This window comes from Rhizobium leguminosarum, assembly GCF_004123835.1.
In the GTDB taxonomy this organism is placed as follows: Bacteria; Pseudomonadota; Alphaproteobacteria; order Rhizobiales; family Rhizobiaceae; genus Rhizobium; species Rhizobium leguminosarum_M.
Map to the genome: position 1 here is coordinate 1 of NZ_MZMU01000002.1, position 114898 is coordinate 114898.

At 59.2% G+C, this 114898-nt stretch carries 100 protein-coding genes, 10 pseudogenes and 2 riboswitches (1 of these 112 cut by a window edge); of the genes and pseudogenes, 50 read left to right on the plus strand and 60 right to left on the minus strand.

Going from position 1 to position 114898, the window contains the following annotated elements; genetic code table 11:
- Window positions 1–438: 438 nt before the first annotated feature.
- Both rpsU and B5P46_RS01405 read left to right on the plus strand, forming a co-directional pair.
- Window positions 439–678 carry a 30S ribosomal protein S21 gene (rpsU, locus tag B5P46_RS01395; protein WP_003554884.1) on the plus strand — a complete coding sequence of 80 codons (240 nt, stop codon included), beginning with the start codon at window positions 439–441 and terminating at the stop codon, window positions 676–678.
- A gap of 592 nt (window positions 679–1270) precedes the next feature.
- Window positions 1271–2077: an MBL fold metallo-hydrolase gene (locus B5P46_RS01405; RefSeq protein WP_129417134.1), complete on the plus strand. Its 807-nt coding sequence runs from the start codon at window positions 1271–1273 to the stop codon at window positions 2075–2077.
- Window positions 2078–2243: 166 nt separating this feature from the next.
- Here B5P46_RS01405 and B5P46_RS01410 read toward each other — a convergent pair whose 3' ends face one another.
- Together B5P46_RS01410 and B5P46_RS01415 are read right to left on the minus strand one after the other, a co-directional pair.
- The gene (locus tag B5P46_RS01410; protein WP_129417135.1) at window positions 2244–2819 is read right to left on the minus strand and encodes a hypothetical protein; all 576 of its coding nucleotides are present in this window, start codon (window positions 2817–2819) and stop codon (window positions 2244–2246) included.
- Between the two features lie 128 nt (window positions 2820–2947).
- Entirely contained in the window at window positions 2948–3631 is a 684-nt protein-coding gene (locus tag B5P46_RS01415; protein WP_129417136.1) for a transcriptional regulator, read from the minus strand.
- Window positions 3632–4185: 554 nt separating this feature from the next.
- Here B5P46_RS01415 and B5P46_RS01425 point away from each other — a divergent pair.
- From B5P46_RS01425 to B5P46_RS01435, 3 pseudogenes are all read left to right on the plus strand, one after another.
- Window positions 4186–4547 (plus strand): annotated as a pseudogene (locus B5P46_RS01425) (Ku protein).
- Window positions 4544–4765 (plus strand): annotated as a pseudogene (locus B5P46_RS34760) (non-homologous end-joining DNA ligase); the annotation flags it as partial. The pseudogenes B5P46_RS01425 and B5P46_RS34760, both read left to right, overlap by 4 nt.
- A pseudogene (locus B5P46_RS01435) lies at window positions 4731–4844 on the plus strand (cold-shock protein); the annotation flags it as partial. The pseudogenes B5P46_RS34760 and B5P46_RS01435, both read left to right, overlap by 35 nt.
- A gap of 61 nt (window positions 4845–4905) precedes the next feature.
- Here the strand turns inward: B5P46_RS01435 and B5P46_RS01440 are convergent.
- On the minus strand, window positions 4906–5514 hold the full coding sequence (locus B5P46_RS01440; protein WP_129417137.1) for a hypothetical protein: 609 nt from the start codon (window positions 5512–5514) through the stop codon (window positions 4906–4908).
- A 380-nt stretch (window positions 5515–5894) separates the two neighbouring features.
- On the opposite strand from B5P46_RS01440, the gene B5P46_RS01445 reads away from it, so the two are divergent.
- Together B5P46_RS01445 and B5P46_RS01450 are read left to right on the plus strand one after the other, a co-directional pair.
- The gene (locus B5P46_RS01445; protein ID WP_129417511.1) at window positions 5895–6314 is read left to right on the plus strand and encodes a CopG family transcriptional regulator; all 420 of its coding nucleotides are present in this window, start codon (window positions 5895–5897) and stop codon (window positions 6312–6314) included.
- Window positions 6315–6345: 31 nt separating this feature from the next.
- Complete coding sequence (locus B5P46_RS01450; protein ID WP_129417138.1) at window positions 6346–7605, plus strand: extracellular catalytic domain type 1 short-chain-length polyhydroxyalkanoate depolymerase; 1260 nt, start codon at window positions 6346–6348, stop codon at window positions 7603–7605.
- A gap of 735 nt (window positions 7606–8340) precedes the next feature.
- Here B5P46_RS01450 and B5P46_RS35455 read toward each other — a convergent pair.
- Window positions 8341–8547 (minus strand): DUF1127 domain-containing protein, encoded by a 207-nt coding sequence (locus B5P46_RS35455; protein ID WP_129417139.1) that lies wholly within the window; start codon window positions 8545–8547, stop codon window positions 8341–8343.
- A complete protein-coding gene (locus tag B5P46_RS01465; protein ID WP_129417140.1) occupies window positions 8544–9563 on the minus strand; it encodes a permease in 1020 nt (339 codons plus the stop codon). The genes B5P46_RS35455 and B5P46_RS01465 overlap by 4 nt, the downstream gene beginning before the upstream one ends.
- A gap of 75 nt (window positions 9564–9638) precedes the next feature.
- Here B5P46_RS01465 and B5P46_RS01470 point away from each other — a divergent pair, with 75 nt between their 5' ends.
- Window positions 9639–10523: a LysR substrate-binding domain-containing protein gene (locus B5P46_RS01470; protein WP_129417141.1), complete on the plus strand. Its 885-nt coding sequence runs from the start codon at window positions 9639–9641 to the stop codon at window positions 10521–10523.
- Window positions 10524–10549: 26 nt separating this feature from the next.
- On the opposite strand, the pseudogene B5P46_RS01475 reads toward B5P46_RS01470, so the two are convergent.
- Together B5P46_RS01475 and B5P46_RS01480 are read right to left on the minus strand one after the other, a co-directional pair.
- Window positions 10550–11260 (minus strand): annotated as a pseudogene (locus tag B5P46_RS01475) (chloride channel protein); the annotation flags it as partial.
- Window positions 11261–11307: 47 nt separating this feature from the next.
- Window positions 11308–11384: riboswitch (Fluoride riboswitch) on the minus strand.
- Between the two features lie 25 nt (window positions 11385–11409).
- Window positions 11410–11985, minus strand: a complete 576-nt coding sequence (locus tag B5P46_RS01480; protein ID WP_348639837.1) for an ATP-binding cassette domain-containing protein — start codon at window positions 11983–11985, stop codon at window positions 11410–11412.
- 156 nt (window positions 11986–12141) lie between these two features.
- Between B5P46_RS01480 and B5P46_RS01485 the strand changes: the two genes are divergently transcribed.
- Window positions 12142–12864 carry a GntR family transcriptional regulator gene (locus tag B5P46_RS01485; protein WP_129417142.1) on the plus strand — a complete coding sequence of 241 codons (723 nt, stop codon included), beginning with the start codon at window positions 12142–12144 and terminating at the stop codon, window positions 12862–12864.
- Window positions 12850–13094: riboswitch (cobalamin riboswitch) on the minus strand. Its footprint overlaps the gene before it by 15 nt.
- Before the next feature lie 50 nt (window positions 13095–13144).
- Here B5P46_RS01485 and B5P46_RS01490 read toward each other — a convergent pair.
- The 9 genes from B5P46_RS01490 to aztA form a co-directional block, all read right to left on the minus strand.
- The gene (locus B5P46_RS01490; protein ID WP_129417143.1) at window positions 13145–14569 is read right to left on the minus strand and encodes an ABC transporter ATP-binding protein; all 1425 of its coding nucleotides are present in this window, start codon (window positions 14567–14569) and stop codon (window positions 13145–13147) included.
- Entirely contained in the window at window positions 14566–15387 is an 822-nt protein-coding gene (locus B5P46_RS01495) for an ABC transporter permease (RefSeq protein ID WP_129417144.1), read from the minus strand. The genes B5P46_RS01490 and B5P46_RS01495 overlap by 4 nt, the downstream gene beginning before the upstream one ends.
- Window positions 15384–16322, minus strand: coding sequence for an ABC transporter permease (locus tag B5P46_RS01500; RefSeq protein WP_129417512.1), 939 nt, complete (start codon window positions 16320–16322; stop codon window positions 15384–15386). Before B5P46_RS01500 ends, B5P46_RS01495 begins: the two co-directional genes overlap by 4 nt.
- A gap of 11 nt (window positions 16323–16333) precedes the next feature.
- Window positions 16334–17854: an ABC transporter substrate-binding protein gene (locus B5P46_RS01505; RefSeq protein ID WP_129417145.1), complete on the minus strand. Its 1521-nt coding sequence runs from the start codon at window positions 17852–17854 to the stop codon at window positions 16334–16336.
- A 15-nt stretch (window positions 17855–17869) separates the two neighbouring features.
- Window positions 17870–18175, minus strand: coding sequence for a hypothetical protein (locus B5P46_RS01510; RefSeq protein ID WP_129417146.1), 306 nt, complete (start codon window positions 18173–18175; stop codon window positions 17870–17872).
- Entirely contained in the window at window positions 18172–19242 is a 1071-nt protein-coding gene (locus B5P46_RS01515; protein ID WP_245456085.1) for a CobW family GTP-binding protein, read from the minus strand. Before B5P46_RS01515 ends, B5P46_RS01510 begins: the two co-directional genes overlap by 4 nt.
- Before the next feature lie 128 nt (window positions 19243–19370).
- Window positions 19371–20354 carry a zinc ABC transporter substrate-binding protein AztC gene (gene aztC, locus B5P46_RS01520; RefSeq protein ID WP_129417148.1) on the minus strand — a complete coding sequence of 328 codons (984 nt, stop codon included), beginning with the start codon at window positions 20352–20354 and terminating at the stop codon, window positions 19371–19373.
- Window positions 20355–20373: 19 nt separating this feature from the next.
- Entirely contained in the window at window positions 20374–21240 is an 867-nt protein-coding gene (gene aztB / locus B5P46_RS01525; RefSeq protein WP_129417149.1) for a zinc ABC transporter permease AztB, read from the minus strand.
- Window positions 21233–22042 carry a zinc ABC transporter ATP-binding protein AztA gene (gene aztA / locus B5P46_RS01530; protein ID WP_129417150.1) on the minus strand — a complete coding sequence of 270 codons (810 nt, stop codon included), beginning with the start codon at window positions 22040–22042 and terminating at the stop codon, window positions 21233–21235. The genes aztB and aztA overlap by 8 nt, the downstream gene beginning before the upstream one ends.
- Window positions 22043–22176: 134 nt before the next feature.
- On the opposite strand from aztA, the gene B5P46_RS01535 reads away from it, so the two are divergent.
- The 4 genes from B5P46_RS01535 to zigA all read left to right on the plus strand — a co-directional run bounded on the left by B5P46_RS01535 (window position 22177) and on the right by zigA (window position 26209).
- A complete protein-coding gene (locus tag B5P46_RS01535) occupies window positions 22177–23163 on the plus strand; it encodes a CobW family GTP-binding protein (protein WP_129417151.1) in 987 nt (328 codons plus the stop codon).
- Between the two features lie 42 nt (window positions 23164–23205).
- On the plus strand, window positions 23206–24441 hold the full coding sequence (aztD, locus tag B5P46_RS01540; RefSeq protein WP_129417152.1) for a zinc metallochaperone AztD: 1236 nt from the start codon (window positions 23206–23208) through the stop codon (window positions 24439–24441).
- Window positions 24442–24516: 75 nt separating this feature from the next.
- Complete coding sequence (locus tag B5P46_RS01545) at window positions 24517–24930, plus strand: Fur family transcriptional regulator (protein WP_129417153.1); 414 nt, start codon at window positions 24517–24519, stop codon at window positions 24928–24930.
- Between the two features lie 76 nt (window positions 24931–25006).
- Window positions 25007–26209, plus strand: coding sequence for a zinc metallochaperone GTPase ZigA (gene zigA / locus B5P46_RS01550; RefSeq protein ID WP_129417154.1), 1203 nt, complete (start codon window positions 25007–25009; stop codon window positions 26207–26209).
- A 156-nt stretch (window positions 26210–26365) separates the two neighbouring features.
- Here zigA and B5P46_RS01555 read toward each other — a convergent pair whose 3' ends face one another.
- Together B5P46_RS01555 and B5P46_RS01560 are read right to left on the minus strand one after the other, a co-directional pair.
- Window positions 26366–26686 carry a LysR substrate-binding domain-containing protein gene (locus B5P46_RS01555; protein WP_245456086.1) on the minus strand — a complete coding sequence of 107 codons (321 nt, stop codon included), beginning with the start codon at window positions 26684–26686 and terminating at the stop codon, window positions 26366–26368.
- A gap of 42 nt (window positions 26687–26728) precedes the next feature.
- Window positions 26729–28021 carry a CHAD domain-containing protein gene (locus tag B5P46_RS01560; RefSeq protein WP_245456098.1) on the minus strand — a complete coding sequence of 431 codons (1293 nt, stop codon included), beginning with the start codon at window positions 28019–28021 and terminating at the stop codon, window positions 26729–26731.
- A 22-nt stretch (window positions 28022–28043) separates the two neighbouring features.
- On the opposite strand from B5P46_RS01560, the pseudogene B5P46_RS35460 reads away from it, so the two are divergent.
- Together B5P46_RS35460 and B5P46_RS01570 are read left to right on the plus strand one after the other, a co-directional pair.
- Window positions 28044–28136: pseudogene (locus tag B5P46_RS35460) on the plus strand (non-homologous end-joining DNA ligase); the annotation flags it as partial.
- Window positions 28137–28199: 63 nt separating this feature from the next.
- A pseudogene (locus tag B5P46_RS01570) lies at window positions 28200–28916 on the plus strand (SOS response-associated peptidase family protein).
- Window positions 28917–29195: 279 nt separating this feature from the next.
- Here B5P46_RS01570 and B5P46_RS34770 read toward each other — a convergent pair.
- The 8 genes and pseudogenes from B5P46_RS34770 to B5P46_RS01605 form a co-directional block, all read right to left on the minus strand.
- Window positions 29196–29533: pseudogene (locus B5P46_RS34770) on the minus strand (hypothetical protein).
- A 120-nt stretch (window positions 29534–29653) separates the two neighbouring features.
- Entirely contained in the window at window positions 29654–30304 is a 651-nt protein-coding gene (locus B5P46_RS01580; RefSeq protein ID WP_245456099.1) for a DUF4037 domain-containing protein, read from the minus strand.
- Window positions 30301–30750: a hypothetical protein gene (locus tag B5P46_RS34205; RefSeq protein ID WP_164986422.1), complete on the minus strand. Its 450-nt coding sequence runs from the start codon at window positions 30748–30750 to the stop codon at window positions 30301–30303. Before B5P46_RS34205 ends, B5P46_RS01580 begins: the two co-directional genes overlap by 4 nt.
- 11 nt (window positions 30751–30761) lie before the next feature.
- On the minus strand, window positions 30762–31199 hold the full coding sequence (locus tag B5P46_RS01585; protein ID WP_129417158.1) for a VOC family protein: 438 nt from the start codon (window positions 31197–31199) through the stop codon (window positions 30762–30764).
- Between the two features lie 52 nt (window positions 31200–31251).
- The gene (locus B5P46_RS01590; protein WP_164986423.1) at window positions 31252–31701 is read right to left on the minus strand and encodes a GNAT family N-acetyltransferase; all 450 of its coding nucleotides are present in this window, start codon (window positions 31699–31701) and stop codon (window positions 31252–31254) included.
- 177 nt (window positions 31702–31878) lie between these two features.
- On the minus strand, window positions 31879–32781 hold the full coding sequence (locus tag B5P46_RS01595) for a TonB family protein (RefSeq protein WP_129417160.1): 903 nt from the start codon (window positions 32779–32781) through the stop codon (window positions 31879–31881).
- Window positions 32782–32925: 144 nt separating this feature from the next.
- A complete protein-coding gene (locus B5P46_RS01600; protein WP_129417161.1) occupies window positions 32926–33330 on the minus strand; it encodes an SMI1/KNR4 family protein in 405 nt (134 codons plus the stop codon).
- Complete coding sequence (locus B5P46_RS01605) at window positions 33318–34634, minus strand: DUF7256 domain-containing protein (protein ID WP_129417162.1); 1317 nt, start codon at window positions 34632–34634, stop codon at window positions 33318–33320. Before B5P46_RS01605 ends, B5P46_RS01600 begins: the two co-directional genes overlap by 13 nt.
- A gap of 566 nt (window positions 34635–35200) precedes the next feature.
- Here B5P46_RS01605 and B5P46_RS01610 point away from each other — a divergent pair.
- The 16 genes from B5P46_RS01610 to B5P46_RS01685 all read left to right on the plus strand — a co-directional run bounded on the left by B5P46_RS01610 (window position 35201) and on the right by B5P46_RS01685 (window position 60367).
- Complete coding sequence (locus B5P46_RS01610; protein WP_206735297.1) at window positions 35201–35389, plus strand: ammosamide/lymphostin RiPP family protein; 189 nt, start codon at window positions 35201–35203, stop codon at window positions 35387–35389.
- A 72-nt stretch (window positions 35390–35461) separates the two neighbouring features.
- Window positions 35462–36073, plus strand: a complete 612-nt coding sequence (locus tag B5P46_RS01615) for an NADPH-dependent FMN reductase (protein WP_164986424.1) — start codon at window positions 35462–35464, stop codon at window positions 36071–36073.
- Window positions 36074–36104: 31 nt separating this feature from the next.
- A complete protein-coding gene (locus B5P46_RS01620) occupies window positions 36105–37931 on the plus strand; it encodes a hypothetical protein (RefSeq protein ID WP_129417164.1) in 1827 nt (608 codons plus the stop codon).
- Between the two features lie 14 nt (window positions 37932–37945).
- Window positions 37946–40201 (plus strand): lantibiotic dehydratase, encoded by a 2256-nt coding sequence (locus B5P46_RS01625; protein ID WP_164986425.1) that lies wholly within the window; start codon window positions 37946–37948, stop codon window positions 40199–40201.
- Complete coding sequence (locus B5P46_RS01630) at window positions 40198–41907, plus strand: hypothetical protein (protein WP_129417166.1); 1710 nt, start codon at window positions 40198–40200, stop codon at window positions 41905–41907. The genes B5P46_RS01625 and B5P46_RS01630 overlap by 4 nt, the downstream gene beginning before the upstream one ends.
- Window positions 41904–44360, plus strand: a complete 2457-nt coding sequence (locus B5P46_RS01635) for a lantibiotic dehydratase (protein WP_129417167.1) — start codon at window positions 41904–41906, stop codon at window positions 44358–44360. Before B5P46_RS01630 ends, B5P46_RS01635 begins: the two co-directional genes overlap by 4 nt.
- Window positions 44353–46794, plus strand: a complete 2442-nt coding sequence (locus B5P46_RS01640) for a hypothetical protein (RefSeq protein ID WP_129417168.1) — start codon at window positions 44353–44355, stop codon at window positions 46792–46794. Before B5P46_RS01635 ends, B5P46_RS01640 begins: the two co-directional genes overlap by 8 nt.
- On the plus strand, window positions 46703–49264 hold the full coding sequence (locus B5P46_RS01645) for a lantibiotic dehydratase (RefSeq protein ID WP_129417169.1): 2562 nt from the start codon (window positions 46703–46705) through the stop codon (window positions 49262–49264). The genes B5P46_RS01640 and B5P46_RS01645 overlap by 92 nt, the downstream gene beginning before the upstream one ends.
- Entirely contained in the window at window positions 49261–51066 is a 1806-nt protein-coding gene (locus B5P46_RS01650) for a hypothetical protein (RefSeq protein WP_129417170.1), read from the plus strand. The genes B5P46_RS01645 and B5P46_RS01650 overlap by 4 nt, the downstream gene beginning before the upstream one ends.
- A 15-nt stretch (window positions 51067–51081) precedes the next feature.
- Window positions 51082–52260, plus strand: a complete 1179-nt coding sequence (locus B5P46_RS01655) for an NAD(P)/FAD-dependent oxidoreductase (RefSeq protein WP_129417171.1) — start codon at window positions 51082–51084, stop codon at window positions 52258–52260.
- Window positions 52260–54212 carry a hypothetical protein gene (locus B5P46_RS01660; protein WP_129417172.1) on the plus strand — a complete coding sequence of 651 codons (1953 nt, stop codon included), beginning with the start codon at window positions 52260–52262 and terminating at the stop codon, window positions 54210–54212. The genes B5P46_RS01655 and B5P46_RS01660 overlap by 1 nt, the downstream gene beginning before the upstream one ends.
- Window positions 54209–55480, plus strand: coding sequence for an MFS transporter (locus tag B5P46_RS01665; protein WP_164986426.1), 1272 nt, complete (start codon window positions 54209–54211; stop codon window positions 55478–55480). Before B5P46_RS01660 ends, B5P46_RS01665 begins: the two co-directional genes overlap by 4 nt.
- The gene (locus B5P46_RS01670) at window positions 55480–56250 is read left to right on the plus strand and encodes a 2OG-Fe(II) oxygenase (RefSeq protein WP_129417174.1); all 771 of its coding nucleotides are present in this window, start codon (window positions 55480–55482) and stop codon (window positions 56248–56250) included. Before B5P46_RS01665 ends, B5P46_RS01670 begins: the two co-directional genes overlap by 1 nt.
- Window positions 56251–56261: 11 nt before the next feature.
- On the plus strand, window positions 56262–58694 hold the full coding sequence (locus tag B5P46_RS01675) for a lantibiotic dehydratase (RefSeq protein WP_129417175.1): 2433 nt from the start codon (window positions 56262–56264) through the stop codon (window positions 58692–58694).
- A 234-nt stretch (window positions 58695–58928) separates the two neighbouring features.
- On the plus strand, window positions 58929–59447 hold the full coding sequence (locus tag B5P46_RS01680) for a DUF417 family protein (RefSeq protein WP_129417176.1): 519 nt from the start codon (window positions 58929–58931) through the stop codon (window positions 59445–59447).
- Window positions 59448–59668: 221 nt separating this feature from the next.
- Complete coding sequence (locus B5P46_RS01685) at window positions 59669–60367, plus strand: FMN-binding negative transcriptional regulator (protein ID WP_164986427.1); 699 nt, start codon at window positions 59669–59671, stop codon at window positions 60365–60367.
- A 32-nt stretch (window positions 60368–60399) separates the two neighbouring features.
- Here the strand turns inward: B5P46_RS01685 and B5P46_RS01690 are convergent, their stop codons facing one another.
- Window positions 60400–61389 carry a LysR family transcriptional regulator gene (locus B5P46_RS01690; protein WP_129417178.1) on the minus strand — a complete coding sequence of 330 codons (990 nt, stop codon included), beginning with the start codon at window positions 61387–61389 and terminating at the stop codon, window positions 60400–60402.
- A gap of 167 nt (window positions 61390–61556) precedes the next feature.
- On the minus strand, window positions 61557–62210 hold the full coding sequence (locus B5P46_RS35465; RefSeq protein ID WP_129417179.1) for a MarR family winged helix-turn-helix transcriptional regulator: 654 nt from the start codon (window positions 62208–62210) through the stop codon (window positions 61557–61559).
- Here B5P46_RS35465 and B5P46_RS01700 point away from each other — a divergent pair.
- The 3 genes from B5P46_RS01700 (at window position 62155) to B5P46_RS01710 (ending at window position 65172) form a co-directional block, all read left to right on the plus strand.
- Complete coding sequence (locus B5P46_RS01700) at window positions 62155–62676, plus strand: DUF417 family protein (protein ID WP_129417180.1); 522 nt, start codon at window positions 62155–62157, stop codon at window positions 62674–62676. The genes B5P46_RS35465 and B5P46_RS01700 overlap by 56 nt on opposite strands.
- A 352-nt stretch (window positions 62677–63028) precedes the next feature.
- Window positions 63029–64258 (plus strand): bifunctional alpha/beta hydrolase/OsmC family protein, encoded by a 1230-nt coding sequence (locus B5P46_RS01705; protein ID WP_129417181.1) that lies wholly within the window; start codon window positions 63029–63031, stop codon window positions 64256–64258.
- Window positions 64255–65172: a YeeE/YedE thiosulfate transporter family protein gene (locus B5P46_RS01710; protein ID WP_129417182.1), complete on the plus strand. Its 918-nt coding sequence runs from the start codon at window positions 64255–64257 to the stop codon at window positions 65170–65172. Before B5P46_RS01705 ends, B5P46_RS01710 begins: the two co-directional genes overlap by 4 nt.
- A gap of 170 nt (window positions 65173–65342) precedes the next feature.
- On the opposite strand, the gene B5P46_RS01715 is transcribed toward B5P46_RS01710, so the two are convergent.
- Entirely contained in the window at window positions 65343–66029 is a 687-nt protein-coding gene (locus B5P46_RS01715) for a cytochrome P460 family protein (protein ID WP_129417183.1), read from the minus strand.
- A 647-nt stretch (window positions 66030–66676) separates the two neighbouring features.
- Window positions 66677–67651 (minus strand): MBL fold metallo-hydrolase, encoded by a 975-nt coding sequence (locus tag B5P46_RS01720; protein WP_129417184.1) that lies wholly within the window; start codon window positions 67649–67651, stop codon window positions 66677–66679.
- A 571-nt stretch (window positions 67652–68222) separates the two neighbouring features.
- Between B5P46_RS01720 and B5P46_RS35470 the strand changes: the two are divergent.
- A pseudogene (locus B5P46_RS35470) lies at window positions 68223–68273 on the plus strand (hypothetical protein); the annotation flags it as partial.
- A gap of 113 nt (window positions 68274–68386) precedes the next feature.
- On the opposite strand, the gene B5P46_RS01730 reads toward B5P46_RS35470, so the two are convergent.
- Together B5P46_RS01730 and B5P46_RS01735 are read right to left on the minus strand one after the other, a co-directional pair.
- Window positions 68387–69535, minus strand: a complete 1149-nt coding sequence (locus tag B5P46_RS01730; RefSeq protein ID WP_129417185.1) for an epoxide hydrolase family protein — start codon at window positions 69533–69535, stop codon at window positions 68387–68389.
- 601 nt (window positions 69536–70136) lie between these two features.
- Window positions 70137–71216 (minus strand): LysR family transcriptional regulator, encoded by a 1080-nt coding sequence (locus B5P46_RS01735; RefSeq protein ID WP_206735298.1) that lies wholly within the window; start codon window positions 71214–71216, stop codon window positions 70137–70139.
- Window positions 71217–71364: 148 nt separating this feature from the next.
- On the opposite strand from B5P46_RS01735, the gene B5P46_RS01740 reads away from it, so the two are divergent.
- Window positions 71365–72006 (plus strand): hydrolase, encoded by a 642-nt coding sequence (locus B5P46_RS01740; RefSeq protein ID WP_129417186.1) that lies wholly within the window; start codon window positions 71365–71367, stop codon window positions 72004–72006.
- A gap of 393 nt (window positions 72007–72399) precedes the next feature.
- On the opposite strand, the gene B5P46_RS01745 is transcribed toward B5P46_RS01740, so the two are convergent.
- The gene (locus tag B5P46_RS01745) at window positions 72400–72609 is read right to left on the minus strand and encodes a hypothetical protein (protein WP_245456102.1); all 210 of its coding nucleotides are present in this window, start codon (window positions 72607–72609) and stop codon (window positions 72400–72402) included.
- 53 nt (window positions 72610–72662) lie between these two features.
- Here B5P46_RS01745 and B5P46_RS01750 point away from each other — a divergent pair, with 53 nt between their 5' ends.
- Window positions 72663–72947, plus strand: a complete 285-nt coding sequence (locus B5P46_RS01750; RefSeq protein WP_129417515.1) for a DoxX family protein — start codon at window positions 72663–72665, stop codon at window positions 72945–72947.
- Between the two features lie 79 nt (window positions 72948–73026).
- Here B5P46_RS01750 and B5P46_RS01755 read toward each other — a convergent pair whose 3' ends face one another.
- The 3 genes from B5P46_RS01755 to B5P46_RS01765 form a co-directional block, all read right to left on the minus strand.
- Complete coding sequence (locus tag B5P46_RS01755; protein ID WP_129417188.1) at window positions 73027–73644, minus strand: nitroreductase family protein; 618 nt, start codon at window positions 73642–73644, stop codon at window positions 73027–73029.
- A gap of 86 nt (window positions 73645–73730) precedes the next feature.
- Complete coding sequence (locus tag B5P46_RS01760) at window positions 73731–74516, minus strand: SDR family NAD(P)-dependent oxidoreductase (RefSeq protein WP_129417189.1); 786 nt, start codon at window positions 74514–74516, stop codon at window positions 73731–73733.
- A 97-nt stretch (window positions 74517–74613) separates the two neighbouring features.
- A complete protein-coding gene (locus B5P46_RS01765; RefSeq protein ID WP_129417190.1) occupies window positions 74614–75507 on the minus strand; it encodes a LysR family transcriptional regulator in 894 nt (297 codons plus the stop codon).
- Between the two features lie 154 nt (window positions 75508–75661).
- Here B5P46_RS01765 and B5P46_RS01770 point away from each other — a divergent pair, with 154 nt between their 5' ends.
- Together B5P46_RS01770 and B5P46_RS01775 are read left to right on the plus strand one after the other, a co-directional pair.
- Window positions 75662–76414 (plus strand): DUF3883 domain-containing protein, encoded by a 753-nt coding sequence (locus B5P46_RS01770; protein WP_129417191.1) that lies wholly within the window; start codon window positions 75662–75664, stop codon window positions 76412–76414.
- Between the two features lie 240 nt (window positions 76415–76654).
- Window positions 76655–77170 carry a substrate-binding domain-containing protein gene (locus B5P46_RS01775; RefSeq protein ID WP_129417192.1) on the plus strand — a complete coding sequence of 172 codons (516 nt, stop codon included), beginning with the start codon at window positions 76655–76657 and terminating at the stop codon, window positions 77168–77170.
- Between the two features lie 103 nt (window positions 77171–77273).
- On the opposite strand, the gene B5P46_RS01780 is transcribed toward B5P46_RS01775, so the two are convergent.
- A complete protein-coding gene (locus B5P46_RS01780) occupies window positions 77274–77648 on the minus strand; it encodes a winged helix-turn-helix transcriptional regulator (RefSeq protein WP_129417193.1) in 375 nt (124 codons plus the stop codon).
- A 135-nt stretch (window positions 77649–77783) separates the two neighbouring features.
- Between B5P46_RS01780 and B5P46_RS01785 the strand changes: the two genes are divergently transcribed.
- From B5P46_RS01785 to B5P46_RS35250, 5 genes are all read left to right on the plus strand, one after another.
- Window positions 77784–78518, plus strand: coding sequence for an NADPH-dependent F420 reductase (locus tag B5P46_RS01785; protein ID WP_129417194.1), 735 nt, complete (start codon window positions 77784–77786; stop codon window positions 78516–78518).
- Between the two features lie 14 nt (window positions 78519–78532).
- Complete coding sequence (locus B5P46_RS35325; protein ID WP_348639838.1) at window positions 78533–78715, plus strand: NAD(P)-binding domain-containing protein; 183 nt, start codon at window positions 78533–78535, stop codon at window positions 78713–78715.
- A gap of 71 nt (window positions 78716–78786) precedes the next feature.
- Window positions 78787–79278 carry an NADPH-dependent F420 reductase gene (locus tag B5P46_RS01790; protein ID WP_348639839.1) on the plus strand — a complete coding sequence of 164 codons (492 nt, stop codon included), beginning with the start codon at window positions 78787–78789 and terminating at the stop codon, window positions 79276–79278.
- A 173-nt stretch (window positions 79279–79451) separates the two neighbouring features.
- Window positions 79452–80768 carry an NtaA/DmoA family FMN-dependent monooxygenase gene (locus B5P46_RS01795; protein WP_129417195.1) on the plus strand — a complete coding sequence of 439 codons (1317 nt, stop codon included), beginning with the start codon at window positions 79452–79454 and terminating at the stop codon, window positions 80766–80768.
- Window positions 80769–80811: 43 nt separating this feature from the next.
- Window positions 80812–80934 (plus strand): hypothetical protein, encoded by a 123-nt coding sequence (locus B5P46_RS35250; RefSeq protein WP_281021989.1) that lies wholly within the window; start codon window positions 80812–80814, stop codon window positions 80932–80934.
- 167 nt (window positions 80935–81101) lie between these two features.
- On the opposite strand, the gene B5P46_RS01800 is transcribed toward B5P46_RS35250, so the two are convergent.
- From B5P46_RS01800 to B5P46_RS01820, 5 genes are all read right to left on the minus strand, one after another.
- Window positions 81102–82265 carry a mandelate racemase/muconate lactonizing enzyme family protein gene (locus B5P46_RS01800; RefSeq protein WP_129417196.1) on the minus strand — a complete coding sequence of 388 codons (1164 nt, stop codon included), beginning with the start codon at window positions 82263–82265 and terminating at the stop codon, window positions 81102–81104.
- A gap of 319 nt (window positions 82266–82584) precedes the next feature.
- Window positions 82585–83667 carry a tartrate dehydrogenase gene (locus tag B5P46_RS01805; RefSeq protein WP_129417197.1) on the minus strand — a complete coding sequence of 361 codons (1083 nt, stop codon included), beginning with the start codon at window positions 83665–83667 and terminating at the stop codon, window positions 82585–82587.
- A 17-nt stretch (window positions 83668–83684) separates the two neighbouring features.
- Window positions 83685–85190, minus strand: coding sequence for a tripartite tricarboxylate transporter permease (locus tag B5P46_RS01810; RefSeq protein WP_129417516.1), 1506 nt, complete (start codon window positions 85188–85190; stop codon window positions 83685–83687).
- A gap of 6 nt (window positions 85191–85196) precedes the next feature.
- Window positions 85197–85649 carry a tripartite tricarboxylate transporter TctB family protein gene (locus B5P46_RS01815; RefSeq protein ID WP_129417198.1) on the minus strand — a complete coding sequence of 151 codons (453 nt, stop codon included), beginning with the start codon at window positions 85647–85649 and terminating at the stop codon, window positions 85197–85199.
- Between the two features lie 51 nt (window positions 85650–85700).
- Window positions 85701–86666 (minus strand): tripartite tricarboxylate transporter substrate-binding protein, encoded by a 966-nt coding sequence (locus B5P46_RS01820; RefSeq protein WP_129417199.1) that lies wholly within the window; start codon window positions 86664–86666, stop codon window positions 85701–85703.
- Window positions 86667–86786: 120 nt separating this feature from the next.
- Here B5P46_RS01820 and B5P46_RS01825 point away from each other — a divergent pair, with 120 nt between their 5' ends.
- Window positions 86787–87704, plus strand: a complete 918-nt coding sequence (locus tag B5P46_RS01825) for a LysR substrate-binding domain-containing protein (protein WP_129417200.1) — start codon at window positions 86787–86789, stop codon at window positions 87702–87704.
- A gap of 48 nt (window positions 87705–87752) precedes the next feature.
- Here B5P46_RS01825 and B5P46_RS34215 read toward each other — a convergent pair whose 3' ends face one another.
- From B5P46_RS34215 to B5P46_RS01855, 5 genes are all read right to left on the minus strand, one after another.
- A complete protein-coding gene (locus B5P46_RS34215; protein ID WP_164986430.1) occupies window positions 87753–87923 on the minus strand; it encodes a hypothetical protein in 171 nt (56 codons plus the stop codon).
- 664 nt (window positions 87924–88587) lie between these two features.
- Window positions 88588–89472 (minus strand): formyltetrahydrofolate deformylase, encoded by an 885-nt coding sequence (purU, locus tag B5P46_RS01840; protein ID WP_129417201.1) that lies wholly within the window; start codon window positions 89470–89472, stop codon window positions 88588–88590.
- A gap of 50 nt (window positions 89473–89522) precedes the next feature.
- Window positions 89523–90452, minus strand: a complete 930-nt coding sequence (locus B5P46_RS01845) for an electron transfer flavoprotein subunit alpha/FixB family protein (protein ID WP_129417202.1) — start codon at window positions 90450–90452, stop codon at window positions 89523–89525.
- A gap of 24 nt (window positions 90453–90476) precedes the next feature.
- Window positions 90477–91226: an electron transfer flavoprotein subunit beta/FixA family protein gene (locus tag B5P46_RS01850; RefSeq protein WP_129417203.1), complete on the minus strand. Its 750-nt coding sequence runs from the start codon at window positions 91224–91226 to the stop codon at window positions 90477–90479.
- Window positions 91227–91256: 30 nt separating this feature from the next.
- Complete coding sequence (locus B5P46_RS01855) at window positions 91257–93698, minus strand: GcvT family protein (RefSeq protein WP_129417204.1); 2442 nt, start codon at window positions 93696–93698, stop codon at window positions 91257–91259.
- A 95-nt stretch (window positions 93699–93793) separates the two neighbouring features.
- Here B5P46_RS01855 and B5P46_RS01860 point away from each other — a divergent pair, with 95 nt between their 5' ends.
- A complete protein-coding gene (locus tag B5P46_RS01860; protein WP_129417205.1) occupies window positions 93794–94738 on the plus strand; it encodes a LysR substrate-binding domain-containing protein in 945 nt (314 codons plus the stop codon).
- On the opposite strand, the pseudogene B5P46_RS01865 reads toward B5P46_RS01860, so the two are convergent.
- The 10 genes and pseudogenes from B5P46_RS01865 to B5P46_RS01910 all read right to left on the minus strand — a co-directional run.
- Window positions 94735–95075 (minus strand): annotated as a pseudogene (locus tag B5P46_RS01865) (FAD-dependent oxidoreductase); the annotation flags it as partial. The gene B5P46_RS01860 and the pseudogene B5P46_RS01865 overlap by 4 nt on opposite strands.
- A gap of 86 nt (window positions 95076–95161) precedes the next feature.
- Window positions 95162–96298, minus strand: a complete 1137-nt coding sequence (locus tag B5P46_RS01870; RefSeq protein WP_129417206.1) for an aldo/keto reductase — start codon at window positions 96296–96298, stop codon at window positions 95162–95164.
- A 34-nt stretch (window positions 96299–96332) separates the two neighbouring features.
- Window positions 96333–97067 carry an aspartate/glutamate racemase family protein gene (locus B5P46_RS01875; RefSeq protein ID WP_129417207.1) on the minus strand — a complete coding sequence of 245 codons (735 nt, stop codon included), beginning with the start codon at window positions 97065–97067 and terminating at the stop codon, window positions 96333–96335.
- Window positions 97068–97127: 60 nt separating this feature from the next.
- Window positions 97128–97967, minus strand: coding sequence for a substrate-binding periplasmic protein (locus B5P46_RS01880; protein WP_129417208.1), 840 nt, complete (start codon window positions 97965–97967; stop codon window positions 97128–97130).
- Window positions 97968–97990: 23 nt separating this feature from the next.
- Window positions 97991–98653, minus strand: coding sequence for an amino acid ABC transporter permease (locus B5P46_RS01885; RefSeq protein WP_129417209.1), 663 nt, complete (start codon window positions 98651–98653; stop codon window positions 97991–97993).
- Window positions 98653–99297, minus strand: a complete 645-nt coding sequence (locus B5P46_RS01890; RefSeq protein WP_129417210.1) for an amino acid ABC transporter permease — start codon at window positions 99295–99297, stop codon at window positions 98653–98655. Before B5P46_RS01890 ends, B5P46_RS01885 begins: the two co-directional genes overlap by 1 nt.
- Window positions 99294–100058, minus strand: coding sequence for an amino acid ABC transporter ATP-binding protein (locus B5P46_RS01895; protein ID WP_129417517.1), 765 nt, complete (start codon window positions 100056–100058; stop codon window positions 99294–99296). The genes B5P46_RS01890 and B5P46_RS01895 overlap by 4 nt, the downstream gene beginning before the upstream one ends.
- Window positions 100059–100667: 609 nt before the next feature.
- Entirely contained in the window at window positions 100668–103934 is a 3267-nt protein-coding gene (locus tag B5P46_RS01900; protein ID WP_129417211.1) for an error-prone DNA polymerase, read from the minus strand.
- Window positions 103931–105448 (minus strand): Y-family DNA polymerase, encoded by a 1518-nt coding sequence (locus tag B5P46_RS01905; RefSeq protein WP_129417212.1) that lies wholly within the window; start codon window positions 105446–105448, stop codon window positions 103931–103933. Before B5P46_RS01905 ends, B5P46_RS01900 begins: the two co-directional genes overlap by 4 nt.
- Window positions 105363–106121 carry an ImuA family protein gene (locus B5P46_RS01910; RefSeq protein ID WP_129417518.1) on the minus strand — a complete coding sequence of 253 codons (759 nt, stop codon included), beginning with the start codon at window positions 106119–106121 and terminating at the stop codon, window positions 105363–105365. Before B5P46_RS01910 ends, B5P46_RS01905 begins: the two co-directional genes overlap by 86 nt.
- Before the next feature lie 295 nt (window positions 106122–106416).
- Between B5P46_RS01910 and B5P46_RS01915 the strand changes: the two genes are divergently transcribed.
- Entirely contained in the window at window positions 106417–107172 is a 756-nt protein-coding gene (locus B5P46_RS01915; RefSeq protein WP_129417519.1) for an SOS response-associated peptidase, read from the plus strand.
- A gap of 11 nt (window positions 107173–107183) precedes the next feature.
- Here the strand turns inward: B5P46_RS01915 and B5P46_RS34775 are convergent.
- Window positions 107184–107342 (minus strand): annotated as a pseudogene (locus B5P46_RS34775) (exodeoxyribonuclease III); the annotation flags it as partial.
- Window positions 107343–107431: 89 nt separating this feature from the next.
- Here B5P46_RS34775 and dinB point away from each other — a divergent pair.
- Window positions 107432–108532 carry a DNA polymerase IV gene (gene dinB, locus B5P46_RS01925; RefSeq protein WP_129417213.1) on the plus strand — a complete coding sequence of 367 codons (1101 nt, stop codon included), beginning with the start codon at window positions 107432–107434 and terminating at the stop codon, window positions 108530–108532.
- A gap of 339 nt (window positions 108533–108871) precedes the next feature.
- Here the strand turns inward: dinB and B5P46_RS01930 are convergent, their stop codons facing one another.
- Window positions 108872–110593 (minus strand): hypothetical protein, encoded by a 1722-nt coding sequence (locus tag B5P46_RS01930; protein ID WP_129417214.1) that lies wholly within the window; start codon window positions 110591–110593, stop codon window positions 108872–108874.
- A gap of 675 nt (window positions 110594–111268) precedes the next feature.
- Between B5P46_RS01930 and B5P46_RS01940 the strand changes: the two genes are divergently transcribed.
- Window positions 111269–112153, plus strand: coding sequence for a hypothetical protein (locus tag B5P46_RS01940; protein ID WP_245456087.1), 885 nt, complete (start codon window positions 111269–111271; stop codon window positions 112151–112153).
- Window positions 112154–112521: 368 nt separating this feature from the next.
- Here the strand turns inward: B5P46_RS01940 and B5P46_RS01945 are convergent, their stop codons facing one another.
- Window positions 112522–113712: a hypothetical protein gene (locus B5P46_RS01945; RefSeq protein WP_129417216.1), complete on the minus strand. Its 1191-nt coding sequence runs from the start codon at window positions 113710–113712 to the stop codon at window positions 112522–112524.
- 188 nt (window positions 113713–113900) lie between these two features.
- Here B5P46_RS01945 and B5P46_RS01950 point away from each other — a divergent pair, with 188 nt between their 5' ends.
- Window positions 113901–114898, plus strand: partial view of a GTP pyrophosphokinase gene (locus tag B5P46_RS01950; protein ID WP_129417217.1) — the 5' portion only. Its footprint extends 289 nt past the window's final position; only the first 998 of its 1287 coding nucleotides appear in the window; its start codon is at window positions 113901–113903; its stop codon lies off the right edge, out of view.

Genomic DNA, 114898 nt, shown 5'->3' on the forward strand with positions numbered 1-114898 from the left:
AGATTGACAAATGGACCAAAATCAAGGTCGTCACCGACAGGGAAATGAGAGCAGACCTTTTGATTCAAATTGGCGGTGCGGGGTATGCGTTAGTTCGACTTGGCGCGATTAGACAACATTAGGCAATAGCACTGCCTTGTTACACACTACCGTCGCATCGCGAGGCTTTGTCTGCTGGAAACACGCACCCAGGCGCTCGTGCGCGGACCGGCGGCCACATTGCTCACCTCTGACTGAAAATTGCCTTGCTGAATTGGTGCTCTTGAAAGGATATGAACTTCTGACCTATCAATCGCTGGCAGAGCTTACCCTAGCCCCACTCGCGATCGTGCCCATGAAAACAGGGGCGACAGAGAATCTAGGCAAACTGTCTTCCAAGCCTTGATCATCAATGCACATGGATCTAATGAGGCGCGTCAGTGGTCCTAGGAGTTTAAAATGCAAGTTCTGGTACGTGACAACAACGTTGAGCAAGCGCTCCGTTTTTTGAAAAAGAAGTTGCAGCGCGAGGGCGTTTTCCGGGAGGCCCGACTTCGGGAGCGTTTTGAAAAGCCCTCCGAAAAACGAGCGCGTGAAAAGGCCGAGGGTATCAGGCGCGTCCGTAAACTCGCTCGAAAAAAGCTTGAGCGGGAAAGTGGTATTTCGGCTCCCAAGAAGGCGAGAGCTTCTGGTCGCTAGTAGTGATCATGACAGATGTTTCGTCTGTCGAGGATAGGACTTCTCGTGTCTGAGATATCCCTTTCCTGCAGGCCGTGCCGTTAAGTACAGTGTCCAATGGGAAGTTGCTCCCCGCGCCTTGATAAAGGTGTCAGGGGCGTCTTCGATCAGTTTCAGCTGGAGCGCGATGCGTGGGCCGGCTGGCTGGACTCCTCCGTTCCGGCTCAGTCGCTGATCCGCCCGCTGTCATCCGGCTCTCCGATGGTCGAACAGGTTAGCTGATCGGCGGGGTGGCGGCCCGACGTGGGGCCGTGGCTCTTTGGCAATGCCGCACCTGGTCGGGCTTCTGCGCTGCTGTACCGGTGGCAAATGCCACCGAGATCGCTGAGATCGTGGATTTGTTGTTGTCGCCGTTCTTCGCTGTCGCAAACGGCGTTCGACTACTGGGTATGACGCTTAGTCCCTCGACACCGCTGGCGAAGGAGACGAGCCGCAGCTTGCCTTTTCGCTTTGATCGAACCTCGATCACGGTAGATATAACAAATAGCTGAGCGGGGCGGCATGACATAATCGAAGCCCACAGACCGCGAGACAGGCTGACGAGGATTTGAGAATGACATGTTCTATCTGCATGACATGCGGTACGCAGTTCAGCGAGAGCCCCCAACCGCCGCCAGCCTGCCCAATCTGTGAAGACGATCGTCAATTCGTGCCCCAAGCGGGCCAAGAGTGGACGGACATTGCGGCGCTTCGCCAGACGCACAGCGTCATCTGGAATGAGGAAGCGGAAGGCGTTCACAGCCTGCAGATCTCACCTTCCTTCGGAATTGGTCAGCGCGCCTTTCTCATCGAAGGACCAGACGGCTACATTCTCTGGGACTGCCTCAGCATCATCGACGAGGCCAGCAAAGCCCGAATTGCTGCCTTGGGCGGCCTGAGCGCGATCGCAATCTCCCACCCTCATTTCTATTCGTCGATGATCGAGTGGAGCGCAGCCTGCGACAGCGTGCCGATTCATGTCCACGCTGATGACGGCGAATGGGTGCAAAGATCCACTATGGCCCTACGCCCTTGGACGGGCGAGGCGCTGCAGGTGGGCCAGGCGACCATGATTCGGTGTGGCGGCCATTTCGCCGGCAGCTCTGTGCTTCATTGTCCCTGGCTGGAAGACGGACGAGGGGCTCTCTTCGTCGGCGACACGATGCAAGTAACGGTGGATCGCAAATGGGTCAGCTTCATGCGCAGCTATCCGAACCTCATTCCGCTCAACGCGCGTACGGTGAAAGGAATCTCGCAGGCGGTGCGACCATATCGTTTTGAGGCGATTTATGGTGCATTCCCTGGGAGAACAATCGAAAGTGACGGCAACCGTACCGTGGAGCGGTCCATGGAAAGATATCTAACGGCCATTGATGGCTAGGGATACCCCGATCACTCGCGAACAGGCCGCCGTTGCCGCGGCACTAGCGAACCAAGTTACCGATGCGATGAAATAGCATTCGGTTTCGGGGACAACAACCGCCGCCTTGAAACGGATTGAACTGGCGCGCCATCAAATTGCGCCGTGAACGGGAATCATGACGTGCTCAGCGCTCAAACCGCTCCAGCATTATCCTCAATTGCGCATTCTGAAGTTGAAGTTTGCGAGCCAACTGGTCGCGCAGCAGCCTGATCTCCTCATCGAGGGTTTGTACCTCATCGGAAAAAGTGGGTACGCTTGTTGGAAGCTGCGGAGAGACTTCAACTGACTTGACTACGCTGGCTTCTTGGCTGCGTTTTTTCTTGGCGCTCGGTCTCTTCTTGAACGAAGAGAATGTCAGCGCTTCGTGAGTTGGAGTGGTTGTGAAATCGGCGCCATCGGATAAGGCAGGACCAGCGGCATCCACGAGCCTGGCGCTTTCGAGGTCGATCTTCCCCTGCACACGGCCCCCGTTTGCGGAATCCTCCGGTACTGGCATTCTCGCATCGGATTGATCGGCAGATTGTGGCTCCGCTTCCACCAGCCGGTCACTAGAAATTTGCGTATTGTCGGTTGCTGCCTGAACAGGCTCGGGGCTCACCCCCTCTTCCAATTTCACATCGTCGATGACGCCGTCTTGCTGTTCTTTCGAACCCCGCCGCCTGGACGTCAGTCGCGCAAGAAATTTCCAAGGTGACGCCATTGTTTATACCTCGCGTTCTACCTCGCATGCAGGTTGCGAGCTTGAGCTTTGGCGGCGGGATGACCGCCACCAAATCGCACATCTCAAACGAGCACAGAAATGCGGCCAGCGATTGGCCGCGCCTGGGATCAACTGAGGTTGAGCCGCTTACGCAGATCTGCATTTTCGGCACGGAGTTTCGCCGAGAGCAATTTGCGCAGTCGCTGATTTTCTTCTTCCAACTGCAGAAGATCCGCCATCTCGTCGATTGCAGCAGCCGGTGCTGCAGTCGCTGGCTGCACAGCCTTCGGACCGCGTCTCACAGGGGTTTTTTTGGCGCTGACCGCGACCTCAATCGACTTCGGCTTACGTCCTCTCGTCTGCTTGCCGCGCTTGCCAGCTGTGGTGTTCAAAGCAGCGGCTGGTTCCGCAGCAAGTTCGACTGACGCCGTTTCGGGTGCCGCCTTCTTGGCGCGAGGTTTCCGCTGTTTCTTTGGAGCATCTATCCCTGCGACGACAGAAGCCGGCGCGTCATTACTTGTTGTCGTGTCGTTTTCGTCAGCCATGATTGTCTCCTGTGTAGCCGTTGCAGTTGTCGGATGCCCGATTGACGGTGTCAACAACGGCCCCGTTCGTTTCACTATGGGTAAGGAGACCTCGCTGTCGGATGCTCCGATTTGCTCGTCCCGCGTTAGGAATGGCATTGCGTCTTCCTGAACATCTCGAGCAACGGACTTGAGATCCATGTTGCCCCAGATCGAGTTCGAGTTGGGATCGGTTTTTCTCCGCCCGGATTTATACTCAACAACGAAACTGCGTTGAATCTTTTTCACGAAATTTAGCCTCGAAATTTCCGCGGTGATGTAGCAGCGAAGTGTTTCGCATCGCAACAAGCCCTGCTGATAGCGATTGCTGCATTGGCGGTCTAGACCCACAGTGCTCTCGGTCGTCACGTGCGTGGGCAGTCTTAGCGGGATCCGCGTTGGTTTCGGACCTAAATTCATAGAGTTCGAGAAATCCGCATGGATTCGCAGGATCCTCGTGCCCTTGTTTGAGATGACGATTTGAAGATTTTCAGCGCAGATGCTAACGAGCAATTTGATCCCTGCAGGCAGCGCACAGCGAGGCCGTGTATTGAAAACAGCGGTCTCGAAGGTTTAGCCACACTCTGCACGGGGTCGGCTTGTTGGCGTATAGCCTCGAAGCCCAGCGACCTTCTGCAGGCGCTACGCGAAAGCGCCGGCCTGGGGCAAAAGAGGCCCAACCCAAACGTACCGCGGCCAACGCCAACAAGGGTGCGGGTCGTGAGAAAGCCGCAAAGCCGGTAACGAAGTCCAAGCCCGCCGCGGCGCCGACGCGCCGGGCCGGCTGATCGGAGGAAGTTGCCATGGCAGTTCAGCTCTCCTTGGTCACCTGCCCGGTGCAGATGATGCCGGCAACCTCCGAGAACGAGAAGGTCCGTTTCCACACGCTCAATCGCGAGACCCAAAACCGGGTCGTCAGCCATTATGTGGAGTCCGTCACCGGCAACTGATCAAAAAGCAGACCCAGGACTGGACGCCGAAACTGGTCGTCGACCCGGTGCAGGATCGGCTCATCGAGATCATCAACACGAAGAAGAAGGCACTCAAGAAGCCGTCGAAGAGCACGACCAAGGCTCCCGCATCGTCACCGCGACCCAACAACGTCGTCAACATCATGGATGCTTTGAAGAAGTCGGTTGCGGCGGAAAACCGGACCAGTAAATGAGCAGACGTGCCAAACCGCTGCTCCAGGACGATCAGGTTGCCAAATCTCAGCCACGTCGGCGCCGCGATCCGGCGCAACCGCACCTGCCGTTCGATCCCATGCCCGACCGTGTGGAGCCATGCCTGGCGCTGCTGAAGGCAATAGCGCCCATGGGGCCGGACTGGGCCTTCGAGGTGAAGTGGGATGGTTACCGCCTCGCGATCCATATCGATACAAAACCGACATAAGGGATTTGGCTTCATCACTCCAAAGAATGGAGGAGCGGATGTATTCGTTCACGTGTCTGCTTTGCAGCGAAGAACCGTTCTTGTTACGCCCCCAGAATGAGGTCTTCCTCAAGCCCCCGCCATTATCCCTTTCAGTCGCACCGCAATTGTCGCAATCTCCGGCGGCGAGGCATCGAGCCGCTTGAGCTCCGCGTCGAGCAGTACCGGCACGCTCGCTCCTTCCGGCAGCGCCGCCAGCGCCACTGCCCGTCGAGCCAATAGGGCTCTTTCCTCCCGCCAAAGAACGACATCGCCAGCAACGGCTTGCCCTTGCGGTCGGCGCCATATTGGAACTGCACATACTTGCCGCCCAAGACCGGGCTGATTTGGGCCACTTTGACTTCCCGAAGATCCAGCGTGGTTTCCCGCAGCGCCAACCGGCGACTGCGATCGCTCCTGACACCCCCCGCGAAGAGGGCAATCCCTGCTGCCGCAATCCCCAGCACAAGGGCGCTGTCCACGAGAGTGCGGTTCCACAGCATGTTTAGCCCCAGCGACAGCGCCGCTCGGTTGGGCTGCGATGCCGAACGCACCACGTCGACCTCATAGTCGCCGGTGTGGAAATTCACGAACATCAATTCGATATCGTGCTCCACGCTTTTGCCTTCGATTTCATAGGCGACATGGGCTGAGCAATCGACGAACACCACCCGCCGCGCATGGCATTCCCCATCAGTGATCGTCGCGTCGGGTACCGCCACCGGATCGCTCCCACCAGCCAGTCATTGACCACGCCCGGCGCCTGCCACACCCCGATGAACCCCGCCACCGCCAGCATCATCAGCCCCCCGAGATAGGAAAATACCCCCGGCGCGGCCGCTCAAGGCTATCCGAGCTCCCGGGCGACCCATGCGCGAACTCGTCGCTGCCCCCGCTCGGCAGGTTGGTATCCCGTTCGCCAAGGCTTGCAGATCGCCGGTGAGATCGAAAACGCGACTGCTGTCAGCCACTCGACAGGATACCGCGGTTCGCAGGCGGATCGGCAGCATACCATGCGTAAAATTGTACAAGGCGCCTATTCGAACCCTTGAATATTGGATTTTAGCCATCCATATACCATCCATATGGATGGAGAATGATCATGGCGGATAGTATACGCAGGCTTGCCGATAAGGGAACTGAATCGGAAAAGATCACAATTAATCTTGGCTATGTCGATCTCGGTCGCATCGACCTCCTCGTTCAGGAGGGATTCTACTCAAATCGCACGGACTTCATCCGCACGGCGATCCGGAACCAGCTTGGCATTGAAGGCGAGGTAGTAAAGCAATCCATTGTCCGTCACACGCTCGAACTCGGACTGCGCGACTACAGCAGTACCGACTTGGAGTCCGTCAAAGCGGCTGGAGAAAGACTGCACATCAAGGTGGTGGGCCTCGTCCGTATCGCTTCGGACGTAACGCCAGACCTCGCTCTTGCGACAATCGAAACCATCACCGTGCTCGGCGCGCTTCAGGCCAGCGCGGAACTGAAATCCGCGCTCGCAGAGCGCATCCGATAAGCTGATCGCACCGTCAACAAGGATACTACCCATGAACGATGAATTTGCTGCGGCCATGCGCCGGGCAACGCTCTTCACGCGTGCCTCGAACCCTTCGGAAGCCACCCGAGTGATCCTGGATACTCTTGCCGGGCGAACAGTCTCAGGCGAACCTGGAACGGCGGTTTCCGACATCATGCCCCCGCCCGCGAAATCGCGCCCGAAGCCATTTCCGGTAGATCCCCACGCCCAGCTCATAGAGCCTGCGGCAAAACCGGAATCCACTCTTGCCGAGACGGATACTTTTCAACGATCGCCGCGGGTGCGACGGCCGCTGGGAGACACGCTCAGGATCCTCAGTGAAGGACGCTCGGCGGCCGGGAAGCTCCCATCATTTTCAGGCGGCGGCCTTCCCGGAATGACACGACGCTCCCTCAAGCCTGTAATCCCGGACGGCGCACAATATCTGGCACGCTCTTTTACGTGTGCCGCTGGCAAGCGAAGCTACAAGCTCTACGTTCCGGCCTCTGCTCCAGTCGTGCCGCGAGGCCTCGTCATCATGCTGCATGGTTGCAAGCAGGATCCCGACGACTTCGCGATTGGAACCGGCATGAACGCCACGGCCGAGGCACACGGCCTGTTAGTGGCCTATCCCGGCCAGACGGGTGCAGACAACACATCATCTTGCTGGAACTGGTTTCGGCCGCTGGATCAGAGACGCGGCGCTGGCGAGCCTGCGATCATCGCCGGCATTACGGAAGAGATCATTCGCGACTTCGGGCTCGATCGCAGCCGGATCTTCGTTGCGGGCCTGTCTGCCGGCGGAGCGATGGCGGCGGTGATGGCCGAGGCCTATCCTGATCTCTATGCAGCGGTGGGAATCCATTCCGGGTTGGCTTGCGGATCGGCCAACGACGTCGTTTCAGCATTCACCGCTATGCGTGGGGAAGGCAGTCTCATCCCTCGGAGAACTCCGAAAGATTTAGACCCGGCATGCCGGGTCCGTACGATCGTTTTCCAGGGCGACGCTGACCGGACGGTCCATCGCTCCAACGCCGATCGGATCGTCGCGGCGTCAACCCCATCTGTGCCTGGTGGCGCAGCGAGCAAGACCGGCCGTTCGGCTGGCGGCCTGACCTATGAAACAACCGTTCTCACGGACGAGAAAGGAAGGCCGGCATTGGAATACTGGCTGGTGAACGGCGCGGGGCATGCGTGGTCAGGCGGACATGCCGACGGGTCATATACAGATCCTCGAGGGCCGAGCGCCACAACAGAAATGGTCCGCTTCTTCCTCGATCAATGTGAATGATGATCGACTGGCTGTCACGTGGCCAAGCCCTTTCTCTGATGTCTCAAATTGCCCTCCGTTAGGTTTAGCCGGTAAATACAATGCGATTTTCCGCTAACGATTTCAGCGAGTGCTGCCGTTTGCCAAAGCGATTGCGCGATCGAACACCCAAGGCGGCCCAGACCGTCACGGACGAGCAATGGTCGGCAGTGCGACGCGCCGCCCCGTGAATTGGACAAGGTTCTCGATGGTGGTGGCCCAAAGCAAGAAGCCGTCGTCCGGGCCGCGGCCGAATTACGCCTGACCACCCGCCAAGTCTACAATCTGCTCGCACGCTATCGCACTGCGTGAACGCTAACGGCGTTGCTGCCGCGCACCCCCGAAACCCGGCGCTCGCGGCTTTCGGCCGAAGTGGAGGCGATCATCACGCCTCCGCTTCCGAGAGATCCTCTGGTATTCGATTTAACTGGCGCCGGAATCAGCCTGCAGTCACTGGCTGATTCGCATGCGTATTTTGATTACGCGAATGACGGATTTGCAGAGCATCTTCATCCTTGAACCCACCCCGCAAACACAAATTTGCGGCGTAACGCCTATTTATGGAACTGTCGGGCCATTCGGGACAGAGCGCTGAACGATAGTAGCGTTGACCGCTGGTTCATGAAGCGGTTGAGGCTTCTCATCAAGGCGGATACCTCGTTAAATTCAAAGACGTATATTGAGGATAGGACTGAAGGACCTGCAGATTGGATCTCTCTATGTATTTGTTTCGTCTTTGGGCTCGCCTCGCGATTTTTGTATTTTTTTTTCGTCCCGTTCTTCAGCCCGTCTTCGAGATATACCGATATCATCGAGGAGCCGTTCATCGAGCTTAGATAACTGGCGATATTCACCTGCGCCATTTCCGCTGAAATTCTCCGACAGGGTTCGCCAAGCGGTCCTCAATCCAGCGAGAAAGGTCATGGAAGGACGGCCCAAACAGCGGCAAAAGCATATCCAATCGCCAGCGAGCCGATCACAGCAAGTATCACGAACAGAGCGATGGTCGGAGGGCGGAGAACTGCCACGACAGCCATCACCCCCCACACACTGACTGCGCCGCCGGAAACGAGGAACGCCATTGCAGCTCCGGGTGACATGCCCAGATCAAGCAGCCCCCGAACCAGAGGCAGAGCCGCATAGCCATCGAGATACATTGGGGCGCCGACCATTACCGCAAGCGGGATGGCATAGACGGAATCCTCTCCGACATAAGTTGCCAAGAGATGCGACGGTAGAAGGTCGCGCAGAAGGTATTCCGCCGCAAACGCGAAGGTCAGGCACAAGGCAATGAGCTTCGTCATGGAAAGGAGGTCGGCGCGGAAGATGCGCATACGAGCAGGATCCCGCCAGATACGGAATGAAAATTCGGTTGATGTGCCGATACCGCATTCCCCCGCATCCGCCTTGCGCAAGGAACGCAGCGGATTTTGCACCATCTTTGTCCCGGTCAGAAGCGCGGTTCCAGTTCCCGCGAAAACGCCGAGGGCGAATGCCGCAACGGCCTTCCCGATCGCGAACGCCGGACCAAGAACTGCCCACGTCACCGCGAACATTGCCGGATCTGTGAGCGGAGAAGAAAGCCAGAACGCCATGATAGGTGCGAGTGGAACTCCTGAGGCGAGGAACCCGGTCATCAACGGTAGCACCGTTACACCGCACACCGGCGTAACGGCACCAACCCCCGACGCGATCACGATCGTTGTTGCCGGGCGTCCCCGGAACCATTGTGCAGTGACCATACCAGCGCCGCTTGCCGCAACCCAAGCAGATAGAATGAGGCCGATTGCTATGGTTGGGGCCACATCGACAAAGCTCTCAAGAACGTAACGCGAGGTTTCTTGCGCTTTCTGTGGCCACACGACCGCAACGGCGGCTGTGAAAACCGCGGCGGTTGACCAAACAAATGGCCTTTGAAGTCTTGGAAGCGCAATAGTCATGGGCATCATCCTCGTTGATGCCTTTTTGTAAACTGCCAGCTTCCATGAGTGAAACGAATAGTATAAATACTAGGTATGAGTGAAACCAATAGATCCGGCCCGCAGCTCGACAGCGACTTGCTGCGAAGTTTCCTCGCGGTCGCCAAGGCCGGGAGTGTCAGCGCTGGCGCAAATCGTCTTCTGCGAACGCAATCCGCCATTAGCCTGCAGGTCCAAAAACTTGAAGATATTGTCGGACAACAATTGTTCGAGCGCCATGGTCGCGGAGTTTTGTTAACTACGCGCGGTGAACAATTGCTGCCAATTGCGCGCCAGGTCGTTGAGACGTTGGATCAGACGGTCCTCTTTATGAGGGAAGCACAGGTCAGAGGTGAAATCCGGCTTGGGATCCCTGAAGAGTATGGCGACACTCTACTGCCATCAATTCTTTCTGGGTTTTCGGAAGAGCAGCCGGGCGCGCGCATCCTGTTGCGGTGCGGTTCCAGCGTGGAGTTTCCAGCCGCACTTTTACAGGGCGAACTGGATCTCGCCCTCCATACACCAGAGAGCGTCGCAGTGAACGATGTGATCGTCCATCGCGAGGCGGCCATCTGGACCGGCTCGGCCTTTCATGATGTTCAGAGCCGTAGACCGCTGCCCGTTGCCCTGTTCGACAAGGCCTGCTGGTGGCGCGAACGTTGCCTCGATCTGCTACAGAAAGCCGGATTGGACTATGAGATCGTCTGCACCAGCGAAAGTGTCGCTGGTGTTCGTGCCGCGATATCGGCGGGAGTCGCAGTCGGCGTCCTCCCGCAAAGCTCGCTAACCGATCGCATTCGGTATTTAGCGGATGCCGGTTTGCCTCTGCTCGGCGAGACGCCCCTCGTGCTGTCGCGGGCTTCTGGTGCCGAGGCCGTACTGGCCGATAGCTTGACCGCGATCATTGCAAGAACTGTCCGGACGCTTAAGCCTGCAGCCTAACCGCAGCTGCAGACTCCTGCGGGTCGTTTGAAGCCGGCGCTCAGCGTTACGATGGTGAACAAGGCCTTCCACGCCCAACTCCAGTAATCGACGTGATCGGGACGAAAGAAACCAAGGATCGTTGCGTCGCCCGGATTGGGTGACCAAACACCGAGCCCTAGATACTCGCGGGTACCAAGCAGATAGACCAGGCTGAGCAAGATGGCGCTGGCGAGAACCGGACGGAGCGGCGCATAGGGCAGGATCACCTTGTACGCTGATGACGCAAGATGAGAGAGTTCGGCGAAGAAATGCGCGGCAAGACCGAAAGCCACGCCGGCTACGACGACTTTCAGGAGCAGAACCGCATCAAGGTGAAATCCGATCGCCTCGCCGGCGCCGCCGAGATAGGCAATGGTATAGTGAACATGGCCAATTCCCCAGGCGTGACATGTCCAGTCGGCGACGACAGCCGCCAGCAGCGTTGGCAGAAGAGCCTCATATTGCATCCGGCCGATGGTGAGCACCTCGAGCGCGAAAATCGCGCCGGCAATCGGCGTGCCAAAAACAGCACCGAACCCGGCCGCAATTCCAGCCATCAGCAGAATGCGCACATCACCCGGCGTCAGCCTGAGCATGCGGCCGAACGCGCTCGCGAGACTGCCACCGAGCTGGACAGCCGTTCCCTCGCGACCAGCTGAGCCGCCAACCAAATGGGTCAGGACGGTTGTGACGAGAATGAAAGGTGCCATGCGGGTGTTAAGGACCGGTTCCTGGACACGACTCTACTCCTTCGCGTGGCTCGCGTTGAGTAGGAGTCATCAGCTTCGTCGGGGAAGCGGTTTGGCGTAATGCCCGGCAGAATCCATTACCGTTGCGCGTTCACTACGTTGCCTGCATATCGTCGTCAATAGCTATGAGTTGAGAACCCCAGCCAAGGTTCAAGGATCTCGAACGTCTCGTCCATCGGATAAGCGTAGCTCAGGTAGGGGATCGAGAAATGTCCGAAACGCAGGGAAATCTGCCGTTCGGCCGCCATCTCCCCGGACTTCGCCACGGCAGCATGCGCCTGCTCTTCCAGGCCGACAAGCCGCAGAAAATGCAGCGCGACGGCTCGTTGCTCTTGGGGCGATCCACGGCGATTCATGCGAAGGCCGAACCGGACGTTTTCCAGGACGCTCAGCCAAGGGAAGAGGTTTGGCGACTGGAATACATATCCGAGAACCGGATGCTCCGGCACAACAGGCGCACCGTCTATGGTGATATGCCCCGATTGCGGGCGCAGGAAACCGGAAAGAAGATTGAGGAGCGTTGACTTGCCACAACCGGACGGACCGAGGATCGCCACGAATTCTCCCGGCCGAGCTTTCAGCGAAAACCGTTCGAATACGCCGCGGCGGCTTTCGGGATAGGTGAAAGCCATGCCGTCCACCGAGAAGGCGGCGCTGGATGAAATCTGCCGTGGTGTAGGTAGAGATGCCATGTTGCCTGAGGACGACCCTGAATTGGAGTTGCCCCAGCTTATAATACATTATAATACAGGCGATCAACGCGAAGAGTTCCCCTTGTCCGGCGGCTAAAGGGAACGCTATTCCACAGCTTTGATGCTTCGTGGTCTTTTCGACCCAATGGAAGATAGATGAGTCTGATACGGAACAACCCGGTGGCGATGTACCTGCAGATCGCCGATCGCCTTCGTGGCGAGATCACCGAAGGCGTCTATGAGCCGTCCGGACGGCTCCCGTCGGAATCGCAGATTGTGGCACGCTTCACGGTCAGTCGCGTCACCGTCCGGCTGGCGCTCGAACAGCTCGACAAGGACGGGTTGATCGACCGTCGGAAAGGCAAAGGCACTTTCGTAGCGGGCAAGCAGGTGCGCCATCGGATCGATACGCTGCGTAGCTTTCATGAGTCGCTGAAAGTCCAGGGCTTCGATGCCACGATGCGGATCGTTGAACTGACCGCCATCGAAACACCATCTGCCTTCATCCCGCTATTCGGAACGAAATGCGCACTTTTAGAGCGGCTTCATGTCGTGAACGATGAACCAATTGCATTGGGCCGAAGCCTGTTGCCGACCTTCATATTGGAGCTTGAGCGAGAGGTAGCAGAACAACAACCGACTTATGCACTCCTCAAAGACAAAGCCGGCACCGACATTGTCTCCGCCGAGATTGCGATCGGAGCGCGTGCTGTCTCGCCTCGGATAACATCGCTGACGGGCGCAGCCGAAAATACCGTCCTGCTTGTGCTCGAACGAACCTCCTATTTCGATAACGGCGTCTGCGCCGAAAAGTCTGAATTCTTTATTCGGCCGGAGCGCTATAAGTTTGTCCTCGGTAATCGAATTCCCGAGCGCTGATTGTTCAAGTACCTGCTCTTGAACGGAATCAAACTGCCGCATTCTCCATCATCTGCCTTCCCGTGCGTATCGCACAGTGGCATGGCGCTATGCGCCATTAGAATGGACGGCAATCCGCTTACAGTTGCGGGGGCAGCCACGGTTTTGGTCCCATGCGGGTCGTCCGCACCGTGTTCCCTATTATTCCCCTCCATCTCTTGGGGTAGGGGAACCGTCGCGGCCAGTTAATTGAGAAGCTGACAACGGGTCAAGGCCGGGCTTGGAACCGGTGCGGACGACCTCAGATGGCCTTTTCATAAGCGCCTCCCAATTCGATGAGCCGCGTCGAGACCTTTTCGGCAAGATCGTGGTCATGGGTGACCAGCAGAACCGCAAGGCCGGTCTCCTCGACGATCTCCTGGAGGAACGTGATGACGTCTTGCTGGCTCACTGGGTCAAGTCGAGAGGTCGCCTCGTCGGCAAAGAGGAAGGCGGGATCAAGCAGAAGCGCCCGCAAAAGTGCAAACCGTTGCAATTCACCGCCGGAAACCTGTCCCGACAGACGATCGAGCAAGGCGTTTTGCAAACGCAGGCGCCTGCACAGGATTTCGATCTCGGTCCAATCTTTGCCATGCAGGTGAGCAAGATCTTTCAAACCCTTACGGATCGTCTGATGTGGAGCGAAGGCAGCCGGTGGGTCCTGGTAAAGCTTCTGGAAACGGAGTGGCGACAGCTCCCCATCTCTCACGACCGCACCTGCATCGGGTCTGGTCAGGCCAAGCAGAATATTGCCGATTGTCGTCTTGCCGCAGCCGCTCGGGCCGACGATGGACACGATCTCGCCTGCGGCGACTTTAATATCGAAGCCGGAAAACAGCACCCTGTCGCCATAACGCTTTTCCAGTCCCTGGGCTGCGACCACGGTCTTGCCAGGCGTCGCTCCTGCCCTCCGCTTCCATTGTGAAGGCTCGGCGGCAAGAAGTGACTTCGTATAGGCATGTTCCGGTGCTTCGAGCAGCGCTTCGGCGGGGCCGTACTCGACCAGCCGCCCCTCCAGCATGACGCCGACCATGCCGCCGAGCGCCCTTGCAACGGCGACATCGTGGGTGATGGCCAGGAGCAATCGTCCCGCCTCCACCTCGTGCCTCAGCCGTGCCGTCACCGAGTCCCGCAGCGCCGCGTCAAGACCTTTTGTTGGCTCGTCGGCGATCAACAATTCGGTGTCGGCGGCATGGGCCATCGCGATTGCTACGCGCTGACCCATGCCGCCCGAGATCTGAAACGGATAGAGAGCCTCGGCCGAGGAAAGGGAGACGTCAGCTAAATTTTGCCTGGCGGCCGCCACGCTATCGATGGCTTTCTTGCCCTTGACGTAGCGATGAACCTCGGCGACCTGCGGGCCGACGCGCATCGTCGGGTCCAGCGCCAGCCATGGCTCCTGCGGCAGGAGGCCGACGCTTCGGCCCCAGCGTCGGCGCCGCTCTGCGGCCGTTTCCTCAAGGAGATCCAGCCCCTTGAAGAACACGCTCCCCGCGGCGTGCACCCCCGGCGGCAGATTGCCCATGATCGCCTGGGCGACCAGGGATTTTCCAGAGCCGCTTTCTCCAAGCAGGGTCAGTGGCCGGCCCTTGCCGAGTGCAAGCGAGACGTTCGAGACGATCGGTCCATCAGCCGCGTGGATCGACAGGTCGTTAACCGCAAGATCACTCATCAACTGGATGTTCATGCTCGCTCCCCCTGGGCGAGAAGTTGCAGGCCAAGAACGAGCAGGAAAATCAGCGCAGCGGGAAGCAGCACGTGCACTGGCGCCTCGGCAAAATAGGGCAGAAGTTCAACGATCATACTGCCGAGTTCAGGCGTCGGCGGTTGCAGGCCGACACTGATCGCACTCAACGTCGAGACCGCGATAATGGCCGTTGCCATGGCAAACGCGGCAAGGGTCGCGATCATCGGCGCAATGACCGGAAGCACATAATGCTCCAGGATGTAGCGCGAGCCGAAACCAAGCATACGCGCCGCCTCGATATGCGGCTGGGACAATATCGTTTTCGTGGTCGCCTTCGTCACCCGATAGAACTCAACCCAGAGCGTGAGGGCCAGGCCGAGGAAAAGGGGGCCGTAGTTGCCCGGCGAAAAGGCGAGCAACAGCAACACCAGCATGAGGCCGGGCAATGCCAATACGATGGTTACCACAAATTCGAGCCCGCGTTCTGTCCACCCGCCTCTCCAGGCGGCGATGAGACCAAGCAGCACGCCGGGTATGGCAGCAGCCAGCATGGTGAGGAAAGCCAGTCCGAACGATAGCCGTGCGCCATGGGCAAGGCGCGCCAGCAGGCTGCGGCCGTAGTGATCGGCGCCAAGCAGGTAGCCGCCACCGATCGGAGCAAGGCTGGCGCCAAAGTCCTGGGCCGCCGGATCGACCGGGATAACCGCCGGCCCGATGATGGCAAAACCGCTAAGCAGGATCAGCAGGCTCGCGCCAGCCAAACGCGAGGCTCCGAGGCCTTTCTTCGGCGGCAGGTAGATCTGGTCAATGGTCGTCATGCATTTTTCCTTATACGCGGATCGAGCCAAAGCGTCACAAGGTCGACAATGGCGGCGATGGCGACGAACATCAGGCCCATGGTCAGCGCCGTGCCCTGCACCATCGGCACGTCCCGCTCGACAATGGCATGCACCAGCGCGTGACCGATGCCGGGATAAGCAAAGAGGGATTCGACGACCACAACCCCTTCGATGAGATAGATCGCCTGCAACCCAAGATAGGACACGACCGGAATCGCCGCATTCCTCAGGCCATGGCGCCGCACGACCACGGCCTCCGGAAGCCCCTTGTAGCGGGCGAAGGCAAAGTACGGCGCGCGCGCCACCACTGCCACCGCGTTGCGGGTGACACGGCTCGACATGGCCGCAAGCCCGAGAGCCAGCGTCAGTGCCGGCAGGAGTATTTCGCGCGGCGAACCAAAGCCTGCCGGTGGTAGCCAGCCGAGCTGCCGGGAAAATACCAGCATCAGGACAAGCCCCAGGACAAAGGGTGGGATGGCGCGGAAGGTGACCGCGCCCATGAGACCGACGCGATCAGCAGTTCCACCGGGCTTGAGGCCGCCAAAGAGACCGATGATTGGGCCGATCAGCAGCGACAGCAGGAGGGCCGCCGCCGCCAACCAGACCGAAGCACCGAGCTGGACCTGCAGTTCATGGGCGACCGCGCGGCCCGTGACCAGCGAATGACCGAGATCGAAGCGTGCGAGACTGCCGAGCCATTCGATGAACTGCACGGCAATCGGACGGTCGAGCCCAAGTTCAAGGCGCACCTTTTCCGCCGCATCGGCAATTCGCGCGTCCGGCCCATAACGGCCGGCGGCGATGCGCATGGCTGCATCGCCGGGCAGCACGCGCATCAGGACGAAACATAAGGCTCCGACCACGATGGCAACGATACCGGCCTGCAGGAGGCGCGTCAGAAGAAAATTCTTCATCGTCATGCCCGTCATTCCGCCCACCGAATGGAGGAGAGGCCGTAGTTCACCTCAAGCGGATCGACCTCGACACCAGCGATGCGTTTGCTGGACACGATGGCCAGCTCCGACCATGTCACGGGGATGCTTGGCAGTTCCTCTTGCAGGATTTCGATGGCACGTTTCTGGAGGGGCGCGCGGACGGCGGGATCGCTTGTCGCGGCCAGCTGATCGACGATCGCCTGCATCTCCTTGTTGTCCCAGCCCATCGAGCCCCAGTCGCTTCCGCCCGGGCCGTAATCCTGGAGCAGCGTGCCGACCGGATCCGGAACGATCGAATAAAGCCGCGATACCAGACCCATTTCCAGCGTGCCGTCCTGGTGGCGCGCGGGGATTTCAGAGCTGTTGCCGACGGACACCTTGACGTCGATGCCAACCTGCCGAAGCTGAGCCTGAAGTGCGGTGGCGATCGGCGGCAATTCGGGCCAACTTGCATAGGTCAGCATCGTCACGCGGAAGCGCTTGCCGTCCTTCTCCAGAATGCCGTCGCTACCCGGCGTCCAGCCTGCTGCCTTGAGCAGTTCCTTCGCTTTTTCGAGGTCTTTCTCCAAAGGCTGAACATCAGGCGAGTTCCAGCCTTTCATCGCAGGCGGGAAGAGCTGTGTCGCGGCGAGACTGGCATTGCGCAAGATCACCTTGGTGGTGCCGACACGGTCAATGGCGGCACTGATCGCCTGTCGCTCCTCGACCTGATCGAAAAAGGGCGATGCCGCATTGACCTTCAGAAGCCGAGTGCGCGGGATCGTAGCGATCTGCACATCCAGCTTTGGATTGGCCTTCAGCCGGTCGACGGAAACAGGAAGCATGGAAAAAACGAGGTCGGCCTCGCCGCTCTCGGCCATCAAGGCACGGGTTTCCCCTTGACCTACGGCAAGATAATTCACCTCGGAAATGCCGGGTTCGCCGCCCCACCAGGCGCCTGACCCCTCCAGTTCAAGACGCGCGGGTGGCGTGAGGGTCTTCACCTTGTAGGGGCCGGTGCCAACGATCCGCGTGACCTTGCCGGCTGCGTCGAAGGATGACGGCGCGAGCACGATGGTGCTGAAATGCACGAGATAGGCGGGCAATGCCGAGAACGGCTTAGTCAGCCGTATCTGGATATCTTTGCCTTCAACCCCGATTTCGGCGACAGGCGCCTGCGACAGGACACCGACACCTCCCAGTGCCCGTTGAAGGCTGGCAACCGTGGCTTGCGCCGTTACCGGTGTTCCGTCATGGAAGGCAGCGTTGCCACGCAATTTGAACCACCAGACGAGCCCGTCCTGCGAGACCGTCCAGCTTTCGGCGAGACCCGGAACAAGCGCGCCCTCTTTGTCAGTGGTGACGAGCGTCTCAGCGACCTCGAGACGGCTGAAGATATAGCCGGTCTGTGCCGGCTCGATGCCGGTGATTTCCCACGGGCCCGCCACCTTCAGGGCTTCGGCCTGTGCAAAGGTTGCCGGCAACGATGCGCCGAGCATGAGTGTGAGGAAAAGCGCTTTCGCAATGCGCATGGAATTTTCTCCGTTTCAATTTGATAATCTTGAAAAATCAGTGGGATTGGAGGCAGCGGAAAACGCATGGGCTACGTCGTCCTCCGTCACGTCCGTCATTGGTTTGTGAACCGAGGCTTGGACCGTCTCTGTGCCCTGCATCACCAGGATCACGGTCTCTTTCGGAGGACAGCCGGGGACGTGGCAGGCAAGCTCGCTGACCGAAACAACAGCGTCGTCCGGTAACAAGAGCAGCTTGCGCGCCCAAAATTTGATCGCGCGAGCACTGGTGACGACCGACGGCCCATTGCGTTCCAGTGGATTGACGAAGGCCTCGCTCATGCCGCATCTCGCTTTCTTCTCGCCGAGCGCGGAGCCAGTACCTCGAAGAGATCCCGGATGGGTTTGACCGGCATGTCCTGGCCGATGAGGACCACGCGGCTGCGATGATCTTCGTCCGGCCAATGTTCGAGGCGCTGAAGCGGATAGAGCCGGTGTTGCACTGCGTGGGCGACCAGCGGGCGGGCCGGGTCGTCGGTGAGCGCGAACAGGCCCTTCAGGCGCAGAAGACCGGAGCCGATGTTTGTCGTCACGATATGCAGGAAGGTCTCGACGGCCTGGGGCGAGAGTGGAACATCGTGGCTCAGGCTGATCGCCTCGATCTCATCCCCATGCCGGTTGGGGTCGTGGGCATGATCGCCGTGAGCGCCGAGCCTTTCCATCGCAAGCCAGCCAGGGACGTCCTCCACCTTGCCAGTGACGGAGTAGGCGCCGTCACCGAATAGCCCGGACAGATTGAAATCCTGTCGATGGCGATCATGGTAGACTGCCGCAGGATTGAGAGCCCTCAGCTCATTTGGCCAGTCGTGAGCCGTATCTGTGATATCTGTCTTGGTCAGGACCACATGATCGGCAAAGGCGAGCTGTTTCCAGCCTTCCATGAAGCTATTGAGGGTTGCGCGTCCATCAAGCACATCGAAGGCTGTCACGACGCGGGCGAGATGAAAATGCCGCGCGACCACATGATCTCTCAGGCCCATGGCGGGTGACCCGCCGGGAATGATGCTGTTGATGATCGGCGCAGGATCGGCCAGTCCCGTTGTCTCGATCACCACCCGTGAGATGGGCGGTATGTCGCCGCGAAGCCGCGCCTCGTGAAGCTCCGAAAGGGAACTTCTGATGTCGCTTGTCGCCGTGCAGCAGATGCAGCCGGTGGTCGTCCGGAAATAGGTTTCGGAGCCCTTGCGGACGAGATCGTGATCGATCGCAACGGTTCCGAACTCGTTGACGATGACGGCCGTCCCGTGCATGACCGGATCGGCCAGGATGTCGTTCAGCAGCGTTGTCTTGCCCGAGCCAAGGAAGCCGGTCAGAAGCGTGACCGGCACGGAGTCGTATAGCCGTCTCACGTCATCCTCCGTGTTATTGGGTGGGTTGCGCCACCGCTTGAACATGCCGCCAATCATGCTGCAAGGGATCCACTTCGTTTAAATCCGGATAAGAGGCTTGCTCGGCATGAGCCGGGCAAGCCATGCGATCAGCTTCCGAGGATCGCGGCCTTCAGCGTGTTCACGTTGTAACGGAACATATCGATATAGGTAGATGCGGGGCCGTCGTTCTTGGACAAGGCGTCCGAGTACAGCGTGCCACCGATCTTGATGCCGGTTTCTTTCGAGATCTGCTCGATGACCCGCGGATTGGTGATGTTCTCGAGGAAGATTGCCGAAGCCTTGTCGTGCTTCACCTGATCGATCAACTTCGCCACGTCCGCTGCAGAGGCTTCCGCTTCGGTCGAGATGCCCTCAGGCGCGATGAACTTGAGGCCGTATTCATGCTCGAAATAGCCAAAGGCGTCATGGGACGTGATCACCGTGCGCTTTTCAGTCGGAATGGATTCGATTGCGGCCTTCACCTCGGTCTCGAGCTTGCCGAGCTTCGCAACATAGGCCTCGGAATTGGCCGTGTATGTCGCGCACCCCGCCTTGTCGGCTTGGCAGAAGGCATCGGCGATATTCTTCGCGTAGATTTCGGCATTGTGGATCGACTGCCAGGCATGCGGATCGAACTCGCCATGGTGATGATGACCCTCGTGCCCATGATCGTGAGCCTCTTTCTCGTGATCATGTCCAGCTTCGGCCTTCTCCTCGGCCTCGTGACCATGCTCCTCTTCAGCGTTCTTGAGCGGCTCGATCCCCTTGGTCACTTCGACCACCGAGGCTTTCGTGCCGCTGGCTTCGATCAAGCGCGACATGAAGCCCTCGAACTGAAGGCCATTGACGAGAACGACATCGGCTCCTTCCAGAGAAGCAGCATCCGCCGGCCGCGGTTCATAGACATGCGCGTCGCCGTCGGGTCCGACCAAGGTGGAGATTTCCACCCGATCGCCGCCAACGTTTTTGGCGAAGTCGGCGATGATCGAAAAGCTGGCGACCACCTTCAGTTCGGCTGCTGATGCGCTGGAGGCAAAGCCGCCAAGCGTGATGAGGCTGGCAAAGGTGGCAAAGCGTAGGGTGTTGAACATAGAAATCTCCTTGGGTTGATCAGGCTGTTCTGTGGCGGCGGGACGTCAGGACGCTCGGAAGCATTCCTCGCGTCCCGACCAGGGCCGACACGGCGTAGATGATGCCCGCAGTCAGAATGATGGCGGGACCGGACGGCAAAGACGCGTGATAGGACAGCAGCAATCCACTGACCGAAGAGATGGCCGCGATGATGATCGCAATGGCGCACATTGCGCGAACCTCGTTGGTCCAGAAGCGGGATGCGGCGGCCGGCAGCATCATCAGGCCCACAGATAGCAGCGTGCCGAGCGCCTGGAACCCGCCAACGAGGTTGAGGACGACCAGCGTCAGGAAGATGAGGTGAACTGGCGTTCCGATACGGCTGACGGAGCGAAGAAATAGCGGGTCAAGACATTCAGCGACGAGCGCGCGCCAGAAGACCGCCAGCGCCACAAATGTGATGACGGCGACGCCGACAATCAGCGTGAGTGCGGCATCATTGAGAGCCAGCACCGAACCGAAGAGGACGTGCATGAGATCGACGCTCGATCCCTTCCACGACACCAGCAGAACCCCGACCGCAAGCGAGATCAGGTAAAAGGCGGCGAGCGAAGCGTCCTCCTTCTGGACGGTGAAGCGCGAGACAATGCCTGAGCCGAGCGCTACCAGCAGTCCGACGACCAGACCGCCGATCGTCATCGGGACGATCTGAAGCCCGAACAGCACAAAACCTACGGCCGCACCCGGAAGAATGGCATGCGCCATCGCATCCCCGGTCAGGCTCATGCGCCGCAACATCAGAAAGACGCCGACCGGCGCACAGCTGATGGACAACACGAGCGATCCGAAGAGCGCGCGCTGCATGAAGCCATAGCGCAGGAACGGGCCGATCAGATCCTCATACATGGCCGGCAACCTTGTGATGGTGTGGGAGGTGAGTGTGATGTTCGTGGCCTTGAGTGTGGCGCCCCTGCCCTGCATCATCCTCGCACCAGCCGGCCTGTTCGTCCCAGGCCTCCTGAAAGCTGCGCGCCTTGCGCAAGTTCTCAAAGGTCATGACATCAGAGGTGGCACCCCAAGCCACCGGTTTGCGAGCCATCAGCAGCGTCTCGGGAAAATGTTCGCGCACCAGCGCGTGGTCATGCAGCACGCACAGAACCGTGCGACCCTCCGCCACCCAGCCTTTTATAACGAGAATGAGGTCAGCAATGGTGCGTGCATCGACCGCGTTGAACGGTTCGTCCAGCAGGATCAGATCGGCATCCTGAAGCATGGTGCGCGCAAAAAGCGCCCGCTGCATCTGCCCGCCAGACAGGCTGTCGAGGGGGCGTTTCTCAAAACCAGTCAATCCAACCGCGTTCAGGCACGTGGAAAGCCTGATCTTGTCGGCGACCGTGAGGCGCCCAAGCAAGCCGCGCTTCTGCCAGTGACCGAGCGACACGAGATCGATCACGCGGGCCGGAAACGTCCGGTCGAGTTCAGATTGCTGTGCCAGGTAGGCCAGGCGCCGGAAGCCTGGAACGCAGGCACCGCTGATCGGCTTCAAGATCCCGGCGATGCCTTTCAGCAAGGTGGATTTGCCCGACCCGTTGGCGCCAACGATTGCGGTGAGCGAGCCCACCTGAACCTCTCCGCTCAGGTGATGAACGGCGGCGTGGCCCTGGTAGCCAAGCGTAAGGTTCCTGAATTCCAGACAAGTGTTGTTCATCGCGTCCTCGGGGATTGACAGCGACTGGATATGTAATGTTATTACGTTCGTCAATCGAAAACGTAACGTAATAACATTTGCACAAACCGAACCGCGGCAGCCGCTGCCTCACGCTCGTCGTTCAGGAGGACACCATGTCTCAGATCGAACCCACGCCCGTCACGGTGCTGACCGGATATCTCGGTGCCGGGAAAACCACGCTTCTCAACCGCATTCTCACCCAGCCGCACGGCAAGAAATTTGCCGTCATCGTCAACGAGTTCGGCGAGGTCGGCATCGACAACGACCTGATCGTCGAGTCGGACGAGGACGTGTTCGAGATGAATAATGGCTGCATCTGCTGCACTGTGCGAGGAGACTTGATCCGCATCATTGAAGGTCTGATGCGTCGGCCCGGCCGCTTCGACGGCATCCTCATCGAGACGACGGGCCTCGCCGATCCGGCTCCGGTGGCACAGACCTTCTTCGTCGACGAGGATGTCAGATCGAAAACCCGGCTGGATTCGATCATCACCGTTGTCGACGCCAAGCATCTACTTGGCGAGATCGACCGCGCCCATGAGGCGCAGGAACAGCTCGCCTTTGCCGATACGATCATCCTCAACAAGATTGATCTCGTCGATGACGACGACATCGCTGCCGTGGAGCAGCGCATCCGGCGGATCAATCCCACCGCCAGCATCATCAGATCGACCCGTTGCGATATCGATATCGCCAGCCTTCTGGATCGAAAGGCGTTCGACCTCGATCACATTCTGGAGGTCGAGCCGGACTTCCTCGACGAGACCCACGAGCACGAGCATGACGATCATGTCACCAGCTTCTCGCTGGTCGAGCGGGAAGCCATGGATCCGGGCAAGTTCCTCAACTGGCTGCAGACGACGGTGCAGGCATTCGGCATGGATATGCTGCGAATGAAGGGGATCATCTCGTTTGCCGGTGACGACGACCGCTTCGTCGTCCAGGCCGTGCACATGCTGCTGGAAGGCGATCACCAGCGCCCCTGGAAGGAAACCGAAGATCGGGTGACCCGACTGGTGTTCATCGGCCGCGATCTGCCCAAGGACGTCATCAGCGACGGTTTTGCAAAATGCCGTGCGGTTCGACAGGCCGCAGAATAGCCCACCGCGCGGAACAAATCACAACATGAAGGAAGGAACCCGATGAGACTGTCTCTCACCCGAAACCGCTTGCTGGCCGCCGTAGCAGCGAGCCTGGCGTTCGCTGCATCCGGCGCATTCGCCGAGGATCACGAGACCAAGGAGGCCTGGCGCCTATTCGTGGCCGACCATACAAACCCGGTCGTCCGCGTCATCAACTTCGAAGACGGCAAGGAACTTGGGCGTTACGACGTCAAGGGATATGCATCGCTGACGGCGAGTGCCTCCGGTCAGACGGTGTTTGCGGCCCAGACGGAAGCGGATGTCATTCATGCGTTCAAGACCGGCATCAAATTTTCCGACCATGGAGAACACCGCGATCTCGAAGTGTCCGGGCCGGCACTTCTGCCTGTGACATTCGAGGGCAAGCGCCCGGGCCATGTCGTGCCGCATGATGACCATGTCGTCCTGTTCTACGACCGCTCCGACAAGGCCGAAATCGTCGATGAAGCCGACATCCTCGACGGAAAAGTGGAGAAGCGGATCGTCGATACGATCAAGCCACATCACGGCGTGGCGGTGACGATGGGCCGCTACGTGCTCGTCTCGGCCCCGAACACGAAGATCGAAACGAAGTCAGATGAATTGCCGCCGCGCATTGGTCTTCGCGTCGTCGATGAAAAGGGCAGCCAGGTTGGCGAGATGGCCAAGTGCACCGACCTTCATGGGGAAGCCACATCGGCCCGCCTCGTTGCCTTCGGCTGCAAGGAAGGCGTTCTTGTTGCCCGCCCGGGCGGACTTGACGGGCCGAAGCTCACGATGCTGCCATATCCCGCCGATTTCCCGAAGGCCTATACCGGCACGCTTCTTGGCGGCAAGGCGATGCAGTTCTTCCTCGGCAACTATGGCGATGACAAGCTCGTGCTGATCGATGCGGATGCCGAACAGCCTTACAAACTGATCGAGCTGCCGACCCGCCGCGTCGATTTCCAGCTCGATCCGGCAGAACCGCGGAACGCCTACATCCTGACCGAAGACGGTGACCTGCATGTTCTTGATGTCATCAAGGGCGAGATCGTCCGCAAGGCCAAGGTTACCGAGCCCTACAGCAAGGATGGCCACTGGCGCGATCCGCGCCCGCGCCTCGCTGTTGCCGATGGCCACGTCGCCATCACCGATCCCCGCCATTCTCTCGTTCGCGTCGTCGATTCGGACACGCTGAAAGAAACGCGCACCATCGCGGTCGAAGGCCAGCCCTTCTCGATCGTTGCCGTCGGCGGTTCGGGCGCTTCGCACTGATGCGATGAAACCTCTGTCCGGAACTGCAGCGTCGTTCCGGACAGACCCTCAGCACGGCACGTCCCGGAGATCAGCATGTTGCAGGCAGCCCATTCCAACGATGTAAAGTTGACGAGGAACCAGAGCCTCGTGCTCTCCGTGCTGCAATCGTCCGAGCAGCCGCTCAGCGCCTATACCATTTTGGACCGTCTGCGGGATGACGGCTTGAGGGCACCGCTTCAGATCTATCGCGCGCTCGACAAGCTGATGGAGGTTGGCCGCATCCACCGGCTGGAAAGCATGAACGCTTTCGTCGTCTGTTGTCATTCAAAGCATGGGCAGATCCATCCACGGATCACCGCATTCGAGATCTGCGAAGCCTGTGGGAAGGTCAACGAATTCCACGATGCGAAGATCGAGGATGCGCTTGGAAGGCGCGCCAAGGGTAGCGGCTTCAAGATCCGCTCCACCACGATCGAAGTCCACGGACTCTGCGGCGAATGCCACTGAGCTTGAGCCACTGAGCGCGGAACGGCCACCGCGCGTTGCCTGCGCACGCTACTTTATATTTTATAGGATTCTCGCTATGAAAAAGCTCCCTGTCACCGTCCTCTCCGGCTTCCTCGGCGCCGGCAAGACGACCTTGCTCAACCATATTCTCACCAACCGCGACGGCATGCGCGTTGCCCTGATCGTCAACGACATGAGCGAGGTCAATATCGACGCCGCGCTCGTCCGCGACGGCGGAGCCAATCTATCGCGCACCCAGGAACAACTGGTCGAAATGACCAATGGCTGCATCTGTTGCACGCTGCGTGACGACCTGCTGCAGGAAGTGCGGGCATTGGCCGAGCAGGATCGCTTCGACCACCTGCTGATCGAATCCACCGGCATCTCCGAGCCACTCCCCGTCGCCGCGACCTTCGACTTCCGCGACGAGAACGGCCAAAGCCTTGCCGATGTCGCCAGGCTCGACACGATGGTGACGGTCGTTGATGCAGCCAACCTTTTGCAGGACTACAGTTCCTCGGACTTCCTGGCAGACCGCGGCGAGACGGCAGGCGACGGAGATAGCCGCACACTGGTCGACCTTCTGGTCGAACAGATCGAGTTCGCCGATGTCGTGATCCTCAACAAGATCAACACGGCGACGCCGCAACAGCGCGATGCCGCCCGCAAGATTATCGTCGGCCTGAACCCGGACGCCAGGCTCATCGAGGCCGATTTCGGCAAGGTCGACTTGAAGGAGGTTTTGGGTACCGGTCGCTTCGATTTCGCCAAGGCCGAGACGCATCCGCTTTGGTACAAGGAGTTGCACGGCTTCAAGGACCATATTCCCGAAACGGAGGAATACGGTATCCGCTCCTTCGTCTACCGCGCGAAGAAGCCATTCGATCCGACAAAGTTCCAGGCATTCATTGATAGATCGTGGCCGGGCGTGGTTCGTGCCAAGGGCTTCTTCTGGTTGGCCACTCGCCCGCATCATGTCGGCGAGATCAGCCAGGCCGGCTCGCTTGTCCGAACCGGCAAGATGGGCCTCTGGTGGACCTCCGTTCCGAAAGATCAATGGCCGCGCGATCCTGGTTTCCTCAACATGATGAAACCCTATCTCGACCCGGTCTGGGGAGACCGCCGACAGGAAATCGTCTTCATCGGCGCCGATCCGATGGACGAAGCGAAGATTAAGGCCGAACTCGATACCTGCCTGATCGACTGCCCGGTCTTTGCCCCGGATCTCTGGCGCAACTTGCCGGACCCGTTCCCAAGCTGGGATCGCAAGGCTGCTTGAGAACTGCCGATCGGCAGATTGCCAGGCGTCGAGCCCTTGATCGTTGGGCCAGGAGGCTCGACCGGTCGAGCTTCCGCTTCGCTTCCATAGAGCAGGCGCCCGTTACCAAGATCGGGGGGCTCGGCTTCAGCCCCTCGCGATACCAACCAAGGTGCCTCATCGACCGGCGTGGCGGGTATTGCGCACATCCATGAGTGCGGTAACGAATGCCCTGACGAGGCTCGCCTTCTGCATATCCGGTCGAAACAACAGATAGCTCTTGAAATAGACAGAGGGCTCGAACGGCCGAAAAATCAGGCCGCGCTGGGCGAAGCCATCGACAGCGAGTGGATTGACGATCGCCAATCCGACTCCCTCAAGCGCGAGTGCGCAGGCCGTGATGGCGAAAGGGGTTTCGATCACAAGGTTGGGCCTCATTGTGGGGTCGAGGGTATCGTCCCTTTTTTGACCGCCCTGACTTATCCACTTCTTACCCATATTGCTCTGACAGGCGGCATTCGCGGTCTGTTCCCCCGGCCTTCAGCGCCAAAATCTCCTGGCATCGAGAACGTCGTCCAACGCGTCCTGGGCCGAACGGATCAGCTTCGCCTTATCGGCATGAACGATCAGCTCATCCGCTCCGGCGAGACTACGCAAACCTTGCCCCTCCAAGACCTCTGGGCCGGTCGCCAAATCATTCAGAGCACCGAGCTCATCCTGCAGCGCCTCCATAGCGCCGACGAAACGCTTGTACCGCCGCACGCCCCGCTTGTCAGGGAACAGAGAGCGGAAAAATTCGGCTGCATAGCGAAGTTTCTTCGCATCCTTGCGAGCCTCATGACGATGCTCATCATCCACCCCAGACAGATTTTGACCGTGCCTCTTGAGTTTCCTACGCGCTTTGTCGAGCGCCTCGCCGGCAAATGCGATGGCTGGTCGCTCGCGCACGTCGCTCGTTGCGGCATGGATCAAATAGTCGCCACAGTGAAGCCACTCGTTAAAATCTAGCATGAGCGCCCGGGCCCGAGAGCTGTCGAGCGCCTCGATGACATTGCCATATGCGGCGGCTCTTTTTTCCGTCAGTCTGTCGCGTAGTTCGCCTGCCTTGGCTTTCGGCAGAAGGACGTCGAGATTGTGCGCTTCCCCGAGAATGCCAGCCAGCCACCGGAACTCGGCTGAGAGTCTCTTCGCCTCGTCATCCTGCAGCATCGGCTTGAACAGGGTGATGGCCGAGCGGAGCCGCCGGAGCGCGACACGAGCCTGGTGCAGCGATTCCTCATTTTTCCTGCTGCGCAGGATCGTCTCATTCAAACGAAACTGTCGGAAGCACGAAAGGGCGACCGCTTTGAAAGCCTGTAAGGCTGTCTCCCCACGATCCAACTCGATCGGCTCAGCTTTTACGACCGTGTGCTCGGCCTCAAGCAGGCGAAACCCTCTCTCAGCCTTGGAAAGGACCCCGAACCGGACCTGCACGATTTCTTCGATTTTTCGGGCCAGGGAGAAAAGATCCGCCAATTTGCCGTTCTTGAGTTCCAGTTCAAGCTCGAGGATAGGTCCCTCTCGGTCGATAGACCGTACCGATCCCCGGTCGAGCGCGACCTCGATGTTGGAACCGTTCTCCGGGACGTTCCAGATCCGCCGTTCGTTGACGACCTCGAACTTCGGCCGAACATCCTTTGCCTGATCGCCGAACTCGTTGATCAAAGGGCTTGTAAGGTCGATCACCGGGCTGTCTCCGGTGACAGGGGTCTCCCATTCGCTCCGCGCGAAGATCGAAGCGCTCGGACCTGTCGCCTTAACAGTTTGTGTCCTCGCATTGCCGACCTTGCGGATTCGGAGCGTGAAGCCTTCCGCGCGCGCCTGGACGACTGACGGGAAACTCCGTCATCCGTCCCACAAAGGCTTGCGCGAACGCCAGGACAACGCCGACGTCTTCCGGCTCGACTAGCGAAATCCGCGCCATGCGCTAGATTGTCGTCCATTCGAGCTCGAGCGGAGTAGACGGCCTACTATGTGCAATCTTTATCGCATGGAAGACAAGGATTGGGTCGCCAAATGGGCCCAGGACGCCGAAAGCCTGATCAACCTGATGCCCGCCTACCAGATGAACCCCGATCAGATGGGGCCGATCGTCCGCAACACCGCCGATGGAAAAACACAACTGGTCCATGCGCGCTGGGGACTGCCCTCGCCGCGCTTCGCCCTTGAGAAGGCGGCCAAAGCCAAGGCCGAGAAGCTTGCGGCCAAGGGCAAGGCTTTTGATTTCGAAGAACTGATCCGGATGGAGGCCGACCGCGGCACGACCAACGTGCGCAAGCTTAATTTTCCGCACTGGAAGCGATGGTTCGGCGTCGAAAACAGGTCCCGGTCACCAGTTTCGCCGAGCCGGATCCGGCCAGCCAGCAGCAAGGCGGCAACGTGCCGAACGCCTGGTTCGTCCGTGACGCAACCAAACCGCTGATGTTCTTTGCCGGTCTCCATGTGCGGCAATGGCAGAGTGTCCGAAAGGTCAGGGACGGCCTGACCACCGACGATCTTTATGGGTTTTTGACCACGGATCCCAACGACCTGGTGAAGCCGATCCATGACAGGGCAATGCCTGTCCTGTTGCTGACGAAGGAAGAGGCCGACACCTGGATGCGGGCGCCCTGGGAAGAGGCCAAGGAGCTACGGATCCACGATCGTCTCGAAATCCGGAGAGCCGGTGGAACAGGGCAGTCTGCTTTAAGGCCTGAACTCAGAGCTTGAATATATCGGAAAACGAAAAAGCCTGCCGCGGGAGGAGGTGCGGCAGGCTTTTCCAAAAGATTGAACAACGGCTGGGAGGAGGAGTGCCGCTGTTCCGTCAGGCTCCCCGTGGGAGGAGAGTGGGTCGCCTGAAACACGAAGCTCTGCGGGAGGAGGTGCATTGCTTCGTTGACCTGAAGATATCAGAGGCTGCCCCGACCGCCAGCGCTCAGATCGCAGTGCAGCCATGCGCTTGCTGCAATGCAATATAGACCCTGTGCTATTTCGACCGCAACGGTCGAGACGCGGCTTTCGTCGTGCTGGGCTCGAAGCCGAGAACGAATTCGATCACCTTGGTGGAGGACATTTCGCACGGCCTCAGTGTCGGCCCAGGTCCAGCCAATCGATAGAGGTTGAAGCTGACGATATCGCTTCCGCTAAGCTCCTCGCCATAAGCCAGGTCCGTTTGCCATCCTGCGACCGCTTGACGGTCACGCCCCATGGCCGGCCGCTAAAATATCCGTCGACATAACCGTCCGGCAATTTCGCAAGGGCGTCTTCAAACATCGCCTCGGTTGATGGAGGTGTTTTACCGCCGCCGGTTATGGTGCCAGGCATTCATCGCAGATCCCGCAGCCATCGTAGCCCACTTCTTCCGTTCAAAATGCATGCCCGTCGAAGCCTGTGACGCAGTGGCTATCAGAATTTTGAGGAAAAGCTATCATCTGATCTTCACCGTCAACCGGCTGGCTTCCGAGACGTCGTGTCCAGCAAAGCACCTGTGGCGGCACTTGCATAGGTGGGAACCGCGAGAACAAAGTTGCTGTTGAGAAACTGGTCAGCACCTCCGAACTCCGGCAATAGTCGCAGGTCTTCGTCTTTGATTGCAGCGCGGATCGCATCAAAAATCTTCACAGAGTCGACGAAACGATAGGGGCGGTCCTTTAGAGAACCTATTACGGGAGCAATCGCGCCGGGGATGCCCCTGGAGATTTGTAGTTCCGCTACGAAGCGACAAGCTTCCACCAGAGCGGATTCCCGCTCGCGCCAAGTACGCGCGGCCAGAACCTGCTCAAGTAATGGAGCGAGATCGGATGCGCAGGCAAGTCGCGAGAAGGCCGTACCGAACCACTTGGGATAAGGCGCATAGCGGCGTTCGATCAGCATGGCGAGCCGCATGATGTTTCCGACCATCCGCGTCGCGATAACGCGCGAGCCGAGTTCGTCGCCAACGTCCCCTGCCCTGCCGACATAAGCCCGTTCCTCTGCGATACGGCCCCACTGGGCGGCTAACTTGTAGAGCCATATATCGCGAGGGAAGTAGGCAAGCCGGGCACGAAGCGCACTCAATTCGCCGGCATCGTCGTGGAAAACCGCCCCGGCGGTCACCGCCAACAACGTCTGCTCCGAGTAAGATAGCCAGTCCCGCGCGGTAAGCTCCGTGGGAAAAGCCTTCCTAGAAAACGATCGCACCAAGCAGCAATCGTGTAGACTTCAACGCCGTGATCGGAGCCAAGCATACCCTCTTCAGAGTCCCTGGGTGGACGAACATTGGTCGGGTAGTGGACCGCCCATCCTTCAAAGGTGGCTGGCAAAACATTGTCGAGAATGTCCATGATTTGCACGGCCGCCGCGGGAAACCGCTCTTCAGGGAGGATAACCTGCAAACAGGGGCCATAATCGTGATCGGCCGAAATTTCAGTATCATAGCCTAGCACCTCGGAGCCAAGACCGATCCGACATGCCGTATAGGACAGATCAGGAAAATGTTCTTTCAGAATGGGCTCAACAAGGTTTTCATAGAACCGTTGCGACAAACCAAGTCCACGGGACATGCGCTTCACACTCACGCGGCGACTGAGAGAGACGCGGCCTTCCGCTCCACAAGTGCCCAAATGTGGCCGAAGGGATCATAAACCGATGACACTCGCCGACCGAACACGTCCGTCTGTGGTCTGTCCCGGATTACTGCCCCGGCCGTAATGGCCCGCTCTACAGCGCCATCGATATCGCCAACATTTATGCGAAAAACAGTACTGACAGCTCCAGGCTCTTTCGGAAAAAACGGGCCGCCGTAGGAGGGGTGTTGTTCGCGCTTCGGGTTGGACCCCGCCACTGAAACAGGCATCGTTCCAAACCGCATTTCGACGGCCATCACGACGCCGTCCGAGCTGAAGGTATCAACCTGCTGCGCACCAAAGGCCGCTGCATAGAAATCTGCTGCATCCTGCTCCCGTCCATGCTCAACGAGCAAAGAAAATTCGATGCTGATATCGTCGGCCATCCTTAAATCCTCTCTCCATCCGCCTGACTCACTCACCTAGGATACCTCAAAATTAGCCGAAGGCATGGCGTGGCATTTTGTAGACGGCTTGAATGAAGCCATCCGCGTCGGGCTCAGGCAACAACGCAAACCCGCAGTGCCTGCAGCATGCGAGGCTGGCCGCATTGTCGGGCTCTATGCGTCCCTCCAGGATTGGATAGGCTTGCCCTGGGCCTGACAAGAAGGCGGAAAGTACCGCCGCTCCAAATCCCCGGCCCCTCAGATCGGGACACACGGCCAGATCAAGGTAGCCGCGCTCCGCCCCATCCCGGTCAACCTGTACCTCGCCAATCAACTGGTCACCCTGCATGGCGACCCAGCAGCGAGCGGGGTCTCCATTTGTTACATAGGCGAACCATTCATCTGTTGGGAACGACAGCCGACGCGATAGCTCAGCATCCTCGAACCAGGCGCGCAGTGTGGGAAGGTCTCCAATCATGAGCGGGCGAAAACTGATCTGCATACCTGCTCCTAGGATTGCCTGCCGAAAGTTCATTCTACTGAGCGGCAAGGCCGGCTGGCGTGCGGGGTTCGTGATCCTACTCAAACCTCTCCCCGGGGTGGCCGATGCGCCGCGAGGAGCCGTGTCGCCGTGAAATTGAGTTGACGGGCGGCCTGCGCGGCCTCTCGCCTCGCGCGATCAAGGTTTCGCGAGCCCAGTGCCTTCAGCGATCTTCTGAAACATCGCTATCGCGTGCGGCATCGCTTTGGCCGTCGTCCAGCAGGAAACCGTAACAGTTCCCCGCGGCCTGACCATTGTTGCCTGATACTGTCTTCGCTCGGATAATTGCCGATCGAAGAAACTCGGAGTGGTGATGGTGGCGATCCCTCTCACACCATCGTGGTCAAAAACTGTGGTGCTTTCGACCTTCCCGAAAAGGGACGGGTCCCGCCTCGCCGCCGCGGTGATTTTCTTGAGGATGACATCATCGGCATTCAGTTGACTTTGCGTCATGTCGCGTTCTGAGGGGCGAGCATCGAAGCCGATGGTGCAGATCGTTCCATTCGCCTCGGTCGATGAGGGTTCATTGGTCCTGCTCCTGACGTCGATGTAAATCTCCGTGTCATTTGAGCGCCGGGTCTGAGATATTTCAAAGGGTTGAGGCAGCTTCAGCCTGAACCCCAAGGCCTGATAGACCGTCTCGCCCTCGCTCGTGGTATCAGGTCGCGGTCGTTCCCCCAGGTCGATTTCGATCGAAAGGATAAGCTCCTCCTGTTTCCCCTTCATATCGCGGGAGAACGGCGGCAGACGACCGGTGCGTTTTACCATCCGAAGCGCGGCCTCATCGATCGACTTATGGCCGGATGACCGGATGACCGTCACTTTTGCGATCGTGCCGTTCCTGCGCACGATAAGCTTCAGTTCAGGATGCCGGGTGCCCGTCAAACCGGAACCGACTGCGACCGCAAGATTCTCGACAAGCCGCTTTTTGACTTCGGAAGCCCACTCCGTTTTCGTGGCGGGCCGCTTCTCGTCAGCGCGGAGTATGGATGCCATACCGAAAACGCTCAGAAACAAGCAGCCGAAAAGGATCCATCTCATCGTATTAGCCTTGCCTTTTAAGGTGGTCGGCAGACAGCGGTGACGATTTTAAGGTTGGCGTATCCTAGGACATACGCAAGATCTTGCCCTGCTTGGAGGACCGCCTTAAAGCGGGCAGCAACCCGGACCGCCGGGCAAATGACCTTACCAACCGTCGCCGCGCTCAATCGCCTCGATGAACTCCTCGAAAGAGCGGCCGAGAACACGCACTTCATTCAGCCAGTTTCCGGCAAAGACGAAGGGAATGGAAATATAGTCGCCCTTGACGAAGCCATAGGCGGTCGGGCCGCCATTCGAACCGATCAGCAGTTGGTCGTCGCGGAATTCGAAGATCTCGTAGCCGTCAGCCCCAGAGAGTTCCGCCGCACTCCACAGGACCAGATAACCTTGGCCGACCTCGCCGTTGAAGCCGTTGGAGGCGGCAAGGAGGGCCTTGGTCTCCGCCGGCAGGATAATCTTCAGTTTCGCCTCGCAGGCCGCGATTTCAGCCGGGCTTGCGCCCGGCAACTGGCAGCCATCTTCAAATTTCTCCAGCATCAGCAGGCCCATTCGAGCTTCATCTCCTTGAGGTCGATCTGGGCGACACCGTCGCCGAAATTGAAGCCGCCGAAGATCTCCGAGATCTCGATGTAGAAGGGCGAGAAATCGGGATAACCCTGCATGGGAAACATCGTGCCGCCGAGATGGGCGTGCCAGTCCTGAAAGCGCTCCAGCCCCAATGCCTGGCCCTCTTCCGAATAGGCGGCGATATAGCCGCTGAACTCGTTTTCGTGCCTGAACTCGCGCGCCGGCTTGCCGACATTCGGGTCGCCCTCGCGCAAGGTGATCTCGATCGGCCAACCGTAGTCGAGTGCTTCTGTTCCCGGCAGGTTCTTCCAGCCCCTCGCAGGCCGGGCTGCTGCCAGAAGTTCCTTGACGGCCAGTCCGCCGGGCGAAAAGACGCTTTTCGCCTGCTGCTCGGCCGCCGTTCTCGGTAGGTTGAATTCGCCGAAATAATCGAGCGGCGATTTCGAGAGCCAGCCGGGAACAGGAGCGCCCTCGATGGCCGGCGGTGCGCCGAGCGGTGCTGCAAACTCCTCTTCCGTCAGCCAGAAGAGAACGTAGTCGTTGTCCATGAATTCCATGTCGAAGCGGCGCGGATCGACCCGGCGCGCGCCTCCGGTGTCCACATTCCTGCTTGCCGGCGGCGTTTCCCATTGTTCGTCGACAAAGAGCGAGATCGCCACATACTCATCGCCGAGCGTGCGGTATTGCGGCGGCAGTTTCACCGTGAAGGCGTGGCGAAGCGGCATTCCGTTGGTAGTGCTGACCGGCCATCTCCCGGCATCGATGCCTGGCGGGCGGCCGTAGCACCAGCCGCTATCGGGACGGCGGGCGAGATCGACAGGATCGATCATCGTCAGGTCATAGGCCTCGGTGAGGGTGGGATCGGTATATTTATAGGGCCGCTCCGGATAGACCGCCCTCGGATCCGTCAGACTGATGATCCTGACGACATCCTCCCTGATGCCGACGCCGAGCGTGAGCGTTTCCGACAGGTCCGTCTTCAGCATGGTCCAGCCATATTTCTCCCGCTCGTCCGAGATGCGCTCGACACTGGGATAAAGCCGATACAGCTCTTCGGCCGGCATTCCCATTCTGACGCCATGGATAGGGGGAAGTTCGAAGGGGGCGCGAAAATGAACCTCGCCGAGCCTGCCATCGGCGGTAATGCGCGTGCCGAATTCCTCGATATGCAGATGGCCTTCCGCCTGTAGGCTCGGCTCCTTCCAGTTCGTCCCCAAAGCCGCCTTCAGCTCCTCCACAGATACACCCGGCTGCATCGGAGCCAATCTCGCATTGTCTATCGGCATGCGCGTCCTCTCTCGCTGACCGTCCCGCGCAAGAGATAGGACGGGTTGGAGACAGGGCAATGACGTAGCGGGAGGTTGGAGGCTCAGCGTGGCCGGGAAGGCGCCCAATCGTTCACGGCGAAGGACCCCGCATTCTTACGATGGAGTGCAAAGCGACACTTACCTACCTTGCCTACGTTGCAATCGACAGCGAACAGGGTCTTAGACGTGCGTCTGTCGGCGGGAGCGCGACGTAAATGCCGACGGAGCCGCGGACTTTATCCCATAAACTCGCCCGAGGGCGTGCGGGAAGATCGTCTTGCAGGCCCCTTTCGGCATTTAAGCTGCGGCTCCTGACTGTCCCTTCTGAACTACCAGTTACGGTCCAGTAGTTGTAGATTTTGAGAATGTCGCCATTTTCTCAACCGCTGGCATCTGAAACACATTGACATGATTATTTTAGTCGTATTATCTCCCCTCTAGGGTGCACTCCACAGAGAGAGCAACCGCCTATAGGCATATGTTTAAGTCATTGGAGAATGACGCCGATGGCCGCGTGGCCAACGGCCCATGCTGGGAGATCCAACATGCCCGACAATAAGGCATTCGAAACGCCCGAACAGGTTGCGACCACCGCGACCGAAGGCACAGAAATGGCACAGTCAAAGACTGACAAGGCGGATGCTGACGCCTTGGAAGCCGCACTCGCCGATCTCGACGATCTCGATTTTGACCTTGAGGATCTTGAGGACAAAATCGCACCCCTTGCGTTGTGAGCGGATTTCTGGCGCGCGAGTAGCGCGGGTTCCATTCCGGTGCGAAGCGCCGAGCTAGCAAGGACAGTTCCATTGCAAATTGTCATCATCGCCGGGAGCCAGCGCCCCGGCTCACAGAGTCGTCGGCTCGCCGAACAGATACAGGGGCGGTCTGCGTCGAGGCGACCCGACGTCGAAGCTCGAATAGTATCGCTCGTCGACGCGAAGGTGCCGATGTGGGATCCCGAATTCATGAGCGACTCCGATCTCTGGCGGGATTCATTCGGGGGAATCGAGCGTAAGTTCCGGTCGGCCTCCGGCTTCATCTTCGTGGTCCCAGAATATGGCGGCATGGCACCGCCGATCCTTAAGAATCTCTTCCTACTCGACCGGAACCACATCTTCGCTCACAAACCTGCGCTCATCGTTGCCATTTCCGAGGGGCTTGGGGGAGCTTACCCGATCGCAGAGCTGCGGATGTCGAGTTATAAGAACACACGCATCTGCTGGATTCCGCACCACGTGATCGTGCGGCGCGTCAGTCAGTTCACCGCCGCGACCGACGAAGCCCCTAAGGCGAATTTGCCGCAGGCCTGGACCCGCATCGATCATGCCTGCGACGTCCTGTTTGCCTATTCGACCGCCCTGCAGGGCATGCGAAGCAGCGCTAATGTCGATCTTTCCCTTTTTCCGAACGGTATGTGACAGGGCAATGATGTCCGAGGAGTGAACACGCATGTTGGCTGCGTCTACCAAACCCATCGCCTCGGAAGCGGTATTGTCTGCCTCGGCGAAGAAAGCTGCGCCAATAGCGGAGCTGCATTGGGACCTGACCAACATTCATCCTGACGTCACCGCGCCGAGTTTCACGGCAGCCCTGATACGGGTTCACGCCGAAGTTAGGGAGCTCGTCGGACGGGCTGCCATCGTGGCGGAAACCGAGTCCGGGGAGCTTCCAGCCGCTATTTGCACCTTTGATCGAGCATGGTGTGAGTGCCGCGATACGATCCAAGAGCTTTATGTCTTCTGCGACGCGCTGCGGATTTGCGGTGACGACAGACGCGTGGTGGCGCGGGCGCGGAAATCCACAATCAGCCTAGCCGTTCTCAATCAGCGTGCACCACGACCAATCCTCACTCGGCTCTCTGAAGAAACAGCGCAACTCCGCGATACCGTTCTTAATCACCTGCCCTCCGTTGCCGGTCGGAATCGCTTCGCGGGCTGGATTGTGGAGGCGCTGGCACCTCCACAATTCGACGGTACAACGGAAGACGACGGCCAATTCCAGCGGGCATACACGACACTCCTCGACGACCTGACCATTGAGGTCGTCAATGCCGAAGGGCAGCTAGTCGGTACTCTGCCTGCGCGTCTCGCCAATCGTACTCTTTGGAGCGCAGAACCGGAGAACCGCCAGACGCTTGCGCACGCAATCCAGGCTGCTTGGGCTCCTCATCAGGAACTCGTTTCAGCGGTGCTTCACCGCAAGGCACGGCCGAGCTTAGGCGCACATGCGTTCGCCGACGCACTCCGGGAGGATGGACTCTCACCACAAACTGCGCATGCCGTGATGGAGGTTCTTGGCGAGGGACGCGAAACTGGACAAGGCGGGCTTGCAGTGCAAGCAGGCTTGGCTGGAAAGAAATCCCTCGCGCTCTGGGACATCGCCGCCTTCCATCCACCTGCGGGGCGGATTGCTCTCGATAAAGCAATTGAAGACGTCTCGCGTGCCTTCGAGACGATTGATCCGGACATGCGCGCCTTCTTCGAGACAGCTGTCACACGTGGCTGGATCGACGCTCGACCCTCTGCACCGGGGCGAGTCACGACCGATCTTCAAACTGCAATATCGCGCAGGGGCCAGCCGCTCGTTTTCATCAACTACGACGATTTGCCGCGCAACGCGATCCGGCTCGCTCACGAATGCGCGCACGCCTATCATTTTCACGCCGTGCGCGCGATGCCGGCCGAGCGACACGCAATCGCCTCCCCCCTAGCGGAAACGGTCAGTGCCATCGCCGAGCAGGCGCTTCGCGACGTCTGGGCCAAAGACGGAAAGCAAGATGTCGTCGCGGCCCACCGCTTCGCCTGGACAGAGGCAGAAAGTCTGGCCACCAATCTTATTCAGCTACCCATGAATGCGGCATTAGAGCTTAGCCTCGCACGTGCTCAGACGGCGCCGGCGCCAAGGGAACTTCAGAAGATTGCTCACGATTTGGCTCGCTTTTGGCAAGGCGGGGCGATCCGGCCCTGGGACGATCTCGCGTGGAGCTGTGCGCCGATCCTCTCCACCGCAAGGAGATTTCACGGAATGCCGTACGTGATAGGCTTCCTCACTGCGCAGCCGTTGCTGAGCGCGCGCGATACAGACGCCAACAGCTTTCCCAAACGCTTTCAAACCCTACTGTCGGACATGGCGACCGCAAGCACAGAGGACGTTCTTGGCGACGTCCTTAGTGGCCCGGCACACGCTCCCGAGCAATGGCGCGCCGCATTGGCCCACGCACAGCACCGCCTCGAACGGCTGAAGGCCTACATCGCTGGTAGAGGGCTTGCCGGATGACGCTAGACAAAAGCATGATGGCACCAGCACTTCCCGCAAACGAATACGTGGCGTCGTTTCTACGGCATTTCAGTATACGCAGCGCTGGTTTTTCGCTTGGTCTCCTTGATCCAATGCGCAGCACGAAGACCATTTCGCTTCTGAGTGAGAGCGCTGACCAATCCGAAATAGAGCGTGCGTATGAGGTTGAGAGTACTCGCGGGCGCGAAGCACTCGCGGCGCTTCTTGAACGCGAGGACATTCAACAGGCGATATTCATATCAAGCCCACAAGCCTATCAAAACGCATTGCGCAAGGCACGCCGGGCTCTCTCGGAGGGCCGCACCGACGCGGATTCTCGCCGCGCGCTGCGGGCGATCTTCACCTATGTCCAGAGACTCGTTTCCAAGAACGAGACGACCAGCTATTTTGGCCCAATGAACTACGGGGACGTCGATCACGCGTGGCCTGGCCGTCTCGACTATGCCGAGGAGATCGCAAGCAATGCAGCCGGCGGCGGGGAGGCACTCGTTACGGCGCGCCAAGTCTTCCTGAGCTACTGGGCCCTCGCAGCAATCGCTAAAGCACTGTCCCACGACCCAGACATAGCCGCTGTTCTGCCGGTGACGACGCACCCCCTCCTGGTACGCAATGGCGAGAAAGTTGGCATTTCCGGTGGCCGATCCTTTCCGCTCAGCCCTCCACTCCGCGCGGTATTTGACGCAGTCGACGGAAAAAGCCCACAGGCTGCACTCGTCGCGCGGCTCGGCCCCGGCGTGGGTAAACTGATCAGCCAACTGATAGCAGCGGGATTGCTCGTGAGGGAACTTGCCGTTTCTTCGTCGTCCGCCGAAGCACTTCTCGACCTACGCACGCGACTGGCTGCGCTTCCAGAAAGTTCAGGCAGAATGGTGTGGCTCGGCCGCCTTGATGATTGGGATGCATGGACCCGCACGATGAGAGATGCACTGTTTGAACAGCGTCGCTTGTTGATTGATGAAGGGGAAACGCGTTTCACAGCTCAGACGGGGCTCCCCGCTCGGCGAGGCTCGGGTGAACTCTACGAGGATCGCTCGATCTATTACGAGGAAACGCGGGGCTCACTCGCGCGGATGCGGATTGGCCGGCCGTTACACGACGAACTCTCCGCCCGGCTTGCTCCCGCGTTGGCACTCGCCGCAGTAGAGGGACTTCAACGCTGGCGCGCGCTCGGACGAAATGCCAATGCAATTCTAGAACGTGCCGTTCCCGATGGAACGCGGCTTAGTTTCGTCGCGTTTGTAGAGGCAATGCGCTCAGCCGGGCTTACCCTACTACCACCCACGCCGCCTTCGCCCGCGGCCGTAAAGCTCAAAGAGATCGTTGCGAACGCCGGGGCAGCACCAGGGGCGGAGGTGCATGTCGATCCCGCCGAACTCGATCTGCCGCACTTACGTCGCGGCGCCTACGGTCTCGCTGACATCTTCCTGGACGCTTCTTGCCCGGAGGATGTCGAGCACGGCCACTACCGGGTCGTATTGCGGAAGATTCACCACGCGCTACCAATTCCAAGTTGGCTCACGACAATGCACCCGGATCCTGGCGCCGTTGAGTGCGACACGAGACGGTGGCTCAACGAGGCCGGCTACTCGCGGTTGATTGCCCTTGAGGTTCGCAGGCGAAACAAAGGTTTCTACGCCTTCCCCGGACGCCGCGCAGTCTATTCCGAGCAGGTCGTTGACCCCGCCATTCAGACGGTGTCGGCGTCTCGTCTTGAGATTGAGCGGGACGAGGATGGCGGTGTGGCACTCTTCGTCTCCGGAGAATCGGAGCCCGTGGCGCTATACCTGACGCTTGCAGACCACCTGGGTTTTGCCCCTTTCGCCGCGCTCACGACACCTTGGTTCGTCTTGCCAACCGTCGAGTTGGACACCTTCACGCCGCGCATCGTGCTCGGAGGGGCCGTCATTCAGCGAGCCCGCTGGCGCACAGGTGCCGCGGTGGCATATGCGGCCTGCGAAGGGCGTGGTCCGTTGCGGTTCGCCCGAACGCTAGCCTTCCGGCGCCAGCTCGGCCTTCCCGAACGCGTCTTCGTGCGCACGTCCGTCGACCGCAAACCTGTTTTTATCGACTTTGCGATCGAGCTTTGTCTCGATCTCGTCGTGTCGATGGCCCAGCGATCTGACGAACTCCTCATCGAAGAAATGCTACCGGGGCGCGACCAACTTTTCCTTCATCAGAAGCTCGGCGGCTTTACCAGCGAGCTGAGAATCGGCGTAGCGCTGACGCCAGTGCCGGAGATCAACGTATGAATGCCGACACGCAAAGGCAGCAAATGGCAACTCCCCTGATGGACCCTCTGGAGCGGGCTCTTGAGGGGCGACCCTTGGTTCTCTTGGTGGGAGCCGACCCGTGGCGTCTGCCGTGGCTCGAAGCATTTGCTGCCCGTCAGCGTGAATCGGGCGATATGGTAGCTCTTTGGGACGCCGCAGGCGACCCCCTACGCCCGCACAGCGCCCTTGCCAGTCTCGTTGCACCCTTTCAGTCCACAGTCGCGCTTGAAGCGCCAGAACTACTCATCGGCTTCGGTCCCGAGCTTGCGGCGTTGGCTGGCGACGATGGGCCACTTTCGCGCATCGCGCTGCCGGCCTCTGAAAGACGGCTTTCGCGCGAAAGTGAGTTCAATTTCCGCATCCTGGAGGCCTCAGTTCGATTCCTCCGCACATGTCTGGCGCAACTGCCTAGTGCCTCGGGACGCAAGCTTCTGGTTGTCGCTCCCGCAATCGATCGGCTCGATAGGCTCACCTTGCTCGCTCTCGATCAGCTTCGTAGAAGTGAGGGACGGTCCGTTACCATCGTCATCGGCCTGTCTAACGAGGCGTATAGAACGCTTGCTGACGACGACGAGCCCGAACGGCATCTTCTTGGGGTTGAGAAAGAACGCCGCCGTTTCCTTCGCGATTTTATCCGGACCACCGATCCCGAGGTGGTCAAAGGCCCCTCTGAGTGGGATGCGCCGCAGGCGGCAATTCTGGCCGAGTTCCCCAATCTGCCCGATGAGCCCGGGGCGATCCTCCGCGCCATCCAGGCCGGGCAGCTCGACGTTGCGCTCGCCTCCCTGACCCGTCCGTGCAGCCGACTGTCTCGAGCCGAACGAAGTCGCTTGCTTGGCCTCACGCACGCCTATCTTGGCAATTTCGCGCTCGCGCTTGATGTCTATGAGCAGGCACGAGTAGAAGCGGAGGATCCGATATCGCGTGCCAGGGCGAGCGTCTATGTCGCGCTCCTCCTGAACAAACGCCTCAGCGAACTCGACCGGGCGCAGGCCGTGATCGAAACGGCGATGGGAGAAATTTCCGGTCTCATTGATGGCAATGCGCGCCTCGAGCGAGCTTGGCTTTTCAACGTCCACGCACTTGTTCATTTCCGTCGCCGTGAAAACGACGCAGCTTTCGAAAAATGCCGCGAAGGCCTAGCAGAGGTAAAAACCGTTGCCGGCAGTGATGCGATGCACCTCAAGGTGAACCTGATCAACAACATGAGTACGCTTCGCGAAGTGTCTGGCGACCCAGAGGGCGCGCTGCTGATCTGGCAGCGTTTCCAAAAGCTCAGCGGCGCCGGTGATCCACTGTTTCGCAAGGTGTTTCTGTTCCGTAATGCCGCCCTCTTGGATGCATGCGGGCGTCCAGCGGACGCCTATGAGGCGATGCTAGATTGCTGGCGTGAAACAGAAACTCTCTCCGATGTGTTCCATCAGGCATATGTAGGCTACGATTTGGGGGTCCTGGCAGCGCGCCTCGGCCAGCTTCAGAGAGCCGAGCGTTGGTTCGAGCGGGCCGGTGAGGCTGCCGTAGCTTGTCGCAACAGCGACGCCGCCGCGCGCGCCAAACATGCCGCGGCTCTCGTCGCGGACGCTCCCAATGGCATCGCCACCACAAACCTCGGTTTGACCGGTAGCAAGCTTGGGCGACCCTTCCACCTCATTCACATCCCGCCAATCACGGGGGCATCGCAATGAGCAGTGTATCCTGGCAAATCCTTCCTGATCTCGTTGTCCGTCATGCAGGTTTCCCTCTGAACTTGCTTGAAATGCTGCGGCTGCCGGCCGTCGCCGCCGCGCTCGATCGGCTGGCCGATCTCGAAGAAGCCTTGGAAAGCCTGCGCACAAATTTGCTTGCTGGCCCCTTTCCGGAGGCCGTGAGTGCGACTGCTCGAGGGGACCCGATGCGACGGATTCTGTCTAAGCTTCGCTCACGGGTGGGTCGCAATAGTGATCTCGCGGGGCTGCGTGACACACGCCGGACCCTGTCGATTGAGTTTGGTCAAGGCGAACTCGGGCGCGGGCTTGACGAGATCGCCGCACTGGCGGAGACGGTCGCGTCGGTCGAAGCTGAAGTGCGGACGCTTTATGGGCAAGAGCGGGTGAATGTGACGGCAGCGCTCCGTCGCCTTTATGCCGAGGATCCTTGGCTGGAGGAAGCGATCCGCGTCTCCAATCCGGACTTCCATGATAGTGCATTTCAGTCGTTCACACGCGGGGCAATAAATGTTCGACGGGCACAAGAGCGTCGGTTCGCCACCTATCTTCATCGGTTTTGCGCCAAGAATGATACCGCCAGTTTCTTTGGGCCAATGGGCTACGGTTCGCTATTTGACACGGCGATAGACGACGCGACGACAGCCAAGGCGCCGGGCAAACATAACGGCCGGAAGGTCTATCTTGCCTTTTGGGCAGTGCAGGAACTGGCGCGTCTGATCGCGGCAAATCCGCGGCTGCGCCCACATCTTATCGTGCGCGTTCATCCTCTTTTGCACATTGACGGTGAGCGTGCCGTTCTGGGCGGAAAGGAACTGCCTCTTCCAGCAGAGGCGAGGCATCTCCTTCAACGCGCTTGTACATCGGTAACTTGCGTATCCGAGGCCGCGACGACGCCCCTGGAGATGCGCCTCTTCGACAGACTTGTGGCGCGCAAGCTTGCCACGCTCGAAATACCTATTCCTTCGACTGTCCTCGACCCGCTCGCTTACCTCCGCCGTTTCGTGACAAATGCCCTAGGCCCGGCGGCGCATGAGGTGCTCCTGATTGTTGACCGTATCGAAGATGCGCTCGCCGGCATGGCTGCGGGCACGTTTGCAATGCGGGTGGCTGCGGCCGTACGGCTTGAGCAGGCGGTTGGCGAAATCGGACTTCCAACCCGACGTTCTGCCGGGGCAACATATGCGGACCGAACCCTCAGCTATGAAGAATGCGATGGCGGTGCCAACATCCTCCGGCTCTCTCCGGCAGCCTCGAAACGAGTGCTGACGCGCCTACAGCCGGTGCTCGATCTGATGGGAGCCTACGGATTGAGGCGCGCGCGCGACGTGCGCGCTACGTGCGTGAGCGCCTTCAGACTGCTGGCGGACGGGCGGAGTGCCATACCGTATGTCGAGTTCATCGATGGCCTCCACCGGCTCGACACTGACGGGAGACTCGAAAAGAGTGGCCGCGCGGCCGAGTTCCAGGAGAAGCTCGAGAACCTAGCGGCGATGCGCGTCTGCGATGGCGCCGTACGCATGGATGTCTCGGATGTCGCAGCTCTCGTCGGTGAGGATGACGGCTGCGGACTTTACACCTCGCCGGATCTGCTATTTGCCGCACGTGATTTGCGGGCCATTGCAGAAGGAGAAGCAACGCTCGTTCTGGGGGAAACGCATCAGTTCGTCGCCTGTTGGGGCTCACAGATGATGTTCCATCCTCGCGCGGAGGACGCGCGCCAGCGAACAGTTGCGATGCTGGAGGGCATCGGCATCGGCACGCGTCTAGCGACAATCCTGCACACGCGCGTGCACAAGGGGCTGGTCCATGAGAGCTTCCCCGGCACGTTCGTTGAAGTGTCGGGCGACGCAGGACCAGGCGCACGACGCATTGCGTTGCGTGACCTGAACGTCGCTATGCTTGGAGGAACACTGTCAATCGTGGATCGGACCTCGGGTACCGCGTTCGCCCTTTATCACAGTGGCGACGACAAGGCTCACATATGGGCCTTCGCCCCACCACGCGTCAGCCCGGCGCCCATCAGACTTGGCACCTTCACACCGAGGATCCATGTAGGAGACGTCGTTTATCAGAGGGCGCGCTGGGAGCTTGACGAAACAACCATCGCAACGCTTGACGCACGCCACGACGAGCTGACGGCAATGCGCGACTTGCGACGGATCGCACGAGAGCGTGGTATGCCCAAACGAACTTTTGTGCGCGTACCGAGCGAAAAGAAGCCACTGTTTCTCGATCTTGACAGCCCGAACGCGTGCGCCGTCGTTCACGAACTTCTTCGCGCCAATGGCCGCGGCTCGTGCAGCGAAATGCTTCCGGACTCCGACGGTTTGTGGTTGCGCGATGGACAAGATGACGGCTATTGCATCGAGTTGCGAACGACCTGCTTCCGTCCCGGCCCCGCAACATACCTTCCGGAAGACGAGCATGGTTGAGCCGGAACGCAATTCAGCATTGTCGGCCATGCCGATCCTGCCAAGCGCGCTTCTTCTGCGCGATTTCGTCGTACGCTCGTCCGGGCTGCCTTTCTCGCTGCTGGAGGCGTTGGCGCTGAATGCCAAGGCATGCGTTTCGCTCGACGCAGCTACCAAAGCCCGCATCGCCCTCGCCGCCGCTGCCAATTCACTTCGAAGCGTACTTCGACCGCTTGAATCGCAACTCATCACACGATCTGCCGCGCGGCGGCTTCGCGCCCGCGCAAAAGCGGGTGTAGCCCTCGATCAGGACGCCCGCGCCACAATAGAAGACAGCGCAGACGCGCCAATGCGCGCAGCACTTTGCGAGTATGACGCGGCGCTCGTGACGGTCGCCGCGGCGGAGAGAATAGCCCGCGAGGCTTTCGATCAAGGGTTGCTACGCACTCGAACGGCGCTTGCCGAGTCAGTCAATGACGAGCGCTTTCAGGAGGCGTTGCACAACTCAAACGCCACGTTGAGCGAAAACGGCTCCCTCGCGCCGGGCAAACCAGATGTTACACGGAACAGCCGGACACGCCGGCGAGAACGCACGGCGACCCTCTATTTACAACGGTTTGCTGCCAAGAACGAAACAAATGCCCGCTTCGGACCCGTGAATGATGGTGTCATCCTTTGTACTCTTCCGCAGATCGGGCTCGCGCTATTTCCAGCCTCGCCCCCAGTGCGCAAGGGCTATGTGGCCCATTGGCTCATCGATGAAATCGTTCGATCAATCGAGGCTGACCCGGATTTGCAGCCACTCCTACCGCTCGTGGGTGGGGGCTTACGCCGCAACGATCCGCTGCGGATCCTGGAAGGACAATCGCGCGACATGGCGAGCGAACGCGTCCTCGACCACGCAGCGAGTTCGGGACGACTGAGAGCCAGCCTTCGCGTTCCCAGCAACGTTGTCGATCAGCTGGACTGGCTATCCGTAAAGATCGCTTCGCTGCGCGTTACCAGCCAAGGACAGCGCAGTGCGCAGGCGGGTTGGCTGGCGATTCTTGCCGGCTTCGACGCCGACAGGCGCGCCTTCGCAAAGGACGGCCGCGAAGCGAAGACCGAAGCGCTCGCCTCGGCTGAAGAGCGCTATCGCTCCTTCTCATCCGGCGAGCTTCGCCGTCACGCCGGGCGTATGTTCCGGACACGAACGCTACTTTACGAAGAATGCCATGGCGGTGGCCGTGTGGACCTCGAGGAGGCCACGCTCTATCGGTGCAAGGACGATCTAGCCGCCCTCATACTTGCCAGCCGCGTTGACGACCACCTCCGTCGCGACAAGGCGATGACCACCGCCATCAAGGCTTATGATTCGGCCTTTGAGGCGACGCCGCGGGTGCGCTTTGACAAGTTCATCGCTCTGCTCGCATCAACGCCCGCACAGCCGGTGCTGGATTCCGACGAGATCGCGTTCCGCCGCGGCTGGGCAGACGTGCTTGCACGCGCCGGAGCGGATGACGCTTGGGATACTGAGGCTCTCGAAAGCCTTGCTGGCGGTCGCTCACTTGTGCCGTATTTTGATCTCTCACCGGATCTTTTGGCGTCTGCAAATGCGACTGAGCCTGGAGAGGTCACTTGGACCCTCGGCGAATTGCATCACGGTGTCACAATGGACGGATGGATGCTCGACGCGTCGCCGCGGGGGCTCGAGGTATCGGCGTCTATCGCCGCTTTGAAAGCGGCTCAAACCAAGGCCGCGGCCGCGCAGGTACGGTTTGCGAACCTAGTGCTCGCACGCCACATGAAAGCAGCGCCGCAGATCTATTCCGGTCTGGTGATCGAACTTTCCGGTCGGGTGGAGGGCGCGTCGGCGCATGCCCTGGGTCTCGCCGACCTGGTCGTCGAGCGGCAGCCAAGGCGCTTGGTACTTCGTGTGGCGGGCGACACAGATCCACGCCCGCTCGTTTTCCACGCACCGGCCTTTGGCTTTTCCCCGGACGCCTACCGCGCCTTCGAACTGTTCTCGGCCCCGGTCCTCCGCCTACCCGATTTGATCGAACCTTCGGCGCTCGTCGACTCGACCGTTTTCGCGGCGCGTGTCCGACAACGCCTCGGACGGCGCCGCTTCACGATCTACCGCGAGCGCTGGCGCCTAAACGCGCACCGCCTCGTCGCGATTGCGCAGCTGTCGACTACCGAAGCAAGGTATGTGGAGTTCCGGCGACAGGCGCGTCAAGTCGGGCTGCCTCGATACGCTTTCCTGCGCAGCAGCGGTGAGCCGAAACCGGTTCTTCTCGACATCGATAGCCCACTCCTTGTCGAGGCCGCGCTCGGACTGATCAAACCGTCGGATACCGTCACAATCGAGGAGATGCTACCAAATGCCGACGAGCTTTGGCTTGACGGCAGCCACGACGGCAGGCGAACAAGCGAATTTCGGTTCCTCATTGTGGGAGGCGCCAATGGCTCGTGAGTGGCGCCTCGCGCCCCGTTTTCTTCTGCGCTCGGCCGGTTTCCCGCTCGATTTTCTCCGCTCGCTCATCTGTGAGCGGGCCGCCAAGGCGACGGATGACGCCCTGAATGAGGAGGATGCGACCGCAGCGCTCGGCCGGTTGCTCGCGGAGCGTTGGAGCGCAAATTGGCCGAAGCCAGAGGGTCTGCGACTGAAGACGTTCCGTGACCGCATTCAGCGAGGCGGACTATTTAACGCAACGGAATTGCAAGCCGCTGATACGGTCTCCGCGCTAGGCGAGGCGCTGCAGGCATGGAATGGAGCCGTCTCGCGCCGCGACGAGGCGCTCAGGCTTATGGCGGAGACCGTGTCGTCCGACCTGATGCTCGCCCGCAATGCGCTTTTAGGGCATGTCGTCAACCAAAGAGTGCGTGAGGCTATTTTCCTTTCGAGTCCGTCAATGTATGCGCATGTGTTGCGCGAAGGGCAGGTCGGATCTGGCGTCCGCAACTCACGCGCCAAACGTGACGAGCGACAGCTGGTGCAATATCTGCAGCGGCTATGCGCAAAGAATGAGACCACGAGCTTCTTTGGTCCTATCAACTACGGCCGGGTAGCCGATGAGAATCGGTACTTTGATCCAACATTTTCGAAGCTGCCGGTGACGCTGCCTGAGCGTGGCGCGGTCCCCAGCATGCGCCGGACTTTCGTGGCGTATTGGGCGGTTCGAGCGATCGTCGAACTAGTGGAACGGATTACTCTGGTTCGAGCTGCCTGTCCGCCGCGTCTTGACTACACCTGCGCGCTTGAGCCCGGATCCCTGTATCTTAGCGCGTTCAACCGTTCGGTTCTCCTCACCCGGGAGCAGGAGGTGCTGATCGCGCGTTTCGATGACCATCGAAGCCTGGAGCAATGCGCGCGCGATTGTGGCCTTTCGGTCGAAGAGGCCGAAACGGTGCTCGGCGCGCTCTCGGCCAGGGGGCTCGTTCGTGTAGCCATACCGCTTTCGGCAACCGATCCGGATCCGTTAGTGACCCTTTTGGACTTTCTCAACAGCCTTGGGCCGGACACCGAGCTTGAGCGCATCAGGGTGGCGTTGAAAGAAATTGCCACGTTGCGCGAGCACTTCTCACCCGCGTCCGTTGAGGAAAAGGCGGAGCTCCTTGCGCGAGTCGGCACGATCTTTACCGAGCTAACCGGCGGTGCGCAAAAGCGTGGAGGCGGGGCGATCTATGCCGATCGGCTCCTCCTCTACGAGGAGTGCCGTGGTGATCTCGGCGAGGTCGAACTCGATGCAGCCTTTGCGGCAAGTGTGACCCGCGACCTTGAGCCGTGGCTTGATCTTTGGACCCAGATCGCAGTCGAGCAACGGGCGGCAATCGAGCCGCTCGGATTCGAACTCTGGGAGTGCGTCTTTGGTGACAACGCGGAACCGATTTCGCTCGCGCGCTTCCTGCGAGAAGTAGCGGGTCACCCTGAATACGCGAAATTCGAGCGCCGTGCTGCTGAAGCGGCAATTGAAGCGAGAGACCGCGTTCTCGCCGGGATTTTGGTTGACGTCCGGCAGGCCGGCGAAACATCTATCGTGGAAATTGATGTAAGGTGCCTCGCCGACGGCAGCGGCCGGGCTGTTCGGGAAACCGAAGCCCCGCTTCTCGTCTCACCCGATCTGATGCTGGTTCGCGGCGACGGCGGCAAGTTCACCATTGTTCTTGGCGAGGCCCATGACACAGTCATGGTTTGGGGGTGGGCACTCGGCTTCCATCCCCGTTCCGATGAGATAGCACAGGAAATGTGGGATTTCCTTGCGCAGCACGTCGATCGAAACTGCTCGAACGTCCTCTCAGCCAATCGTGTGAAGATCGTTCCCTTCGAATATCCGGGCACCAGCATTCTGATGCGCGCGCCGTCGCGCGAGGGACGTAACCAGCTCTTGCCGATTGCGCACGTCGAGGTTCGGCGGGGAGACTTCCGCCTGTCTCTGCACGCGCGTGGCGTGGACGACGAATTGCGGCTGTATAACGGCGAGCTCAAGACGCTCATTCATGCCTTGTTTTCACTTCCACAGGTCGTCCCTCCGACGATTGAAACAGGCATACGAACGCCCCGCATCGTTAGCGGAGATCTGGTGATCCAGCGCGCGCGCTGGCGCCTCGACCGCACCGCGTTTGGCCTTTCGCCGGCCTACGGGGCCGACCTTGCCAAGCTCGCGCTTGATGCGCGGCGAGCCCGCACACGTCACGGAATGCCGGAGCAGGTGTTCATGCGCCCCCCAAGCGAGGGCAAACCCGTGATGATCGACTTCCGCAGTCTTCACGCTCTCGAAATGCTCGATGCGCTCATGCCGGACAAGGAGGAGACGATTTTCACTGAAATGCTTCCCGACGTCGATGGCCTGTGGCTCGAGGGACCGGGTGGCGCGCTTCATACCTGTGAGCTCCGCTGCACGTTCGCCGCGGTCCAAAATCGGATTCATAGAGAGGCAATATGACGCAGTCTCAAGTTGTTAATGACAACGTCGCTTGGATTGAGACCACCGCAACCGCCCACGCCGCCGAGGCAGCCGCCATGGCGCGCGGCCTAAGGTTCAATTCGGTTGTGCGCATAGAACCGGATCCGAAGGACACGTTGATTGGCTTCTCTGCCGTGCGCCCCGCCGTTTCGCAAGCCATCGTTGACCTCGAAGCAAACGGGCATATCGCATTGCTCACAACTCTTGCAACCGAGCTTGTCTGGCTTTTCCCTTCCCTGCGCGGACGTGTCTGGACGGCGAACGCGCTCGATCTTGAGGCGATTGCGCTGCCGCCGTCGCGCAGACGGCTACATAAGGAATCAGAAGCTGTCCAACGGGTAGTCATTTCGCTGGTCCGGCTTCTGCGTGCGTGGCGCGCAGAAGCCGGCGGCAAGACACTTCTCCACTTTTATCGACTGCAAGAGATGGATGAGCATTCGGCTCGGCTTCTTCGGCGTATGGTCGAGGCTCTCCCCGGCTCCGATCTTGCCATTCTCGCCTCGCTTGGCGGCGCGCCCAGCGAGGCGGCGCCCGCTGTCGAGGGCGCACTGCGTGAACACATTGATGTCGGCGCATTTCGATCACGTATGCTGGCCCGGCTGCGTAAGCTCATACGCCCCGAGATCTTGCAGTCGCCTGCAAATCCCAACGGCACACATGATGTGCCGGTATTGCGGGGCTTGCCAGACGCCTTCGAGATCGCAACTGCAGAGGCCCGTGCACGGGCCGCATTCTCCGCGGCCCTCTTGTCAGGAGGTGATGGTACCCACGTTGGTCGACTTGCGGCCCAGGCAGTGGCTGCAAGTGTCTTCACCCTTAACTTGCCACTGGCGATCGCAACCGTCGCGGAGCTTGGCGATAAATTCTCGCATATCGCAGCTGCCGATCGCCATGAGATCGCACTTCAGGTCGGTTTTGCGCATGCGTTTTCGACATCATTTGAATCCGCCCGCCAGGCGCTGGAAGTGAGCGCAGAATTTGCGGAAACAACCGAGCAGCGGGCCGCCACGCACTTTTATCTCGCATTGGTCCATATTAAGCGGCTCGGCAACCCGGTCGAAGGGCGCCAGCATGTCGACGTAGCACTTGATCTCCTTGAAGCGGCAGGTGATGCCGCTCATGACAACGAAATCGCCTGGCTTTACAATCTCAAGGCGTTGTCGTTTGTCGAAGAGAAAAATCTTGCAGCCGCTGGCCGCTGCCTGCATCTCGCGGTAACTCGCAACGCGCGCCCAGCTCGATCTTCGGATCAAGTGCATCTCAAGCTCAATCTACTCAACAACATCACTTTGCTCGAGGAGATCAGCGGACGGTATGATCAGGCAATCGCTCGCTACGCGATGCTCGAGCCATTGATGCGCACTGCATCCCCAAGCGCTGCCAAGCATTGGCATTATCGGCTGGGGGCTCTTATGGTCCGTTGCGGGCGCCGGGAGGAAGGCATTGTCCACCTCGAGGCAGCTCATGCAAGCGCCGAGAGAGATGAAGACCTTTATTACTGCGATCGGATCGCAGCGGATATTGCTGCTGTGCAAGAGGCCTGTGGCGACCGCACGAATGCCACGCTTTGGTATCGCCGTGCCGCAGCGATTGAGCGCGAGATCGGAAACGCCACTGGTCTTGATCATGTTAACGCCGCTCTTGCACGCATGGCGCTTCTTCCGGCAATGGATGACGGCAAGATCGAGGACGATAGGCGCGCCGCTCCGGAGTCTTTTCGCCCGCTCTCTGCGATTAAGACCCGATTGAACCAACCATTTCACCAAATCAACCTTTACTGAAACGGGAGCGCTCAGATGGCAGGATCCAGTCAAATCAGCGCGGTTGACGTGCTCATTGTCGGTGGAGGGATTGTGGGCTCGGCCTGTGCCGCTCTGACGTCAAGGGCCGGTGCCAGCGTCACGTTGATCGAGACGAACAGCGAACTCGGGCTTGGCGCGAGCGCGGCCAAGTCTGGCCTCCTGACGACGGCGGCTGATGGCCGATCTGGTTCAGCCTACGCACGCTTTTCGGCGTTGGCCCTCGAGCGCCTTCGCGCGATCATCCCGATCCTCGAGACCGAGACCGGCGCAAGCGCGCAGGTTATTCGCAGTCGGCACCTACGGATTGCCGCCGGTACGGATGAAGAGACCCTGCTTGATAGCTATCTTGGGGCCAGCGACCTTCGCCAACCCGATGAGATGATGGTGGACGGAGAGGCGTTGCGCGCCAACCGACCGTGGCTTTCAAGAAAAGTTACAAGGGGCATTATAGGCGGCCACGCACATCATCTCCAGCCAAGCAGTTTTCTAAAAATCCTTGCTTGCGCCTGCCGACAAGCCGGAGTGACAATTGAAACCGGCGTGAAGGTGGCCTCGCTTAAGCGCCGTAATAGTCGCATCGTCGGCGTTCGGCTTGCGGACGGACGCGTCGTGCGCGCCGGCACGACAGTGCTTGCCGCCGGATTCGAGAGCGCCGCACTTTTAACCTCGATCGGTCAAGCAATACGCCTGCTTCCGGTTCGCGGTCAGATGGCCATCGTCCAAGGCCTGGAGGAAATCGATATTCTCGAAGACGTGATCAGTACCGGCCGCGGCTACATCGTGCCAAAGCCAGGCGGGCTAATCGTGATTGGAGCGACGCACGAGCGCGATAACAATAAGCCGATACTAACGCTTGGCGGCATGGGCACACTCGCTCGCATCGCATCGGTAGTGCCCGCACTGACCCGGCTGCCGATCGTCGGGACGTTCACGGGCATCCGGCCGATGTCTCCGGACGGTTTGCCTCTGATCGGGCCGGTCCCCGATACACAAGGGCTTTTGGTCGCAACGGGGCATGGTAGCCACGGCGTCCTGCTTTCGGTCGCCACGGGCGAAGCGATCCGCGACATGGCGGCCGGGTATTCGGTCACGACCGACCTCGCCACCTTCGACCCGCGGCGCTGGGTAGGACGTGAACACCATGCTGCGATCCAGGTTGAAGGAGCACTTTGATGAAGGCATTGTTCCTCGTTCCTCCTTTGACCGACCCAACCCGGCTGCCTGAGCCGCTCCTGCGGGCCGCCGCAATGGTGCTCGCAACAGGTGGCGATATTTTCGATGCGAACCGCGCCGCCTACAGAACGTTCATAACGAATAATCACCTCATGGCGCGCCAACGCATTCTCAAGTCACGCTTGCCAGGGGACGGTCATGGTTTGATTTCCACCGCAGAGGAATTCTACGACTACTATCGTTTGCTCAAGTCGAGGCTCCACACCGACGATGGCGCGTGGAACGACCCAGATGCCATATTGCAAGATCTTGCCGACCCACGCCTCAATTTCGCAAAGCGCGACGCCTTGCGTCAGGACGTGGAACGCGCGCTTGATGCTGCAATCGCTCCATACCGGGCGAATATTCGGCTCAATGATTTGACGGCTATTCACACGACTGAGTCTAGCGCCGAGTTGGCTGCTGCAGCGCAGCTTGGCGAGGAGAACCCATTCTGCGGATTTTGGAACGCCTGCCTTTCGGACGAACCGCGCATGCGCATGCCGCTATGGTTGGTCTGGCTGGACCGAGATCAGCAACTGATCCCGCTTGCGACGCTTCTCGCAATAGTGGCCGGGCGTTCCGCACCGCAGATTAGACTCGTCGGACCGTTTACCGAAAATCTCTCTCTTTGCGCAACAACGTGGTTGACCGCCTGCGTCGCGGGCGCACACCGTACCATGGATGAGGCGTTCGACGCGGTAGGCATCGACGGTCCTCCCACGGATGCAGGTGCGATCGCTGACGCCCTTCGTATCCTTGCGCCGGGACGCGCCTCAGAGCAAGTGACCTTGGAGCTTGACCCAAATGAGTGCGGTAGGCTCGAAACGCTGACACATGCTTGTTCATCGAGCTTGCGGCTACACGTAGACAAGCCACTATCGATCGAGGCGCTTCAATCGCTTGCGGCACGCATTCCTGTACCCCGAAAATGGTCAGCCTCCTTACGTTTCGGAGAAGTTCCCAACGCCGAAACACTCGTCGCCCTCTCTTCCAGGGGCATGCATTCGTTGCATTTCGAGGTGAAGGGCTTCGCGGGCTATGTCGACGAAGAAGCGGCGCGTGTCGGGATCGAGCGTGCTTTCGCCCACACTCGCGAGGCTGGGATGACTGTCCTTGCCTCGCTTGTCTACGGCTTTCCCCACGACAGTCCAGAAGCTTTTGAGCGCTTCCTGTCGTTCCTCTCAGGTCGTCTTGATGCGGTTGATCGCCTTGTGAGATTCAGACTTTTCCAGGTCCACAGTGGTTCACCGCAGGAACGCCTGCCAGGGGAGCATGGCATCGTTGAAGTTGTCGCACCTGATCCCAACCATGATCTCGCGAGAACGCGCGGTTACATCACTCGGTCCGGATTTGATAGCCGGCTGTTTGGCGCACAGGCCGCGCGAGCAATTGCTGCGCTCGCTGCGCCGAGCCCGCACTTTCCGGCAACGCCTCTGGCTATGGATTCGAGCGATTTCGGGGACGCCGGGCTAGAACACCCTATTCCTTCCCGAACCCGGTCTATGCTTCCTGTACCGGGCCGGGCCGATGTGGTGCGTCTCGATCCGGACGTCGTACTCGTGTCCGCGAATTATGCCTTTCGCGCACTCGACGCCCAGTTCCGTGGCTGGCTTCCCCGTCCTGGACTCCCGCTGCCGCTTCCACTCGCTGAACTGCAGTCTCTGTCTCTCTTGCGCAACCGTCGCACCGGCGCCGTCACCGGCATCGGAGAGAGCGGACGTCGCCTCCTTGAGGCTTTGCGCGAGCAATGCACGGTGGATGAACTTGCGCGCGAAACCGCAACCGATCCAGCTGTTCTATGCGTTGCGCTTGGGCGACTCTTGGCGGCGGATCTTATTCAGACCATGCCCAGTTCGGCTGCCTCTCCGCAGATCGAAGATGCCCCAACGACGAAGGATCTTGCGCAATGAAGAACTACTACTTGCTGCTCGCCAATCGAGACTTCGTTAAGATCTGGATCGCGCAGGTATTCGCAGTCCTCGGCGACGCTTTTTACCGTGTTATGTTTCTTTGGATGGCCTATGAGCTGTCACGCTCGACAGTCATCGCCGGACTGGTGGTCTTTGCCGGCACCATCCCCTACCTTTTTTTTGGATTGCCGGGGGGAGTCTATGCGGACCGATGGGATCGCAAGCGCACGATGATCATCGCCGAGATACTGCGGACCGCCGTCGTGCTGATCATACCTTTGTCTTACGCCTTCGGCGCGTTGCAGATTTGGATCATAGCGGTTGTCGCGTTCGCACTCGCCTCGATCCGCTGCTTCTACCATCCTGCGATGAAGTCGACGGTAACGAGTATCTTGCGCGATGAAGAGCGGTCGGCCGGCGTGTCGTTGATGGAGGCCACAACGCGCTCGATGCAAGTATTCGGCATGGCCGCAGGCGGCTTCCTTATTGCCGCAACCCAAGCGGAGACTGTCACGCTTGTCTCAGCTGCACTATTCCTCGCCTCCATCATTGCCGTCGCACTCTTGGAAGTGCCAGCTCGGCGGCGGCACAGAGCCGAACGAAGCCTGTTCGGCGAGGTCGCCGGCAGTTTCGCCTATCTCGCGAAGCGTCCACAACTCCTGTGGGCAATCATCCTCTTCTGTGCGGGCCTGCTTGTCGTCGTTGGGCTGGAAAAGGTGGCTATGCCCGTGGTCGCCGATCATGTCTGGGGGCGTGGTGCTGACGGCTTCGGCCTGATCCTCGCAGTGTTCAGCCTCGGCAGCATCGCAGGATCGCTCATCCTCGGACGCGGCGAGTTGCGAAGCCTGCCACCGCTGATGGCAGGAGGTTGGGCGCTTTGGGGTGTCGCTTACGCGCTGATGGCCTCGTCCCCCTACCCGCTTGCACTCGTGTTTGCCGCGTTCGCCGGGCTTGCCGATGCAATGGTCACCGTGCCGATGGTGCTGATGATTCAGACGCGGGTCGACGACGAGCACATCGGAAAGATCTTCAGCATCTGGTCGACGGCTTCGTTCATCGGGGAGTCGGGCAGCGCACTCATGGTCGGCTTCCTCGTGCAGTCGCTCGGGGCGGTCCTAGCCTTCCAGATGGGTGGATTCGGCCTGGTGTTGGTGGCGTTGATCGGTTGGTATTACGTGCGGGACCGGGCTGGGTCAGGATCTCAGACCGATCTGCGACCCGACGAGGCGGCCGACCCCGTTCCCGTTCACAACACAGGAGAGATCTGATGGATCAAGATTTTTCAGCTCATATGCGCCGGTTCGCAGATCTGTGTGCTGGCCGTGTCCCCTACCTCCACGTGAGAGGGTTTCTCGATCAAACGGTCGCCAGCAACCTTGCGGATCAGGTTTCCACACAAGAGCCGCTCGCAGAATATCGAACGGTTCCCGGCATGGGTAAGATCGGATTCGCACTCGCAGAGGTAACAGACAAAGAAACGCTCACCGAGTACCTTCGGTGGGGTCAGCGGTTCGACAAGACAATGGACGGCCTGCTTTCGCCCGACCCTTTCCAAAAGATCAACGCGCTGATCGAGCGTTTGTGGCCGGCCGGCCTGACTCGCGCGAGCCTTCGCGGCCATGCTTTTCCTACTGGTATCGCGCGCCGTCACCAAAGCGGTTGGCACGGCGAGAGCGTCCACATTGACTGCCCGCCAGCACTGATCATTGATCAGGCGGGCCAGGCCGACGTGCTGCAGTTGGGAGTTGTATGCTACGCGTCGGCTTGCGAGGTTGGCGGCTCGCTTCACATCTGGAGCGAGCTTGTGCTCGACGAGAACGCCTACCGGACCCGCTGCAATGCAGCAGGGGTCGAACGCCTCGATGCGTACCACCTCGGAGAACCTTCTGTTAGGATCGAGCCGCAGCCCGGTGATTTGGTGATCTTTCGCACAGCCCACCCGCACGCGGTCACCACAATCGAAAAGGGGCGCAGAGTGAGCTTCGGCTTCTTTCTCGGAGCCACAGGGCCCGATCAGCCATTACTTGCCTGGGCATAGGGGGCAGCGTCGTGACCGCAACAGTAATCATCGATCCGGACCTTTCCGATCAAATGCGTGGCGCGCCGCCTGCCTCTCTTACGGGCGAGCGGCACACCACCATCGGACGCTTTGCATGGCGGCTCTTGCCGGACGTACAACTACGCTCGCCTGGATTTCCCATCTGCCTTCTGCCGTCACACGACGACAACGCACTGCAACGTGCCTGGCAGGAAGAGTGCGACACAAGCGATGTTGTTGCCAGCATGCGAGGCGCGATTACCGAGCGCACGAGCCAGTTGGTTACAGCTTTGACGGCATCCGGGCGCACAGTGGAGCGGAACAGGTTAGCGAAGGCGCGAAGGCGCGTTATCGCTGGCCATGCTCTCACGCCGGTCGATGGAGCGGTCCTGCACGCGCTTGGTTTAGATATGGAGGAGGAGGCTTGGAACGACGCGGTCGGTCGAATGCGCTCCGCTCAACATGGGCTCGACCATGCGCTGGAGCTAGCATTCGACGGAGGCATTCGTTCGTTATCGGAAGCTGTCAGGCGTAGCCGGCTCGAAGAGGCTCTGTTTATCTCCAACCCCGCTTTTCACGCGTGTCTTTTTCGTCCCAATGGCCCCCTTTCACGGTTTGGGCGTCGTGATATCCGTGAGCTGTTGACACTCTCGCGCTATCTTCGCCGGTTTTGCACACGAAATGAGACCGTTTCGTTCTTCGGCCCAGTGACAATCGCACGCCTAGATCCTAATGAGCGCCGCGCGCTGTTGGTCGGGGAACCGGCCGATATGCGGACATCGATAGATTGCAGCACTTGGGTGGCGCAGAGCCTCCAAGAGCGCGCACGCCGGCGCCTTCCTCCGCTTGAGCGCAGCGCACGACGCGACCCACTTTGGCGCCGCGATGGCGATATTCTCGTTCGGCAGTTGGACAACAAGCGACTTGCACCGGGGCCCGACGGAATTGCCCTTTGGCAATCGCTGGGCGATCTCCAATGCTTGATGGACTGCGGCGGTGCATTAGGTTTCGGCGAGGCGACGCTTCGCGCCGCGCTTGGGGCAATCGCGCCCGCATTGCGGTGGGGGCCAGAGCTGCCGTCGACCGAATTGTTCGTTCTCCAACGCCTCGCTAAAGAAATTGATGATGAACCTACGCGGACGCTCGCCGCGCTGGGTCGCCGTCTGGAAGTCGAGTCTTGGCCAACCATCGGCCAAACTTACCGGGAAGCCGAGCAGTTGATCGAAGCGCTCGGTATCACCGTCACCCGGCGTGACGGTAGCCATTATGCTGACCGCACATTGTTCAACGCTGAGTGCGCTGGTCCTTATATGAACCGCGTCACAATCGGAGCGGGACCGCTCGCTCGACTACAGGAGGGACTCTCAGGCATCCTGCCTTTGTGCCTACTCGACGGTCTTTTGCGGCGGGCGGACGCTCGCGCTGCGCTGCGCGCACGCCTTGACGGGCGAAGCCGTCCACTCCTGGAGATGCTTGTCGATGACCAGGACAACGTTTCGCCTCGATCCGAAGCATTGTCGAGCGCCATGTCAGATCTCGTTGCCGCAGCGCCATGTGTCAATGGCGTTGTGCGCCTCGATCCGGCTGACTTGCAGCCGATCTTAGCACATTTCCACGCAATGCTCTCTGCCGAGGATGGCTCGCCGGAAATCTGCCTCCCTGGTATAGATGTCCTAGCAGCTGGCACCGACCTTGAGAGCGCGCAGTGGGTACTTGGCGAGATCCATGATGACTCATCTTCAATCTTCGGCGGCTCTCTGACGCGGGTCCTCGATAACCCACAGACGCTTTACGGGACATTTTGCGCCGAGCTTGAGCGCGAATTCGACGTCTCTAATATGGCAACGGTCCTTTCCCGACGGCGTCACAAGGCTGTCACGCCAGAGATGCCAGGGCTGTCGATCGAATTTACCGGACGCTCGGAAAAGCCGTCTGAACTCCGAGCGCCGATTTCCGAAGTGACGATTGACGCTGGGGGCACCGCCCTGACTTACGAAGGGCGCAATTATCATCTTTGGCCAGGCGATCTTTCTGGCGTGGTGCACGTTGCCCTTGCCTTGCCAACCGTTAAGGGCGTCCGTATCGATTTGGGCGACGCAACTCCACGTATTGTCATAGGAGACATGGTCTTCCAGCGCGCAAGGTGGCGGGTAGAGGGCGTAAGCCGCGTTCCGCTAGACCAAGCTTGGCGCTGGGCGCGTAGCCTGCGCGAGGATCGTGGTTTACCGCGCAGGGTGTTCGTCCGTCACCATGCTGAGCCCAAGCCCATCTTTGTCGATCTCGATGACCCCGTACATATCGCCGATCTTACTCGGATCGGACCGGGACTGCTAAGTATAACCGAAGCTTTACCGGATGTTGGTGAGCTCTGGTGGGCACCAAACGAGCAACCTCAATCGAGCGAACTGCGTATTGGCTGTCTGATGTGTTTTTCGACAGAATGACGACTAGCGAATTGGCCAATCATATTGCGGCGATTGATCGATGGTAGTTCCTTCGCCCTACGGTTCGTCCCGTCTGCTATTAAGCGTCGCAGCGAGCCTTTATATACATTAGTTTTTCCCTTATTCATGCCCAAAATATATATGCACCACGCATAGACATCAAGCCATCTTCATGTTTATATGCGTCGCACATACAAATCCTCGTAGGGTTTATCCATGAAAGGATCGTTTCAAATGTCTACCGTTCACACCCCTCCCGCTGCCGCAGCTTATCTGAATGCTCGGCCAGCAGATCGCCTTACACTCACTGCTGGCCGCGTCATTTCCCTAACCGGCGTTGTCTTGCCTCTTCTCCTCATCGGCATTCTGAAGTTTACCCAAGTGGAAATCGACGGGCTCAAGCCACTGATCAACGGCACACCCTGGCTGGCATGGCTTTACTCGGTCTTTGGATTCGCCGGTACCAGCTATCTGCTCGGTGTCGTCGAACTCTTCACAGCAGCTCTGTTCATCACGTCCTTCTGGTCGGTTCGCGCCGGGATTGCTGCCGGGGCCCTCGGGGCGCTGACGTTTGCAACGACTGCTTCGACGTTGTTCGCCTTGCCGATCTGGGAAGCTGCCTCGGGTGGCGCCCCGTACCTTAACTTCGTCGGATCATTCTTGATCAAGGACGTTGCCCTTCTTGGGATCAGTCTTGCTGTGCTGGGCGAAAGCATGATCAAGAACCGCACCGCGATGAGCTTGCATGCGTAAATCGCAAAAGCCGATGCGTGAACCGGATTAGATGTCGCGAACGACGGAGGGCTAAATTCCGCTGTATATTGACAACGAAGAGTGGTGTGTTCTGCTGAAGTCGTGCGTTGCCGATCCTCACCGGCATCGGCCACTTAAACAAAGTCCGAGCACCCTGATTTCGTGTTGCGTACCCAATGGTCGCTGACAGCGGTCGAGGCAAACCCTATCGAGGACGAAGCATGCATTACGCTGAATATAAACACACCGATCCGGCTCTCGTCCATGCTCTGGTGGATACTTTTCCGTTCGCGGCCATTTCGGTCAACGGATCCAAAGGACCGCGCATTGCCCATGCCCCCCTTACTTTTCGAAACGGTAAAACTCCGGTCGGCGCGCTTGAATTTCATCTGGCGAGAGCCAACCCCATCGCTGGCGACATGAACATCGGTGTCCCTGCCACTATTTTGGTCCAAGGTCCTGGTGCCGCGATCTCGCCGAGCTGGTTTACCTCCAGCTTTCCGCAACCTGACTCCGATCGAAGCAGGACCGCACCGACTTACAACTACGTCAGCCTGATCATGAACGGCCGACTGGAGTTTATGGATGACGTAGCGCTGCAGGCGCAAATCAAAGATCTGGTCTTGGCCAGTGAACCAGAAAACGGCTGGCGCACTGAGGAGTTGGCACCCGACCTCTGGCAGGGCTGGCGCAAGCTCATACAGGGGTATCGGCTGGAGATCGAGAGCTTTGATCTCACAGCCAAGCTCAGTCACGGTGACGTACCGGAAGACCGGTCGGGCGTCGTCGCAGGCTTGCTGGAACGCGGTATTCTCGCCGACGTGAGCATGGCGCATCTCGTAGGAGGGTATGACGGCAATTCAGGGCCACTGCCATCCCTTTTCCGGGCGTTGAAACATGGCGTTGGCACTTCGAATTAAAGCGGCTGTTGCAGCTTGAGACCCGACTTGCGTCAAAATCCGACAGCGTGACCGCCAGCTTTCGTCTTGTCGGACGGCCCTGAAACTCTATTCCCGGCCGTCAAGGATCGCGCCGACATTTCGCGCCAGACTGCTTCAGAGCGCTTGGCTAGATCTCTGTTGGCGCGGAAAACCCTAACTTCGAGATTGACGTCCAGGGGCTCCGGTCCAGCCCGGACCAGCTTGCTATTCAGGATGTCGTTATGTGTCATGCTCAAAGGCAGCCATGCCACTCCCATCCCCAGAAGAGTCATCGAGCGCAGACCGTCGGCGTGCGCATTCTCGAAGATCAGGCGTAGTCGGGAGAGGGACCCATCCCGCCCGATGACACCGTCGACGGCCCGGCCTAGAGTGCACACCGTCTCGTACCCTAGATAAGGCACCTCGGTTTCGCTGCCGCTAGTCAGGCGATGGCGTGGCTCGCCTACCCTGTCTGGAACCGATAACGGAACGAGTCTATCTCTCCCCACAAGTATCGAATCGCATCTCGAAAGAGGGAGGGAGTCATCCGTGTTATTCAGATCACTTCGAGCATCGATAAAGCATACGACGAAATCTACGTCGCCGTTTTCAAGGGCGTCGCAACAGAAGCCGAGGCTATCGGATCGAACGTTGAGGGGAAGTGATCCGACCTGACGTTGAATGACAGGTAGCCATTTCGGGAAGAATGTGACTGAAAGGACATGCGGCGCGGCGAACCGTACGGCTGTCAGCCTTTTGTCGGCTTCGTCGCGTATCGCCTTGCGGGTTCCGTTCAACCGCCCAACGACATCGCCTGATATCGCCAGCAGTTCTTCGCCGGCCTTCGTCAGATAGATCGGATTCTTGCTTCTGTCGATGAGCAACGCGCCGGCCCATCGTTCGAGAGATTGTAGCCTGCGGCTTAGCCCAGATTGTGTAACGTTACGTTTTTCCGCTGCCTTGGTGAGATTGCGGTATTCCGCGATTGCCGCTAGGTCTTCTAGCCATCTGATATCGAGCATTTATGCCTCCGTTGGCTTTAGACTACGCGGTGCATACGATTGTTACTCATGCGAATATCGCAGTCTGCGATGCTGCATCCGCATGTTGCGCAACCAGTTCTCGACTTCACAACTGTCACAGGAGCAATTAGTTTATTTTTGGCAATCGCTTAGGCTCAGCGCTCAGGTTACGCTTTATCTTGGAGAGCACATGCTACCGGGCAGTCTGGGCAAGCACTGAGGTCGCACAAGCGACAGACCGAATAAGCATGGTCAAGATCTTCGACGAAATTCGACAGAAGCTTCTCGGTGAGCAGCCGGTACGTCTCTCTTTCAGCGGGATCCAAGCCCTGTAAAGCTTTAGCTATAAGCTCGAAGCGAGAAGACAGGATTGCGTCACATCTTGTGTCACCCGCTTCCGTTAGATGTAGTGCGACAGCTCGCCGATCGGTCGCGCTCGGTCGTCTTACGACCAAGTCATCGGTCACAAGCCGATCAATGAGGCGGACCGTGGCGGAGTGGGAAAGTCCCAAAGCGCGCCGCATCTGCTCGATAGGCATCCCCGGCTCATGCCGTAGAAGAGCGATTGCCGCCGCGGCCTGCCCTTTCTCCGGAGCCTGGTTTTCTGTGTCTCTTAGAACGGCGTCTGCCAGGCCTAGAACCATTGCGCCGATTACGTTCTCTGTCTTTTTCTCATCCATTGCGAAAATATATATGCGCCACGCATAGACATCAAGTGAAAATAATATATGCTCTGTGCATACAAATCGCAAAAAGGAGAAAGAAATGACACAGAACATCACATCCGTCGCCGATCGCGCTATCACAGGCCTGGATCGCATTGCACCCGCCGCCACGATAACGAAGATTGGCCGTGGCGTCGCACTCGCGGGGGTGGTCTTGCCACTTCTGCTGATCGGCCTTCTCAAATTCACCCAGATTGAAGTCGATGCGCTCAAGCCTCTCATCACAAATACCCCATGGCTGTCATGGCTCTATCCCGCCTTCGGAGAAGTCGGCGCTACGGCCCTTCTGGGTACTGCAGAAATCTTCACTGCAATCCTCCTGATCGCATCGCCCTGGTCGGCACGCGCCGGGGTACTCGGTGGTGCGATTGGCTCGCTCACGTTTCTCACCACGGTTTCGGTGATGTTCGCGCTACCGATCTGGTACGCCGAACTTGGCGGCTTCCCCTGGATCAATCCTGTTGGCCAGTTCCTGCTCAAAGACGTGTCGCTTCTTGGCGTAAGCATCGTCATTTTTGGCGAAAGTCTCACACGTGCCAAGGCCCAGATTTCCCACGCCTGATCGATCGCGACTATCAAGCAATGGGTTCGTGACCCACGTCCTGAACCACACAAAGGAACTCTGTCCTTGTTGTAAAGCGGCCAAAGCGCTGCTGCGTCAGAAGGGCGTGAGTTGATCGAGACTTCCAGAAATCAGGTCTTGCGAAAGTAGATGATCGATCGCTCCGAGCGCACAACCGTGCCTCAAACTTCCTCGGCAAAGAACACGTCGGAGGCCATGACGATCACCTCTCCCTGGACAGACGGGGACTGCTGGACGAAACGCTTGGTCTTCTTTCATCGCTCTAGAACGCCTCACGGGGCTGGGTAAATCACATGCCCCGAATAGCCTGATTTATCTAAGGATAACCAGAATGAAAACCGAGAAACTGGAATTCGTTGGGCACGCAGGCGGCGTACTTGCCGCCCGGCTCGACATGCCGGACGGAGACATCCGCGGCTATGCTCTTTTCGCCCACTGCTTCACCTGCTCGAAGGATTTGATGGCTGTACGCCGGATATCCGCCGGCCTTGCACGGCACGGAATCGCTCTCATGCGGTTCGATTTTACAGGTCTTGGGGCCTCGGATGGTGAGTTCGCGTCAACGAACTTCTCATCCAATATCGAGGACCTTAAGCGAGCTGCAGCCCACCTGGCTGAGGTCCGCGAGGCGCCCCGCCTGATCATCGGTCACTCGCTTGGAGGCGCCGCAGTTTTGGCTGCAGCATCCTCTATCCCGAGTATTGAGGCTGTAGTGACCATCGGCGCTCCGGCAGACGTCGCTCACGTGTTGCACAATTTCGGAGCGGACCTGGCGGAGATCGAGGGAAAAGGCGAAGCGACAGTTTCGTTGCATGGACGCGAATTCACGATCGAAAGGCAGTTTATAGAGGATGCCAGGACCGCCAATTTATCCATGCGGATCGCGGCTCTCCGCAAGCCGCTTCTTATCCTGCATGCGCCGCTCGACAACACCGTCGGAATTGAAAACGCCGCGTTGATTTTTGCGGCAGCGAAACACCCCAAAAGCTTCGTCTCCCTCGACGGTGCGGATCATCTTCTGACCCGCGCCCAGGATGCCGAGTATGCCGCCAGCGTGATTGCGGGCTGGTCATCGCGCTACATCGGCAGCGCGGCAAAGGATCCAAGCACGCGTGATTCCGGTCCGATCCTCGTCACCGAAACCGGGCATGGTCGATACCAGCAGAGGGTGGACGCTCATGGGCATCGGCTGATGGCCGACGAACCTAGCGGCGACGGTGGCACGGACACCGGACCCACCCCTTACGATTTTCTCGCCATCGCGCTTGGCGCATGTACTTCGATGACGTTGCGAATGTACGCGGAGAAAAAGGAATTGAAGCTTGATCAGATCTCGGTCGAAGTCGATCACACAAAAGTTCACGCGTCCGACTGCGTAGAATGTATTGAGAAGAACTTGGCCAGACCGAGAATCGATCGTTTTGAGCGTCGCATTCGCATCCGGGGCGGTGTAGACGATGGCATGGCCGCCGATTTACTTCGTATCGCCGACCTCTGTCCGGTTCACAGGACCCTTGAGGCGTCTTCGGTCATCATAACGCAAATTATGGATCCGCGATGAGCCTCCTTGATGGACTTTCCATTCCGGCACTCGCGGCTCTTCTGTTCGTGGCAGCGTTCGCACTGGGCGTTGCAATCCAGCATGGGACCACCTGTGCCGTTCGGGCAATGTCTGAACTGATCCGCGAGCGAAGAGCCGACGGGCTTCTCGGATTTCTCGAGTGCGGTCTTTGGGCGTTGGTGGTCGCGTGGCTACTGACACCGGAGATGGCGGTTCCTCAATGGGAGCCCGTAGGGTGGTTGTGTCTTGGCGCGGCCCTGTTCGGTGCGGGCGCGACGATGAACGGCGGCTGCGCCTTTGGCTCTGTTGCCCGTCTCGGCGAAGGGCGGGCCGAATTTCTGCTGACCGGAGCCGGGGCATACCTCGCGTTCCGTATTCTCGATGCGCTCGGGCAGGGCCGCACTACTTTACCGGAACAGAGTCCTGTTCCGGACAATGCCTTGCTCATTGTCCTCGTCGGCCTGCCGCTGCTCATAGTCGTGCGGTTTCTCTTCTGGCGAAGGCCCATTGGCGCTGTGTTGAAGCTTTCCCTACTGATGGCCATTATTGGGATCATTGGCGCATTCGTTGGAGCCCTGCATCAGCCGTGGCCATGGATGCTGGCATTGAGAATCATCGGGACGTCGGATTGGTTGACCGGGCTGAGTCTGGTGGGCCTTGTTTCTGGCAGCATTGCAAACGGTGTCGTGCGGGGACGGTTCCGGCTGGCATGGCCCAAGCTCGCTGCCGTGCGGGACCGATTCGCGGGTGGGATGTTGATGGGTGGCGGGAGCGCGTTGGTGCCCGGCGGCAACGACAGCCTGATCCTGCAGGGGATTCCTTCCGGCAGCCCATTGGCTTTCCTCGCCTATGGCATTGTGCTCGCCGCGATTGGCGTTCTGCTGCTGACCGTACCGCGCTTCAACCTGCATTGAAGATCGTGAAAAACGGAAACTAAGTTGCTAGTGAGATACGGACGTGGACGGCGAAGCCTTAAGCCCAAACAAAGCATCTAGCCAATGCTTGTAGTCAGCCCCCAAACGCTCTGTCCTGATCGACAGAGCATTTATCAAATTTCCCTCTTGCCGGCCTATCGGCCTCGTCGTCAGTTAGGAAAAGCAGCCTCAAGATTGTGTCTCGCGCCATCCCCTTCCCGGCTTAAACCGGGCTGGTTTACGGAAAACACGTAATCCTGTTCTGCGCCTGCGCGGTCGATATGACATTGCGCGCACCGCTCCTTCGAATGCTTCGTTGCAACCTTCTGATATGGCGGCTCCTGATGGCCAAACGTGAAATATGCCCAGCCTCCCGCGTCCTCAGGGTACCGCTTGCTGTCCTTGAGCATGAGAGCGATACCTGTAAAACCGTGTTGAAAAATCACTTTGCCGAACCAGGCGTTACACAGATACGCAGGCGGGCCATCGCAGTTTTTTCCGTCAACGCTGGTAAAGGTGAACTCTTTTACGATCAGCGATCCTTCCGGCCACTTACCCGTCTCCATGTAAACTCGGTAGGCGTAAGGCTCCACGTAAACGTTATGAAACTCCGGCGTGGGAGTGAGTTCTTCGTCCAGCAAAGAAGTGGTTATCGGCTCCCAGGCCACATATGCGTGAACCCACGACCTATAACCCCTCGGGAGCTCGGCTTGGCCGCTCTCGGTAAACGCGAGCTTGGCGGTCAGCGCTGATGGATTACCGCTGGCGCTCACAGCCGAAGGTATTCCACCTATTAGAACTCCGGCCAAAAGAACGGCTAAGCCAGCCAGTCCCGACAGTGTCAAGATGCGCCTCATGAAAGCTCCTCCTTTGAATTGCACGCTCATAGCAAAATCTAATTGCCGGCTAACTCACCGAAATTATTGCATATTCCGGTCGTCAGACGCCAATGCGCATCGCGTATGGAGCCATGCGCAATGCTCATTGTGGGATTGATCGACTCTTTTGATCAGAACGGCCAGCGATTTGCGTGGGTATGCTGCCTCCGCGTGCACGGTGTGCCCAACGATCTCGCGGACAGGACGTGTTCACGTCCCGGTCACAGATGACACACGCCCTTATGGCGACTGTCGGGCCCTAGCAATCACAGCGAGGTGTCGCCTGAGAAATAGCTTTGCGTGTTCAATGAACGCATAGAGAACTTCTGTCACGCTCACGTGCTAAAAGATTAGATTCACGCCGACAAGCATCAATTCATTACCCCTTGAGGGTAATGACCAAAACAGCCCGGCGATCTCGGACTTCACCTGGTACGAGGCGGCGTCTGATGCCCAATTCCCCGTTGCGCCGTTTCGATATTGCGGCCGCGCTATTAAGCGACAGGCGACATCTCACTCTGAGAGATCGCGCTCGTCCGGACATTCTGTCTTCCCTACATCGTGCGAAGCCAGCCGTCAGTCGCAAAGCCCGGGGGTGCGAGATTTCGGCGACGGGACAACTAGGTCTAATAAGAGGCCCGATACACGATCGGCACCCAGTCATAGTTGCTGTCGTCACGACGAACATGACCAATTCCGGGAAACGCGTGATGAGCGCCGGCAACCAGATATCGCTGATCAGCGGCTTCTGCGAACGCGACAGCACGCGTAGCCGCAGCGGCTTTCTGATCGACGTCGAAGTCCACCGTTACCTCCGGATGATCATACTGGAGAACATCGCCATGTGCGACATCGCCCCAAAAGACTATTTTCTCGCCCTCGCTTTCAACAATGATGCCGCTATGCCCGGGCGTGTGACCGGAGAGCAGGACCGAGCCGAAACCAGGAAAAGGCGCAGCGTTGTCATCGAAAGTTTTTAACCTGCCAGCATCCGCATACGGACCGACGCATTGTTCGGCTTGAGTGATCTGTGGGCCGAGAACCTTATCGACCTTGCTCTCGGCGTCGGCTTTCAGCCAGAACAGCTCCTCGCGTCGGTTGACATGTAGAACCGCGTTCTCGTACACGCGGCTTCCATTGGCAATAAGTCCACCGGAGTGGTCGGCATGGATGTGGGTCAGTATCACGTCGTCGATCTCGGACACCTTGTATCCAGAAGCCTCGATATTAGAGACAAGCTTACCCAATGATGGACCTAATAAATTTCCAGTGCCCGCATCTATAAGGACAAGCCGTTCCCCGGTATTGACAAGGAAGGCGTTGACCGAAATTTCCGCAGGGCCTGACTGATATCTGTCGACCAGATATGTTTCCGCCTCTTCCTCGCCAATGTTTTTATAGATCTTCGACATTGGTAGTTTCGCTGTGCCGTCGGACAGTGCGGTGATCTCATAGGAGCCGAGTTTGACGCGGTAGAAGCCAGCCGCTTGCTTGCCTGCCATGGGCGCTTTCGCGAAGACAGCTGCCGGAACCGCGGACAAAGTCCCGGCAGCAAGGGCAGTTTTAGCGCAATTGATCAGGAGTGAACGGCGGGTGTGCATGGCGTCTCCGGGTTTCCGAGCAAGAAGAATTGAGATGTCAACTAGCGTGAGGCGTAGGTTCCGGTAACTCCACCAATAGTCAAATGATGCGGCTCGGATTGCACGATCAAGGCAGAAACTTGCCTCAAGCTAACTTATAGAAAACAATACATATCCGCCTTGTAACAGACCAATGCGCATCGCGTATGGTACCATGCGCAATCCTCATGTGGGTTGTGTCGGCTGTTTCGATCAGAACAGCCAGCCTTTTACCGAGGAGGGTCGACACACGCGGTTTTCGTCAGCTTAACGGCGACCATGGCGACCTGACATTCTGTCGTAGTCAATCATTGCGCGATTCACACCGCATCAGCCTATTTCAACCGACGTAGCCACGTCGGATCCGCGGCCACCTGCACAGCCACGGCCTCATTGGCCTGATCACAGCGATGCATTGATCCCAGAGTTTGGCCGCGTTTGGAAGGAATTTGGCGCGCGACGTCGCAAACGAGCTAGGGAATGCCAGCGATGATCCATGGGAATCGATTGAGCAAGCACTTTTGCAGATGTTTGGTGTGGTGCCAGTTGCCGTGTGGGAACTCTGGAAGAGATCGCTTACACCATCTTGTTTCTCGCCAGACCCCGGGCGGGCTACATAACAGGTGCCAATCTCAGGCTCGACGGTGGGGTGCGCCCACGATCTGACCGCATCATCCGGTTCTTTTGCGAAATGCAGCCGCGTCGTCGACCACAATCTCAGCGGAGCGGCCGGAAAAACTCCCTGATCTCATTTGCCAACAAATCTGGCTGCTCAAGCGCGGCGAAATGCCCGCCTTTCGGCATTTCCGACCAGCGTGTGACATCTGCGACCCGCTCGACCCAAGACCGCGGCGGGATCGGGAGTTCCTTGGGAAAATGCGCGATCCCCAAAGGCGGTGTCAGTCGTTCATTCGGGGCAAAAATGAGAGGGTCGAGGCGGTTCTCCTTGTAAAGCCGGAGAGAGGCATTGAGGTTGCCGCTGAACCAGTAGATCGAGATATCGGTCAAAATCGTATCCAGAGAGAGAATGCCCTCGAGATCACCGTCGCAGTCCGTCCACGCGCGAAACTTTTCTGAAATCCACGCTGCCAGGCCCACGGGTGAATCCGAAAGCGCGAAGGCCAGAGTCTGCGGCTTGGTGGAATGCATGGCCGAGTATGCCCCCTCGGTCGCGGCCCATGATGCAACTCTCGTCTGGTATGCCCGCTCTTCTTCCGTCGGCTCTTCGCCCGACGCCAGAGTCGGACGGAACCCTGCCGACACATAATTCAGATGAACGCCGAGGACCGTGTCCGGAAACAACCGCGCCAACCACGTGGAGACGCCTGAGCCGATGTCGCCGCCTTGCGCACCAAACCGCTCGTATCCGAGCGATGCCATCAGTTCATGCCAAAGGCCGGCGATGGCGCGTGATCCGACGCCCGGCTTTAACGGCGGCGACGAGAACCCATAGCCGGGAAGCGAGGGAACAACCACATCGAAAGCATCGGCTGGATCGCCACCATGGGCACCGGGATTTGTCAGGAGCGGCAGGATGCGTTCGAACTCTGTGAAGGAACCCGGCCAGCCATGGGTGAGGATCAGCGGGAAAGGCGCCGGCCCAACGCCCTTTTGGTGGATAAAATGGATATCGGTGCCATCGACCGATCCTACGAACTGCGGCAGTTGGTTAAGCCGCGCTTCTTCCGCGCGCCAGTTGAAGCGGTTCTGCCAGTGATCCACCAGCCTGCGGAGAAAGTCGAGACTTGCGCCGTCCTCCCACGAAGCGTCGTCAAGTGCCTTAGGCCAGCGGGCCATGGACAGACGATGCTTTAGATCCTGAAGAACTTCGGCGGGAACCGCGATCGTGAGTGGACGAATGATCATGTCTTATTCCTTGAATGGTCCGCGAATGCTTTGAACCATAGCTCAGGTGGCGCGTGAGTTGGCCAGGCGAATAAAGCCAATCCATCCTGACGAAGAATCGGTCCCTTCCAGGACAGGAGCATCATCGATCCAATCAGGACCAGCCTGAGGCCTTGCGGCCTTAGCGCCGTATCCAGCGCGATTGAACACCTTGGCCGCGGGGTTAACTAAGGTAACCTGGGGAACCGCCGCCTCTGGATGGGTATGATCGTCCCGTTCCGACAGAAGTCCTTCTAGTCCATTGGCGACAAGCCTGCTAGCAGAAGACGGAGTCCAGCATTTGTTTTCGCGGTTTCGCTACTTGGCGAACCAGTGACTTGAGACGGCATTCGGAAACGTTGGCATGAAATGATAGGAGACCAGTGGTGCCTTTACCTTGAGCGGATGTGAACCGACGACCCGCTATTCGCACCGTTGCGATAGCGACGGTATATGAAACTGCAGCACTCCATAGGCATCATACAACTTCCAATACCATCTCTGATCGGAGGCTATGAAGGTCGCGTCCTCCTGTCTCTGGAAAATTGCTGCCTGCCTTTTGACGAAAAGGATGGAGCGTCGCCTAGGTCGACAGCTCGTCCGCTGTCCCGTCGCCGAGTAGCCCTCGGTCCCAGGGCGGCTCGCCACGGAATGTATCAACCAGAAAGTCGATAAATGCGCGTGCACGCGCGCTTTGATGGCGCGTTGATGGATGTACCGCGTACATCGCGATCGGCGGTCGCATGTGTTTTGCAAGAACGATCGAAAGCGCTCCGCTCCGAACAGCGTCGTGCACGATGAACGTCGGCAGCATCGCCACTCCAAGACCCGCAATGGCCGCTTCCCGGACAGCGTCCCCGTTCGCGAAGTCGAGCCGTGTATTCACAGACGGCACCACATCATTCGCGAATTTCCAATAGGAAGCTTCCTCACGGTTAGAGTAGACGATTCCAGGAAACCGGGACAGGTCGTCAGGTTTTTGCGGCGTTCCAAGATGCTCAAGCAGCGCTGGGCTGGCGACGCACGCGTGCCGAATGATCACAAGCCTGCGAGCAATCAGTGACGAATCCGGCAACTGCGCAATACGGGTTGCGAGATCAAAACCATCCCGAACCAAATCGACCATTCGGTCGTCAGTATCGATCGATAGCGAGACATCAGGATGGCGTTCCAGAAACTGTCCTACCGCCGGGGCCAGGCAGTGCACTGCAAATGAGACCGGTGCGGCGACACGGATGCCCCCTTTCAGTTCACCGCTCGCGCTCGATGCAGCTTCCTCTGCTTCTTCGAGCGCCGCTAGAAGCACCACTGCCCGTTCGTGCAACGCTCGGCCTGCTTCGGTGAGTTGGATCTGGCGTGTCGTACGATCGAAAAGCCTTGCCCCGAGCCTGTCTTCAAGGTCGCGGATCCGTCGGCTAACCGCCGATTTTGCTATGCCAAGACGCTTCGCCCCTGCACTAAACCCGCCTTCTGAGACAACCGTAATCAACGCCTGCAAGGCTTCAAACCGATCGGACATGGTCTCATTGTGAGCGAAAAATGCCGTGTCATCAAGTTCTCGTTTGGAGAACAAATTGTGCTTGGAAGAGTAGCTTTTCGAGAACACGGAAAGAGGTAGTTTGGCCGAAGTTCTAGCGATGGAACTGAGCACGATGGCAAGCAAGACCGATCGGCTGATCAGTATGCGTCCGCATTCGTTCTCCAGGGCTGGCCATTAGGAAACTCTCTTACCATGACCCGCGCTTCCATAGCTTGCGGTTCAGTCGTCCATCTCGAACTGAATTCTCAACCAAATAAGAAGGAGACCATCCATGACGAGCGAAACAATCCGCAACCCCGTAACCGATCATCTCATCACGCCAGAGAATTCGGCTCTCCTCATCATCGATTACCAGCCTGTCCAGGTCTCGTCGATCCGATCGATGGACCGTGATGAACTCGTCTTCAACATCACCGGCGTTGCCAAGGCAGCGGTCAACTATGGAGTGCCTGTTATTCATTCAACGGTGAACGTTGCCACCGGCCTCAACAAGCCGCCGATCCAGCAGCTGCAGGATGTCCTCGGTGACCTCCAGGTCTATGACCGGACCACCGTCAACGCTTGGGAAGATGTCGAATTCAAGCAAGCAGTCAAGGCACTCGGGCGTCGTAAGCTTATCATCACCGCACTTTGGACAGAAGTGTGCTTGGCTTTCCCCGCTCTTGACGCCTTGCGGGAAGGTTATGAGGTCTACGTTCCGGTCGATGCGGTAGGCGGGACGTCGGTCGCGGCCCACGAGGCTGGCCTCCGTCGGATCGAGCAAGCTGGCGGCAAGATGACCAGCCGAGTCCAGTTGTACTGCGAATTCCAGCGAGATTGGGCTCGCAAAGCGACCGTCCCGGGTTTCATGAACGTCTTCGAAAGCTTCGATGGGTTTAATCCTGAGAAAGCCGCCGCTGTCGCGTCGGCCTAAGATCAACTGATCATTCTGATTGTAAATCGCAGCGGCATCGATGTTCGCCGCTGCGACCACTTGTAGTTCTAGCGCGTTCAGCCTTTTTCTGACCGTGCCCCCGCCGCCATAGTCGCTGCCACCATACGCCTCGATGCGATACGAACCTGCGCCATCTGATCTCCGACGTTACCTCGTTAATCTTCCTACTAAAGCCGAGGCGCTGATTGAGAATAGCTCCCCGCTGTTTGCATTGCGACCGAGGTATGACCGCTTTGCGCCCACAAGCGGACCATTGCTTTGATCATTAGCTTCTATATCGAAGATCACCACGAGCAATGTTCGAGCGCAGCAAACCCTTCAAATGATTTCAAGTCGGGATGCGTGTGCTGAAAGGTCTCTCGTATTCTTACGTCAACTCTTACGCGCGAGCACATCAATGATATGAGTCACTCGCTCTTTGCGGAACGCCGCCCTGATCCGGCCGTGGCGCTCAAGTTCTGCTAGACCATGAAGGGTCACCGAGGCCCAGCCGTCTTTTTCGGCAAGCATTTTTGCAGCGCCGATGATCCGCTGCTCTCGCTCCGCTTTCTCCCGCTCTTTGCGTTCACTTATCGCTTTCACTAGGCAATGCTGCCACCCTCCTAGCCGCCGCCGCATTTCTCCTCGCTGCTGTCATCAACGCGTCCGGCCGCAAGGCTGTTCAAGAAGAGTTCGTTCGTTACGGATTTCCATCGTGGTGGTGTTGGATCACCGCGATTTTGGAATTTCTGACGGCACTCTTACTGGTCTTGCGGCCAACCTTCGCAATCGGCGTGATGCTTGGAGCCTGCATCATGGTCGCCGCAATCCTCGCTGCCATTAGGGCCCGCGATTTCCGCCATATCCCGCCGCCATTCGGTGTTCCTGCTGCTGCTCACTGGTCAGGACGACCCGCGCGATCAGTTCGAAGAGGTCGCTAACGCTGGCATGGCTTTTCCTTGTCGAGATGGGGTGTCACCGCCCTCCGATCGGTTTGTCGGAGGGCAGATTTGATCGGCTTCAAACCACCTCGAGAACTTCGCTCAAAGGGCGCCGCGGCTTCTGCGGCCAGTTTTCAGAGGTCGCATAACCAACGGCCAAGAGGAGTGCCGGTACTTCGTTCTCGGCAAGTCCGAATTCGCGGCTGACACCTTGCGGGTCAAAACCGATCATCGGTGTAGAACCAAGTCCCAGCGACGTGGCGGCGAGTACGAGTGTCATGGCGCTGAAGGTGGCACTGCGCACAGCTTCGTCGCGGGCGCGCTGAGGCTGTTCGAAGTACAGACTTTTTGCAGCACCGGTCCAACCCGGCACCATCTCCTGCGGCATGATCCCGGCTGCGACGACAGGCGCCAGGCGATCGGGCATCACGCTGTGCTCGGCGATGACACCGCAAACGATATAGGTTACCGCGGCATCGGTGATCTTGGGCTGATCCCATGCGACCGCTCGCAGCCTTGCTTTGGCATCCGCGGAACGAACGGCGACAAGGCGCCAGTTCTGCAAGTTGAACGCTGAGGGAGCAAGCGTCGCGAGGCGAGCGAGTTCAGTGACCTGCGCGTTGCTGATGTCTCTCGAAGCGTCGTAGAGACTGGTCGTGCTGCGCTGCTCGATTGTGTTGATGATCGGATTGGTCATGAGGATTTCCTTGATTGATAGGCATGGCTCCGCCCCACCAGTTTCTCATGTCGGTAATGGGGATCGTATGGACCGTCGGAGCTTCGTCAGGCGATGGTTTCGACAACCCCGCCATCAACACGAAGCGCTGCTCCGGTCGTTGCGGACGCCTGTTGCGAGCTGACGTAGAGGATCATGTTCGCCACTTCCTCGACCGACGCCGCACGTTGGATGATCGAGGAACTGCGATGCGCTTTGATGAAGGTCTTGGCGACGGTCTCGATACTGTCACCGGTTCGCTCGACTTCGGATTGAAGCATCTTCGACACTCCTTCGGTGAGTGTCGGTCCGGGAAGAACCGAGTTCACCGTAACGCCGGTACCGGCTAATCGCTTTGCAAGCCCGCGCGAGATGGAAAGCTGGCTCGTTTTCGTGAAACCGTAATGGATCATGTCGGCCGGAATGTTGAGCGCAGACTCCGAGGACACGAAAACGATACGTCCCCATCCACGCTCGACCATTCCGGGAGCATAGGCTCGAGAAATTCGCACTCCCGACATGACGTTCGTCTGGAAGAAGCGATCCCATTCGGAATCCGGAGTTTCGAAGAAGTCCTGCGGGCCATAGATGCCGATATTGTTGATGACGACATCGAAACTCGGATGTCTGGCCACCAGCCGGTCGCAATCGACCGCGGTGCCGAGATCGCCCGCAAAACCGGATAGCCTGCTTCCCGCGCCCAGCCGCCCTATGGCTGACCTGACACTCTCGTCGGTGCGGCCGTTGATGACCACTTCCGCGCCGCCTTCGAGAAACCCTTTTGCAACCGCGAGGCCAATGCCGTTGGTGGAGCCTGTAATGAGAACCGTTTTGTCTTTGAAATCGATATTCATGGTAAGCCCTCTTGTCTGCTGAGGGCTAATTTGGCTCTTCTTTACTCGGTTTATAATCGGCTTGGCCTCGGTAGGTCAATTCGAGATTTTCGAAAAGTCATCTGACCGACGCCTGTGCGATTGCAGTGCTCAGATAAGCGACGAGTGCCGCAGTGCGCCTGCTCGGCGGACCAGCCGGTTGTACGGCATAAAGATCGACATGCCCGGCGACGTACGCGTCGAGTGCCGTCTCGAGCTTTCCCGTCTGCAGTTCGTTGCGGATATCCCAATCGTTTTTCAATACGACCCCGACGCCTTCGACGCCCCACTCCCGAAGGATCGCGCCGTCGCTGGCTTGCCGGTCACCGGAAACCTTGACGGTGAACTGTCGGTCTCCGTCACGAAATGGCCACGCCGCCAGAGGTGCTCCCGGCCTGGAGAGAATGAGACAATTATGGTCGGACAGATCGCCGGGATGACGAGGTTTTCCCGCACGGTGCCAATAATCGGGCGAGGCACACACCAGCCGGTGACCCCTTACCAGCAGCCGGGCGCGAAGGCTTGAGTCTGCCAACGGTCCGTATCGCAGCGCGAGATCGATCCGCTCCTCAACCAAATCGATGGTGCTGTCTGTCAAAACGAGTGACATGGTGATCTGGGGGTGCAAAACCTGAAAGGCATCGAGGTGGGTACGCAGTTGTGACCTCCCGAAGTCGTTCGTCGCCGTAACCTTGATCGGACCCGTCAAAGGCCCATTTTCCATCATTCCGCTCATTGCGGCATCCCAGTCGGCTAAGATCCGCCGCGCATCTACCAGCAACCTTTCGCCTTCGTGGGTGAATACCAGACGTCGTGTGGTCCGCGTCATAAGACGGGCGCCAAACTCCTGCTCAAGCTGCGTGACCGCCAGCGCGACGGTTGATGTAGCGATTGCACGTTGGCGTGCAACCCCTGAAAAGCTCTCGGTTTCGGCGACAGCTATATAGAGGCGCAGCGCGTCCATGCGGTCCATCGTTCGACTTTCTCAAACAGTGATGCCGATTTTTTTGTTGATCATAGCCAGGGTTTGGCTTGTTTGGAAGGCAATGCCATACGTTCTTGGTCTATTGGGCGATCGTCGTTGCACTCTTTCCTCTTTTGTTTGATTTACCGCCACGGCTCTCGCGGTGCAGTCGTCCATCTCGAACTTAGTTCTCAACGAAACAAAGAAAGCAGCTTATCGACTATCTCGATCGCATGGGGATCCCGCGCGGGCGGGAATGGGAACTCGAAGACGACGACGCGGAGGAGATCGCGCTCCGCCAGGTTTTCGACAATCTCGACACCGATGGGGACAGGAGCGACTCCGAGCCGCCACCCGTCGCGAGCCCGCACCGCCTCTTCCCCCTATTCCCCCACCACCTACGCCTCCGCCTGCGTCGCCACCGTTCAAGCTTCCCGACATCGATGAAGTCGATCTGACGATCGCGCCTGCAAAGGGAAGCCGGATCGAACCGCAGCAATCGTCGGGCGGCGGCAGCAGCTCCGGCACGTGGCTGCCGCCGACGCTGGCTGAGGTCGAGCGCGCCGGGCTGCTCGGCCGGCGCGGCGAGGAACTCATCTATCGGATGGAGCTGAAGAAGGTCCGCGAGTTCGGCTACGACCAGCCGAACCGCTACGTCATCTGGACCTCTCGCGTCGAACCCGGTGCCGACCATGATATCCGCTCGATCGACGCGGAAGGGCGGCCGCGATGGCTCGAGGTCAAGGCCACACTGGGATCGATGGCCGATTTGATTGGCCTCGCAAGGAATTCGAGCCAGGTCCTGTCGCTTATCCAAGGCGCAATTGTGATGGCACAGTCGACGCCCGATCCTGGCATTGTCGAGGCAAATCGCGATGCAGCCAGATTGTTGTTGGAGGATGGTGTGGCCGGTTGATTTCCGTTAGGCAGGCGACTGGCGTCCCGATCGAGAATTGGATTGCCGCACGGACAGCTTAATCGTAGCGCCATCCTAGCCACCCCATACCTTCAAGCGGACCGCATTCTGCGATGAGGTGAGCTATTCTTGCCGTTCAGTTTGAATTGCCCGACAAGCGTCATCAGACCGTCGGCTTCATGGCCCAGTTGCTACGACAGAGCATTGTTTTCCTCTGCTATCGCGGCGTCGGCCTGCGTCATGTGGTCCATATTCTTGACAGAGTCATTGGAGGCCCACGGCTCTGCGCCCGTGCTTGATCTTTCTGCAGCGTCATACAGTTCAGAACATGGATTTGAGGCAGCGAGGCACTTGTTCCAAGTGATCCCACCCGAGCAATGGCCGGATCTTCTTATGTGCGAGAACGATGCTTTGGCCTTCGGCGCGATCGATTACGTTCGAAGTGCCTTGAAACTTCGTATTCCCGCTGACATTGCGATTGCCGGTTTTGATAACACGCCTCTCGCCGCCTCCCCTGCCTATGACCTGACGACATACGAACAGCCCGCTAACGAAATGGTTGCGGCAATCCTATCGATGATACTGGGCAGAGAGCCGCGAGAAAGCAAAGCATTTAGAGGAAAAACTTGTCGCTCGATCAACCGCTTGATCATCGGCAAATCTGGCGCGTCAGACGCTACCACTCGCAAGGAGCAGGTGAAATCAAGCTGTTTCAAAACTGGATGGGGCCTGCGTTGTCCGAGTGAGGACAATTGACCATCGTCTCTGCGTCCGCTGTTACTGCCAGCGCAAGCGCGAAGATTGGGGCGTGTCAGGGACCTGCCATGACCCGCCTTGAAGCTAAGCGGTATCCGGCGTGCTACTCATTCGCAGACTGATGCATGTCACGCCGCATGAAGGCCCAGTCGATCAGTTCCGCCATGGACGGACCGAGGGCAATGCCCATATCACTGAGTGCGTACTCAACGCGTGGTGGAACCTGAGGATAGACCGTCCGTGTGACAATGCCGTCCTTCTCCAGCTCTTTCAGCTGCTGGATCAGCATTTTCTGGTTCACGCCCTCGACCCGCTTTTCTAATTCGGAGAAACGCAGCGGACCCTTTGCTCCGAAAAGCTGACAGATGATGACGATCTTCCATTTCCCCTCAAGGACCTGAAGAGCGTCCCTGGTCGCAGCTGCCCAGATCAATTGCTGCTTGGGATCGTCGCAGCGCCAATCTCTCTCGATCGCCATACTTACCTCAAGGTGGGTTACACACTTTTTAGTCGGTTCTTGCCGTATCAGATAGCTATACCTATTCTTCGGAGCACAACAAGTCACGTCTCCGTTGGAGGGCGTTGAATCCAATACTCATGGCAAGGAAATGATATGAAGATCGGCATTATCGGCGCAGGCAACATCGGCGCGACACTGGCGCGCAAGCTAGCTGCCGCAGGGCACGAGATCAAGCTCGCCAACTCCAAAGGCCCGGAATCGATCGGTGACCTTGCCGCGGAAGTTGGTGCGACGGCTACGACCAAGGAAGAGGCCGTGACGGGGGTGGATACCGTGATCCTTTCCATCCCGTTCTCAGCCCATCGCGACCTTGCCAAGTTGTTTGAAAATGTTCCCGAGAACGTCGTCGTCGTGGACACCTCCAACTACTATCCGTTTCGGGACGGGGCGATCAGCGAGGTCGATGGTGGCAAACCGGAAGCGATCTGGGTTACCGAGCAGATCAAACGACCCATCATTAAAGCTTGGAACGCCGTGCTTTCTGCGACCCTTGCGGACAAGGGCATAGACAAGACGCAACCCCGCCGCATCGCCCTCCCGGTGGCGGGTGATGAGCTTGAAGCGAAGTCGCGAGTCATGGAACTGGTAGAGGCGACTGGCTTCGAAGCCGTCGACGCCGGGGAGCTTGCCACCTCATGGCGACAGCAGCCGGGCACTCCTGCCTATTGCACGGAACTGACGGCTGACGAGCTGAAAACGGCACTCGAAAAAGCTGACCAGAACCGCTCGGCGGGTAACCGCGAGGCCCTGATCAAGGTCTTCATGGAAAAAGGCGGCAGCCTGACCCATGACGACATTGTCGCCCTCAACCGCGCCGTGACCGCGTGAGCAAGTCGGGAAACATGATGAAAGTTGGTATTCTTGGCGCCGGCCACATCGGAAAAACGCTGGTCCGTGAATTGAGCAGAACCGGATACGATGTGAAAGTAGCAAACTCACGTGGTCCCGAAACGATCGAGCCATCAGTATTTGCCTCAGGTGGACGCGCCGTCACGATCGAGCAGGCAGTCGAGGACGTCAACTGATCCTTTCGATCCCGCTCAACCGCTTGTCCGAAATTGCGCCCAAAATTGCCGCCCTTCCAGAGGACACGGTGGTGATCGATACGTCCAACTATTATCCGATGCGTGATGCCGAGATCGCCGACATAGAAGCCGGCGAGGTCGAGAGTGTCTGGGTCTCCAGACAACTCGGCCGACCGGTCGCAAAAGCTTGGAATGCAATCGGTTCCGTTTCGTTCGCCCGACTGGGAACACCTGCGGGGCACCCGGATCGGATCGCCATACCAGTTGCTGCAGATAATGAACGCGACCGACGAGTCGCAATGGCGCTTGTCGACGATACAGGATTCGACGCGGTCGATGCTGGACCGCTTTCCGAGTCATGGCGCCAGCAGCCCGGCGCCCCCGTTTACTGCACGGATCTCACGGCCGGCGAGGTACCCGATGCACTGGCGGTCGCGGAAAGATCCCGGCTGCCGAAGCGGCGAGACCTGTCCGTCGCTGGGGTTCAGGAGAGGCTTGGCGATACGAAGAGCAATCCCGACGCGGACTTTCTCGTGTGTTTGAACAGGGCCCTGTTCCTGTAGATCGCCATCTGCTGCATCCGAGCCTGAAATCCACCTGTCGTCAGACCATGCGGTCGGGGGTGCGGCCCAAGCCGACTTTGTGGCGGCGAGGGAACCGCACCGATCCAAGATGCGCCAAAACCTGGTAACGCGCGGCCAACGAGCACTGCTGGCGCAGGAACATGGAATCGATAATGTCGCGAAAAATGATGATCGGAATGCATTTCGGAAACGGTTATGGCTCCCAGCCGGGCGCATGGCGCATGGCGGGAGTCGATCCCCGGAACTACACGAACTTCGACAGCCAGGTGCGATATGCCCAGGCGGCGGAAAGGGGCAAGTTCCAGTTCCTGTTCATACCGGACTTTCCGGTGCTGACCGGCAATGTCGAGACCGAAGCCCCGATGATCAACATCGATCCGATGATGACGCTTGCGGCCGTCGCGCGCGGCACCGAGCGGATCGGGCTGGTCGCGACCGGTTCGACCACGTTCAACGAGCCCTATAATCTGGCGCGCCAGTTCAAGGCCCTCGACCTGATGAGCCACGGCCGGGCGGGATGGAATGCGGTTCCGACCAGCGATCCCGCGATCGCCGCCAATTACGGTCGCGAACTGCCGTCCCGCGGCGAAAGATACCAGCGTCTTCATGAGTCGATCCAGATCGTTCAGGCCCTTTGGGGCAGCTGGGAAAAGGGGGCATGGCTGCATGACGCCGCATCGGGGCGTTTCGCGGACTCTTCCAGGATCCGGCCCATCAATCTTCACGGGAGCCATGTCGGCGCCAGCGGTCCGCTGCCGCTCCCGCCATCCGAACAGGGCCAGCCTGTGATCTTCCAGGCGGGCGGGGGCGATCAGGGACTGGAAGTCGCGGCTCGATATGCAAGCGGCGTGATCGGCGCGGTCTACACGATCGAGGCGGCCCGTGCCCAGCGCATGGCACTCCGGAATGCGGCGGAACGTGCCGGCCGCGATCCCGACGACGTCAAGTTCTTTCCGGGCCTGATGACGACGATTACGCCCGACAGACGGAGCGGGCTCGATCGCCGGATTGCGGTCAGCGGGGAAACCTTCCCGCAGCGCGTCGGATATCTCGGGCAGATGCTGGGTTTGCAGGTCGACGCGGCCCGGCTCGATGAGCCGCTGTCACAGGCTGAACTCTCGGCGGCTCGCCCGTCGCCGCGCGATCCCCGCTCCGCCCGTGCACTCGACATAGCTCGGGAAGGCTGGAGCCTGCGGGATATTCTGGCGCATGGCGTGATTGATTACCACCCGGTCATTGCCGGACCCGCCGTGGAAGCTGCCGATCATATGCAAGCCTGGTTCGAGGCCGGTGCGGCCGACGGCTTCTGGCTGTCGCCCGACGTCTACGAAGACGGCATCGATGCGCTCGTCGATGGCGTGGTCCCTATCCTGCAGGATCGCGGGTTGTTTCATCGCGACTACGAGGGAAAAACCCTGCGCGATCATCTGGGCGCGCCGCACGGGCTCGATCCGCGCATCATGCGCTGAACGGAAGATTGCATCGCGTCAAACAACGAACGGGAGGACGAGCGTGATCTACGCACGCAAGCCGGCTCCCCAACAATCCGGCCAGGGTTCGCGCGAGATCTATCAGACCGCTCTCTTTTCTGACGGCGTTCGTCTGTCTGCGACCACCTGGCGGGGCGGCAGGTGACCGCCTTCGAAAACCGTCACGACGGGCGGCGAGCAAGTTGGTCTGGGCGAGACTTTCGGATGACGATGATAGTCGAGAGCGGCTTGGCGAACGTCGTCGATCATTCCCAGGTGTCCTTGGAGAGAAACCGTGGGGAGCGGCAGGAACGCCCCCCACGGGATACGCCGTTATTCGGCGAGTTCGCGCATGACCTTGATAAGGTCGGACTTGCCTTCGAAGCCGATGCCCGGCAGTTCCGGCATCGTGATGTGGCCGTCGACGACCTTGACGCCGTCTGGGAAGCCGCCGTAAGGTTGGAAGAGATCCGGATAGCTCTCGTTGCCACCGAGGCCCAGACCGGCGGCGATGTTGAGCGACATCTGGTGGCCGCCATGCGGGATGCAGCGCGATGGCGACCAGCCGAACTGGCGCAGCACGTCAAGCGTGCGCAGGTACTCGACGAGACCGTAGGAAAGCGCGCAGTCGAACTGCAGGAAGTCGCGGTCCGGCCGCATGCCGCCGTAGCGCAGGAGGTTGCGGGCATCCTGGTGGGAGAACAGGTTCTCACCCGTTGCCATCGGCGCGTCATAGAATTCGGAGATAGCAGCCTGCAGCGCGTAGTCGAGCGGGTCGCCGATTTCCTCGTACCAGAAGAGCGGGTAGTCGCGCAGCATCTTCGCATAGGCGATGCCCGTCTCCAGATCGAAGCGGCCGTTCGCATCCACCGCGAGCTTCGCCTCGGAACCGATTTCCTCCAGGACGGATTCGATGCGGCCGCGGTCCTCGTCGATCGAGGCTCCGCCGATCTTCATCTTCACGACATTGTAGCCGCGGTCGAGATAGCCGCGCATTTCCTTGCGCAGCGCGCTGTTGTCCTTGCCGGGATAGTAGTAGCCGCCGGCCGCATAGACGAAGACCTTCGGATTGGCCTCCCGGCCCTTCATGTCGGCGAGAAGGCGGAAGAGCGGCTTGCCCTCGATCTTGGCGACGGCGTCCCAGATCGCCATGTCGATGGTGCCGACGGCGACAGAGCGCTCGCCGTGACCGCCGGGCTTCTCGTTCATCATCATCTTTGCCCAGATCTTGTGCGGGTCTAGATTGGTGCCGGCATCGTTGATCAGGCTGTCGGGCTCTGCCTGCAGGATGCGATCCTTGAACCGTTCGCGGATCAGGCCACCCTGGCCATAACGGCCGTTCGAGTTGAAGCCATAGCCGACGACGCGACGGCCGTCCTTGACAACATCGGTGACGACGGCGACGAGGCTGGCTGTCATCTTCGAGAAGTCGATATAGGCATTCCGGATGGGCGAAGCGATGGGCTTAGTGACTTCGCAGACGTCGACGATACGCATTTGGATCTCCGGTTCAGTTTTTTGGTAGGTAGCGAATGTTGTCTCTCTGCCGCACCTTCGTAGCGATCAGACGAGAGGACTAAAGCCTCGGTAGCCGAGCGCGGCCGCGCATTCCAATGCTCTAACGATTTGTATTGGTGCCGTTTCGGCATTGCCATTTCTCGCAGTTTGACCAAGTGGAATGAAGACTAAGCCGGAGAATTAACGATAATTGACTGAACCGGCTCTATCCGCCTCCATAGGATCGATACCCGCCAATGCGACTTTGGCTTCAATGAGCGTTTACCTGCCTGCACATTCATTGCCGAAGCAGGTCATGTCATCCAAGAGTCTCCGCGACGGCCGTGCCGCAGGTGACGGTATCCGCGCTTCCGCCCAGGTCGCGTGTCCGCAGCCTTTGGTCCGCGAGAACCGTCTCGATGCCAGCCATCACGGCAGCGCTGGCTTCATGCTCTCCGATATGATCCAGCATCATCGCTGCCGACCATATCTGTCCGATAGGGTTGGCGATGCCCTGCCCCGCAATGTCCGGCGCCGATCCGTGGACGGGCTCGAATAAGGATGGGAATTTCCGCTCCGGATTGATGTTTCCGGAGGGCGCGATGCCGATCGTGCCCGTGCAGGCCGGCCCCAAATCCGAAAGGATGTCGCCGAACAGGTTCGATGCCACGACCACGTCGAAGCGATCGGGATTGAGCACGAAATGGGCGCAGAGAATATCGATGTGATACTTGTCCCAGGTGACATCCGAATAGGACTTCGCCATCTCCTCCACCCGCTCGTCCCAATAGGGCATGGAGATGGAGATGCCGTTCGACTTGGTGGCGGAGGTCAGGCGCTTGCGGGGCCGGGTCTGGGCGAGATCGAAGGCGAACTTGAGGATACGGTCGACGCCGATCCGCGTCATCACCGTTTCCTGCAGAACGGTTTCCCGCTCAGTTCCCGGGAAGATGCGTCCGCCGACCGAGGAATACTCGCCTTCGGTATTCTCGCGGACGACGTAGAAGTCGATATCGCCGGGGCCTCTGCCTGCGAGCGGCGAGGTCACGCCCGGCATCAGCCGCACGGGCCGCAGGCTCACATACTGGTCGAATTCCCGGCGGAACTGGATGAGGGAACCCCAGAGCGAGATATGATCCGGAACGATTTCCGGCCAGCCGACCGCGCCGAAGAAGATGGCGTCATGGCTGCCGATCTGCGCCTTCCAGTCCTCCGGCATCATCTGCCCGTGCTTCACGTAGTAGTCGCAGGAGGCGAAGTCGAATGTGTCGATCCGCAGCTCGAAGCCGAACTTCTTCGATGCCGCTTCAAGGACCCGGATGCCTTCCGGAACGACCTCCTTGCCGATGCCATCACCGGCGATGGAGGCGATCTTGTAGACGCGGTTGGTTCTGTTTTCCACGGTATGCTCCAATCCGATCAGTCTTCCTCGACGAAGACCTGGTTGCGACGTCTCGCGATGGTGGGGAGAAAGGCGACCACGAGCACAATGAGCGCGACGGCCAGAAGTCCCGCGCTGATGGGCCGGGTGACGAAGACGGAGATGTCGCCGTGCGAGATCGTCATCGCCCTGCGGAGATGCTCCTCAAGCAGGGGACCAAGGACGAACCCCAGCAGCATGGGCGCAGGCTCGAAATCCAGTTTCGACAAAGCGTAACCGAGCACGCCGAACCCTGCCATCACATAGAGATCGAACGTGTTGGAATTCACGCTGTAGACACCGATGGAGGCGAACGCGAGAATCGCAGGGAAAAGCACCGTGTAGGGAACAGTCAGAAGCTTAACCCACAGACCGATCAACGGCAGATTGAGGATGACCAGAAGCAGGTTGCCGATCCACATCGAGGCAATCAATCCCCAGAACAAAACAGGTTGGGTGGTTGCTACCTGTGGTCCGGGTACGATCCCCTGGATGATCATTGCGCCGATCATGAGCGCCATGACGGGATTGGCGGGCACGCCAAGGGTCAACATCGGGATGAACGACGTCTGAGCCCCTGCATTGTTTGCGGCTTCCGGTCCCGCCACGCCCTCGATCGCTCCATTGCCGAAGCGCTCCGGAGTCTTGGAGATTTTCTTTTCGAGCGCATATGACGCGAATGATGCCAGTATCGCACCGCCTCCTGGAAGAACGCCCAAAGCGGAACCGAGCAACGCGCCCCGGAAGGCGGGCCCAATCATCGCCTTGAGATCTGCGCGACTTGGCCAGAGACCCGCCACGCGCTTGACGACGGCGGTTCGCTCGATCGTCGTTTCCAGATTTCGCAGGATTTCGGCGATCCCGAACAAACCGACGGCGACGGCCACGAAATTCAAACCGTCCGCCAGTTCCGGCCGTCCGAGCGTAAAACGCATCGCTCCGGTATTGATATCCGTTCCGACAAGCCCGAAGACCAGCCCCATCGAAACCATGGCGATCGTTTTCAGCACCGATCCGCGGGCAAGAACGATAGAGGCGGCGAGCCCGAGGACCATCAGTCCGAAATACTCGGGCGAGCCGAATTTCAGGGCGATCGATGTCAAGGGCGGCGCAAGGGCGGCTACAACCACGGTCGCGATGGTTCCGGCAAAGAAGGAACTCAGCGCCGCGGCGGCAAGTGCCGGCCCTGCCCTGCCCTGTCGGGCCATCTGGTATCCATCCAGAGCCGTCACGGCTGACGAAGACTCGCCAGGCAGATTGATGAGGATCGCTGTCGTTGAGCCGCCGTACTGCGCGCCGTAGTAGATGCCGGCAAGCATGATCAGAGATGTTTCGGGCGAAAGCGACAGCGTTATCGGCAGAAGCATGGCGATCGTCGCCGTCGGGCCGATCCCCGGGAGAACGCCGACCAGCGTTCCAAGCAGCGTGCCCACGAAGCAGAATAGAATGTTGTAGGGCGTCAGGGCGGCGCTCAGGCCGAGCCCCAGATTACCGATGAGGTCCATCATAGCCTAAACTCCCAGCCAGGGGCCGATAAGACGGACGGGTAGCCCGAGGCCATAGTAGAACACGCCCAGACAGAACACGGTGATGCCCAGAGTGATGGAAAGAACGACGAGCGGTCTTTGCCCTGTCGCCGCGGACGTAGCAGACAACGAGGTGAGTGCCACCGCCGGAACGAACCCCAGGCCACGGACGGTAAGGCCGAAAAGGATAGGGGCAATGATGATCGCGGCCAGAGCCCGCAAGGGTGCGATCTGCGGGCGAATGGTTTCGGTCTCCGTGAGCGCCTTGATGCCGATGACGGCCCCGATGACCGTTATGACGATCGACAGTATCAGGGGGAAATAGCCGGGCCCCATGCGGAGTGCCGATCCAACGTCCATTGTGAATATGGATGAAATGCCGAACCCTATCCCGACAGCCAGCAGGGTGCCGGAGGCAGCACTGTTGTTGATATCCATGAAAGACCTCCGTTCGGCTGCGGGCTCTTGCCCCCAGCCGAACCATCACCGTTAATCTGCAAACTGACCGGCAGCCTTGATGATGGGATCCCACCGCTTGATTTCGGAGTCGAGTTTGGTACGGAGCGCCTCCTGGCTAGCCTGTTCCTTCGTCGCAGGCATGGTGGCGATCTGCGCGAAGCGTTCTTTCAAGGTAGCGTCGTCCATTGCGGCCTGGAGCGCTGACGTCAGCTTGTCCAGAACATCTTTCGGAGTGCCCTTGGGTGCGTACACGCCATGCCAGACGCCGACTTTGAATTCGGGCAATCCAGCTTCAGTGGTCGTTGGGACATCGGGCAGCGTTTCAGCACGTGCCTCACTGGTGATCGCGTATGCCTTCACCTGTTTTTGCGTGATCGGACCGACGGTGTTCGTCGCCTGATCGCAGGTCATGTCAATCTGCCCACCGATCAAATCCGTCATGATGGGGCCATTTCCCTTGTAGGGAACTGTCGTCATCTGCGTTCCGATTGTTGACATGAACAACGTGCCGCAGAGATGGGATGCTGCTCCAATCCCGGCATGGGCATAGGTTACCTTGGTACCGTTCTCCTTGAGATATGCAACGAGTTCCTGAAATGTCTCGGCGGGAAACTCGTTGCGCGCGATGACCGTCATCGCGGCGTCGCTGACGAGGCCGATCGGCTCGAAGGCTTCGGTTGGCTTATAGGGTAGCTGTCTGTAAAGTGCCGGAGCCGTAGCCATTCCAATATGATGGACGAGGATGGTATACCCGTCTGGATCGGCGTCCGCGACACGTCGGGCTCCGATTGTGCCACCTGCACCTGCAACGTTTTCGACGACAATCTGCTGGCCGAGAGACTTCGACATCGCGGCTGCGGTGAGTCGAGCAATGGTATCGGTTGGTCCGCCCGCTGCGTAGGGAACCACCATGAAAATGTTGCGCTCCGGATAATCGGCCGCAAAAGCCGAGGTGACGGACAGCGTAAGTGCAGCTATGATCGATAGTAACTTCATTTCTTCCTCCCATTGCCGTCGTCTCCAACAACGGCGTTCCTCAACGCAACATTCGCGAACAAGCGATTGACGGTCCAATGCCATTTCGGCTTCAATTGATGCCGGAAGTGAGAGGATGAGATGGATACTGCCTGGCTTTTAGATTTGCGAGCGCTCGCAGACACCCTCAATTTTTCGAGGGCGGCGGAGTTGCGGAATATCACGCAGCCCGCTTTCGGTCGCCGGATAAAGGCCTTTGAAGAGTGGAGCGGATCCGTTTTGATCGATCGATCGACGCACCGCATAAGGATTACGCCGGCGGGCGAAATCATGCTGGATGCCGCAAGTGATATTCTTCAAAGGATCGAGAGGGCAACCCATGACTTGAGCCAGGAACGATCTGCCACTGCGACCCTCACGTTTGCAGCGACGCACGCTCTATCCTTCACATTTTTTCCTGGTTGGGTGCAAAGTCTGGGCTCGTCGGTATCGACGGTGCCAATCCGGCTTCTTTCCGACAATATGAATGAGTGCGAAAAGATGATGGCGGAAGGCAGGGCTCAGTTTCTCCTGTGCCACTTTCATCCAAACAGCGAAATTCGGCTGCATGAAGCCGACTTCAAGCATGTGGAACTGGCCAGCGACCTTCTTGTCCCGGTCGCGCAAAGAGGTAAGGAGGGCGCGCCAATCTATCAACTGCCCGGCACACCATCGAACCCTGTCCCTCATATATCGTTCGACGAGAAATCAGGAATGGGCCGGATACTGGTGGCCAACTTGACCTACGTTGGCAGCGAATTGCATTTGGCTCGTGTATTTACATCTCATTTGGCGATGGTTCTGAAAGCGTTGGCGCTCGAGGGGAAAGGCGTCGCCTGGATACCGCGCAGCCTTGCCGGTTCCGAGTTGGAACCAGAAGGAAAGCTTGCAATAGCCGGCGACGAGAAGTGGATGGTACCTGTCAAGATCGTGCTGATCCGATCCAGGAGTAGGATGACGGAGTTGGCTGAAAAATTCTGGACGACGGTCGAAAGTGCATCGAAGCGGAAGCCAGCTTGATAATTGTCTTTGCTGCCCTGACACCGTGATTGGTAGTGCCGCGCCAGCTTAAGCGCGGTTTTGATTGAGCTCAAGGCTGCGACGAAATACCCGCTTGGTCAAATTGCTCTGAGCTCTGACCTTGTAAGGCAAAGCCGAAAGATAACGGTTGTTGCGATGAAGATGCTCGAAAAAGGTATGCGCGCAGTGGAAATCAACACCTTCGCCTGCACCGCTCATGTATGATCCTTTGCTGCGGCGAAGCTCGGATCGATGTTGCATTCTCGGCAAAGAGCCTGCGCGTTACCGCAACCTGCATCGCGAAGTCGGTCGAGCATTCGGTGAAAACGGCGCCTTGTGAAGGACCTACCGTAGGCAGCGTCTTCCTTGTGATCATGCGATGCACACCGGGCAGACACCGGAATGGTTTTTATCTTACGCCGGATCTTGCGGCACCGCGGCACGTGCGTCACTTCGCATGAACGCCCAGTCGATTAGTTCCGCTATCGATGGACCGAGTACGATCCCCATCTCTCCCTGAAAAAAAAGCCGGACGCACGCCCGGCAGCCCCCCATTGTCAGGCCTAAAGGCGACTTTTTATTTTGGCTCCAGCCAGCCGCCTCTTAGAACGTCCCGAAGAACGTTTCGGGTATCTTCGTTCGCTACCGTAGCTCCGCTGGCCCAGGCAATCGCCAGAGCTCCCAGAAAGATGTCCCGGCCCGTCATCGTCCGTCGTGCGAAGCCCTTTTCCTGCGCAGCTTTCAGTATTCGCTCATTCGTTGCTATGACGGCATGGCAGGTCGGCGTACGCTCCTTAATCGGTACCGAACTGACGCTGCCCGATCTCCAGGATGGACTGCCGCGGCGGACAACCTACTTCCCATCGATAAGGGAGGTCACGGCCTACCCCATGCGCTCGGATGCGTATGAGCCTGGGCTCGGCGGGAAGACGATGGTCTTGTTGCCGTTCATGAACACGCGGTTGTGAACGTGTGCGTGCACGGCGCGGGCAAGAACCTGGCTCTCCACGTCCCGGCCGATCGAGATATAGTCCTCCGCGGACTGCGCATGCGTGATGCGCGCGACGTCCTGCTCGATGATCGGACCCTCGTCGAGATCCTCGGTGACGTAGTGCGCCGTGGCACCGATCAGCTTCACGCCGCGCTCGAAGGCCTGTTTGTACGGGTTCGCACCCTTGAACGACGGCAGGAAGGAGTGGTGGATGTTTATGATGCGGCCCGACATCTTCTTGCACACGGCGTCCGACAGAACCTGCATGTAGCGGGCGAGCACGATCAGCTCGGCACCCGACTGCTCGACCACCTCCATCAGGCGGCCTTCGGCCTGCGGCTTATTGTCCTTCGTCACCTTGATGTGATGGAAGGGAATGTCGTGGTTTACGATGACCTTCTGGTAATCGAAGTGGTTGGAGACGACGCCGACGATATTGATCGGTAGCGCGCCGATCTTCCAGCGGTAGAGCAGGTCGTTGAGGCAATGGCCGAAGCGCGACACCATGAGTAGCACTTTCATGCGCTCGTCGCTGTCGTTGAAGCGGTAATTCATACCAAACGCCTTGGCGACCGGCGCGAAATCAGACTTGATTTCGTCTTCCGACACGCCTTCCTGGGACAGGAAGGTCAGGCGCATGAAGAACAGGCTCGTTTCAAGGTCGTCGAACTGGGACGAATCGGAGATGTAACACTCCTTTTCGGCGAGGTAGCCTGTGATCGCGGCGACAATGCCGCGGGTCGATTGGCAGGATACGGTCAGGACGTGGCTTTTCATCGCGCGGATCTCCGGGCATGGATTAATAGGGAGGCGAACGTGAAGCGCGTTCAGAGCGCCTTCTGCAACTCCGGCAGTACGTCGAACAGATCGCCGACTAGGCCGTAGTCCGCGACCTGGAAGATCGGGGCTTCCTCGTCCTTGTTGATGGCGACGATGACCTTTGAGTCCTTCATACCGGCGAGGTGCTGGATGGCGCCGGAGATGCCGACCGCGATGTAGAGCTGCGGTGCCACCACCTTGCCGGTCTGCCCGACCTGCCAGTCGTTCGGCGCGTAGCCGGCGTCGACGGCGGCACGGCTCGCGCCGACGGCGGCACCGAGCTTGTCGGCGACAGGCAGGATCACCTGCTGGAACTTCTCCGCCGAGCCGAGCGCCCGGCCGCCGGAGATGATGATCTTCGCCGAGGTCAGTTCCGGACGATCAGACGAGGACAGCGCGTCCTTGACGAAGCTGGACAGGCCCGGATTGGCGGCGGCCGCGACGGTTTCCACCGGTGCCGAGCCGCCTTCGCCAGCCGAGGCGAAGGAGGCGGTGCGCACGGTGATGACCTTCTTGCCTTCCGATGTCTGCACCGTCTGGATGGCATTGCCGGCATAGATCGGGCGCTTGAATGTGTCGGCCGAGACCACTTCGATGATTTCCGAGATCTGCGCGATGTCGAGCAGAGCTGCGACGCGCGGCAGGACGTTCTTGCCGACCGCGGTGGCGGCCGAGATGATCGTGTCGTAGGAACTGGCGAGCGAGACGATCAGGGCTGCGAGCGGCTCTGCGAGGTTGTTGGCAAGGTCGCCGCTGTCGGCGAGCAGAACCTTGGAGACACCGGTGAGCTTCGCCGCTGCATCGGCTGCAGCCTTTGCGCCCTTGCCGGCAACCAGCACATGGACGTCGTCGCCGATCTTGGAAGCAGCCGTCAGCGCCTTGGCGGTCTGGTCGGAGAGCGTCGCGTTGTCGTGATCCGCGAGAAGAAGAATGGTCATCGTCGTATTTCCTTTCGCGATCTCTTAGAGGACGCCGGCTTCATTTTTCAGCTTGTCGACCAGTTCGGCGACAGTATTGACCTTGATGCCGGCCTTGCGGCCACCCGGCTCCTCGGTCTTCAGGACCTTGAGGCGCAGGCTGATGTCGACGCCGAAATCGGCCGGGCTCTTCTTGTCGAGCGGCTTCTTCTTCGCCTTCATGATGTTCGGCAGCGAGGCGTAGCGCGGCTCGTTGAGGCGCAGGTCGGTGGTCACCACCGCCGGCAGCTTGATGTCGATCGTCTGCAGGCCGCCATCGACTTCGCGGGTCACGGTTGCCTTGCCATCTCCGATCTCAACCTTGGAGGCAAAGGTGCCCTGCGCCCAGCCGAGCAATGCCGACAGCATCTGGCCGGTCTGGTTCGAATCGTCATCGATCGCCTGCTTGCCGACCATGATCAGGCAGGGCTGTTCGGCGTCCGCCACGCCCTTGACGATCTTGGCAATGGCCAGCGGCTCGACCTGATCGTCGGTCTCGACTAGGACGGCGCGGTCCGCACCCATGGCAAGCGCCGTGCGCAGCGTTTCTTCCGCCTTGGCCGGGCCGACCGACACGACCACAACCTCATCCGCTTTTCCGGCTTCCTTCAGCCGCAGAGCCTCCTCGACCGATATCTCGTCGAACGGGTTCATCGACATCTTCACATTGGCAAGCTCGACACCCGAACCATCCGGCTTGACCCGGATCTTCACGTTGTAGTCGACGACACGTTTGACGGTGACCAAGATTTTCATCGTTCCAGTTCCCTCAGATAGCGTTGACGATCACATGCGGCCGCGGAGGGCCTGCGGATCGTAGGGGGATTCTTCCAGCACACGCGCCTTGCGCATCTCGCCGAGGATCGGCACTTCCAGCTCCGTTCCCGGCGCTCCGAGCTCGGGCGGCAGGAGCGCAAAGGCGACATCATGGCCGAGCGTATAGGCGTAGCTGCCCGAGGTGATGCGGCCGACGAGCTTACCTTGGTGATAAACACCCTCATGGATCAGCGAGCTTGCGCCGTCGGTGTCGATAGAAATCGTCACCGAACGCTGTTTGACGCCCTCTTCCTTCTGACGAACGAGCGCTTCCTTGCCGATGAAGTCGCCCTTATCGAGCCCGATGAAACGATCGAGATTGCTTTCCCAGGCCGAAAGCTCCGGGTTCATGTCACGGTACATGGCGCGGTATGATTTTTCCAACCGCAGCGACTCCAACGCATGCAGGCCAATCAGTTTCAGCCCATGGGCCTCGCCGGCCGCAAGCAAGGCTTCGAGCAGATGACGCTGGTAGGGAAGCGGATGGTAGAGTTCCCAACCCAGTTCACCTTCATAATTGACGCGCAGCAGGCGAACGTCTGTGGCAAGACCGACAGCTCCGGATTTGACGCCGAACCACGGGAAAGCCTCGTTGGACAGATCGATCTCGGTCAGCTGCTGCAGCACCTCGCGCGCCTTCGGGCCGACCAGCGTGAAGCAGCCACGCTCATTGGTGACGTTGCGCAGCTGGACGCTGCCATCCTTCGGCATAAGCTTCGACAGATCGTCGAAATTCCAGCGCTCCGCCCGCGGCGTCGAAATGAGGTAGAACATGCCGTCTTCCAGACGCGAGACGACGTATTCCGCCTGCACGCCGCCATTCTTCGTCAGGTGATGGCTGAGATTGACGCGGCCGGCCTTCGGCAGACGGTTGGCAAGGATACCGTCAAGCCAGATTTCCGCGCCGGAGCCGGAGACTTCGAACTTGGTCATCGGCGTCATTTCGACCAGGCCGACGGCGTTGCGCACAGCCCGCACTTCCTCGGCGACGTAGTGGCCCTTCTGGGTCCAGCGCCAGCTGTACTGATCCTTGGCTTCCACCCCTTCCGGCGCAAACCAGTTCGGCATTTCCCAGCCATTCAAAACGCCCCAGACGGCGCCGCGCTTTGTCAGGATATCATAGGAAGGCGCGGTCTTCTGCGGGCGGGCGGCCGGCATGTCTTGGCCCGGATAGTGCAGCTCGGCATGGGTGCCCCAGCTTTCCTTGACCTTATGTCGCGTCCATTCCTTGTTGGCATAGTCGCCGAAGCGGCGTGGATCGAGTTCGGACGTATCGAGGCTGTTGGCACCCTCCACGATGCGCTCGGAAAGATAATAGCCGATCGCGCCACCCCAGAGGATGCCGCCCGGCACGCCTTCGGCGATCCAGACATTTTCCAAACCCCAGGCGGGGCCGACCAGCGGCAGCTCGTCGGCCGTCATCTGGAAGGGGCCACGCACATTAGCCTTGATGCCGACGCGCCCAAGCGCCGGAACCATCTCCATGGCGGCTTCCCAATTCCAGGCCACCGCGTCGAAATCCTCTTCGACCAGATCGGCGCCGAACCACTCGGGCACGCCGTTTTCGGCGAAGAGCTTCAGGTGTTCGGTCTTCTCGTAAGGACCGAACATGAGGCCGTCACCTTCCTCGCGCAGGTAGCCTTCGAAACCTTCGTCGCGCAGGATCGGCATTTCCGGCAGGCCCTGGCGCTTGCGCTCCACGATCTCCGGCACGACATCGGTAATCCAGTATTGGTGGAGAATGGGAATGGCGGGAATTTCGAGGCCGAGCATAGCGCCGGTCTGGCGGGCATAATTGCCGGTGGCCGAGATGATGTGCTCGCAGATGATATCGCCGTTGTTGGTGATGATCTTCCATTCGCCGCCGGCTAGACGCTCGAAGCCCTTGACCTCGGTGTTGAGGTAGATCTTCGCGCCGCGGTCGCGTGCACCCTTGGCCATGGCCTGGGTCACGTCGGCGGGAGCGATATGGCCGTCTTCCGGATGGTAGAGAGCGGCCAGCATATCCTTGTTGTTTTCGAGCAGCGGCCAGAGCTCGCGCGCTTCCTGCGGCGTCACCAGCTCGGCGCGGATGCCCTGCACGGCGGCTACGCTCATATAACTCTTGTATTCATCGAGACGGTCGCGCGTGTTGGCGATGCGCAGCTGGCCGCACTTGTGCCAGCCGACATGCTGGCCGGTCTCGGCTTCCAGACCCTCGTAAATCTCGATGGTCTTCGAAATCATCCGGCCGATATTGATGCTGCGGGCATAGGAGGGGATGAGGCCGGCGGCATGCCAGGTCGATCCGGCCGTCAGCTGCGTGCGCTCCAACAGTGCCACATCGGTCCAGCCGCGCTTGGTGAGACCGTAAAGAATGGCGGCGCCGACACAACCACCGCCGATGACGACGGCGCGAGCATGAGTTTGCATGAAAGAGTTCCCTCGTATTGGTTTGTCCAGACCCTACAAACGCCAAAGGCCGTTGTAATCTTGCTAAAAATTCTCGGAGGGCATAACTTCAGATTATGCACCGGCTTCGCTCTCTCGTCCCCTCCGCCAACTACCTGTTCTGCTTCGAGGCAGCCGCCCGCAGGCGCAGCTTCACGGCCGCCGCGCAGGAGCTGAATGTCAGCCAGCCGGCCGTGAGCAAGACGATCCGGTTGCTGGAAGAGGCGATGGGGCTGAAACTCTTCCGGCGTGACCATACCCGGCTGGAGCTGACGGCCGAGGGTTTGCGGCTCTACAAGGAAACCCAGGCCGCCTTCGACCATCTGCACATGGTCATCTCATCGCTGCAGAACAAGCATTCCAACGATGTCGTGCGGGTTTCCTTTTCCGCCGCCTTCGTGCAGCTCTGGCTTCTGCCGCGGCTGAAGGACTTCAAGGCGAAACACCCCGACGTCTCACTGCGCATCGAGGAAAGCAGCCGTGACGATCAGGATCTGGTGGAAGAGGATATCGACCTTTCCGCCCGTCTGGGAAACGGCAAGTGGCCAGGCATCCACGCCTGGCACTTCGTTACCGAAGAGGTGCTGCCGGTCTGCAGCCCGGATTACCTCAGGGAACATGGGCCCATCCGAGAGCCGGCCGATCTTCTGCAGCACACGCTGCTGAACTTCGAGGAGCGGCACCGTACCCGTCTCGGCTGGCGCGAATGGCTGGACCGTCATTCCGTGCCGGTTTCCCGGCTAAAACAAGATTTCGTCTTCACCGATGCCTTGGGCTCGATCGAGGCTGCCGTACAGGGGCAGGGCATCGCCCTTGGCTGGAAACATCTCGTGCAGGACCATCTGCAATCGGGCCGTCTGGTTCTTCCGTTGGGGGAAACGTACAGGTCCGGTCAGGCGATCCATATCATCATGCCAGCCCAGCGCCCGCCGAAGCGCGGCACCGAGCTTTTCCGGGACTGGCTGATGGAGCAACAGGCCGAGGTCGCCGTCAGCGGCGATGCAACGGTCCCGAAGGCTTAAAACCGCTCGCCAGCGAAGTGGGCGATCTGCGCACCCGCTTCGTAATAGGCTTCCTTGAACGGAAGGAAGGGCGGTTCTTTCGGGTCGGTGAGCGGCAACGGCAGGTCGGCCTCGGCAATCTCGCCAATGATAAGCCGCGCCAGGGTGCGGCCAAACACCGTGCCCGGCGCGATACCGCGGCCGTTGTAGCCTGAGAAACCAACAACATTGTCGGCGAAGCGATGGAAGCGCGGCAGCGCATTGTCCGTCATGCCGATCTTGCCGAACCACTCGCATTCGAATTCAACAGGCCCGAGCGCGGGGAAAGACGCTTCAATGCCCGCTTTGCCCAGGCGGCTGCGTTGCCGGGGCCGGTGGCGCCGTCTTTTCCCAAAGGCCATGGGAGCGGGGATCGTTCAGCATGCCGTCACTCCTTGCAGCAGCTTATTGTTTCTGGTTCGGCTGGCTGAAGACATAGTCCGTCACCTTCGGCAGGAAGATGTCGGAACGATACGTCCGCGGTTTCTCGCCGACAGAGCTGCCGGTGTTCAGGATGCCCGCCTGATAGTCGTCGGCAAACAGGCTGTAGGGATAGGGCGCATCGATGGCGCTGGCCGCATCGAGCGCGGCGCGCTGGTTCGCGGCCAGTTCGAAATCGAGCGAAGCGAGATTGTCGTCCAGTTGTTCCAGCCTGCTTGCACCGATGATTGCCGCGGCAATGCCTGGACGATTGACCACCCAGTTGAGCGCCACCTGCGCCAAGCTGCGACCAACGTCTGCGGCGGTTGCCTCAAGGACGGCGACGATACGGAAATTGCGTTCGCTGAACAGGCCGAGACCGGTGCCCGAAGCGTCGAGCGCGAGGCGCCCCACCTGCGCGCCGGAGCGGTACTTGCCGGACAGTAGCCCCATGGCAAGCGGGCTCCAGACGGTGATACCGAGCCCGAGCGTTTCGGCGAGCGGAACGAATTCGTGCTCGATGCTGCGCTCGACCAGCGAATAGGGAAGCTGCAGGCAGATCGGCAACGACAGCGTATGGGTTTCCGCCCAGGTCTGCGCCCGTGCGGCATACCAGCCAGGCACGTCGGAAAGACCCGCATGCCGGATCTTTCCCGCGCGCACGAGGTCATCAAGCGTGCGCATCACCTCCTCCACCGGGGTCATCCGATCCCAAGTGTGAAGGAGATAGAGATCGATATAATCTGTCTTCAGACGCTTCAGCGAGGCGTCGACCGCGCGCATGATATTCTTGCGCCCGTTGCCGCCGGCATTCGGATTGCCGGGCGAGACATTGTTCGAGAACTTCGTGGCGATGACCATATGGTCGCGAAGCCCGGCTTCCGCGACGAAGCTGCCGACGAGGCTCTCGCTCATACCCCCGGCATAGGAATCCGCCGTATCGATGAAATTGCCGCCGGCCTCGACATAACGATGGAAGATCGCGCGGGCGGTCGCCTCGTCACTGCCCCAGGAGCCACCGATGCCGCGGATGCCGGCGTTGCCGAAGGTCATGGTGCCGAGTGCAAGGCGGCTCACCCGCAATCCGGAGCGGCCGAGGAGGTAATAGTGATCAAGCGACATCGTCGGTTCCTGCATTCTGCCAGAAGCGCCCGGGCTACATGCCGCCCGTATAGGGGCGGCGCGCGGTACTCTGCTGCACGTAATTGATCATGGTGATGAAGTCGAAGACCGGCCGGCCTGTCGCCGCCTGTACCGCATGGGCATAGGGCGGCAGGTCGCTGCATTCGAGCAGGATCGACCGGACGTCCGGATTTTCCTCGACGAGACGGCGTGCAACTTCGGTCACTTCCCACTCGATTGCAGCGGAATCCAGCGTGCCGCGCTCTTCGAGAATGGCCTCGCGGAACTCCGTCTGCCCCTCCATGCCGGCAATGACCAGCGGCACATGGTCCGCGACATTGCAGGCGTCGAAGTGGCGCGGGGTCAGCCGCGCTGCATTTGCGGTGATGACGCCGACCCGACCACCGCACAGCGCATGCATGAAGGGGATCTGCATCAGACTGGAAAGGAAAACCGGAACGTCGACAGCTGACGCCACCTCCTCCTGGAAATAGGCCATGAAGCCACAGGCGCCGGTGATCGCCTTCACACCACGATTCTGAAGTTCGACGGCAGCTTCGATAAATACGTCCTTCAGGGCTGGATCGCGCTGGTTGAGCAGGCGATCGATCGAGGCGCCCCGCACCTCCTGAAAGCGAACCGGATAGTCATAGGTCGTTGCGTTGCCAACATTGCCAGGCACGCAGGGATAGGCCGCATCAAGGATCAGGATGCCGATTTGCTCGCCATACCACGACTGCGTCTTGCGCGTGACCGAATAGACAGTCATCGTTGGTGTCTCCGATAATCCAAAGGAAATGCGGGGGAGTGCCCTCCCCCGCCCGTTCGCTTACTCGACGAGGCGCGGCGCGCCTGTCTCCGCCGCCGTGCCATCCAGGCCGTAGGACTTGAGGATGGTCATGATCGTACCATCGGCATGCATTTCGGTGATCGCGGCGTCTAGTGCGACGCCCAGTTCCTTGGCGTTGAACGAATAAGGGAAGGCCGCCTGCGCCGCTTCCTTGCTCGCCTTCACGCGCTCGTCGGGAGCCGCGACATTGACCTTGACATCGCCAAGCGCGCCCTTCTGTTCGGCGACGACGCCGGTCGAATAGCCGTCGACCGCAACATCGATGCGGCCGGAGTTCAAGTCCTGCTGCATGTTTACCGAGTTCGGATAGAGCTTCAGCGACCCGCCGAGCATTGCCTTGAGGTCGGCGACCCAGAGATACCCCTGTACCGTGCCGACCTGCTTGCCTTCGAGATCGGAGACGCTCTTGAAGCCTTCCTTCGAGTAAATGCCCATCTGGTCGGTGTAGAGCGGCGCGGAAAGACTCATCACCTTCGCGCGCTCGGCCGTGCGATACCAGTCGCCGGTGGTGATATCCGCCTGGCCTGAGAGCACATACTGGATGGCGGCTGCCGGATCGACGGCGATAGCCTTTACCTTCAGGCATTCGCGCTTGGCGAATTCGGTGGCAATATCGCCGTCGATACCCTTCATGTTGCCACTGTCGTCGACGAAGGAATGTGGCACGTAGGTGGTGACTGCGACCGTCAGCGTACCCGCCTCAACCGTGTTGAATTGATGCTTCGGCGTACAATCCTGCGCGGACGCGATCCCAGCCGATAGCGCGAGACCGGCGATGCCGGCGAGAAGGAACTGCGTCGTGGTCTTCATTCGGGGCATGCGGGCATCCTTTCAGGTTGGGTTCAACGGTGGGCGTAAAGGCCCGCACGCTTCTCGACGTGATTGACGAGCAGGGCGGCGGGGATGGAAATGCTGGCGTAGAGCACGCCGGCCGACAGCAGTGCCGGGAAGTAGCGGAAGGTCGTGGAGCCGATCTCGTAGGCGCGGCTCACCAGCTCGGGCAGTGCAATGGTGAAGCAGAGAGAGGTGCCCTGGAAGATCAGGATCGAGAAGCCGAGCAGTGCGGGAAGGGCAACACGGAGCCCCTGCGGCAGGAGAACATAACGCAACTCATCAAGCTGGTTGAGGCCGAGCGCGACCGCCGCCTCGCGCTGGCCATGGGCGACCGATTGCAGGCTGGCGCGGATGATCTCGCTGGTATAAGCGCCGGTGTTCCAGGAGAGCGCAATCACGGCGGCCGTATAGGAACCAAGCGTCAATCCGGTCGTCGGCAGGCCGAAATAGATGAATTGCAGAAGCACCAGCGCCGGCGCGCCGCGGCCGATCTCGACCAGAAACAAGCTGAGACCTTTCACGACGCGGTTCTTCGCCAGGACACCAAGCGCCAGGAGCAGGCCGAAGGGAATGCCTATGAGAAGGCTGAGGGCCGTCACCTGAAGGCTGACCGACAGTCCGGCGAGAAGGTCCGGCAGCCAGGCGGAAATTTCGTCGTAACTCGGAAACATCAGCGCGCCACCTTCGCCTGGAGATAACCGTCGGCAACGCGCGAGAGCCATGCGATCGGCAGGCTTAGGAGCACGTAGAACAGCCCCACCAGCGCAAAAACTTCAAGGCCGCGATAGGTAAGCTGCGACAGCTGATTGCCCTGGTAAGCAAGCTCCGACACGCCGATGGTCGAGGCGACTGCCGTCTCCTTCATGAGGCCTATGAGATAGCTTGCGGCCGAAGGCAGTGCGACGCGAAAGGCCTGCGGTGCGACGATGTCGCGCAAGGTCGACCAGCGGCCGAGATCGAGCGCGGCGGAGGCCTCAAACTGGCCGTGGTGGATCGATGCGACCGCACCGCGGTAGATCTCCGCCATGTTCGCAGCGGCGATCAGCCCAAGCCCGATCAGCGCAGCATTGAAGGGACTAATCGGCATCAAGCCCATGCCGAGGCCGAAGAAGATGATGAAGAGCCAGAGGATCGGCGGGATCGCGCGGACGATCTGGATGACGACCATGGCGAGGAAGCGCAGCGGCATCAGCCGGCTCTGGCGGGCTGCAAGCAGCGGTACACCAAGCACGGCGCCAATAAGGAACGCGCCGGCCGTGAGCGCGACCGTCCAAGTGAGACCACGCAGCAGGGGCAGCAGGTCCAGCAAGCTCATCGGTCGTGCACCGCGCGGAGGAAACGCTTCGTCCGCTCCTCTTGCGGATTGCGCATCACCTCCTTGGACGGTCCCTTCTCGACAATGTGGCCATCGGCCATCATCATGACCGTGTCGGAGACGTTCTCGGCAAAGCCCATCTCGTGCGTGACGACGATCATCGTCATGCCGCTTTCGGCAAGCTCGCGCATGACGGCGAGAACTTCGAGCCCGAGTTCCGGGTCGAGCGCCGAGGTCGGTTCGTCGAAGAGCATGATTTCTGGATCGAGTGCCAAGGCACGCGCGATTGCGATGCGCTGCTGCTGGCCACCGGAACACCGCACGGGAAACTGCCCGGCCTTGTCTGCGAGGCCGACCCGCTTCAGAAGCAGCATGGAGCGCTCGTCCGCCTCCTTACGGCTGCGGCCGAGCACGCGCTCCTGAGCAAGGCTGACATTGCGCAGCACAGACATGTGCGGAAAGAGGTTGAACGACTGGAAGACCATGCCGACCCGCCGGCGCAGGCCGGAAAGTTCGGCGCGTGCAACGGGCCGGGCGGCATCGATCATCGTCGCACCGATGCTAATCTTCCCGCCATCCGGTGGCTCAAGATAGTTGATGCAGCGCAGCAGCGTGCTCTTGCCCGAACCGCTCGGACCGATGATGGCGAGCACCTCACCCGAACGCACCTCAAGATCGATGCCCTCAAGAACGGTGTGGGTTCCATAGTGCTTGCTCAAGGACTTGAGGCGGATGAGCACGTTGTCCGACGCGGCCGTCATCCCGGGCTGCACCTCGCTCGATCCGGCACGAGATCGATCTTCGCCTCCAATGTAGAGGATGGCACTGTCCATATCATCATGATCCCCCATGCAATTGCAATCCACGCGCCGCTTTGCGGGCTGCGTCGTGCGCTTGAACCGCTTTCGTGTGAGATGGCCGTCGGAGTTCCCCGTTCCGGCCGTGTTCCCATTATTATTTCGAGGAATGATAGCACTCTGTCGCGCGCGCTGAGCAGGGCGAAAAAATTGCCGACATGCCAAACTTGAAGTTATGCTACTGGCAAAAAGAAGGGGCGGCGGAGGCCATCGCGCCGCCGCCCTCGCAGCAACTAAATGGAGGTCCTGATCTTCAGCCTCCGGCGTTACCCAGGCGCTCGAAAAACATCTTGCGGCTAGTGCCCTGGTCGCAATCTCACCAGCTGTTATGACTAGCGCCTCTGCGCACTACATCGTTACGCCCAAGGACCGCAGAAACACGGAAGCAGTCGAGCATTTCAAGGCTTGGATAATTGAGGTCCGCGCGCGGTATCAGCGTTAGTTCTCCAATTGAAGGTCTTGACCGGAATCGAACCGCCGCATTCATCGAAGAAAGCTATCGCGCTGGATTCCTTAGTGAAAATTCCTAGCCTTTACCTTCAGCGTGTCGATATGCAAATCCGGAACGAAAATATCCCTCGGCTTGACCTCCGGCGCTCGATCCCGCGAATCCGGGCTGCCCGGCGCTCCGTGAGCAATCTCGTCACCGCGGCCGGTCGGCAGTTTGAACTCCCCATCACGATCCGCCAAGGCGGATAAGTCGCCCGACAGATCAAACAGCTGCTGGGCGATGAGGTGCACAACCTCCCCTTCCCGCTGGATCCGGCCGTTGATCGCCATCATGCTCGATCCGAGCACGACGCGCCGACGCCGTTCGAAGAGCTTCGGCCAGACAACGACGTTCGCCGGACCGGTCTCATCTTCGATCGTTAGGAACATGACACCTTTTGCCGATCCGGGCATTTGACGGACGAGAACGAGGCCCGCGGTCATCAACCAGCGGCCATCGCGGGCCGACATCGCCTCTCCGCAGGTGACGATGCTTCGAGCAGCAAGGTCCTTGCGCAAGAACGCGATCGGGTGCTCGCGCAGCGTCAGACCTGTATGGCTGTAGTCCTGGATGACATTGTGCCCATCTGTCATCTGCCGGAGTTTGACATCCGGCTCCTGCTGCTCGGCGATCGTCTTTATCTCGCGCTCGGCCGCGGCAACAAAGAGTGGCAGTGGCTCGTCGCGCAAAGCTTTGATCGCCCACAGCGCGTCTCGTCGCTGAAGTTCGAGCGATGGCAGGAAAGCGTCGGCCTCCGCCAGTTCGACCACCGATGCTGCCGGAACGCCGCAGCGCCGCCACATGTCATCGACGCTGTCGAAGGGCTGATCAGCACGGGCGGCCACGATGCGAGCCGCATCGACTGCGGCCAGTCCACGCACCAGACGCATCCCCAGGCGAACGGCATGGCGGCGTTCGTCGCCCACTACCGGCTCGAGCGTGCAGTCCCAGCGAGAGCGGTTGATACAGACCGGCCGGATCTCCACACCGTGGTTGCGGGCGTCGCCGACGATCTGGGCGACCGCATAGAAACCCATGGGTTGGCTGTTGATCAAGGCCGCGCAGAACGCATCGGCGTAATGACACTTCACGAAGCTTGAGGCGTAGGCGATAAGCGCGAAGCTTGCCGCGTGGCTTTCGGGAAAACCGTAGGATCCAAACCCCTCCAATTGAGAAAAGGTCTTCTCGGCGAAGTCCGGCGAATAACCATTCTTCACCATCCCCGATACCAGCTTGTCCTTGAACCGCGAGACGCCGCCGGTGAACTTGAACGTGGCCATCGATTTGCGAAGCTGATCGGCCTCGCCGCCGGTAAAGCCGGCGCAGACCATCGCCACCTTCATGGCCGACTCCTGGAAGAGAGGCACGCCGAGTGTCTTTCCAAGCACGGCTTCCAGTTCGGGGGTCGGATAGACAACCGGTTCCTTGCCTTCGCGGCGGCGCAGATAGGGGTGCACCATGTCGCCCTGAATTGGCCCGGGCCGGACGATGGCGACCTGGATGACGAGATCGTAGAAGGTTCGAGGCTTCAGCCGAGGCAACATCGCCATCTGCGCCCGGCTTTCGATCTGGAAGGTGCCGAGCGTGTCGGCCTTGCGGATCATCGCATAGGTCGCAGAGTCTTCCTGTTCGATATTCGCCAGATCGATCGTTTCGCCCTTATGCTCCTCAATCAGCTTGAATGCTTTTGCCATGCAGGTCAGCATCCCCAACGCCAGGACATCGACCTTCATGAACTTCAAGGCTTCGACATCGTCCTTATCCCATTCGATCACTTGCCGGTCGGCCATCGACGCCGGCTCGATGGGAACGAGATCGTCGAGCCGGTCATGCGTCAGCACGAACCCACCCGGATGCTGGCCGAGGTGCCTGGGAGCGCCCATCAGCTGCTGCGCAAGCTTCAGCGTCAGTGCGAGGCGACGGTCATCGGGATTGAGGTTGAGGTCGCGCAGGTTCCGGTCGCCGACCATATCGGCGGACCAGGACCACATGCCCGATGACAGCGCCTTGATCATATCCTCCGGCAGACCGAGTGCCTTGCCGACATCACGGATCGCCCCTTTCGCACGATATCGTGTCACGGTCGCGCAGAGTGCTGCCTTCTGATGTGTGTAGGTCTTGTAGATCCACTGAATGACTTCCTCGCGGCGCTCGTGCTCGAAATCGACGTCGATATCCGGTGGCTCGTCGCGCTCCTGGGAAACGAAGCGCTCGAAGAGCAGGTCATTTGTCTCCGGATCGATGGACGTGATCCCGAGGATGTAACAGACGGCCGAGTTTGCGGCAGATCCCCGCCCCTGGCAAAGAATGCCCTGGCTGCGAGCATATCGGACGATCGAGAACACCGTCAGGAAGTAGGGCGCGTATTTCATGGCCCGGATGAGGTCGAGCTCATGCCGAATGATTTTCAGAACGCTGTCTGGCAGACCTTCCGGATAGCGCGTAGGGGCGCATTCCCAGACATAATGCTCGAGAGAGCTTTGCGCGTCCTTGCCTGGGACGATTGCCTCCTCAGGATATTGATAGGTCAGTTCCTCGAGCGAGAACCGACAGCGATCGGCGATTTCCATCGTCCGGGCCAATGCTTCGGGGTACCGCGGGAACAGTCGCTGCATCTCTTCGGACGGTTTGAGGAATCTATCCGCATGGCGCTCCCTCTCGAAACCGACGCCATCGATCGTGGTTCTGGTGCGAATACAGGTGACGACGTCCTGCAACTGACGGCGCGACGGTTCGTGGAAAAGAACGTCATTCGTCACGACGGTCTTCACCTTGAAGCGGGTGGCCATGTTCGACAGCTCGTGCAGCCGCATCTGGTCGTTTGGCCGCCGGCGAAGGGAAAGGGCCACATAGCCCCGGTCCCCGAACATTTCCGCCATCTTTCTGAGCTGCACCGCGCAGGTCTCGTCTGGCAGATCAGGCACCAGAATCCCGATCAGGCCTTCGGCATAGATCGCGACGTCGTCGAGATACAGGATGCAATTGGCCTTGCCGCCCCTGCCCTTGCCGAGCGTCAGCAACCTGGTCAGTCGCGAATAGGCCGCGCGATCGGTCGGATAGACCAGGATCGACATGCCGTCCTGCAGATCGAGACGACAACCGACCACGAGGCGAACGCCTGTGGCGCGGGACGCCTCGAGAGCCCGGACGATGCCGGCGAGCGAGTTTCTGTCGACGATGCCGAGCGCCTCGATGCCGAGCGCCTTGGCGGTCGCAAACAGCTCATCCGCCGACGATGCCCCGCGCAGGAATGAGAAATGTGACGTGACCTGGAGTTCGGCATATCTCATGCGAAGATCCCATGCAGGAACCATTTGTGCGAGCCGGTGGCCGGATCGATGCCATCGCCCGACCTGAATATCCAGAACCGTTCGCCGCCCTCGTCTTCGATCACGAAATAGTCGCGCACCGCGTCGAACTCGGAGCCCCTCGTCCACCACTCGCCAAAAATCCGCTCCGGGCCGTCGGCCCGTTTCACCCGCCGACGCTTGCCGCGCCAGGTCATCGAGACGGGTGGATGATCCGGCAGGAGCGCGATCACCTCGATGAGCTCCGGGCGGGAGAGGAGGCGAACCGGTCGAGGCCAATGTAAGCTCCATGACGACCCGGTCTCCTCGGCAACCGCACTCACGCGCTTGACGCTGCGCTCGGGCACGTCGCTCGCCACCGGCACTATCCGATAGACACGCTGCCCGCGATTGCCGATCACGTCGATCAGCGGCGCGAGATCCACGATCTCCTCCTCGATCAGGGAGGACGCTTTCTGCACTTCGGTGAGCGGTTCGGCGATGACAGCCACCAGTGAGAGTTTCTCGATCCCGAAGCCCGGCTCGATCTTCTCGATCCGGTCCTTGAAGAGCTTTGTCAGCCAGGCCACATTGCGTGCGGGTTTCGCCGTTCCAGCACGGATCGCCTGCATGGTATTGTCGACCTTGTGGACGAGAAGATCTGCGCGGCGAACGCCGAGGCCCTTCTGCTGGAGCGCTTCGCAGAGTTCAACGACAAGCCGCGAGACATATTTGGCGATGGTCTCGGGCGCGCCGATCGGCTCGGCGAAAGCGCGGCTGACCTCGATGACATCCATCGGACGGATCGGATCGATCGGCTCCGGCAACCGCCCATATATCTGGTCGAGACGGCGGCCGATTTCGGGACCGAAGCGTAGGGCAAGCGGCGCGCGAGCTGTGGCCGACAGCTCGCCGACCATCTGAAACCCGAGGGTTCGCAGGCCGACGACGGTTTCCGCGGGCAACCGCAAGGAGGACACCGGCAGCCGCTCGACGAAACGTGACGTCTCGCCCCGCGCAGCGATCACGGTATCGCGCTTGCTGACGCGTGCCAGCGCATGGGCCGCACCCCAGCTGTCGGCAATCGCAACCCGCGCGGTCAACCCCTTGGCACGGAACCGATTGACGATGCCGGACAACATCAGATCCTCGCCGCCCTGGAGATGATCGGCGCCTTCGCTGTCCATGACGATGCCGTCGGGGGCATCCATTGCGACAATCGGCGTGTACTGCGTCAACGCCCAGAGCGTGAGGCGTTCGACGGCCGCAGTGTCCGCGATCGGATCGGCGTCGACCATCTGCAGGCCCTGGACGATGGCCTGCGCCTTGGCGGCCGGCATGCCAATATGAAGACCTGCGGATCGGGCCGTTTCATCCGCGGCCGCGATCCAGCGTTTAGAACCGCTCTTCGCGACGACGACAAGCGGCCGCTCAGCGGACAGCATTCCCCCGCCATCGGCTCGTCTGATCCTGTCGATCGCGAGATCCGGAAGATAAATGGATACGACCCGTGGCATCGCACGCTCCTACGATAAACTCTGCGCACTCACCGGCTTTCACTCTCATCAGTTCCAGGAGCCATCGCGGCCGCCCGACGCCTGGAACCGGCAGCTCTTCCGATGGCAGCACGCTGACACGCCACCTCGATGTCGACGCCGTCGGCTGGCCGAAATCCGATGCCTCCGTCTGCCGCCGCCATCTTCGCACGACCAGCCCCATCGTTCCGGTCTTCTCGGCCGCAAGCTGAAGCCGGCGCGAGGCGGTCATCGGAAGACGGACGAGCTCACCGACCACGGCGCCCAGGCCACCATAGCCAAGACCCTCCTCCATAGTGGCCAGGACATCCTCTTCCCTATCGGCTTCGGCAAAGACTACGCGATCGGGATGGAGACCCGCCTGCGCCAGCGCCGGGAAAAACAGGTCGGGACGCGTCATGCACCACAGGATCTGCCCCTTCGTTCGCGCAGCGATCCCCGCCACACAGAGAGCGGCGGCCGCACCATCGACCGTTCCGGACCCGCCGCCGGCGAACTCGTGCAAGGCGCCATAGGCCAAACCGCCGCCCGGAAGCACGGCGTCTATTTCGAAAACCCCAAAAGCAAGGCAGCCGACCTTCTTCGTCGAACCACCCTCGAGAGAGGCGATGCGATCGCGTAGATCGGTAATTACCCTGTTGCGGGCAGCAGTCATCATTCACGCGTCCCTTGAAGGCCGTGTTGGAGTTTCGACTTCATGTCGTTCAAATGCAGATGTTCTCTATCTGTTCCGATGCCGTCAAAGAGTCAAGCAACCGAGAATAGGAATATTATCTCTCAACTTTAGGGAACCAAAAGATTCGCTTTGCGAATCATGGCCGTGGGCCGATTGCGGCGATTGGGTCGAGGCGGGAATAAATTTGGCGGACGCAACTTACTATCCGCCGGTTGGCATTTGGCAAATCCATCGGTTACGATACTCGCAGTGTTCACGGGAATGGTCGCCGCGAATGTGCAATCTGTACCGCATGGCCAAGTGGGCTCAGGACACCGAAAGCATGATCAATCTCATGCCTGCCTACCAGATGAACCCGGATCAGATGGGGCCGATCGTGCGCAATACGGCCGATGGAAGAAAGCAGCTGGTGCATGCGCGCTGGGGTCTGCCCTCCCCGCTGTTCGCTCTCAGGAAAGAAGCTGAGAAGAAGGCGGAAAAATTGCGAGCCAAGGGCAAGGAGGTCGACTTCGAGGCCTTGCTGCGTGATCAGGTGGATGGCAGCACCACGAATGTCCGCACTCTCAATTTCCCGCACTGGAAGCGTTGGTTTGGTGTCGAGCATCGCTGTCTTGTTCCTGTGACCAGCTTCGCAGAGCCCGATCCAGCCAGCAAGGAAGAGGGCGGCAGGATCCCCAATGCCTGGTTCGCGCGCGATGAAAGCAAGCCTTTGATGTTCTTCGCCGGCATCCATGTCCCACAATGGACGAGCGTGCGGAAGGTCAAAGACGGCCTGACGACCGATGATCTCTACGGTTTTCTGACGACGGATGCGAATGACCTCGTGAAGCCCATCCACGATAAAGCCATGCCGGTCCTGCTTCTGACCAAAGAAGAGACCGATATCTGGATGCGTGCGCCGTGGGATGAGGCCAAGGCGCTTGCCCGTCCTCTGCCCAACGATGCGCTGATCGTAGCATCCCGGGAGCCTTACGGCTCGACGATCGTAACGAAGGCCGGAGAACCCGTCGCCCAGCCGAGCCTTTTCTGAGCCTGACCGGTCTAACGCAGCTCGATCCACACTGGGGCGTGATCACTTGTGTGCTCCCAGCCTCTCACCGACTTGTCGACCTTGGCCTGCTTGAGATTGTCAGCAAGTGCGGGGCTTAAGAGGAATTGATCAATCCGCAGCCCTGCGTCGCGGGCAAACGCGTGTTGATATCGCCGCGAAGACTGCTATGTTCTCTCTTTGTTTCTGGTAAGGCCCGCGAAGGGGATACCGAGCCGTAGCTTTTTTTGCAAGAACCGCCATGAACGAAATGACACCAACGCCGATCCGCAAAATCGTCCATGTCGACATGGATGCCTTTTACGCGTCGGTCGAGCAACGCGATAACCCGGAACTCCGCGGGCTACCACTCGCCGTCGGCGGATCTGCGGCACGCGGCGTCGTGGCAGCCGCAAGCTATGAGGCGCGTGCCTTTGGTGTCCATTCGGCCATGCCGTCGGTCACCGCAAAACGGAAATGCCCGGACCTGATTTTCGTGCCGCCGCGCTTCGAAGTCTATAAGGCAGTTTCCCAGCAAATCCGCGAAATCTTCGCCGACTACACGCCGCTGATCGAGCCGCTATCGCTCGATGAGGCTTATCTCGATGTCACCGAAAATTTGAAGGGCATGGCAGTCGCCACCGAGATTGCCCTGGAGATCCGCGCCAAGATCAAGCAGGTCACCGGGCTCAACGCCTCAGCTGGCATTTCCTACAACAAATTCCTCGCGAAGATGGCCAGCGATCTCAACAAGCCCAATGGCCAGGCTGTCATCACGCCGAAAAATGGGCCAGGCTTTGTCGAAACCCTGCCCGTCAAGAAATTCCACGGCGTCGGGCCGGCCACCGCCGAGCGCATGCGCAAATACGGCATCGAAACCGGGCTCGATCTGAAATCGAAGTCGCTCGCCTTCCTACAGGAGCATTTCGGAAAGCCCGGTCCGTATTTCTATGGCATCGCCCGTGGCATCGATGACCGTCAGGTCAGGCCCGACCGCATCCGCAAATCGGTCGGAGCCGAAGACACATTCGCCGAGGATATCGATGATCTCGAATGCGCCACAGCCGAACTGAAGCCGCTTGCCGATAAGGTCTGGCGCTATTGCGAGGCACAGGGTATCGGCGGCAAGACGGTGACCGTGAAGATCAAATACTCGGATTTCACCCAGGCGACGCGTAGTCGGTCTGCCACAGTGCCGTTCGCCAACATGGCTGATGTGTTCGACGCGGCATCCGCACTTCTGGCAACTGTCTATCCGTTCAAACGGTCCGTGCGCCTGTTGGGCGTGACGCTATCGTCGCTGACCAACGACCAGCCCAGCGACACGACCGAGGGGCCGCCGCAACTCGATCTCAACCTATAGCAGGAACAAGGCCCCGAAAACGAAAAAGCCTGCCGCGGGAGGAGGTGCGGCAGGCTTCTCTAAACAATTGAACAACGGCTGGGAGGAGGAGTGCCGCTGTTCCGACAGGCACCCCTTGGGGGAGGAATGGCCGTCAGAAATTCGAAGCTTTGCGGGAGGAGATGCATCGCTTCGATAGGTTTATCTTACACCGACCACGAACCGAACCAATGTCTCATGCTGCACCTCAGCTATGCCGAAACAGTGCAACTCCCGAAAGCATGGTCTCGTGCAAGTGGCTGCGCCTCACGCGACCTAGATATACCCAACTCCCCATCTCCGCATCACCGTGATGACGATTCAATGAGGCCGACGATTTTGGACAAACGCACCGGGCAAGCGCCGTTCGGCCTCCGTAACCGCCTCTATGCTCTGACGAAGACTCTTTTCAAACCGAGCTGAGACCTCGCTCTCGATACGCACGAGATCAACATCTGTGAGCTGGCGCCCACTTTGTGTTGGAGTATTAAGCTGCCGCGCGACAATTGCACCCATCCGAGCGAGTTGATAGTCAGTTACTGTTTGGTTGTATTCAGTCATCGCTGCTTCAAATCGATCCTGCTGCTCTGCCAAAGCGACGATTTGATTGATGGGCGGTTCACATATGAATTCTGCCAGCGTGTCGCGCCGGAACGGAATCATTCTGTCAGTGAGGGTCTGAGAGAGCTTGCCAACTTCTGTGACGTGAACAAACCCATTGTTGTTCTGCGTGGTTGGCCAGTTGAACGTCGTACCGTTTACTGAGCCGATCGGCTTGTTGTTCGTGTGTTGATGGCAACCGCCGCAGCTAATGGCTCCTGCCCGAGCTATCACTTGGTCGACGGTGACATCGGCTCCATCTGGAAAGCCCGCGCGCAAATTTGTCAGCGCGGTAGTGATTTCGGTCTCAAACTTAGGACCTAGGTTACCTGCCGGGATATCAAGGTTGCCTTGTGAGTCGCTTTGAAATTCGTTGAAGCGATCGTCCGTAAGGCGAGAACCAACCCTATTCACAATCGTTTTCTCGTACAGAAGCTGGTCAAACGCTTTGTCCTTCGGGTTTAAGCGGGGATCATTCTTCATTGCATTAGGGAGAAATCCTAGCTCAGGCTCCAATAGCTCCGCTAGGATTCCGTTTGCGCTGGCAAATTGGGAGTGAAAGAGCGCCCTGAGGGCGTCGACTTCCGCGACTTCCTTGCCATCATCCGCGTACAGCTCGGCGAGGGGATTGCTCTTGACAGTAGCCATCACAAATTGAGCAGGAGCCGTTGGCAAAAGTTTCCACTCCCGGAGCTGCCATTTATCTTCAACGAAGAGGTTGCCCCGCAACTGACCCAAGGCGCTGAGATGATCGGCCTTGATCGCAGGCGGATATCCGGGAATTCCGTCAAAGAAGAACTTCCTTACAGCTTCCACGCGTTGTGCATCATCCCCTATGTCGCTCAGATCGCGCCAATAATCTGCCAAGCCCAGGCAGCCAGCGGCACCCATTTGCTGCGGGTTTGGAATCTTGGTTTCAAAGATTAGAAAGAAGCGGTCAGGTATAGACCCCACCTGCGGATTGGAAATAGCTGCTTTGAAGGAGTACACGATGCGATACTCCCCACAATGAGAGAAGTTTGCTGACGCCAAATCGAACCTGTTAAATACCCCTACGGGAACCAGCCCAAAAACATCATTCGGGTCGAGCAGCCGAGAAGCGACGAGCTTATTTTCGCCGGGCCGTGCGTCTACATCCATCATAAGATTGGCAATTGGGTTAACCTCTTCGCTCTTTGCGAAGGTCGCGACAAGGCTCGCAATAAGTGCAGCCTCGGCGTCTGGTCCCGTCGCGGGAACGGGCAAGTCCCGAAGGAGCTGAGCGATTACGCCCTTCAGGGCAAAAGGCTCCTTTAGTGTCGCAGGATCATGCAGAACAATGGAGCGGTCCGGATCGATTGTGGGATTGCATTGCTGGGCGGCCGCCGGCGCGGTGGCCATAGACAATCCTAGAACCGACGCCACAATCTTTTGGCGCGCGAACGCATTCAGCAATCGAGTCATTATTGCCTCCCTTGAGCGGTCGAATTTCCCTGCGCGAATAGTTTATGTATCTCCCTTTTTGAGGGTACATACTTCGCTGCAAATATCAACTATTGCTTTAGTACGAACATCCAAATATTCGCAGTCCTTGTAGGCACCAATTCTACGGACTGAAAAACTTCCTAATACATGTCGACAAGTAAGCTGCGCGTTAGATCGCCAGGGCTGACCAACATCAACATGGCCGAGCAAAGAATGAAGTCAGACCGCTCCACAATGCCGTCCAATCGGGCAAGAATTGGCAAGCGATCATCAATCCAGATTATCCCTTCAGCCGGTTTTGATTCTTTTATACGACGAAAGGCAGGGGAAGGCTCGACGGCCGTGACCTGTCGATTGCGGCAGCCCTCGCGCATCGCGCCCACTTCCTGCGCCTATGTCGAGAACAACTTGCTCTGCAATAGACCCTGCGCTCATTTTTCGACCATTATGGGCGGGACGCGGCCTTCATTGTGCTGGGCTCAAAGTGACCCGAACTGCCGACCCCCAATATCTGTGCAAAGCGGACGATGACTTCGGCAGAGCCGCAAGCGCGTCAAAAACACTCATACATGCCCACCACGCACGTTGATCTGTACTACGATTTCTGTGCTAGTTCCGATAGTGCATCGTCGGGGCGCAACCGACTCAACAGGAATGGTATTTACTTTGTTACGTTCATCGACAATCGCCCTAGCCGAACAACTCGCGGCCAAACTCCCTGATGAGTTTTCGCGAGCCGTACTGGCTGGCTCACTCGGTGTGGCATGGGACAGCGCAAACCCAATCAGGGCAAACCTGTTCGCGGCGGGAATCCGAGAGGTGGTGACATATGTACTCCACTTGCTTGCCCCCGACGAGGCTGTCAAAGCCTGCGGCTGGTACGAGACTTACCGCGAGAAACAAAAGAAAATCTGCGAAAAGGCCAAGATTGAGTTCAAGGATCAGCCAACACGGGTACATCGCATGGTCTACGCGACACAGGGCGGGATCTCGGACAAGGCTCTTGAGGAACTCGGTGTCGATGTCGGTGACGCGCACAAAAAGCTGCGCTTTGTTGTCGACGAGCTATCCAAGTACACCCACGTTCGCCCCGGCACGCTGATCCAGGGCGATGATGCTGTCGCCGTATTCATGGAAGATACGCTGGATGCGATGATACGATTTCTGGGGGCCGTGTGGGACGTGCGCACAGCGATTGTGGACGTAGTTTCCGAACACGCCAACGATCTTGCCGGAGACGCGCTTACCGAAAGCGTTGTCCAGGAGTTGGACGAGCTTTCGACCCACACCATGGTCGATGAGGTAATTGCAGATAATATCCAGATTGTGAAGATCGGTCCTAACCAATTGGAGCTAGACGTAAGGGGGACTGTCTATGTCGAATTAAATTACGGGTCGGGAGCCGATTTTCGACGAGGTGATGGTGCCTCAATGCGGGACAAATATCCCTTCTCTGTCAAGATGACCGCTGCAGTAACCGATCTAAAGCCCGTAATCGCGGGACCGGTGAGGGTAGATAACAGCAGTTTCTTCGAATGACACAGCCATCACCTGACACAGCCGGCGACGACAACCATTGACAGCGAGAATATCCGGTGCTCGGCAAGGTACGAAATTTTCGATCGGGTCGTGTTCCTTGAAGGGTCCCGCCAGCAATTTTCACGATCACTCCAGCGGGAATGCCACATCGGCCCGAGCAAGACAGTACAGGACCGTCGTCATCGACATTGTCCCAGTCCAAACGGCGGCTGTTGTTTGAAAGGAATGAACGGTCGATCCGTGACTCGGCTATCAAAGTTGCCGAAGTCACACGCTATTTTGAGCCGCCAAACGATATTTCTTTGCGTGAAACGTGTTTTGTCTGAAGCCCTGTTGGCAAAGTTTAACGATCGATCCGCCGCAGCCGATTATGGAGAGATCTGATAGCTTACGCCAGCTTTCTCCATCAGTGTCAGGTACCTCAGGCGGTGCTCACGACTGCGTTTTCGCACGCCGACCGCGCCCTTTACCGACTGAACACAAAGCCCGATCGCCAAGCCGGCGCCAGCGCCATAGAGGCTTTGAGTGGCCAGCCCTCCCGCAAGTGCCCCCGCAACGGGTTCCGCAAAAACGCTTTCTGCGACTTTGGCGAAACCATCCTTCAACTCGTCGACACTTCCCTCGCCAAAAAGCGCTCTAACATAGCCGCTGAGGTTGGCCTTTCCATTTTTCCACTCGCGCATAACCCGGTCTGCGCGTTCACCAAGGTGGGCTTGAAGGGCTTTCGGATCTGAGATATTCGATGGGATATCCTTTGCCATGTTCTCCAGCGCCGCTTTGAAATCGGCGATCGCCTCCCATTCCTGACTGAGCGCTGCAAGGCGGTCTGGTGTCAAGGCACGTGTATCGGCTCGCTGATAAACAATGACTCTCGCGACCTGGTGGGCCCCGTCTTGCGTCGCATGGCCTCTCGCAGGCTTAGGCGTGACACCCGCAAGACAAGCCTCGATGATGTCATCCTTTTCGCAGTCTACGGTGCGGCCATAGATCGCCGGAAACTCGGTGACGAGTTGAAGTCCCTGACTCTCGGCGGCTGCAAATGCAAGCGCGGCCATGACAGCTTGCCCGAGCAGGGGGTGCATCTCGAAATAGCCCCGTCCGTCCGAATAGTGCGGCTCCCACGCAAGACCATGCTCCCGGAGGAAAGCCAGAAGATCAGGGAGGATCTTTTGACCGTGCATTTGAAAGGTGCGGCTCGCCAACCGGTCATTCCAGAGTGACGACGATTCTCGGACAAGCTTTTCATTTCCTTCGGTCGCCTCGCGACCGAAACGCTTCTTCAATGTCGAGTGGCGTTCGTCAAGTTTCGCTCTGATGCGTTGTTGGAGGCGATACTGATCGTTCCAAATGTTTGCATCATCTAGGTTGAGATCACGCAAGAGAGGTCCGCGGCGGCCTTGGGCGTTGCAGAAAGCCCGAATAGCCGGCTCGTCGTTTGGCGCACCTATGGAAGGTGATATACGCACGACGTGAGGAAAGACGAGCAGCGTTTTCTTCAGCCACTCAGGATCTCGAATTCGAATATAGGGAAAGTTGAGAGCGTCGAAATCCCCTGCCATTTCCTGCCCCGATTTCTACGTGAATTACAGATATTCTATCTTACATTGTGCTCGACATCACAAGGCAGTTCATGACCTAATCATGGGGTGGGGCCGCACCATTGACGCCAGTACATCGCAATTATCAGCAATCGAACTGGCTTTTGGAATAAAGTCTTTGAATTGGTCGAAATGCTACGAGACTGAACATGGCTTGGAACAGCTTTTCGGATAAGAGGCTCAATGAAATCTATAGAGCGAACCGCAGGGGGATGGGGGAAACCGCTCGTCGTCTTCAATCTCTCGTTAAGCGAAGCATTGCGTCGATAGAGGACAGAGCGCTCGTCCGTGTTGAGCTGCGCGCTGTGCGCATTAAAACCCTCCCCAGTATCAGAAAAAAGGCGGAAAAGCATGGCTGGGGGCCAGAACATGCCTTGTGGTTTTGCAGCGACCTTATCGGCTGCCGCGTTGTCTGCAACAACGTTGAGGACGCCTATCGGTTTGTCGAACTTCTGAAAGAAGCGTTGCCCATTTTTCCGCAGAAGCCGGAGGTTCAGGATCAAATTGCGGTTCCCAACGGCGCCGGGTACCGCGCATTGCATCTCAACTTTGGCCTTGATGTCGGAAAACATCCTTTGTCGCCTATGCGTTACCCTTGCGAGGTGCAAGTCAGAACCCGGTTACAAGATGCTTGGGCAGAATTATCCCACGATGACATCTATAAAGCGGAGGGCCTGCCAGATGACCTTCGCGACCGGTTTCGTGATCTGGCGATAACGTTGATGGCCGCGGACACGATTGCCAGCGGAATTCGGCGAAAAGTTACAGCCGACGTGACGCCATCTGCGAACCGACCAAACCTATCGGTGGTCAGCGCGGACGGACGTGCGCATATCTTCAGCAATGTGTTTGGACGCAGCCCTCCAGGGTACCTGATCCAGCAGGCGCAGGAGCGTGCGCAAGAGCTCAACCTTACCTCACTCGCGGTGGCCGCCTCAAAGCTTGAGGACCTGTGCTTTCGCCACCGAGCGTCGGAGGCCTACGAGAAAATTATGCCGGTCCCAGTCCCTGTCGAGGGATTGTTCTTGGCGGCAATCGATGCCGGCGCGAACGGCGAAGACTGGGCGATTGCTGAGCTTTCGCGGCTGGCAGCCGAAGAATGGAACGAGATTGACCGGACTGCTCGCCACGAGGCACTGTCTGCCCT

What these genes read in the sequence shown, in the direction of transcription:
- rpsU (WP_003554884.1), top strand. Translation starts at nt 439, where the DNA reads ATGCAAGTTCTGGTACGTGACAACAACGTTGAGCAAGCGCTCCGTTTT.
- B5P46_RS01405 (WP_129417134.1), top strand. Translation starts at nt 1,271, where the DNA reads ATGACATGTTCTATCTGCATGACATGCGGTACGCAGTTCAGCGAGAGC.
- B5P46_RS01410 (WP_129417135.1), bottom strand. Translation starts at nt 2,819, where the DNA reads ATGGCGTCACCTTGGAAATTTCTTGCGCGACTGACGTCCAGGCGGCGG.
- B5P46_RS01445 (WP_129417511.1), top strand. Translation starts at nt 5,895, where the DNA reads ATGGCGGATAGTATACGCAGGCTTGCCGATAAGGGAACTGAATCGGAA.
- B5P46_RS01450 (WP_129417138.1), top strand. Translation starts at nt 6,346, where the DNA reads ATGAACGATGAATTTGCTGCGGCCATGCGCCGGGCAACGCTCTTCACG.
- B5P46_RS35455 (WP_129417139.1), bottom strand. Translation starts at nt 8,547, where the DNA reads ATGACCTTTCTCGCTGGATTGAGGACCGCTTGGCGAACCCTGTCGGAG.
- B5P46_RS01465 (WP_129417140.1), bottom strand. Translation starts at nt 9,563, where the DNA reads ATGACTATTGCGCTTCCAAGACTTCAAAGGCCATTTGTTTGGTCAACC.
- B5P46_RS01470 (WP_129417141.1), top strand. Translation starts at nt 9,639, where the DNA reads ATGAGTGAAACCAATAGATCCGGCCCGCAGCTCGACAGCGACTTGCTG.
- B5P46_RS01480 (WP_348639837.1), bottom strand. Translation starts at nt 11,985, where the DNA reads ATGGCATCTCTACCTACACCACGGCAGATTTCATCCAGCGCCGCCTTC.
- B5P46_RS01485 (WP_129417142.1), top strand. Translation starts at nt 12,142, where the DNA reads ATGAGTCTGATACGGAACAACCCGGTGGCGATGTACCTGCAGATCGCC.
- B5P46_RS01490 (WP_129417143.1), bottom strand. Translation starts at nt 14,569, where the DNA reads ATGAACATCCAGTTGATGAGTGATCTTGCGGTTAACGACCTGTCGATC.
- B5P46_RS01495 (WP_129417144.1), bottom strand. Translation starts at nt 15,387, where the DNA reads ATGACGACCATTGACCAGATCTACCTGCCGCCGAAGAAAGGCCTCGGA.
- B5P46_RS01500 (WP_129417512.1), bottom strand. Translation starts at nt 16,322, where the DNA reads ATGAAGAATTTTCTTCTGACGCGCCTCCTGCAGGCCGGTATCGTTGCC.
- B5P46_RS01505 (WP_129417145.1), bottom strand. Translation starts at nt 17,854, where the DNA reads ATGCGCATTGCGAAAGCGCTTTTCCTCACACTCATGCTCGGCGCATCG.
- B5P46_RS01510 (WP_129417146.1), bottom strand. Translation starts at nt 18,175, where the DNA reads ATGAGCGAGGCCTTCGTCAATCCACTGGAACGCAATGGGCCGTCGGTC.
- aztC (WP_129417148.1), bottom strand. Translation starts at nt 20,354, where the DNA reads ATGTTCAACACCCTACGCTTTGCCACCTTTGCCAGCCTCATCACGCTT.
- aztB (WP_129417149.1), bottom strand. Translation starts at nt 21,240, where the DNA reads ATGTATGAGGATCTGATCGGCCCGTTCCTGCGCTATGGCTTCATGCAG.
- aztA (WP_129417150.1), bottom strand. Translation starts at nt 22,042, where the DNA reads ATGAACAACACTTGTCTGGAATTCAGGAACCTTACGCTTGGCTACCAG.
- B5P46_RS01535 (WP_129417151.1), top strand. Translation starts at nt 22,177, where the DNA reads ATGTCTCAGATCGAACCCACGCCCGTCACGGTGCTGACCGGATATCTC.
- aztD (WP_129417152.1), top strand. Translation starts at nt 23,206, where the DNA reads ATGAGACTGTCTCTCACCCGAAACCGCTTGCTGGCCGCCGTAGCAGCG.
- B5P46_RS01545 (WP_129417153.1), top strand. Translation starts at nt 24,517, where the DNA reads ATGTTGCAGGCAGCCCATTCCAACGATGTAAAGTTGACGAGGAACCAG.
- zigA (WP_129417154.1), top strand. Translation starts at nt 25,007, where the DNA reads ATGAAAAAGCTCCCTGTCACCGTCCTCTCCGGCTTCCTCGGCGCCGGC.
- B5P46_RS01555 (WP_245456086.1), bottom strand. Translation starts at nt 26,686, where the DNA reads ATGGGTAAGAAGTGGATAAGTCAGGGCGGTCAAAAAAGGGACGATACC.
- B5P46_RS34205 (WP_164986422.1), bottom strand. Translation starts at nt 30,750, where the DNA reads ATGTCCCGTGGACTTGGTTTGTCGCAACGGTTCTATGAAAACCTTGTT.
- B5P46_RS01585 (WP_129417158.1), bottom strand. Translation starts at nt 31,199, where the DNA reads ATGGCCGACGATATCAGCATCGAATTTTCTTTGCTCGTTGAGCATGGA.
- B5P46_RS01590 (WP_164986423.1), bottom strand. Translation starts at nt 31,701, where the DNA reads ATGCAGATCAGTTTTCGCCCGCTCATGATTGGAGACCTTCCCACACTG.
- B5P46_RS01595 (WP_129417160.1), bottom strand. Translation starts at nt 32,781, where the DNA reads ATGAGATGGATCCTTTTCGGCTGCTTGTTTCTGAGCGTTTTCGGTATG.
- B5P46_RS01600 (WP_129417161.1), bottom strand. Translation starts at nt 33,330, where the DNA reads ATGGGCCTGCTGATGCTGGAGAAATTTGAAGATGGCTGCCAGTTGCCG.
- B5P46_RS01605 (WP_129417162.1), bottom strand. Translation starts at nt 34,634, where the DNA reads ATGCCGATAGACAATGCGAGATTGGCTCCGATGCAGCCGGGTGTATCT.
- B5P46_RS01610 (WP_206735297.1), top strand. Translation starts at nt 35,201, where the DNA reads ATGCCCGACAATAAGGCATTCGAAACGCCCGAACAGGTTGCGACCACC.
- B5P46_RS01620 (WP_129417164.1), top strand. Translation starts at nt 36,105, where the DNA reads ATGTTGGCTGCGTCTACCAAACCCATCGCCTCGGAAGCGGTATTGTCT.
- B5P46_RS01625 (WP_164986425.1), top strand. Translation starts at nt 37,946, where the DNA reads ATGATGGCACCAGCACTTCCCGCAAACGAATACGTGGCGTCGTTTCTA.
- B5P46_RS01630 (WP_129417166.1), top strand. Translation starts at nt 40,198, where the DNA reads ATGAATGCCGACACGCAAAGGCAGCAAATGGCAACTCCCCTGATGGAC.
- B5P46_RS01635 (WP_129417167.1), top strand. Translation starts at nt 41,904, where the DNA reads ATGAGCAGTGTATCCTGGCAAATCCTTCCTGATCTCGTTGTCCGTCAT.
- B5P46_RS01640 (WP_129417168.1), top strand. Translation starts at nt 44,353, where the DNA reads ATGGTTGAGCCGGAACGCAATTCAGCATTGTCGGCCATGCCGATCCTG.
- B5P46_RS01645 (WP_129417169.1), top strand. Translation starts at nt 46,703, where the DNA reads ATGCCGACGAGCTTTGGCTTGACGGCAGCCACGACGGCAGGCGAACAA.
- B5P46_RS01650 (WP_129417170.1), top strand. Translation starts at nt 49,261, where the DNA reads ATGACGCAGTCTCAAGTTGTTAATGACAACGTCGCTTGGATTGAGACC.
- B5P46_RS01655 (WP_129417171.1), top strand. Translation starts at nt 51,082, where the DNA reads ATGGCAGGATCCAGTCAAATCAGCGCGGTTGACGTGCTCATTGTCGGT.
- B5P46_RS01660 (WP_129417172.1), top strand. Translation starts at nt 52,260, where the DNA reads ATGAAGGCATTGTTCCTCGTTCCTCCTTTGACCGACCCAACCCGGCTG.
- B5P46_RS01665 (WP_164986426.1), top strand. Translation starts at nt 54,209, where the DNA reads ATGAAGAACTACTACTTGCTGCTCGCCAATCGAGACTTCGTTAAGATC.
- B5P46_RS01670 (WP_129417174.1), top strand. Translation starts at nt 55,480, where the DNA reads ATGGATCAAGATTTTTCAGCTCATATGCGCCGGTTCGCAGATCTGTGT.
- B5P46_RS01680 (WP_129417176.1), top strand. Translation starts at nt 58,929, where the DNA reads ATGTCTACCGTTCACACCCCTCCCGCTGCCGCAGCTTATCTGAATGCT.
- B5P46_RS01685 (WP_164986427.1), top strand. Translation starts at nt 59,669, where the DNA reads ATGCATTACGCTGAATATAAACACACCGATCCGGCTCTCGTCCATGCT.
- B5P46_RS01690 (WP_129417178.1), bottom strand. Translation starts at nt 61,389, where the DNA reads ATGCTCGATATCAGATGGCTAGAAGACCTAGCGGCAATCGCGGAATAC.
- B5P46_RS01700 (WP_129417180.1), top strand. Translation starts at nt 62,155, where the DNA reads ATGACACAGAACATCACATCCGTCGCCGATCGCGCTATCACAGGCCTG.
- B5P46_RS35465 (WP_129417179.1), bottom strand. Translation starts at nt 62,210, where the DNA reads ATGCGATCCAGGCCTGTGATAGCGCGATCGGCGACGGATGTGATGTTC.
- B5P46_RS01705 (WP_129417181.1), top strand. Translation starts at nt 63,029, where the DNA reads ATGAAAACCGAGAAACTGGAATTCGTTGGGCACGCAGGCGGCGTACTT.
- B5P46_RS01710 (WP_129417182.1), top strand. Translation starts at nt 64,255, where the DNA reads ATGAGCCTCCTTGATGGACTTTCCATTCCGGCACTCGCGGCTCTTCTG.
- B5P46_RS01715 (WP_129417183.1), bottom strand. Translation starts at nt 66,029, where the DNA reads ATGAGGCGCATCTTGACACTGTCGGGACTGGCTGGCTTAGCCGTTCTT.
- B5P46_RS01720 (WP_129417184.1), bottom strand. Translation starts at nt 67,651, where the DNA reads ATGCACACCCGCCGTTCACTCCTGATCAATTGCGCTAAAACTGCCCTT.
- B5P46_RS01730 (WP_129417185.1), bottom strand. Translation starts at nt 69,535, where the DNA reads ATGATCATTCGTCCACTCACGATCGCGGTTCCCGCCGAAGTTCTTCAG.
- B5P46_RS01740 (WP_129417186.1), top strand. Translation starts at nt 71,365, where the DNA reads ATGACGAGCGAAACAATCCGCAACCCCGTAACCGATCATCTCATCACG.
- B5P46_RS01755 (WP_129417188.1), bottom strand. Translation starts at nt 73,644, where the DNA reads ATGACCAATCCGATCATCAACACAATCGAGCAGCGCAGCACGACCAGT.
- B5P46_RS01760 (WP_129417189.1), bottom strand. Translation starts at nt 74,516, where the DNA reads ATGAATATCGATTTCAAAGACAAAACGGTTCTCATTACAGGCTCCACC.
- B5P46_RS01765 (WP_129417190.1), bottom strand. Translation starts at nt 75,507, where the DNA reads ATGGACCGCATGGACGCGCTGCGCCTCTATATAGCTGTCGCCGAAACC.
- B5P46_RS01775 (WP_129417192.1), top strand. Translation starts at nt 76,655, where the DNA reads ATGTGGTCCATATTCTTGACAGAGTCATTGGAGGCCCACGGCTCTGCG.
- B5P46_RS01780 (WP_129417193.1), bottom strand. Translation starts at nt 77,648, where the DNA reads ATGGCGATCGAGAGAGATTGGCGCTGCGACGATCCCAAGCAGCAATTG.
- B5P46_RS01785 (WP_129417194.1), top strand. Translation starts at nt 77,784, where the DNA reads ATGAAGATCGGCATTATCGGCGCAGGCAACATCGGCGCGACACTGGCG.
- B5P46_RS35325 (WP_348639838.1), top strand. Translation starts at nt 78,533, where the DNA reads ATGATGAAAGTTGGTATTCTTGGCGCCGGCCACATCGGAAAAACGCTG.
- B5P46_RS01795 (WP_129417195.1), top strand. Translation starts at nt 79,452, where the DNA reads ATGTCGCGAAAAATGATGATCGGAATGCATTTCGGAAACGGTTATGGC.
- B5P46_RS01800 (WP_129417196.1), bottom strand. Translation starts at nt 82,265, where the DNA reads ATGCGTATCGTCGACGTCTGCGAAGTCACTAAGCCCATCGCTTCGCCC.
- B5P46_RS01810 (WP_129417516.1), bottom strand. Translation starts at nt 85,190, where the DNA reads ATGGACCTCATCGGTAATCTGGGGCTCGGCCTGAGCGCCGCCCTGACG.
- B5P46_RS01815 (WP_129417198.1), bottom strand. Translation starts at nt 85,649, where the DNA reads ATGGATATCAACAACAGTGCTGCCTCCGGCACCCTGCTGGCTGTCGGG.
- B5P46_RS01820 (WP_129417199.1), bottom strand. Translation starts at nt 86,666, where the DNA reads ATGAAGTTACTATCGATCATAGCTGCACTTACGCTGTCCGTCACCTCG.
- B5P46_RS01825 (WP_129417200.1), top strand. Translation starts at nt 86,787, where the DNA reads ATGGATACTGCCTGGCTTTTAGATTTGCGAGCGCTCGCAGACACCCTC.
- B5P46_RS34215 (WP_164986430.1), bottom strand. Translation starts at nt 87,923, where the DNA reads ATGAGCGGTGCAGGCGAAGGTGTTGATTTCCACTGCGCGCATACCTTT.
- purU (WP_129417201.1), bottom strand. Translation starts at nt 89,472, where the DNA reads ATGAAAAGCCACGTCCTGACCGTATCCTGCCAATCGACCCGCGGCATT.
- B5P46_RS01845 (WP_129417202.1), bottom strand. Translation starts at nt 90,452, where the DNA reads ATGACCATTCTTCTTCTCGCGGATCACGACAACGCGACGCTCTCCGAC.
- B5P46_RS01850 (WP_129417203.1), bottom strand. Translation starts at nt 91,226, where the DNA reads ATGAAAATCTTGGTCACCGTCAAACGTGTCGTCGACTACAACGTGAAG.
- B5P46_RS01855 (WP_129417204.1), bottom strand. Translation starts at nt 93,698, where the DNA reads ATGCAAACTCATGCTCGCGCCGTCGTCATCGGCGGTGGTTGTGTCGGC.
- B5P46_RS01860 (WP_129417205.1), top strand. Translation starts at nt 93,794, where the DNA reads ATGCACCGGCTTCGCTCTCTCGTCCCCTCCGCCAACTACCTGTTCTGC.
- B5P46_RS01870 (WP_129417206.1), bottom strand. Translation starts at nt 96,298, where the DNA reads ATGTCGCTTGATCACTATTACCTCCTCGGCCGCTCCGGATTGCGGGTG.
- B5P46_RS01875 (WP_129417207.1), bottom strand. Translation starts at nt 97,067, where the DNA reads ATGACTGTCTATTCGGTCACGCGCAAGACGCAGTCGTGGTATGGCGAG.
- B5P46_RS01880 (WP_129417208.1), bottom strand. Translation starts at nt 97,967, where the DNA reads ATGCCCCGAATGAAGACCACGACGCAGTTCCTTCTCGCCGGCATCGCC.
- B5P46_RS01885 (WP_129417209.1), bottom strand. Translation starts at nt 98,653, where the DNA reads ATGTTTCCGAGTTACGACGAAATTTCCGCCTGGCTGCCGGACCTTCTC.
- B5P46_RS01890 (WP_129417210.1), bottom strand. Translation starts at nt 99,297, where the DNA reads ATGAGCTTGCTGGACCTGCTGCCCCTGCTGCGTGGTCTCACTTGGACG.
- B5P46_RS01895 (WP_129417517.1), bottom strand. Translation starts at nt 100,058, where the DNA reads ATGACGGCCGCGTCGGACAACGTGCTCATCCGCCTCAAGTCCTTGAGC.
- B5P46_RS01900 (WP_129417211.1), bottom strand. Translation starts at nt 103,934, where the DNA reads ATGAGATATGCCGAACTCCAGGTCACGTCACATTTCTCATTCCTGCGC.
- B5P46_RS01905 (WP_129417212.1), bottom strand. Translation starts at nt 105,448, where the DNA reads ATGCCACGGGTCGTATCCATTTATCTTCCGGATCTCGCGATCGACAGG.
- B5P46_RS01910 (WP_129417518.1), bottom strand. Translation starts at nt 106,121, where the DNA reads ATGACTGCTGCCCGCAACAGGGTAATTACCGATCTACGCGATCGCATC.
- B5P46_RS01915 (WP_129417519.1), top strand. Translation starts at nt 106,417, where the DNA reads ATGTGCAATCTGTACCGCATGGCCAAGTGGGCTCAGGACACCGAAAGC.
- dinB (WP_129417213.1), top strand. Translation starts at nt 107,432, where the DNA reads ATGAACGAAATGACACCAACGCCGATCCGCAAAATCGTCCATGTCGAC.
- B5P46_RS01930 (WP_129417214.1), bottom strand. Translation starts at nt 110,593, where the DNA reads ATGACTCGATTGCTGAATGCGTTCGCGCGCCAAAAGATTGTGGCGTCG.
- B5P46_RS01940 (WP_245456087.1), top strand. Translation starts at nt 111,269, where the DNA reads ATGGTATTTACTTTGTTACGTTCATCGACAATCGCCCTAGCCGAACAA.
- B5P46_RS01945 (WP_129417216.1), bottom strand. Translation starts at nt 113,712, where the DNA reads ATGGCAGGGGATTTCGACGCTCTCAACTTTCCCTATATTCGAATTCGA.